The sequence below is a fragment of the Abyssibacter profundi genome (genome assembly GCF_003151135.1).
GTDB classification, from domain to species: Bacteria; Pseudomonadota; Gammaproteobacteria; order Nevskiales; family OUC007; genus Abyssibacter; species Abyssibacter profundi.
In genome coordinates this window covers 55,134-170,476 of sequence record NZ_QEQK01000009.1, presented here as the reverse complement: position 1 = coordinate 170,476, position 115,343 = coordinate 55,134, and the positions used below count along the sequence as shown (strand labels likewise).

At 63.6% G+C, this 115,343-nt stretch carries 95 protein-coding genes and 1 tRNA gene (2 of these 96 cut by a window edge); 31 read left to right on the top strand and 65 right to left on the bottom strand.

Annotation, left to right across the window (positions count from 1 at the left end):
- Positions 1–680, bottom strand: partial view of a sensor domain-containing diguanylate cyclase gene (locus tag DEH80_RS11580; RefSeq protein ID WP_133249218.1) — the 5' portion only. It extends 358 nt beyond the left edge of the window; only the first 680 of its 1,038 coding nucleotides appear in the window; it begins with the start codon at positions 678–680; its stop codon lies off the left edge, out of view.
- 120 nt (positions 681–800) lie between these two features.
- On the opposite strand from DEH80_RS11580, the gene DEH80_RS11575 reads away from it, so the two are divergent.
- Positions 801–3,035, top strand: a complete 2,235-nt coding sequence (locus tag DEH80_RS11575; protein WP_109720658.1) for a putative bifunctional diguanylate cyclase/phosphodiesterase — start codon at positions 801–803, stop codon at positions 3,033–3,035.
- A 3-nt stretch (positions 3,036–3,038) separates the two neighbouring features.
- Here the strand turns inward: DEH80_RS11575 and DEH80_RS11570 are convergent, their stop codons facing one another.
- Together DEH80_RS11570 and DEH80_RS11565 are read right to left on the bottom strand one after the other, a co-directional pair.
- Complete coding sequence (locus DEH80_RS11570) at positions 3,039–4,133, bottom strand: efflux RND transporter periplasmic adaptor subunit (RefSeq protein WP_165831444.1); 1,095 nt, start codon at positions 4,131–4,133, stop codon at positions 3,039–3,041.
- Between the two features lies 1 nt (position 4,134).
- Complete coding sequence (locus DEH80_RS11565; protein WP_109720656.1) at positions 4,135–7,242, bottom strand: efflux RND transporter permease subunit; 3,108 nt, start codon at positions 7,240–7,242, stop codon at positions 4,135–4,137.
- A gap of 255 nt (positions 7,243–7,497) precedes the next feature.
- On the opposite strand from DEH80_RS11565, the gene DEH80_RS11560 reads away from it, so the two are divergent.
- Entirely contained in the window at positions 7,498–7,746 is a 249-nt protein-coding gene (locus tag DEH80_RS11560; protein ID WP_109720655.1) for a type B 50S ribosomal protein L31, read from the top strand.
- Between the two features lie 67 nt (positions 7,747–7,813).
- Here DEH80_RS11560 and DEH80_RS11555 read toward each other — a convergent pair whose 3' ends face one another.
- Positions 7,814–9,307: a trypsin-like serine peptidase gene (locus DEH80_RS11555; protein ID WP_109720654.1), complete on the bottom strand. Its 1,494-nt coding sequence runs from the start codon at positions 9,305–9,307 to the stop codon at positions 7,814–7,816.
- 52 nt (positions 9,308–9,359) lie between these two features.
- Entirely contained in the window at positions 9,360–10,847 is a 1,488-nt protein-coding gene (gene mltF / locus DEH80_RS11550) for a membrane-bound lytic murein transglycosylase MltF (RefSeq protein ID WP_165831443.1), read from the bottom strand.
- A 133-nt stretch (positions 10,848–10,980) separates the two neighbouring features.
- Between mltF and DEH80_RS11545 the strand changes: the two genes are divergently transcribed.
- A tRNA-Ser gene (locus DEH80_RS11545) sits at positions 10,981–11,072 on the top strand.
- A 379-nt stretch (positions 11,073–11,451) separates the two neighbouring features.
- Here the strand turns inward: DEH80_RS11545 and DEH80_RS11540 are convergent.
- The gene (locus DEH80_RS11540; RefSeq protein WP_165831442.1) at positions 11,452–13,065 is read right to left on the bottom strand and encodes an alpha/beta hydrolase family protein; all 1,614 of its coding nucleotides are present in this window, start codon (positions 13,063–13,065) and stop codon (positions 11,452–11,454) included.
- Positions 13,066–13,384: 319 nt separating this feature from the next.
- Here DEH80_RS11540 and DEH80_RS11535 point away from each other — a divergent pair, with 319 nt between their 5' ends.
- The 3 genes from DEH80_RS11535 (at position 13,385) to DEH80_RS17340 (ending at position 20,778) form a co-directional block, all read left to right on the top strand.
- On the top strand, positions 13,385–14,059 hold the full coding sequence (locus tag DEH80_RS11535; RefSeq protein WP_109720651.1) for a TetR/AcrR family transcriptional regulator: 675 nt from the start codon (positions 13,385–13,387) through the stop codon (positions 14,057–14,059).
- 412 nt (positions 14,060–14,471) lie between these two features.
- A complete protein-coding gene (locus DEH80_RS11530; RefSeq protein ID WP_133249217.1) occupies positions 14,472–16,715 on the top strand; it encodes a hypothetical protein in 2,244 nt (747 codons plus the stop codon).
- 472 nt (positions 16,716–17,187) lie between these two features.
- Positions 17,188–20,778, top strand: coding sequence for an immune inhibitor A domain-containing protein (locus DEH80_RS17340; protein ID WP_165831441.1), 3,591 nt, complete (start codon positions 17,188–17,190; stop codon positions 20,776–20,778).
- 191 nt (positions 20,779–20,969) lie between these two features.
- On the opposite strand, the gene DEH80_RS11520 is transcribed toward DEH80_RS17340, so the two are convergent.
- Entirely contained in the window at positions 20,970–21,647 is a 678-nt protein-coding gene (locus DEH80_RS11520) for a TetR family transcriptional regulator (RefSeq protein WP_165831440.1), read from the bottom strand.
- A 182-nt stretch (positions 21,648–21,829) separates the two neighbouring features.
- On the opposite strand from DEH80_RS11520, the gene DEH80_RS11515 reads away from it, so the two are divergent.
- The 7 genes from DEH80_RS11515 (at position 21,830) to DEH80_RS11480 (ending at position 32,194) form a co-directional block, all read left to right on the top strand.
- Positions 21,830–23,194, top strand: a complete 1,365-nt coding sequence (locus DEH80_RS11515) for a right-handed parallel beta-helix repeat-containing protein (RefSeq protein ID WP_109720648.1) — start codon at positions 21,830–21,832, stop codon at positions 23,192–23,194.
- A gap of 12 nt (positions 23,195–23,206) precedes the next feature.
- Positions 23,207–24,532, top strand: a complete 1,326-nt coding sequence (locus DEH80_RS11510; RefSeq protein ID WP_109720647.1) for a choice-of-anchor Q domain-containing protein — start codon at positions 23,207–23,209, stop codon at positions 24,530–24,532.
- A gap of 44 nt (positions 24,533–24,576) precedes the next feature.
- Positions 24,577–25,704 carry a zinc-binding dehydrogenase gene (locus DEH80_RS11505; protein ID WP_109720646.1) on the top strand — a complete coding sequence of 376 codons (1,128 nt, stop codon included), beginning with the start codon at positions 24,577–24,579 and terminating at the stop codon, positions 25,702–25,704.
- Between the two features lie 517 nt (positions 25,705–26,221).
- The gene (locus DEH80_RS11495; protein ID WP_109720644.1) at positions 26,222–26,827 is read left to right on the top strand and encodes a TetR/AcrR family transcriptional regulator; all 606 of its coding nucleotides are present in this window, start codon (positions 26,222–26,224) and stop codon (positions 26,825–26,827) included.
- Positions 26,828–26,870: 43 nt separating this feature from the next.
- Entirely contained in the window at positions 26,871–30,071 is a 3,201-nt protein-coding gene (locus DEH80_RS11490) for an outer membrane lipoprotein-sorting protein (protein WP_109720643.1), read from the top strand.
- Positions 30,068–31,372 (top strand): DUF1302 family protein, encoded by a 1,305-nt coding sequence (locus DEH80_RS11485; RefSeq protein ID WP_109720642.1) that lies wholly within the window; start codon positions 30,068–30,070, stop codon positions 31,370–31,372. The genes DEH80_RS11490 and DEH80_RS11485 overlap by 4 nt, the downstream gene beginning before the upstream one ends.
- A 132-nt stretch (positions 31,373–31,504) precedes the next feature.
- Positions 31,505–32,194: an alpha/beta fold hydrolase gene (locus DEH80_RS11480; protein ID WP_165831439.1), complete on the top strand. Its 690-nt coding sequence runs from the start codon at positions 31,505–31,507 to the stop codon at positions 32,192–32,194.
- 157 nt (positions 32,195–32,351) lie between these two features.
- On the opposite strand, the gene DEH80_RS11475 is transcribed toward DEH80_RS11480, so the two are convergent.
- The 11 genes from DEH80_RS11475 to DEH80_RS11425 form a co-directional block, all read right to left on the bottom strand.
- The gene (locus DEH80_RS11475; RefSeq protein WP_109720640.1) at positions 32,352–35,591 is read right to left on the bottom strand and encodes an efflux RND transporter permease subunit; all 3,240 of its coding nucleotides are present in this window, start codon (positions 35,589–35,591) and stop codon (positions 32,352–32,354) included.
- A complete protein-coding gene (locus DEH80_RS11470) occupies positions 35,588–36,643 on the bottom strand; it encodes an efflux RND transporter periplasmic adaptor subunit (RefSeq protein ID WP_133249216.1) in 1,056 nt (351 codons plus the stop codon). Before DEH80_RS11470 ends, DEH80_RS11475 begins: the two co-directional genes overlap by 4 nt.
- A 98-nt stretch (positions 36,644–36,741) precedes the next feature.
- Positions 36,742–37,359, bottom strand: coding sequence for a LysE family translocator (locus tag DEH80_RS11465; protein WP_109720638.1), 618 nt, complete (start codon positions 37,357–37,359; stop codon positions 36,742–36,744).
- A gap of 21 nt (positions 37,360–37,380) precedes the next feature.
- Positions 37,381–37,581, bottom strand: a complete 201-nt coding sequence (locus DEH80_RS11460) for a DUF4169 family protein (protein WP_109720637.1) — start codon at positions 37,579–37,581, stop codon at positions 37,381–37,383.
- A 47-nt stretch (positions 37,582–37,628) separates the two neighbouring features.
- The gene (locus DEH80_RS11455) at positions 37,629–38,471 is read right to left on the bottom strand and encodes a 23S rRNA (adenine(2030)-N(6))-methyltransferase RlmJ (RefSeq protein WP_109720636.1); all 843 of its coding nucleotides are present in this window, start codon (positions 38,469–38,471) and stop codon (positions 37,629–37,631) included.
- Between the two features lie 77 nt (positions 38,472–38,548).
- On the bottom strand, positions 38,549–39,457 hold the full coding sequence (locus DEH80_RS11450; RefSeq protein ID WP_165831438.1) for a response regulator: 909 nt from the start codon (positions 39,455–39,457) through the stop codon (positions 38,549–38,551).
- 136 nt (positions 39,458–39,593) lie between these two features.
- Positions 39,594–39,902: a Rho termination factor N-terminal domain-containing protein gene (locus DEH80_RS11445; RefSeq protein ID WP_109720634.1), complete on the bottom strand. Its 309-nt coding sequence runs from the start codon at positions 39,900–39,902 to the stop codon at positions 39,594–39,596.
- Positions 39,903–39,922: 20 nt separating this feature from the next.
- The gene (locus tag DEH80_RS11440) at positions 39,923–40,378 is read right to left on the bottom strand and encodes a hypothetical protein (RefSeq protein ID WP_109720633.1); all 456 of its coding nucleotides are present in this window, start codon (positions 40,376–40,378) and stop codon (positions 39,923–39,925) included.
- Between the two features lie 59 nt (positions 40,379–40,437).
- Entirely contained in the window at positions 40,438–41,052 is a 615-nt protein-coding gene (locus DEH80_RS11435; RefSeq protein WP_109720632.1) for a hemerythrin domain-containing protein, read from the bottom strand.
- A gap of 76 nt (positions 41,053–41,128) precedes the next feature.
- Positions 41,129–41,452: a GNAT family N-acetyltransferase gene (locus DEH80_RS11430; RefSeq protein WP_109720631.1), complete on the bottom strand. Its 324-nt coding sequence runs from the start codon at positions 41,450–41,452 to the stop codon at positions 41,129–41,131.
- Entirely contained in the window at positions 41,449–42,315 is an 867-nt protein-coding gene (locus tag DEH80_RS11425) for an SDR family oxidoreductase (protein ID WP_109720630.1), read from the bottom strand. Before DEH80_RS11425 ends, DEH80_RS11430 begins: the two co-directional genes overlap by 4 nt.
- Positions 42,316–42,718: 403 nt before the next feature.
- Here DEH80_RS11425 and DEH80_RS11420 point away from each other — a divergent pair, with 403 nt between their 5' ends.
- Genes DEH80_RS11420 through purL form a run of 3 tightly spaced genes read left to right on the top strand, consistent with a single transcriptional unit; the run spans position 42,719 to position 47,693 of the window.
- Entirely contained in the window at positions 42,719–43,051 is a 333-nt protein-coding gene (locus tag DEH80_RS11420) for a DUF1820 family protein (RefSeq protein ID WP_109720629.1), read from the top strand.
- The gene (locus tag DEH80_RS11415) at positions 43,051–43,818 is read left to right on the top strand and encodes an MBL fold metallo-hydrolase (protein ID WP_109720628.1); all 768 of its coding nucleotides are present in this window, start codon (positions 43,051–43,053) and stop codon (positions 43,816–43,818) included. The genes DEH80_RS11420 and DEH80_RS11415 overlap by 1 nt, the downstream gene beginning before the upstream one ends.
- Positions 43,819–43,862: 44 nt before the next feature.
- A complete protein-coding gene (purL, locus tag DEH80_RS11410) occupies positions 43,863–47,693 on the top strand; it encodes a phosphoribosylformylglycinamidine synthase (RefSeq protein WP_207774574.1) in 3,831 nt (1,276 codons plus the stop codon).
- A gap of 34 nt (positions 47,694–47,727) precedes the next feature.
- On the opposite strand, the gene DEH80_RS11405 is transcribed toward purL, so the two are convergent.
- From DEH80_RS11405 to DEH80_RS11345, 13 genes are all read right to left on the bottom strand, one after another.
- Entirely contained in the window at positions 47,728–48,951 is a 1,224-nt protein-coding gene (locus DEH80_RS11405; RefSeq protein ID WP_109720627.1) for a mechanosensitive ion channel family protein, read from the bottom strand.
- 66 nt (positions 48,952–49,017) lie between these two features.
- Positions 49,018–49,731 carry a glycosyltransferase gene (locus tag DEH80_RS11400; RefSeq protein WP_109720626.1) on the bottom strand — a complete coding sequence of 238 codons (714 nt, stop codon included), beginning with the start codon at positions 49,729–49,731 and terminating at the stop codon, positions 49,018–49,020.
- A gap of 3 nt (positions 49,732–49,734) precedes the next feature.
- Positions 49,735–50,676: a radical SAM protein gene (locus tag DEH80_RS11395; RefSeq protein WP_109720625.1), complete on the bottom strand. Its 942-nt coding sequence runs from the start codon at positions 50,674–50,676 to the stop codon at positions 49,735–49,737.
- Complete coding sequence (locus DEH80_RS11390) at positions 50,676–51,743, bottom strand: methyltransferase domain-containing protein (protein ID WP_109720624.1); 1,068 nt, start codon at positions 51,741–51,743, stop codon at positions 50,676–50,678. Before DEH80_RS11390 ends, DEH80_RS11395 begins: the two co-directional genes overlap by 1 nt.
- Positions 51,744–51,879: 136 nt before the next feature.
- Positions 51,880–52,131, bottom strand: a complete 252-nt coding sequence (locus tag DEH80_RS11385; RefSeq protein ID WP_109720623.1) for a hypothetical protein — start codon at positions 52,129–52,131, stop codon at positions 51,880–51,882.
- 6 nt (positions 52,132–52,137) lie between these two features.
- Positions 52,138–52,665: a superoxide dismutase family protein gene (gene sodC / locus DEH80_RS11380; RefSeq protein ID WP_109720622.1), complete on the bottom strand. Its 528-nt coding sequence runs from the start codon at positions 52,663–52,665 to the stop codon at positions 52,138–52,140.
- 136 nt (positions 52,666–52,801) lie between these two features.
- Positions 52,802–53,728 carry a 3-hydroxyisobutyrate dehydrogenase gene (gene mmsB / locus DEH80_RS11375; protein WP_109720621.1) on the bottom strand — a complete coding sequence of 309 codons (927 nt, stop codon included), beginning with the start codon at positions 53,726–53,728 and terminating at the stop codon, positions 52,802–52,804.
- A gap of 42 nt (positions 53,729–53,770) precedes the next feature.
- The gene (locus DEH80_RS11370; protein ID WP_109720620.1) at positions 53,771–54,871 is read right to left on the bottom strand and encodes an enoyl-CoA hydratase/isomerase family protein; all 1,101 of its coding nucleotides are present in this window, start codon (positions 54,869–54,871) and stop codon (positions 53,771–53,773) included.
- 4 nt (positions 54,872–54,875) lie between these two features.
- The gene (locus DEH80_RS11365; protein WP_109720619.1) at positions 54,876–55,652 is read right to left on the bottom strand and encodes an enoyl-CoA hydratase; all 777 of its coding nucleotides are present in this window, start codon (positions 55,650–55,652) and stop codon (positions 54,876–54,878) included.
- Complete coding sequence (locus tag DEH80_RS11360; RefSeq protein ID WP_109720618.1) at positions 55,649–56,809, bottom strand: acyl-CoA dehydrogenase family protein; 1,161 nt, start codon at positions 56,807–56,809, stop codon at positions 55,649–55,651. The genes DEH80_RS11365 and DEH80_RS11360 overlap by 4 nt, the downstream gene beginning before the upstream one ends.
- Positions 56,806–57,363, bottom strand: a complete 558-nt coding sequence (locus DEH80_RS11355) for an SRPBCC family protein (protein WP_109720617.1) — start codon at positions 57,361–57,363, stop codon at positions 56,806–56,808. Before DEH80_RS11355 ends, DEH80_RS11360 begins: the two co-directional genes overlap by 4 nt.
- Positions 57,360–57,812: a hypothetical protein gene (locus tag DEH80_RS11350; protein ID WP_109720616.1), complete on the bottom strand. Its 453-nt coding sequence runs from the start codon at positions 57,810–57,812 to the stop codon at positions 57,360–57,362. Before DEH80_RS11350 ends, DEH80_RS11355 begins: the two co-directional genes overlap by 4 nt.
- Positions 57,812–59,308, bottom strand: a complete 1,497-nt coding sequence (locus DEH80_RS11345) for a CoA-acylating methylmalonate-semialdehyde dehydrogenase (RefSeq protein ID WP_109720615.1) — start codon at positions 59,306–59,308, stop codon at positions 57,812–57,814. The genes DEH80_RS11350 and DEH80_RS11345 overlap by 1 nt, the downstream gene beginning before the upstream one ends.
- 165 nt (positions 59,309–59,473) lie before the next feature.
- On the opposite strand from DEH80_RS11345, the gene DEH80_RS11340 reads away from it, so the two are divergent.
- A complete protein-coding gene (locus tag DEH80_RS11340) occupies positions 59,474–60,853 on the top strand; it encodes a GntP family permease (RefSeq protein WP_109720614.1) in 1,380 nt (459 codons plus the stop codon).
- Positions 60,854–60,956: 103 nt separating this feature from the next.
- Here the strand turns inward: DEH80_RS11340 and DEH80_RS11335 are convergent, their stop codons facing one another.
- From DEH80_RS11335 to DEH80_RS11280, 12 genes are all read right to left on the bottom strand, one after another.
- Positions 60,957–61,655: an MlaA family lipoprotein gene (locus DEH80_RS11335; protein WP_109720613.1), complete on the bottom strand. Its 699-nt coding sequence runs from the start codon at positions 61,653–61,655 to the stop codon at positions 60,957–60,959.
- Between the two features lie 31 nt (positions 61,656–61,686).
- Complete coding sequence (locus tag DEH80_RS11330; protein WP_133249215.1) at positions 61,687–62,295, bottom strand: MlaC/ttg2D family ABC transporter substrate-binding protein; 609 nt, start codon at positions 62,293–62,295, stop codon at positions 61,687–61,689.
- A 154-nt stretch (positions 62,296–62,449) separates the two neighbouring features.
- The gene (lipB, locus tag DEH80_RS11325) at positions 62,450–63,103 is read right to left on the bottom strand and encodes a lipoyl(octanoyl) transferase LipB (protein WP_109720611.1); all 654 of its coding nucleotides are present in this window, start codon (positions 63,101–63,103) and stop codon (positions 62,450–62,452) included.
- Positions 63,100–63,381, bottom strand: a complete 282-nt coding sequence (locus tag DEH80_RS11320; RefSeq protein WP_109720610.1) for a YbeD family protein — start codon at positions 63,379–63,381, stop codon at positions 63,100–63,102. Before DEH80_RS11320 ends, lipB begins: the two co-directional genes overlap by 4 nt.
- Before the next feature lie 29 nt (positions 63,382–63,410).
- Entirely contained in the window at positions 63,411–64,562 is a 1,152-nt protein-coding gene (locus DEH80_RS11315) for a D-alanyl-D-alanine carboxypeptidase family protein (protein ID WP_207774573.1), read from the bottom strand.
- Positions 64,563–64,596: 34 nt separating this feature from the next.
- On the bottom strand, positions 64,597–65,520 hold the full coding sequence (locus DEH80_RS17705) for a septal ring lytic transglycosylase RlpA family protein (protein ID WP_109720609.1): 924 nt from the start codon (positions 65,518–65,520) through the stop codon (positions 64,597–64,599).
- Positions 65,507–66,505, bottom strand: a complete 999-nt coding sequence (mltB, locus tag DEH80_RS11305; RefSeq protein WP_109720608.1) for a lytic murein transglycosylase B — start codon at positions 66,503–66,505, stop codon at positions 65,507–65,509. Before mltB ends, DEH80_RS17705 begins: the two co-directional genes overlap by 14 nt.
- A gap of 12 nt (positions 66,506–66,517) precedes the next feature.
- On the bottom strand, positions 66,518–67,633 hold the full coding sequence (gene rodA / locus DEH80_RS11300; protein ID WP_109720607.1) for a rod shape-determining protein RodA: 1,116 nt from the start codon (positions 67,631–67,633) through the stop codon (positions 66,518–66,520).
- Entirely contained in the window at positions 67,630–69,483 is a 1,854-nt protein-coding gene (gene mrdA, locus DEH80_RS11295) for a penicillin-binding protein 2 (RefSeq protein ID WP_109720606.1), read from the bottom strand. Before mrdA ends, rodA begins: the two co-directional genes overlap by 4 nt.
- A 94-nt stretch (positions 69,484–69,577) precedes the next feature.
- A complete protein-coding gene (mreD, locus tag DEH80_RS11290; protein WP_165831437.1) occupies positions 69,578–70,066 on the bottom strand; it encodes a rod shape-determining protein MreD in 489 nt (162 codons plus the stop codon).
- Positions 70,063–70,992, bottom strand: coding sequence for a rod shape-determining protein MreC (gene mreC, locus DEH80_RS11285; protein ID WP_165831436.1), 930 nt, complete (start codon positions 70,990–70,992; stop codon positions 70,063–70,065). The genes mreD and mreC overlap by 4 nt, the downstream gene beginning before the upstream one ends.
- A 169-nt stretch (positions 70,993–71,161) precedes the next feature.
- A complete protein-coding gene (locus DEH80_RS11280) occupies positions 71,162–72,199 on the bottom strand; it encodes a rod shape-determining protein (RefSeq protein ID WP_109720603.1) in 1,038 nt (345 codons plus the stop codon).
- A 189-nt stretch (positions 72,200–72,388) separates the two neighbouring features.
- Here DEH80_RS11280 and gatC point away from each other — a divergent pair, with 189 nt between their 5' ends.
- From gatC to soxR, 6 genes are read left to right on the top strand one after another with little or no spacing between them, the layout of a single operon-like run.
- The gene (gene gatC, locus DEH80_RS11275) at positions 72,389–72,676 is read left to right on the top strand and encodes an Asp-tRNA(Asn)/Glu-tRNA(Gln) amidotransferase subunit GatC (RefSeq protein WP_109720602.1); all 288 of its coding nucleotides are present in this window, start codon (positions 72,389–72,391) and stop codon (positions 72,674–72,676) included.
- A 27-nt stretch (positions 72,677–72,703) separates the two neighbouring features.
- Positions 72,704–74,161 carry an Asp-tRNA(Asn)/Glu-tRNA(Gln) amidotransferase subunit GatA gene (gatA, locus tag DEH80_RS11270; RefSeq protein WP_109720667.1) on the top strand — a complete coding sequence of 486 codons (1,458 nt, stop codon included), beginning with the start codon at positions 72,704–72,706 and terminating at the stop codon, positions 74,159–74,161.
- 2 nt (positions 74,162–74,163) lie between these two features.
- Positions 74,164–74,637, top strand: a complete 474-nt coding sequence (locus DEH80_RS11265; RefSeq protein WP_109720601.1) for an energy transducer TonB — start codon at positions 74,164–74,166, stop codon at positions 74,635–74,637.
- Positions 74,634–76,070 carry an Asp-tRNA(Asn)/Glu-tRNA(Gln) amidotransferase subunit GatB gene (gene gatB / locus DEH80_RS11260; protein ID WP_109720600.1) on the top strand — a complete coding sequence of 479 codons (1,437 nt, stop codon included), beginning with the start codon at positions 74,634–74,636 and terminating at the stop codon, positions 76,068–76,070. Before DEH80_RS11265 ends, gatB begins: the two co-directional genes overlap by 4 nt.
- 19 nt (positions 76,071–76,089) lie before the next feature.
- Positions 76,090–76,953, top strand: coding sequence for an Hsp33 family molecular chaperone HslO (gene hslO / locus DEH80_RS11255; RefSeq protein WP_109720599.1), 864 nt, complete (start codon positions 76,090–76,092; stop codon positions 76,951–76,953).
- A gap of 40 nt (positions 76,954–76,993) precedes the next feature.
- Positions 76,994–77,443, top strand: coding sequence for a redox-sensitive transcriptional activator SoxR (gene soxR / locus DEH80_RS11250; protein ID WP_109720598.1), 450 nt, complete (start codon positions 76,994–76,996; stop codon positions 77,441–77,443).
- Positions 77,444–78,374: 931 nt separating this feature from the next.
- On the opposite strand, the gene DEH80_RS11245 is transcribed toward soxR, so the two are convergent.
- From DEH80_RS11245 to DEH80_RS11235, 3 genes are all read right to left on the bottom strand, one after another.
- The gene (locus tag DEH80_RS11245; protein ID WP_109720597.1) at positions 78,375–79,763 is read right to left on the bottom strand and encodes a DUF1329 domain-containing protein; all 1,389 of its coding nucleotides are present in this window, start codon (positions 79,761–79,763) and stop codon (positions 78,375–78,377) included.
- Between the two features lie 142 nt (positions 79,764–79,905).
- Positions 79,906–81,600 carry an AMP-binding protein gene (locus DEH80_RS11240; RefSeq protein ID WP_109720596.1) on the bottom strand — a complete coding sequence of 565 codons (1,695 nt, stop codon included), beginning with the start codon at positions 81,598–81,600 and terminating at the stop codon, positions 79,906–79,908.
- 290 nt (positions 81,601–81,890) lie between these two features.
- Entirely contained in the window at positions 81,891–82,997 is a 1,107-nt protein-coding gene (locus DEH80_RS11235; RefSeq protein WP_165831434.1) for a CaiB/BaiF CoA transferase family protein, read from the bottom strand.
- A gap of 221 nt (positions 82,998–83,218) precedes the next feature.
- Between DEH80_RS11235 and DEH80_RS11225 the strand changes: the two genes are divergently transcribed.
- Both DEH80_RS11225 and DEH80_RS11220 read left to right on the top strand, forming a co-directional pair.
- Positions 83,219–84,571 (top strand): 3-oxoacyl-ACP reductase, encoded by a 1,353-nt coding sequence (locus DEH80_RS11225; RefSeq protein ID WP_109720593.1) that lies wholly within the window; start codon positions 83,219–83,221, stop codon positions 84,569–84,571.
- A 2-nt stretch (positions 84,572–84,573) separates the two neighbouring features.
- Positions 84,574–85,461, top strand: coding sequence for a MaoC/PaaZ C-terminal domain-containing protein (locus tag DEH80_RS11220; protein WP_109720592.1), 888 nt, complete (start codon positions 84,574–84,576; stop codon positions 85,459–85,461).
- Here DEH80_RS11220 and DEH80_RS11215 read toward each other — a convergent pair.
- The 8 genes from DEH80_RS11215 to DEH80_RS11180 form a co-directional block, all read right to left on the bottom strand.
- Positions 85,458–86,345, bottom strand: coding sequence for an alpha/beta fold hydrolase (locus DEH80_RS11215; RefSeq protein WP_109720591.1), 888 nt, complete (start codon positions 86,343–86,345; stop codon positions 85,458–85,460). The two genes, DEH80_RS11220 and DEH80_RS11215, sit on opposite strands and share 4 nt — an antisense overlap.
- Complete coding sequence (locus DEH80_RS11210; protein WP_109720590.1) at positions 86,342–87,187, bottom strand: alpha/beta fold hydrolase; 846 nt, start codon at positions 87,185–87,187, stop codon at positions 86,342–86,344. The genes DEH80_RS11215 and DEH80_RS11210 overlap by 4 nt, the downstream gene beginning before the upstream one ends.
- Before the next feature lie 54 nt (positions 87,188–87,241).
- Positions 87,242–87,661 carry a response regulator gene (locus DEH80_RS11205; protein ID WP_109720589.1) on the bottom strand — a complete coding sequence of 140 codons (420 nt, stop codon included), beginning with the start codon at positions 87,659–87,661 and terminating at the stop codon, positions 87,242–87,244.
- Positions 87,662–87,672: 11 nt separating this feature from the next.
- Positions 87,673–88,761 (bottom strand): sensor histidine kinase, encoded by a 1,089-nt coding sequence (locus DEH80_RS11200; protein WP_165831433.1) that lies wholly within the window; start codon positions 88,759–88,761, stop codon positions 87,673–87,675.
- A gap of 132 nt (positions 88,762–88,893) precedes the next feature.
- Complete coding sequence (locus tag DEH80_RS11195) at positions 88,894–91,461, bottom strand: efflux RND transporter permease subunit (RefSeq protein ID WP_109720587.1); 2,568 nt, start codon at positions 91,459–91,461, stop codon at positions 88,894–88,896.
- A gap of 107 nt (positions 91,462–91,568) precedes the next feature.
- The gene (locus tag DEH80_RS11190; RefSeq protein WP_109720586.1) at positions 91,569–92,612 is read right to left on the bottom strand and encodes a YCF48-related protein; all 1,044 of its coding nucleotides are present in this window, start codon (positions 92,610–92,612) and stop codon (positions 91,569–91,571) included.
- On the bottom strand, positions 92,612–94,030 hold the full coding sequence (locus DEH80_RS11185; protein WP_109720585.1) for a DUF1329 domain-containing protein: 1,419 nt from the start codon (positions 94,028–94,030) through the stop codon (positions 92,612–92,614). The genes DEH80_RS11190 and DEH80_RS11185 overlap by 1 nt, the downstream gene beginning before the upstream one ends.
- A 118-nt stretch (positions 94,031–94,148) precedes the next feature.
- Positions 94,149–95,201, bottom strand: coding sequence for an AraC family transcriptional regulator (locus DEH80_RS11180; protein ID WP_109720584.1), 1,053 nt, complete (start codon positions 95,199–95,201; stop codon positions 94,149–94,151).
- 139 nt (positions 95,202–95,340) lie between these two features.
- Between DEH80_RS11180 and DEH80_RS11175 the strand changes: the two genes are divergently transcribed.
- The 3 genes from DEH80_RS11175 to DEH80_RS11165 are packed head-to-tail and all read left to right on the top strand — an operon-like array spanning position 95,341 to position 98,536.
- The gene (locus tag DEH80_RS11175; protein ID WP_165831432.1) at positions 95,341–97,395 is read left to right on the top strand and encodes a DUF1302 domain-containing protein; all 2,055 of its coding nucleotides are present in this window, start codon (positions 95,341–95,343) and stop codon (positions 97,393–97,395) included.
- 23 nt (positions 97,396–97,418) lie between these two features.
- Positions 97,419–97,640, top strand: a complete 222-nt coding sequence (locus DEH80_RS11170) for a hypothetical protein (RefSeq protein WP_109720582.1) — start codon at positions 97,419–97,421, stop codon at positions 97,638–97,640.
- Positions 97,637–98,536 (top strand): hypothetical protein, encoded by a 900-nt coding sequence (locus tag DEH80_RS11165; RefSeq protein ID WP_109720581.1) that lies wholly within the window; start codon positions 97,637–97,639, stop codon positions 98,534–98,536. Before DEH80_RS11170 ends, DEH80_RS11165 begins: the two co-directional genes overlap by 4 nt.
- 57 nt (positions 98,537–98,593) lie before the next feature.
- Here the strand turns inward: DEH80_RS11165 and DEH80_RS11160 are convergent, their stop codons facing one another.
- From DEH80_RS11160 to DEH80_RS11145, 4 genes are all read right to left on the bottom strand, one after another.
- Positions 98,594–99,436, bottom strand: coding sequence for a DUF3014 domain-containing protein (locus DEH80_RS11160; RefSeq protein WP_109720580.1), 843 nt, complete (start codon positions 99,434–99,436; stop codon positions 98,594–98,596).
- Positions 99,437–99,574: 138 nt separating this feature from the next.
- Positions 99,575–101,860, bottom strand: coding sequence for an acyl-CoA dehydrogenase (locus tag DEH80_RS11155; protein WP_109720579.1), 2,286 nt, complete (start codon positions 101,858–101,860; stop codon positions 99,575–99,577).
- 31 nt (positions 101,861–101,891) lie between these two features.
- Positions 101,892–104,066 carry a 3-hydroxyacyl-CoA dehydrogenase NAD-binding domain-containing protein gene (locus DEH80_RS11150; RefSeq protein ID WP_109720578.1) on the bottom strand — a complete coding sequence of 725 codons (2,175 nt, stop codon included), beginning with the start codon at positions 104,064–104,066 and terminating at the stop codon, positions 101,892–101,894.
- Positions 104,067–104,120: 54 nt separating this feature from the next.
- Positions 104,121–105,326 (bottom strand): acetyl-CoA C-acetyltransferase, encoded by a 1,206-nt coding sequence (locus DEH80_RS11145; protein ID WP_109720577.1) that lies wholly within the window; start codon positions 105,324–105,326, stop codon positions 104,121–104,123.
- Between the two features lie 185 nt (positions 105,327–105,511).
- On the opposite strand from DEH80_RS11145, the gene DEH80_RS11140 reads away from it, so the two are divergent.
- The 3 genes from DEH80_RS11140 to DEH80_RS11130 all read left to right on the top strand — a co-directional run bounded on the left by DEH80_RS11140 (position 105,512) and on the right by DEH80_RS11130 (position 110,061).
- Positions 105,512–106,123, top strand: coding sequence for a TetR/AcrR family transcriptional regulator (locus DEH80_RS11140; protein WP_109720576.1), 612 nt, complete (start codon positions 105,512–105,514; stop codon positions 106,121–106,123).
- A gap of 123 nt (positions 106,124–106,246) precedes the next feature.
- Positions 106,247–108,016 carry an AMP-dependent synthetase/ligase gene (locus DEH80_RS11135; protein WP_165831431.1) on the top strand — a complete coding sequence of 590 codons (1,770 nt, stop codon included), beginning with the start codon at positions 106,247–106,249 and terminating at the stop codon, positions 108,014–108,016.
- 104 nt (positions 108,017–108,120) lie between these two features.
- Complete coding sequence (locus DEH80_RS11130; protein WP_109720574.1) at positions 108,121–110,061, top strand: N-acyl-D-amino-acid deacylase family protein; 1,941 nt, start codon at positions 108,121–108,123, stop codon at positions 110,059–110,061.
- Positions 110,062–110,089: 28 nt separating this feature from the next.
- Here DEH80_RS11130 and DEH80_RS11125 read toward each other — a convergent pair whose 3' ends face one another.
- From DEH80_RS11125 to aroQ, 7 genes are all read right to left on the bottom strand, one after another.
- Complete coding sequence (locus DEH80_RS11125; protein WP_109720573.1) at positions 110,090–110,365, bottom strand: hypothetical protein; 276 nt, start codon at positions 110,363–110,365, stop codon at positions 110,090–110,092.
- A gap of 125 nt (positions 110,366–110,490) precedes the next feature.
- Positions 110,491–112,062, bottom strand: coding sequence for a bifunctional phosphoribosylaminoimidazolecarboxamide formyltransferase/IMP cyclohydrolase (purH, locus tag DEH80_RS11120; RefSeq protein WP_109720572.1), 1,572 nt, complete (start codon positions 112,060–112,062; stop codon positions 110,491–110,493).
- Positions 112,059–112,310 (bottom strand): DNA-binding transcriptional regulator Fis, encoded by a 252-nt coding sequence (gene fis, locus DEH80_RS11115; protein ID WP_207774570.1) that lies wholly within the window; start codon positions 112,308–112,310, stop codon positions 112,059–112,061. The genes purH and fis overlap by 4 nt, the downstream gene beginning before the upstream one ends.
- Positions 112,311–112,531: 221 nt before the next feature.
- The gene (gene prmA / locus DEH80_RS11110; RefSeq protein WP_109720570.1) at positions 112,532–113,416 is read right to left on the bottom strand and encodes a 50S ribosomal protein L11 methyltransferase; all 885 of its coding nucleotides are present in this window, start codon (positions 113,414–113,416) and stop codon (positions 112,532–112,534) included.
- A gap of 2 nt (positions 113,417–113,418) precedes the next feature.
- Positions 113,419–114,768: an acetyl-CoA carboxylase biotin carboxylase subunit gene (gene accC, locus DEH80_RS11105; RefSeq protein WP_109720569.1), complete on the bottom strand. Its 1,350-nt coding sequence runs from the start codon at positions 114,766–114,768 to the stop codon at positions 113,419–113,421.
- Positions 114,768–115,226, bottom strand: a complete 459-nt coding sequence (accB, locus tag DEH80_RS11100) for an acetyl-CoA carboxylase biotin carboxyl carrier protein (protein WP_109720568.1) — start codon at positions 115,224–115,226, stop codon at positions 114,768–114,770. Before accB ends, accC begins: the two co-directional genes overlap by 1 nt.
- Position 115,227: 1 nt before the next feature.
- Positions 115,228–115,343: the end of a type II 3-dehydroquinate dehydratase gene (aroQ, locus tag DEH80_RS11095; protein WP_109720666.1), read on the bottom strand. It continues 340 nt past the right edge of the window; 116 of the gene's 456 nt are visible here — the last part of the coding sequence; its start codon lies off the right edge, out of view; its stop codon occupies positions 115,228–115,230.

Sequence of the window (115,343 nt, the reverse complement as noted above, 5' to 3'; positions counted from 1 at the left end):
ACCGCCTTGAAGTGGTCCACATCCAACAGCGCCACCGACAGGGGTTCGAAATAACGGCGTGACCGTTCGATCTCCAGGTTGGCCTGTTCGGTGAAATGCGCTCGGTTCGGCAGGCCGGTCAGTACATCGGTGGTGGCCTGGGCGTATAGGGCCGCTTCGCGCTCGCGGTCTGCGGTCACATCCCGAATCACCTCCACAAAACCGCTGTGCCGGCCACGCGGGTCACGGATGATATCCAGCGTCGCCAACGCCCGGAACGCTTCACTCGATCCGCGCCGGCGCAGATGCTCGTCGCTGTAGTGGCCGTGATATTTCGCATACCCGAGTATTTGAGCGGGCAGGTCGGCCGCCCGGCCTGCGGGCTCAAATAGCGTGGAATACGGTTGCCGGATCACGCGGGCCCGGGGGAGGCCGGTCATGCGTTCGGCGCCCTGGTTCCAGGTGAGGATATTGCCGCGCGTGTCGATGAGGTAGATCCCGAAGCCGGTAATGCTCTCCACCATCGCCGCATAGGCCATCGGGGACTCGGCAAGCAAGTCAACGAATCGACGTGGGTCGACCTCGCGATAATCAGACTGTTCGGGCGACGTGGCCATGTTGCCTGCGGTGATGACTTCGGCAGCGGACGGCTGATGATCCCACACCTGGTGCCGGGATTTAACGTTGCGTGTACCGGCCAATCCGTAGTCTGTCCGTTCCGCGGGTTCGCCGCCGTGGCGCCTGTTTGCAATCACATCCCAAAACCCAGCCAACTCCCGCAGGATTCGATACGATGACGACTCACCACTGCGAGCAAGCGCATGGGGCTAGGCGCCGAACCTGAAGACAGCAACACTGCGGCCGAGCAGCTCGCGGGCTTGTTGCAGACGCAAGATCTGGTTCGCCGCATTGTCGCCCGCATGCTGCACGTCCAGGCCGATGACGTCGATTCAGCCATATCCGACGGGCTGGGGTCTCTGGGCGAGCACCTGAACGTCGATCGCGCCTACGTGTTCGTGCTCGAAGGCGAGACGATGCGCAACACCCACGAGTGGTGCGCCAGCGGTATTACCGCAGAGATCGACAATCTCCAAACCGTTCCGGTCGAAGCCTTTGCGTTCTGGATGGATCGACTGGGGGCGGGTGATGCCGTGACGGTCTCCGACGTGGCCGAGCTGCCGGATCACCGCCAGGCGGAGCGTGAGATTCTGCAGGCGCAGGCCATCCGGTCGCTGGTGGTCGTCCCGATGTTCTCGCTTGGCGTGCTGGTTGGGTTTGTGGGCTTCGACGCCGTGCGCGGTCTGCGTGAGTTCCACCCGGGCGAGATCAATCTGCTCAGAACTGTGGCCGATGGCATCACCGCCGTGCTGATCTCCAGCCAGGCTGAGGTCGAAGCGCGCCGGTCTCAGGAGCGACTGGCCGCGCTCACCCGCCATGCGTCCGATTTCGTGTTGTTGTTCGACGAAACGGGTGTGCCCGAATACATCAGCAGCTCGCTGCAGCGTTTCGAGCTGCAGCGACTGCAAGACAAGAGCAGTTGGCTGTCGCGCCTGCACCCCAATGACGTGCGCGCCGTGCGCGCGAGGATCGAGCGGCTGTTGGCGGGCCGGTCCGGTTCTGTCGTGCCATTGCCGGATTGCCGTCTGCTAACGGGCGAGCAGGAGTGGCGGTGGATTGCCGGCACGTTGAGCGATCTGCGTGAGGATGATGCCGTCGGGGCGCTGCTCCTGAACGCCTATGACATCACGTTGCGCAAGGACTTTGAGGCCCGGCTGGCCAACGATGCCCTACATGACCCGCTGACCGGTCTGGGTAACCGGGTGTTGCTGGCCGACCGGCTGGGTCATGCCTGTGACCGGATCCGGGTGTCCGGCGGGGCATTGGCGGTGCTGTTCATGGACATCGACGGGTTCAAGTTGGTCAATGACGGACTGGGCCATCGGGCTGGCGATGAGTTGCTGGCCCGTACGGCCGACCGCCTGCGTCAGTTTGCCGGGCCTTCCGATACGGTGGCGCGATTCGGCGGCGACGAGTTCGTGCTGCTCAGCGAATCGGTGATATCACGCGACGACGCGGATCGCCTGAGTCGCCGGCTGCTCGCCTGGATCAAGGAGCCGATGACGCTGGATGATCAACCCTTCCAGCTCACGGCCTCCATCGGCTGGACCTTTGTTGACAGCCACGATGCCACGCTGGACCCCGAACGCTTGCTGGCCGATGCCGACACCGCGATGTACCAGGCCAAGCGCGAGGGACGAAACCGCGTGACCCGTTTCGACGCCGAACACCGGGCGTATGCCATCCGGGCGACGAATGTGCAGCAACACTTGGCCCGTGCGCTGCAGACCGATGGGCTGGATGTGCATTACCAGCCGGTGGTGGATATGGACACGCGCCATATCCTGGGTGTCGAGGCGCTGGTGCGTTGGCCCGAGCCCAGCGTGGGTCCGGTTTCGCCGTCCGAGTTTGTCCCCATTGCGGAAGAGAGCGGGCTGATCGGAGAGATGACCGAGTACGTGCTGGCGCGCTGCCTGCGTGATCTGGCCACGCTGCCACCGCATATCTACATCGCGCTCAACATGTCGGGTTATTCGCTGCCGCGCCCCGAAACGGCCGACTGGCTGATCGAACAGATGCGCCGTGCCAGCGTGGCTCCGGAGCGCCTGTGCGTGGAGGTCACCGAGACGGCCGTCATGCGGCATCCTGCGGCGGCCGCCCAGACCCTGAGCATTCTGCGCAATTTCGGCGTGCGCACCGCGCTGGATGATTTCGGGACAGGCGCATCGTCCCTGGCCGTGCTGCGCGAGTTGCCGGTCGATCTGATCAAGATCGATCGCAGCTTTGTCCGTGGCGTGGCAACCGAGCCGCGCGATCTGAGCCTGATCAAGGCCGTGATCGGCCTGGCCGACGACTTCGACATGGATGTGCTGGCCGAGGGCGTTGAATTGGAGGCGCAGCGCAGCCTGCTGCTCGAACAGGGCTGCCGTAAGGGTCAGGGATTCTTGTTCAGTCCGGCGGTACCGGCCAGCACGATCGCCAAGCTAGCCCAGCGCTAAGCCTTAGCTGTGGTCCGTGTTGCCGCGTTCCTCGGCAAGGTCCCGGACGACATGAACCGACTGACCGGGGCGCAGCCGTTCAGCGCCGCGCACCGCAACGGTGTCGCCTTCTTGCAGATCGCCGGATACAGCAATCCACTGACCGTGCCCTGGGCCGAGCGTGACGCTGACATGTTCGGCCTTGCCATCAGCGGTGATGCGGACGACGCGATGGCCTTCCTGGCGCAGGACCAACGCATCGCGAGGAACGGCCAGCAAGCGATCCGTGGTGGTGAGCGGAACCCGGACACGCGTGAGTTGGCCCACCGCCAGGGGCAGCGGCCTGTCTGCGGGCAGGTCGATGCGCACCTCAAACGTCTGGGATGTGGCATCGCCCGCCGTGACCAGCGTTCGGACACGGCCCACCAGTTCTTCGCCGTTGACGAGTACGGTGAGGACATCGCCCACCTGGGTGCGGCCGAGAAACCGCAGCGGAACCGCCGCCCGCACCTCGAGATTCGCGGTGTTCATCAAATGGCTGAGCGCGGTGCCGCGGCTGACATCCTCACCGGGAAAATGGGCTTGTGATGTGATCACGCCCGCAAAGGGTGCGCGCACGGTCGTGCGTTGCAGCTGGTCGATCAGCTGGTCGATACGGGCCTGGGCCACGCGCTGGTCGCTTGCGGCCATGTCGCGCTGTGACCGGGCCTGCTCGATGTCGATCGCCGACACGTAGTCGCTATTGGACAGGCGCTCCAGTCGCTGGACCTCCTGCTCGAGGTAGCGATGATTGACGACGTCTCGCTCCAACAGGGCTTGCTGTTCGGCCAGTTCCAGGCGCAACGGGCCGTCGTCCAGGCGGGCCACCGGGTCACCTGCCTGAACCTGCGTGCCCGGCTCGGCCATCCAAGTCACGCGGCCCGTCACGCCTGCGGTGATCTGCATCTCCTGGCGACTGGCCACGATGCCGGAGACCGGCATGGCCTTGACCATGCGCTCGGAGCGCACGTGATCGACAACAATGGGCGTGGCGCGCGGGGTGGGCTGGGCGATGGCATCGCTACCGGCCAGCAGGGCCAGCAGGGCCAGCAGGGTCATTAGGGCTGGAATCAGTCGCATGTCAGGCTCCGGATTGCGCGGTGTCTGCGCCATGGGCTGCGCCTGCTTCGGGCGCGGAGGCCTTGCTGCGCCGAAAACGCAGGCGCAGCAGGCTGGGCAGCAGCAACAAAGTGAACAAGGCTGAGGCGAGCATGCCACCGACAATGATGGCCGCCAGCCCTCGGTAGATTTCCGCACCCGTACCGGGCATGAGCATGAGAGGCAGCATGCCGAAAATGCTGGTCAAGGTGCTCATGTAGATCGGACGGGCCCGCTGCCGAACCGCGCTGGCGACGGCGTCGCGACGATCCAGACCCTCGGCCTCGGCGCGCTGGGTGCGATCCACCAACAAGATGGCGTTATTGACGACCAGACCCAGCAGGATGATGAAGCCGCTCATCGTCAGCAAATCCATGGACTGAAAGGTGAACAGGTTCATGGCGGTGAGCGCGGTGACGCCGCCGGCAAACGCCAATGGCATCACCGACAACACAATGATCGCGCTCCACAGCGAGCGGTACATGGCGGCGAGGATGAGCAGCAGGATTAGCAGGGCGTAGAGCAGGTTGCGGCCCATGGACGCCAGGGCTTCTTCCAACCCATCGGCGCTGCCTCGATAACGCACCGAGCCTTCAGCCCCCAGCTGGGCGGTGATGGCCGGTTCGACCTGCGCCCGAATGGTCTCAATGGCCTCTTCCAACGTAACGGTTTCGGGCGGGAACACGCGCAGTGTCACCGTGCGCTGGCCATCGATCCGGCGCAGTTCGCTGGGTCCGACATGGCGTTCCAGCCAGGCCAGCTCGCCCAGCATTTGGATGCCGCCCTGCGGCGTGTACAAGGGCAGTTCGGCCAGCCCTTCCGGGGTGTCCCAGGTGTCGGCGCGGATGACCACATTGTGGCGATTGTTGCCGTCGAAATACTCGCCAACATAAAGCCCATCGGTGTAGGCGCGCACGGCCTGACCCACGTCGCCTCGCGTGAGGCCGGTCTGCGCAATCCGCGTGTCGTCCGGCACCACGCGCAACTCGGGTTCGGCCAGCGACAAGCTGGGGCGCGGCTGGACCGGCACATCAGGCATGGCCTCGCCGAATGCGGCCATACCAGCCCGGGCTGCAGCCAGTAGTTGGGTGAGATCGGCGCCGTGGATGTCCACATCGATCCGTCGATTGCCGCCACCAGAGAAGTTCAGCAGCGAGCCCATGGTGACAAAGCTGCTGATGTCGGGCAGATCGACGGTAATGTCGGTGCGCAGAACCTCCATGAGGGCATCGGCCTGTTTGGGGTCAGCCGGATAAATGGCCATGCCGCTCCAGCGCCCCCATGACGACAGGTTGTAATACGCCACCTGCGGTTGCTTCTCGCCGGTCATGTGAGGTGCAAGGCGCTGGACGACGGTCTTGCCCAGGTCTTCGCGCAGTGCCGCCTGCGAGGCGCCCGCCGGGACCGAAAAATTCACCCAGGCATTGTCGGAACGCGCCCGCGGCAGGTAGTCCGCCTTGGGGACCAGGCTCCATGCCAACGCGCCTGCGCCGACCGTGAGCCCGAGTATCCAGAGCAGACGCAGCGATGGCCGGTCGGTCAGCGCGAGTACGCCGCGCGTCACCCGGTCCCAGAGCCCGCCCATGCGGTCGGCGGTGGGTACGCGGCCCAGCCAGTGGGCGCTGGCTGTCGGTAAGACCGTGAGCGCAGCCACCAGCGAAACCACCACGGCAATGGATAGCGTCAGGGCCAGATCGGAGAACAATTGGCCCTCCGGCCCACTCATGAACAGGATGGGCAGGAAGATCGCGATGCTGGTGGCCGTGCTGGCAAACAGAGCCGGTGCAACTTCGGTGGCACCGCGCAGAACGGCCTCACCGACGGCCAGTCCGGATTGGCGCAGCCGGACGATATTCTCCTGCGCAATAATCGCGGCATCGACGACCAAGCCCACGGCAAAGGCCAATGCGGCCAGCGAGATGACGTTCAGGCTGCGGTTGAATAAATCCAGTGTCGCGAAGGCCGCGAACAGGCAGACGGGGATCGTCAGGCCCACCAGCAGGGTCGAACGCAAATCGCGCAGGAACGCAAACAGCACCAGCGTGGCGAGCAGGCCGCCCAGCAGCAGGTTGCCTTGCACCAGGCGGATCGCTCGCCGAATATGCACCGAGGCGTCGTAGGACAGCTCCAGCGCCAGGCCGGCCTCGGGCAGCGGGCCGGCGTTGAGTTCCTCGATGACCGCATTGATGTGATCCAGAATCTCCACCGTATTGGAGCCGGCTTCGCGTGCGACGGTGATGTAGTAGGCCGGGAACCCGTTGCGTAGCGTGAATCCGCCCTGTTCCACGCGTTGTAAGGACACCGTGGCCAGATCGCCCAGATAAATCGGCTGGGTCCCTCGGTAGGCCACGATGAGTTCATCCAGTCGGTCCATGGGGGCCTTGCCCATGAAGCGCACGGTGTACTGGCGACGCCCGACATCGGCGAACCCGCCCGACACATCGGCTGCCGTGCTGACCGCACGGGTGATATCGCTGAGCTGCACACCCAGTGCGGCGGCGCGCGGCGCATTCAGCACAATGCGGACTTCCTCCGGGCGATGGCTTTGCAGATTGACCTCTGCAACGCCGGGGATGCGCGCCAGCGCAGGTTCGACATAGCGATCAACAACCGGGTGGAAATCGCCAGGACTGCGCGGGTCGTCTGCGTCGACCGCCCGCACCAGCAACGAGGCCGCATTGCCGCTGGAGAAATTGCCGCCGGCCAGATTGACCCACGGTCCGTTGGCTTCGCGGGGCAGGGCGGGGACCTGCTGCAAACGGTTGATGACATCGAGATAGGCCCGCTGCATGTCGTGGTCCATCTCGAACGTGAGATTGATGTTGCCCCTGCTCTGATTGATGTTCGACTGGATCTGGGTCAGCCCGGGCAGATTGCGCAGTACGCGCTCCTGTTGCTCAATGATGACCGACTCCATATCGGCCGGCGCTGCACCACGCCAGAATGTCGAGACCGAGATCTGCGGCTGATCGATGGGCGGAAGCAGTTGGATGGGCAGCTTGAACAGCGCAGCCGTGCCCACACCCACCAGTAGCAGGACCACCACGACCAGGGCGGCCGGATTCGCCAGTGACAGGCGTGTCAGATTCATGTCCCCTCCCCGGGTGCTCGCGCGGTCGGCGCCAGTGCTACAAGGTCAGGCGCCGAGGCGTGAGTCAATGTGTGACGCCTGTTCAGGCGCTTGCTGATCACTGGATGCAACAGCTTGCAAAAGGGTCGCAGCCAGCGGTCAGAATCGCAGGGAGGCGGTGGCCAGAGTTTTCACGGGCGCTGAAAGATGCTATAAAGCGCGCCCTCTTTTTGGCCGGGCGGATGCCGCCGCCGGCAGTCACCGACGCGAATCGCCATGAAAGCAGACATCCATCCGAATTATCGTCCGGTCGTGTTCAAAGACACGTCCAGTGACTTCGCCTTCCTGTGCCGCTCGACGGCCTCTTCTAAGGAAACCATTACCTGGGAAGACGGTAACGAGTACCCGCTGATCAAGCTGGACGTGTCCAGCAAGTCGCACCCGTTCTTCACGGGCAAGCAGTCCATGGCGGACACCACCGGAAAGATCGACAAATTCCGTCAGCGCTACGGCATCAGCAAGTAAGCAGCCGACGCGCTCGATACAAAAACGGCCCGCTTCGGCGGGCCGTTTTTTTGTTTGCGTAGCCGGGTTAGTGGCGGCGCCGTCGCGCCGCCAGGCCTAGCAGTGGTAGCAGTGCGAACCAGGGGAGGGCGCCGCTGCCGCCGCCCGAGCTGCCGCCATCACCGCCGGAACCGCCCCCGCTGCCGCCGCCGGAGCCTCCGCCCGACCCGCCACCAGAGCCGCCGCCACCAGACAGGCCACCGCATAGCGCCGTGTTGGCCGTGATGGTGTTCCCTGCGTCGTCCATTCCGTCAAGGGTCAGGTCGCCCGAGCCAGTGGGGTCCAGATGCGGCCGCAGGCTGTTGTTGGCCGAGCCATTGTCCCAGTTGTCGCTGAAGCGTCCGTACCAGTCGGGCTCGTCATTGCCGCAAGCCGCGCCGCCACCAGAGAGTTGGCCGACGATGCGGTGGTCTTCGTTCCAGAGTCCGGAACCCGATGAACCGCCCTCGGTGGTGCCAACGTCCCAGTCTTCGACTCGCCAGAACTGCGCGGTCGCGTCGGGCGTGTCGCTGCTGTACTGGGTTTGCGTCAACGTGGCGTATTCGAAGCTGATGCGCTTTTCGTCGCCGCTGGGGTGGTGGATGGCCGCGACGCCACAGGCGGCCGTCTCGGTGGCATCCCAGCCTGCGTAGGTCACGTCGAAGGCGGCCGAAGGCTGGTTATCCAGTTCCACCAGCGTGAAGTCCGAGTCTGCGCCTGTCGCCAGCAAGCTGGCCCCGGATTGCGATTGATTGAGGCTGCCATCAGGTGTGCCGCCGCAGGTCGAGGTCTCGTAGTTCCAGTAGATCGTCATGCTTTGGGCGGTGGCGCTGTCGCTCACGCAGTGGTTGGCCGTGAGAAACAACGGGCGTCGGTCGCGTGCCGTGTTGTTGACGAGCGTGCCGGTACAAAGTGCGGTCGACAGGCCAACATCGAAGGTGTAACGGGCGACCGCCTTGATTTCCTGTCGCCAGGCATCTCCTTCCGGGCAGACCACATCCACATTGCAGCTGCCGGATTTCTGCGTCCGGCGGCCGGTTGCGGGGTCCATGAAGCCGTAGTGCAGGGCGGCCAGATGAATGGTCGCCGGCGCACGCCCCATTGGCAGTGCGACCTCGAGTACCAAGGTATCGCCCCCGATCAAGGGACTGCGGAGCATGTCTCCGCGTTGGCGTAGCGCTTCGATACGCGTGCCCTGTGGGTCATAGGCGGTGATGCTGGCGCCGGCGAGTACCGGGCTGTTGCGCAAGCTCACGCCCACCGAAGCCGCCTGATCGGCCCGAACGACCGCACGCCAAACCCAGCGCCGGTCCGCCGCCTGTTCCCAGACCCCGGTGTCATCACTGCTCGCCGAGCTTTCGATGCCCTGCGCAATGATGAGCGGTGTGCGCGGCGCAGGGGCCGGCGGGGCGGATTGGGCGTTCACCAGCAGCGGGCTGATGCGCTGCGCGGCTAACAGCTGGTTGTCCGGATCCAGGCCATGCGGTGCCGCAATCGCGGCCATGGGCAGGCTTAACGCAAGACAAAGTGCGGCAAATCGCATGGATGTCCCTCAGGTTCGATCAATAGAGCTAGCCACTATAGCGCGCCGACATCTAAAGAATCGGTGATTCCAAATCCAGGGCGCGGGTACTGGGATCGGGCTCACGTTGGGATGGCGTTTGCTGTTCGGGCGGCGCCTCGCCGCTCGGAATTCCCGTCTCAACGCCGGTGATCCAATTCAGAATGTCGTAATACGTTCGGATGTTGCCGACGTAGTTCACGGCCTCGTGTCCGCGGGCATAGCCATAGCGTGTCTTGGAGTGCCACTTTGCCTGCGTCAGCAGCGGCAGTGCAGCCCGCACATCGACCCAGCGATCGGGGTCACCGCCCAGCTCTGCGGTGATCTCTCGCGCATCCAGCAAGTGCCCGCGGCCGAGGTTATAAGCGGCCAGCGCCATCCAGGTCCGATCCGGTTCGGTGATGCTGGGGGGCATCCGGTCAATCTGGTCCCGCAGGTAGCGTGCTCCGCCAAAAATGCTTTGCTTGGGGTCCCGCCGATTGGCGATTTTCAGGTACTTGGCCGTGTCCTTGGTCAGCATCATGATGCCGCGCACGCCGGTGGGGCTGCGGGCGTTGGCCTCCCAGTGGGATTCCTGATAACCCACCGCCGCAAGCAGGCGCCAGTCCAGGTCGTTGGCCTTGGCGGCCTCCTCAAAATAACTGCGGTAGCGGGGCAGCAGGCGGTCCACATCACGTGAGAATTCACGGCTGCCGACATAGTCCAGGCGGCCGAGCTGGCCGAAATAGCGATCGCGGATCCGGTCGAGTTCGGTCGAGGCTTTGAGGTCGACCACGAAGGCGACAACCGCGTTGTATAGCGAATGATCCGACGTTTGCGGAAACGCCCAGGCGACCGGGAGCGGAGCGTCCAGGTCAAAGGCCACCGTGAGGCGCGGATAGAAGCGTCGGCTGATCGAAATGACATCCGAGCTGGCGGCAGCAACGGGGTGTTCGTTCTCAGCCACCTGGTACAGCAGCGTGTCGTCGTCGGCGTCTTCAATCGCCGTCCACGACAAATCGGGATGGGATGACGCAATTCGCTCCACGACATCGCTAATGGCGGAATCGGCGGCTACGCGCAGCGGATCATCGAGCTCATCCAGCCCACGAGGCTTGCGCGAACCTCGGCGATAAACCACCTGAGGTTTGACCGTGCGGAGCGTCGGGCCGAAGCGGAAGCGGTCGCGGCGAGCCTGTGTGGCCATTGAGCCTGTCGCGGCCAGGTCCGCCTCGCCGCGTGCGACCGCGTCCAGGGCATCGCGCTCGAAGCTGTAGACCTGCAGGTCCAGCTCCAGGTCGAGACGCTCGGCCAGCAACACCAGCAAGTCATAATCAAAGCCGGCCGGTTCGCCCTGCGCGTCGGAGAAATAGGTCGTCGCGCGGTTGATCGTGGCCACACGCAGGTTGCCACGAACCTGCATGGCATCGAGTTCCGTGCCCGGCAGCGAGCAGGTCATCGCCGTACCCAAGGTGATAAGCAGCACCAGGGCGAGGCTGAGTAGCCGGGTCCAGCGATGTCCTCTCAAGTCGTTGTCGTCCACGCGTCTCCCCGCGCATGATCCCATCGCCGCGCCGGATCGTCATCTCCCCGTCACAAGGGCTCGCGTTTCTCGCCAGAGACGGTAGAATGCGCGCCCTGTCGCAAACGCCAAGCGTTGCGTGCAGCCATCAATGGGAGAGGTACCGAAGCGGTCATAACGGCACCGATTCGAAATCGGTTGGGGGCATTACGCCCCACGTGGGTTCGAATCCCACCCTCTCCGCCAAACAAAGAGCCCCGCGTCAGCGGGGTTTTTTGTTTGGCGGAGTCGGTGGTGTGGACGAACCCACCGGTTCGACGAATCGGCAGGACAGCCGATTCGGACGCCGCAGCGAAGCGGAGGCGCCGCGCAGCGGCGAGGGCCAGGATGGCCCGAGTCTATCCCTAACCCTCTCCACCGTAACGAGCCCCGCGTCAGCGGGGTTTTTTGTTTGGCGGAGTCGGTGGTGTGGACGAACCCACCGGTTCGACGAATCGGCAGGACAGCCGATTCGGACGCCGTAGCGAAGCGGAGGCGCCGCGCAGCGGCGAGGGCCTAGGACGGCCCGAGTCTATCCCTAACCCTCTCCCCTAAAAACGAGCCCCGCTGCTTTGTTTCACATGTATCAGCCTGATGACGCGCCGGGCTTGCGCTGATGTTTAAGCCAACCGTGCCTGTTGCGTGTGCGTCGTCTCGCGATTTGACGCCACCCTACAAGCAAGCCAAGCGGAATCAGCCCGTACCCCAACGCGCCGCCCGTCGAACTGCCTGCGAGGGTGGAGGGGCGTTCTTGACCGCCATCCAGTGAGTCAGTGGCCGGGCAGCCGATGAACCTCATATCTCCCTCAATCTCTGTATCAGCTCGCACTAGCGGGGCAATGGGATCGTCGGGTGCTCCAGTTCCGCCAGCGACGTAGTTTGGAACGCTCAGGGAGCATAAGGATTGAAAGTAGGGTGAGAGTCGATCACGTGTTTCCAATCCGGCAATTTTGAACGGCACATTGCCGCCTAGCAGCGGGTCGTCGCTTGCCTCCGCTTGTTCCTGGTCCCAGAACCCCATCGAGATGTTATGCACGTCGGCGGAATCATCAAAATACCGGGCCGTGAGTCGGGCATAGGCCTCACCGGCGATTGACTGACGATATGCCCGTTCTTCGCTTTCGGTTCGACCGTGCGTGGGTATGACTTGACCGCGCTCGTCAATCGCTAAACGGCCCTTGAGATACCGATCAAGCCAGGCGAGGTTGTAGTAGTTGGTGACCAGTTCGATTAGCCGGTTGCCGGAGAGACCAACGCCGTACCCGTTCCAATCTGTATGGACGGTCGCACGTGCGGTGAAGTGCATCATGTCGACGTTGCGTGACTTGAGCGTTTCGTACCCCAGCCGCCCGCGGTATCGATCATCGTCGTAAGTGACCCGGTACTCCGCCCGAGAGCCGTTGCTACCGTCCGTTCGTTGGAACATCACGGGCTGCGCAATATTGTCGTCGTTCGCATCGTCGGTGTGATCCCAGAGGATGAAGGCATGCACCCTCGGGTCCCCTTGGTAGGTGACACTGACACGTGCGCCCTGTGAGTGGCCGGTGAATGCCACCCGGTTCAGGTCCGCGATTTCCCCGATCGTGCCCGACTCGGGCGAAGCCAGCCAGTTGAGAATGTCATCGCCGTTAGCTTCGCGCTGGGCATTCGGCGTGCCTGCGGTGGGAACCACCCCGTTGGCGGCGATTGCGAGATACCCGTGTTCGGCGAAGACCTGACTGTTGAAGCGATGGTGGGGCGCTTGGGACGTGAATCCATGCAGAACCAGGACGACAGGATAGGGTGGATCGAAGCGCGTCAATTCCGCCGGCAAGGTTGGGCAATCGTCTGGGGCGTTGGAACAGGGCCAGTAGACTTCGGCGTACGGAACGTCCGGTATCTGGTAGAAATCCAGGATCTGGTGCCTGAACCGGACGTTCTCCCATGTTGTTGGCTCACGGTAGGGGTCTCTGCCGTACCGGCTGGCTGCGAGATGCCGTGCCGGGTGAAACCGGGTGTCGTGGTCTCGCTGCTTGGTGCATTCTCGATGCTCTCGGTCACGCGCAAGCCAATCGGCGGACAGCGGTTCCGGGTCGCCTTGCGGATCTCTTGTGCCATCTTCCCGGATCGGGTTGTACGGGTCGCTGACGCAGTCGAATCCATGCACTGTATTCCAAGTGTCGACCGGCTGAGCCAGCGCAGTGATCGACCAGCCCATCATGCCGATTAGCAGCCACTGTGCCGGCGCCTTCAGCGCGCGCCTCCACCGAGTAGGTGACTTGCTGACACAACGCCGAGTACGCGGGCATTGCTCGTGTTGGCGATTGAATGATTCACGACGCTCAGCATCGCTTTCAGCGCAGGCAATGGACGCCTGGAGGAGCATGATTGATGGGTGCATCTTCTTTCGTCTCCAGTGGGTGTACGAGATGCTTTTTGTGCGCGGAAGAGCGCTTGTATGATTCGAATGTATTAAGCTCTTCTTGTTCAGGTCAAGCTACTCTTGACTGCCACTGGGTTACTGACTGAGCAAAAAAACTATGCCAACAGCATCCACTTCGACCGTCAAAGAACGGCCAGTGCAGGCGACCGATGACTTCACATTGCGTGATCGATTGATGCGTGAGGCGATGACGATGCTCGCGAGTCAGGGCATCAATGGCCCCTCGCTACGAAGCATTGTCAGAGCCAGCGGTGCGTCGAATCCGTCTGCATTGCACTACCACTTTCGGGATCGAAAGACCCTGGTGCGCGCCATCGCCGAGCAGTTGCAGGCGTGGTACGAGTCTCGGGCCATGCCGCGCCTCGATGCGCTGGGCGCCAAAGGTGACTACACCGTTCGAGATGTCCTTGAAGCGGCGTTCGGGCCGGTGATCGAAATGCTGGAGGACCCTGAACTGGGCACCAGCGCAGTGCGATTCGTGGCTCGGCTAGGGTGGGATTTTGGCCACGAAGGCCAGGACATCTCGTCGGATTTTCATCGGCGGAGCATGCGCCGGATGCTGGAACTGTTGATTCCGCTGTTTCCCGGTGTCGACGAGGAAGAACTCAAGTTCAAGATCATTGCGAACATGAACAACGCGTATAACGGCCTGGCCTACCGCAGTTACATGTGGCGGTCTCCATTCGGTGCCTCCCGGCTGGTCGAAAAGGACTCGGCAGACCGGCTGCGGGAATTGCATATGCGGTATCTCGAGGGCGGTTTACGCAGCTAGCGTCCACTGGGGCTCGACGCGACCAGGTCTCGCGCCGGGCCTGGGCTCTGTGCGACTCGCGCGTGGTCTTCGATTCGCCGGGTCCTAGAGATTGCAACCGACACGGCCACGCCGCGGGGGGCTCTCCTCGGGGCATCGTTTCGTTTATCCACCAGCGGAGGCAATCGCCACCGCGACGACTGGCGTCTGTGCGCAGCTGCGCTGCAGCCACACCCGCCACCTTCTTTCCGGTTGGTGCAAACCCGACTGTCGGGCCTGCCGAGTCGTCATTTTGCCTGCCCATCCGCAGGCCGTTACCCGATCTTGACATCTCCTTCACTTCAGGAATACGGTCGTATCAGACAAACGTATTCACGGCCGATCGGGTTCGCATGGACGACCTCGACGTAGCCGTGGACTCATGAGGAGACAGATGATGTGGATTCGACACTGTGCAGTGGCGTTACTGGTGTTGTCCGGTTGTACCGGCGGTACCGGCCCCGACCAGCAGACAGGCCAGGGCCCGATGGCCGGTGGCCCGGATGCCGGCGCTGACCCGGGCCAAAAACTATTGCCTCCGGGGCCTGGTCCCGCGTTCTTGTACGAGGATGCGCCGCTGGCGCCGCCATTCCAGAACGTCGGTGTCTGGCAAGCGGATCCGCTGTATGTGATGGGTGCCAGCGCCTATACGCAGGGCGAGTATGTCTACCAGGGGTTCATTTTCGACGATTTCGGCGCAGCGACAGGAGAACCTACGAGCCGGCCACATACAGGCGGCGCGCTGTATAGGTCTGGTGGCGGGCTGCATTACCCGACCGATACGGCTACCTACGCCTTCAACGCAGCTGATCTGCTGGAGTTCCGTGTTCGCAAAGACGGCGATCAGCTGAAGTACAGGCTTACGCTGAACACGATGATTGCGCCGGATGTGACAGCCATCGCCATCGGTATTGATACGGACGGTGATGCCTCGACGGGCACTCACGACTGGGGCTATGGAATTGGCGAACTGGGGGCGCTGGGGCTGGACCACATCATTGTGACCTGGGGAACCGGTGCGGAACTGTCATCGGCCTGCTCGGGCTGTGCTGAGGGTCAGGCGATTACGACTTCGGTTGATCTGGAGCGCAACCAGATTGAGCTGACGGTGCCGTTGAGCCCCGGTATGGAGACCTGGCGACACTACCTTGTGACGGGCCTTTATGACTCCGCGGCCAATGCGTTCAAAGCGATTCAGGAAAGTGCAGATGCGGTCAATCCGGGTGGCGCCTTCCTACAAAACCCGCCCCCAGTCTTCGATGTGGGCTTCCGCCGCCACGACCAGGAACCCTGGGGGCGTCTGCTGGATCTGGAGCCGACCGCAGTGGTCGACAATCTTGAAGATTTTCAGCAGTACCAGTCACCGGACTGGGGCTACTGGCGCGATGCAAACCAGGCTCAGGCGCTGGCAAGAAAGGACATCTCTGCGTTTCACGCAGACATCAACTTCTTCAAGCTCGATCAGGGTGAAGATGACTTTTCGAATGTCCCGAAATCGGGCCTGATCAACGGGGTGTATGGCTCGCGCTTCGATTTCGGCGAAGGCGTGCTGGAGGATGGGCCTGTCGTGACAGCGGGTCGCGTGCAGCCTTACGGACTGTACATACCCAGTGATTTCTCTTTCGACGAACCAACGCCGCTGTTTCTACAGCTCCATGGCGGCTCTTCAACCCATAACCAGATGTTGAGCGTTCCCAACTTCATGCTGGAATTCGGGGAGAAGCGTAACGCCCTGGTGCTGGCACCGTTGGCACGTGGGCCGTCCGCAACCCGCTATAACAACGCAGGCGAGCTCGATGTCTTCGAAGCACTGTCTCACATCGATACGCTTTACAACGTAGATTTCGGTCAACTGCTGGTCGGCGGTCCGTCGACGGGTGGAGAGGGCACGATGAAGACTTCGGGGCGTCACCCCGCATTGTTCAACGGCGCGTTCTGCATTGTTGCTGGGACCTTCGCCGAGTCGTTGCTCGACAATCATCGCCACGTACCGCTGCTGCTCTGGTCGGGTGTTGCCGACCATCGCACGCCGTACTGGTCAACCACCCACTTGGCGATGCTGGAGCGCGGCTACCGACACGAGCAAGGCATCTTTCCTGGCTACGGACATGTCAGGCATTACGTCGAGGACCAGTGGGCGCCAGCAAGAGAGTACCTGGACAGCTTCGGACCGGCTCCTACCTACCCCTGGCATGTCACGTATACCGCCGATCCGGAGTTCGCGAACCCTCAGTGGGGACTCTCCCATGACCGCGCCTACTGGTTGACCGAGATTGCTGTGGCTTCTGATGCTGTGATCGGCAGGGTGGATGCGTTCGATCTCTCAGCGGGCAAGGCGGTGCCTGCCACGCGCACATATCAGGAGTATCGGGACGATCCTGACCATCACATCGCAAGTGGCTTGGTCTGGACAGACCCGGTTCATCTGCCGAACCGGAGCAACGGCTTGAAACTTGATCTCACGGGCGTCGCGAGTGTCACCGTGTGGCTGGATGCGACCTCAATCGACGTGCGGCAGGAGATCGAGATCACGACCACTTCGACGCATGATGCCGTGGTGACGTTGGTTAGCCACGCGGGCACACAAGAGGTCAGTGCCCCGCAGGGCAGCAGCGCGCGGTCGATCACGCTGAACTGATTGACAGGCCGGGACAGGGTGACCGGTCGCTAGTCGCAAAGATTGACGGAGCAGGTTGCCAACGGCCCCAGGTCGCCGCCAAAGGAGCGAGACCGTGGGGGTTGGTGGCATACGTCATCCATCAGTCCTGCTGACTGCCTTCGGCAGTGGGCTGCCCGGGTCTGTCCGGCCACTACGCATGACCTGCGGCTGGATCACCGGAGCGGTCTCGCCCGCTGCGACGCGCTGTCGGTGGGGGGCGGTCTTCTGTTGGCTAATTGCGTGCGGGAATCAAAGCCCACACAGGGGCTTGGCTGCGACGGGGGTGCACGCAGCGGGACCGGTTTTCTCCATTGAAACAACGGCTTGCCAACGCGGTTGTGATGACGCTCGCGCGCTTGGATACCGGATTGCAAGGCCGTCTGCTAGCGTCCGGCGCAATCTGTGTTTCCAGGGGCGCATCGTGCCGACTGTCTCATCTTTTGTTCGCGCGATGTTCGCGACGCTTCTCGCCGGCTTTGTCGCCGTGATCTCAGCTGCTGGTGAACCGGTGGTGGCGCCGCCGTTCACGCCGGTGAACAACGAGGGCACTGCGGCGGATCTGTTCGTCCAGGCCAAGGTGTTTACCAACGCCGGCTGGGTGCCGCCAGGCGGTGCTTATCCGCTGGTGATTCGCTACCGCGCCGATGCGGCCGTGGCGGGCGCGGGCATTGAGGTCACGCTGAACGAGGCGGCGGTGCTGGTGTCTTCGTCGCCGGTCGCGGCCGGCGGTGACGGATCTGTCGGCGCGCCCTTGCGCTTCACCTTGGGCCCGCTGGCGGCGGGCGAGGCCGGGCAAATCGTGATCGAGGCCCGGGGCAAGTCTCTGGATGAAGATCCCGAAGTCATGTGGAAGGACTTGTCGGCCGATGTGGTGGTGACGCCCGTGGCTGGCGATGCGCTGGCTTTGCGGACACATGGCCCGAAGGTCACGACGCTGGAGTCAGCACGGTTCGGTGATCGGCCGTTCCCGCTGGTCATGGTCCAGTACCAGGACATCAAGCACTGCGTTGGAGTGGATGACCCGTACCCGGGCTGCACCGGCAACCACACGGCCGAGGCCTTGTCCGAGGCGGTGAATTCCCGCGAGAGCGGCGAATCCTTATGGCAGCTGTTCCAGGACATGTCCTTTGGTCAGCTATATCCCATCGGTACGGTGAGCCCGCCGTCGGGCAGCGGCACACAGGCCTTCGACCCTGGGTATTCGCACAAATTCTCGACCATGGACCCCAATGGCAGTTGCACCGGCACCACGGTGGCGGATCTGCATGGGACGCCGGCTTACGCGAACCGGGTGGAAGACGGCTGGTATCTGCTGCCGGGCACCCAGGGGTACTACGGGTCGGATAGTGGAGGCACCGCACTGACGGGCGCTCCGGTGGGCAGTATTGATGACGGTTGCGGGCCGACGGCCAAGATTGTCTACGACGCCGCATCGTTGGCAGATCCGGACATCGACTACAACGCTTTCGATACCGACAAGGATGGCGTCGTCGATTTCTTTAATGTCATGTTCGCGGGCTGCGGCGGGCATGGCTGCACCGACCCGACCGGGCCGAACAACATCTGGCCGCACAAGTCGGACGTCCGCTACTACTACACCGATGAAAACGGTGTGTCGGGCTATGTTTCCAATGACCAGCTGACCACGCATTTCGGCGAGCCGCTGTTCTATACGGACGAATCCCGGAAGGAATTCACAACCACGGATACGGGGATTCCGGTTTACGTCGTCGTGGGGCCGTACAACGTGAATCCCGAGGATGCGGTCGAAGCGGTCTCCGTGGTGGCGCATGAATACGGGCACTCGCTGGGCCTGCCGGATTTCTACAGCACCAGCTTCGACGCCATGGGCCGCTGGGAGCTGATGGGATCGGACTACTTCCAGTACATGACGGTGTACGCGCGGGCCTTCCTGGGCTGGATCGTGCCGCGGGTGTTGGAGGGCGGTGAGATCACGCTGCGCGAATCCAAGTACGACACTGGCGAAATCCACTGGCGTCGGCCGGATGGCACGCCATACGTGTTGACCGGGCCGGGGATTCACAACGCCGATGCCTATCGGCTCGACCTGCCAACCGACCTGCTGATCGAGCAGGTGCCCTCTGGCGCCAACGCCTGGTTCTCGGGGGCCGGCAACGATTTCGGGTGCCCGCCGGACGGTAGTCACAAGCTCGATGTGTTCCTACCTGACCTGGCCCAGCATGCCGGCGCCAGCAACGTGACGCTGACCTTCAATTCGCTGTACGAAATCGAATGGGACTGGGACTACGCCTTTGTGCTGGTGTCCAGCGATGGGGGGCAGACTTGGTCCACGCTGCCGTCGGCTAACGGCACGACCATCAACAACAGCTACAACCCCAACAACGTCGGCTGTTTTGCGCAGCTGGACAACGGCATCACCGGGGTCTACGCCGGTGGGGGGAACACCCTGGCCAATCCGAACCGGCTGGAGGCGACTTACCCGGCCTCGCCCGACCACGGCTTCATCGAAGACCAGTTTGACCTGACGGCCTATGCCGGGCAGAGCATCATGCTGCGCTTTGCCTACTTCACCGATGCGGCGGCGGTACAGCGTGGCTGGTTCATCGACGACATTCGCATCACGGCCGATGACGCGGTGGTCTACGACAGCGATTTCGACACGGATGCCGAGGAAAACCGGCTATTCCCCGATGGTTGGCAGCGGGTGAGCACCGAGCTGGGCACCGATACCGAGCATGCGTACTTTCTCGAGCTGCGCAGCCGTATCAGCAATGATTACGACGGCCTTGAACAGTCCGACCGCGGCAGTCCCAACTGGGAGGGCGGTGTCTCGCTGGTGTACTCCGACCGGCAGCACAGTTTTGGCAACACGGGTGCGGCGGATCATCCGGGCCAGACCATCGTCGATGCCGTGCCCGATCCCGGCAATGATTCGCCGGACTTCAGCGATGCGGCCTTTACCCTGGCGCGGCCGACATTCAATGGCTGTACGCATATCGACAACTACCCGGACCCGGATGGACCCGATGGGCTCTGGAAGTTACCCGAGGCGCTGCGTTTTGTTGTGACCTCGCTGGAAGGGGTAACGGCCGACCGCCCGGTGCCTGGCCAGCCGGCGACCGCGACGGTTGCCACCGAAATTTTCCCGGACTGCAGCCAGGATGTGGGCGGCGTGCCGGTGCTCGCGTTGGAGGATGACTACAGCGAACCGGATACGGACGGCGAGTACACGCTGAGCTGGACGCGGCCCGACTCTGCGGTTGGCCCGGACACCCTGCAGCAGACCAGCGCCTGCACGGCGGATTTTGTCGACGCCGCGGATGATCCGTTGGTTGCCGGCACCAATGCCCGGTGGAGCGGCAGTCCACAGTGGCAGTCTCAGCCCAACCCGGCTGATGGCAGCACGGCCTACTACGTGCCGAACGGAGCCGCACAGGATGAGGCCCTCACCATGATCGGCAGCCTGGAGATCCCCGCCGATCACTCGTCGATGCTGACCTTTACCACACGGCAGGGCCTGGAGTCCGGCTACGATTTCGGGCTGGTGGAGGTGAGTGCCGATGGTGGCGACTTCAGCACGGTGGCGACCTACACCGGGCCGGGCGGCCTGACACCGGCCGACGTTTTTGACGGCACGCGCAGCGTGGACCTCTCCGCCTATGCCGGACAGTCGATCCGGCTGCGCTTCCGTCTGACCAGCGATGCCTACAATGTCGGGCAGCCGGCGGGCTGGTACATCGACAATATCGCCGTCACCAACTCCAGTTGGTCGGATCGGGTCACCGCGACTCCGGCGCTGTCATACACCGTCACGGATCAACCCAGTGGGATGTATTGCTACCGCGTGCGCACGCGGTTGCCGGTGGGCTCGACCGCCATTGATTCGGCTTGGAGCAATCTCGTGACCGTGGTGGTTGATAACCCGAACGCACCCGAGCCCCCGGATGGAGAGAACCCGGTCACGCCGTCGGCGCGCAGCGGTGCCGGGGGCGCCGTTGCGATGCCGGTGTTGTTGTGGCTGGGGCTGGCCGGCGTGGCCATGCGCCGGCGCCGGCGCTAGCCGCCCGGCAGATCGGCCGGCCTCATCAGCCAGGACTGCATGGGGCCGGACGCACCCAAGGCCTGTCCAACGGGGTGGCCGGGGCGTCCGAATCGGTCGCCCAGCGACGGATGACATGGGCCGTGGCGACTCCCGTGGATGATCCGAAGCGGATTGCATGGGGGGACTGCCGAAACCCATGACGGAATGGGTTAACCCGCCGGCTTGCTCCGTGGCGTTGGCGCCGCAGCAGGCCGGCTGGCGCCTGCGATCAACCACTCGGAAAACAGCGTGGCGCGGTTCACGATCTGCGCGCGCTGTCCGGGATGTTCCAGATAATCCATGGCGGCATATAGCGTGTGCTCCGCGATCAGGCGAGTGAGCACCAGCACCGTCTCACGGTCAGGCAGCTCCAACTCGGGGGTGAGTTCGGCCAGGTCATCCGCGCTGTCCATCGCAAAATCATCCAGCATGGCTTGGAGTGCCTGACGCAGAGTGGGCAGGGCGCCGTGCACTTCTCGTGCACAGAAGATGACGCCCTGTGGGTGCTGTAGCACATAGTCAAAGTATCGCTGCGTCGATGCCCGGATCATGTCCTGGCCATCCTCCACCGCCGCACGTCGCGTGCGCCGCAGGTCTGCTCTCAACTGGCTGGACAGTGTGTGCACCAACGTGGTCGCCACATCGTCGACGGACTTGAAATGCCGATAGATCGCGGTGTGGTGCAAACCGGCTTCCCGGGCCAGTTCTCGTAAACCGATGTTGGCGATGGAGCGGCGCTGAGCGCTGAGCTTGAGGGCGGCGCGCAGCAGGCGCTCGCGACCGCTGGGCGCTGCGGTGCGTGAAGTCGACGTGGCGGGTCCGGAGGGCGATGTCGCCTGGGCGGGCACGGTGTGCTCCTGCACATTCGGTGGAACGCAGATTCCAAGGCTAGATCAGATTGACACTGGAGTCACCACTTGGTTACTTTCGATGTCGAGTCACCAAGTGGTGACCAGGAGGCAAAACCGGAGCGTGTGCGCGGGGGCCGCGTACTAGACATCCGGATAACAACAAAACGGAGACGATCGACATGAATCACGGAACGGAGCGGCGTGTCACGGACTCGCTGGGTGCTGAACGGGTGTTGCAGCCGATCTGTACGGCGCTGCTGGCCATTGGGCTCGCTGGATGTGGCGGCACGGGACAGCCAGGTACCGCGGCCGGCCAGCCGGTGAGTGCAGCGGACGATGCCTTCGAGCATGCCTTGCGGGTCGACAGCGAACTGGACCAAGTGGACGCGAACCCCGGTGATGGTGTTTGTGCCTCGGCCGAGGGCGTTTGCAGCTTGCGTGCGGCCATCATGGAGGCCAGTGCGAGCGTCGTGAATGCCACTGGCGAGCCGCATACGATTCTGCTCCCGCCGGGCGTTTATGCGCTCAGCCTGCCGAATGCCTTATCGACTGGAGATGTCGGGTTGGGTGATGTGCTGGCCCGGCCGATTGTCGCCAGCGACGCCACCGGCTCACTGAATATTGCGGCACCGATGAGCATTCACGGCGCCGGTGCGCGCGAAACCTTGATCGACGGGCAGCAGCTCGACCGGGTTTTCGAGCTGTCGCGTGGCGCCGACAGCCGTCTGACCGATTTGAGCATCACCGGCGGAGCCGGCAATACCATGGGCGGCGGGATCTACGCCCAGGCGCATCTCGTGCTTGAGCGCGTCCATATCTATGGCAACCAGTCGAGCGGTGGCGGTGGAATTTTCGTTAACCCCATGGGCAGCCTGACGCTGAACGACAGCACGGTCAGCCACAATATTGCCAAGGGACAGGCTGGCGGAATCCGCATCGACACCCGCGGCACGATCACCAACTCGACCATTAGCCATAACAAAGCCCTGGGCCTGGCGGATCCCGTGCTCATGGGGACGGGGGTGCCGTTCACCTTCGCTCAGGGAGGTGGGGTGGATATCCGCGGCATCGGCACCGTCATCCGCAATTCCACCATTGCCTTTAACGAGGCCCACGATGGCGGTGCAGGGCTGCATTTCGATACAGCCTATGTCGATGCGCTCCCCGACCCGGTGACCGGTGCGCTTGCGGTTCCTCATTTCGACGTCATTCTCGAAAACACGATCATCGCCCACAACGTGGCTGAGGTGGCGCAGGGTGATTGCCTGGCCACCGTGGGCCTGTCCCGCATTCTGTCCCAGGGGCACAACCTGGATTCCGACGGCAGTTGCGGCCTTGATCAGGCCGGCGATCTGGTCGCTCTGGAGCCCATGTTGGGCGAACTCGCCAACCATGGCGGGCCAACCGACACCTTGGCTCTCATGCCCGCAAGCCCCGCGCGAGGCGCCGGCAACCCGGCGACCTGCACGCTTCGCGATCAGCGCGGCGTGGCGCGTGACGCCGATTTTGGCTGTGACATCGGTGCCTTCGAGGCAACGGAATAGGAGCGGCCAACCATGAACAACACACAGCTCATCGTGCATCGGACAACGCGCCTGCTCCTGCTCGGAGTCGCGGCCCTGCTGATGCACGGCTGCAACGCCACCGGTAGCCAGGGTGCCGACACAGGCGACGGCCCGGCCAGCGCCAGCGAGCCGGACCGGACACCCTACAGCCCGGCCTCTCCGGGGACATTCGTCGTCAATAGCGAGTCGGATCAGCCTGATGCCATGCCGGGTGATGGCCGCTGCGCGACGGCCGAGGGGGTCTGCAGTCTGCGCGCCGCCGTTCAGGAATCCAACGCGACGATTCTGTTCAGCACCAATCCATTAACCCGGACCAACGTCATCATCCTCCCGCCGGGGCACTACCGCTTTATCGATCCGCCGCTGGTGCCGACCGTCGTGGCCGAAGGGACGTCGGACGCCGGCATGCTGTCGGTGCTGGGCTCGACCAATATCCGGGGTGCTGGCGCCGGGCACACGGTGATCGATGGCAATGGGATCGATCGCGTATTCGGCGTGGGCCCGAATGCGGTCCTGACAGTGGCAGATGTCACCATCCGGGGTGGCACCGCCAGCGGGATCTTCAATCAGGGCCAACTCATCGTGCAGCGCTGTCTGATCACGGAAAACTTCGCCGGGTACGGTGGCGGCATTTTCAACACGCCCAGCAGCTCCGCGATCATCGAATCCAGCACGATTAGCAACAATGTTGCGGAGAGCGAGGGTGGGGGCATTCGCTTCGATGCCGCCGGCCTGGTCATCAACTCGACCATTACCGGCAATCGGATTCTGGAGTCTTGTTGCACCGACAGCACCGGCGATGGCGGCACCCAGGGCGAAGGCGGGGGAATCGACGCGCGGGGCGGTGGTCCCGTCACCATCATTAACTCCACCATCGTCAATAATCACGCCGTCATCGGTGGCGGCGGCATCAACATCGCCACGTCTTACCAGGGCGACCCGGGTGGTCTGCTCAATGGACAGGACGACGAAGTCATCGGGCGTCCGGTGGAGTTGATCAACACGATTATTGCGGGCAATAGCTCGACCCGGGGCGCGGCCAACTGCAAGCAGACCATTTCCCGCATTTATTCATTCGGGGGCAATGTGTCCGACGACGATTCCTGCTTTCTCGATAACGCCAACGACTTGCCCGATACCGACCCGATGTTGGGCGCGCTGGCCGACCATGGCGGGCACACCCCGACCTATTCACTGCTGGCCGGGAGCCCCGCGCTGGGCAACGGCATCGCAGACCGTTGCCCGGCCAACGACCAACGTGATCGCATACGCCCACGGCGCTGCGATAGCGGCGCGTACGATCGGGCCGGGCACTGAGCACGCTGCAGCACCGATTTCACAGACCTGAATCAGGAGAACCCATGACCATCGACCAATCCACCCGGCTCGTTTCTACCGTCACGGAACAAGCGACGCTGGAGCTGTCCTTGCAGACCACCGCAATCAAGCCTCTGGGCGAAGACGAAGTGCTCATCCGTGTGGAAGCAGCGCCGATGAACCCCTCTGACCAGGCCGTGCTGTTTGCCTTTGCCGACCTGTCGACCGGGCGACAGACGGGCACGGCAGAGAATCCGGTGTTTGAGGCGCAGATTCCTGCGGCGATGATGCGCATGCTTAAGGCGCGTGTCGGCAAGGCCATGCCCGTGGGCAACGAGGGCGCCGGCACCGTGGTTGCGGCCGGTGCGAAGGCCGAGGCGATGTTGGGTAAAACGGTCGCCACCATGGCTGGCGGCATGTTCGCGGACTACCGCGTGGCACGGGCCAGCGATTGCCTCGTAGTCCCAGAAGGCGTGACCGCCCGCGAGGCCGCATCCAGCGTGGTAAACCCCATGACTGCGCTGAGCATGGTGGATGTCATGCGCCGCGAAGGGCATCAGGCGCTCGTCCACACCGCAGCTGCGTCCAACCTGGGTCAGATGCTGAATCGCATTTGCATGGAAGATGGTGTTGAGCTGGTCAATATTGTGCGCAAGCCCCAACAGGTCGAGCTGCTTCGCGGCCTGGGTGCCCGACACGTCGTGAACTCCAGCGACGAGGACTTCATGCCGCAGCTGGTCGAGGCCGTCGCCACAACCGGGGCCACGCTGGGATTCGACGCAACCGGCGGCGGACACCTGGCCAGCCAGATTCTGACTGCAATGGAAGCAGCGCTCAGCCGGGATGCCAGCCAGTACAGTGTTTACGGATCGACCACCCACAAGCAGGTGTACCTGTACGGCGGGCTGGATCGCTCACCCACGCAGCTAAACCGTGCCTACGGCATGGCCTGGGGCGTGGGCGGCTTTCTGCTGCCGAATCACTTGGCCCGCATCGGCCAGGCCGAGGTCGGCAAACTGTTCGCCCGGGTCATGGGCGGATTAAAAACCACCTTTGCCAGTCATTACGCCCAGCAAGTGGACCTGCCGGGCGCGCTGCAGCTGGAAGCCATTCAGCGCTACAGCCAGCAGGCGACCGGAGACAAGTTCCTGGTGACACCTGCCGGGACCTGAATCACCCGGCTGGTCATGAACAGTCGGAATAGGAAACCCGAACAGCGGTTCGGGTTACCTACCCGGCCCATCAGGCGCAGATCGGTTTTGTCGTCGACATGACCGAACCCGGTGCCGGCTACATGTCACAGCCAGCGCCGATGCTGCCGTCGGTGATGTTCGCCAGCGGCGGTCATGACGCCTCGTTTTCTACTCAAAATCGACACCGAACCCGATAAGGCTGTTTCCGCCCCGTCCGCGTGCGCGTATTTCAAGAGTCACAGTACTGGCGCCCTTATCGGCTAACACCTGAAGGCTTGTTCCCCGGGCGTCAGGGCAGACGATGTCCCGTTCCTGCGTATCGGTGCAGGCCCTCGACAGAGTCGACTCCCAGGAGTGGGCCTCGGGCATCAACTCCCGGCAGGCGAGTGCAGACACCGAGCACCGCTCGGTGTCAGATCGATTCGCTAGGCTCGGAGGTGACCATTGGATGGACATCCGTTTGCAGAAACGAGCCTACCTGTCGTAAGGTAGCCCGATGAATAGACCTCGCACATCTCGTGGAAACACGCGCGAAGACATCCTGGATGCGGCTGAACAACTCGTACAGTCGCAATCCTATGATGGGTTTAGTTACCGGGACTTGGCGGAGCAGGTGGGTATCCGTAAAGCCAGTGTTTACCACCACTTCGAATCGAAGGAAGCCTTGGCAGTTGCAATGCTCGACCGGGCACGCGAGGGCGTGCGCGCATGGGTGCAGTCGAAGTCGGCCTTAACCGGCATGCAGCGGCTGAACGCGTATTGCTTCGATCTGTACCTGGAGCGCTTGGGTGCGGGCGAGGTGCTGTGCCCGGCCGGCGCGTTCGCCGGCGGGTGGGGACACTTGCCTGAAACGGTTCGCGCCGCGGCGCGGGCCACCATGCGTGTGCAGGTTGCGTTCTTGTCAGATTCGATGGCCTTGGGTCGCGATGACGGCAGTGTGGCTGTGCCCGCCAAGATGACGGATTGGGCAGCGGCCGAGTGGTTTGCATCCGCGGTTCAAGGCGCGCTGGTGAGCTCTCGGGCGCGGCTGGAACCAGAGGAGTCCGGAGCGGCGGTTTTTTCCCGGTTCTGCCGCAATACCTTGGACGTGATGACGCCGTGAGGTGTTTTCTACGCCTTTGAAACCTAACGAACGGTAGGTAGTTATGAGTAATAGACGCAAAATGCCGCCCACGGCGGTCGGCGCTGAACGGTTTTTCCTTCGGCTGCTGCAGTTCCGCTGGCTGATCATTGCGGCCGCCCTCGGGGCGATCGGGTTGATGGGTAGCCAGCTGGGCAAGCTCACCAAAGACACGACGCCAGAAGCCTTTGTCCCGGATGCCAGTCCGGCATTGGCGTTCCGTGACCACGTTGAAGACGTGTTCGGCCTGAAAGATCCCATGGTGATCGCCATCGTGGATGACGGACGGTACGGGGTGTACACCCCGGGCAATATAGCGTTGTTGCAGTGGCTGACCGATCAAGTCAGAACGATTGAAGGTGTCGATCCCGACCGGGTGACCAGCCTGGCGACCGAGAACAATATTGTCGGTACGGCTGATGGGATGCTGGTTGAGCCGTTCTGGGAGGCGATTCCAGAGACTCAGGCGCAGGCCGACGCCATTGCAAGCCAGGTGCAGGGCTTTCCGTTGCTGAACGGCACCCTGGTGGCCCGGGATGGCAGCGCGACTTTGATCATCGCAGAGCTGCTGAGCGAGCAGGATGCCGAGGCTATCTACTTCAAACTGCTCAACCTGACGGAGCAGGCGGATCGGGAAGGTCTCGTCCCGGCGGGTGCCAGCCTGCATGTCGCGGGTCAGGGGGCGGTCTCCGGATACTTGTCTGCCTACATTGATGCAGACGCCAGCCGCCTGAACCCGATCGCGGCAATTCTGATCACCATCGTGTTGATCATTGCCTATCGCACCCTGGCCGGAGCGTTGCTGCCGAACCTCATCGTGGTGGGGACGGCGGCGGTTGGGCTTGGGTCGATGGCTGCGGCAGGGGTGCCCATGTATGTCATCACGAACTCGTTGCCAGTGATTCTAATCGGCATCGCGGTTTGCGATTCCATTCATATCTTCAGTCAGTACTACGAGGAAGTCGCCAACAATCCGAAGCTGCAAGGGCGGGAGGCGGTCGCTCGGGCGATGGCGGTCATGTGGCGCCCGGTGACGTTGACAACGCTGACAACCGTAGCGGGGTTTATGGGGCTAGCCGCTGCGGCAGGGTTACCCCCGATGCAGTCCTATGGGGTCTTTGCCGCGATCGGGATCGCCGCAGCTTGGCTATGGACCCTCACCTTGCTGCCGGCCTTGCTGTCGCTTCTTTCACCCAAGCCATCCGGTGCGCTGAAACCTCGGTCCACCGGGCGGCCGGATGCGTTCACGCGGCTGATGGAGTTGGCTGGGCGGGCAGTCGCCTCGGCGCCAGCAACCACGTTGTGGATCGTGACCGGCTTGTTCGTCCTGGCGCTGATCGGGGTCAGCCGGGTGGAGTTCAACGATCAACGGATACATGCCTTTGAGGTCAGCGAGCCACTCCGGGTCGCGGATACGGAGATTAATCAACGATTGGATGGGACCTATTACCTGGACGTGGCGATTACCACGCCCAATCCGGAAGATCTGTTCCTACCTGACAATCTGGCGCGCATCGAAGCGCTTCAGGCCTGGATGCAAGCCGAGGGCGGGTTCGCAAATACCACCTCCATCGTCGATTACATCAAGGAGATGCACCAGTCGGTGAATGCCGATGACTCCGCGTTCTACGCGCTGCCCGACGATCCCTTCCTCATCGCACAGTATTTTCTGCTTTACACGGCATCGGGTGAGCCCACCGATTTTGAGGAAGTTGTGGATTACGACTACCGGCTGGCGCACGTCCGTGGTCAGTTGCAAAGCGACAACTTCCGGCAAATCGAGCCGGTGGTGTTGGGGCTCAAATCCTACTTGGCCGATACATTCAACAACGAGGCCATTCAGGGGGTTTCCACAGGTGCATTGGATCTGAGCTACTCGTGGATGGCTCCACTGGGCTCCAACACGGCGCAGGGTATGGCACTGGCGCTGGGGTTGGTTCTGCTGGCTTCGGTTGTCTTCTTCCGCTCCGTCGTGCTGGGTGTGCTGGCAACCTTGCCGGTGGCTTTCGCGGTGCTGATGGTGTTTGCGGTGATGGGGTACACGGGCATCTGGATCGGCGTCGGGACCTCGATGTTCGCTGCCATTGCCATTGGCTTGGGGGTGGACTTCGCAATTCACAGCCTGGACCGGCTTCGCAGCTTGATTCGTGATGAGCGCCTCGATTACGCCGATGCCGTTGTCGCGCTGTTCACAACAACGGGTCGGGCCTTGTTATTCAACTTGCTGGCTTTGGCATTGGGGTTCGGCGTGTTGATGACGTCCAAAGTGCCGCCGCTGCAGGATTTCGGCCTGCTGGTTGCGATTGCCGTGACCACCAGCTTTGTCATCAGTCTGACGGCCATGCCGGCGCTGATCAGTGTGCTCAAGCCTAAAGCCTTGTTCGGCGCCAACCGGGCGGACTCGTCGAAGCCGGTCTCGGTGGCCAATCTGCTCTTGCCCTGGCTGCTGGTGGGCGTCGGCTTGGTGGGGGTGAGTACGCAATCCAGCGCCCAGGATGCAGACCAGATCATGGCCGGCGTCGATCAACGTCCCGAAGGTCAGACTCTGAGATCCCATATCACGCTGAAGCTGACCGACCGGCGCGGCCGGACACGGGAGCAGCAGACCGTGTCGCTGCGTAAGTACTACGGTGAGGACAAGCGGCAGGTTCTGTACTACCTGGAACCAACAAATGTGCGCGATACCGCGTTCCTGACCCACGATTACGCGAGCCCCGACCGCGAGGATGACCAGTGGCTGTACCTGCCCGCTTTGCGTAAAACCCGACGCATTTCAGCGTCTGATCGCGGGGATTATTTCCTGGGGACAGACCTGACCTACGAGGACCTGAAGCGTCAGAACAAGGTCAGCCTGGACGATTGGCGCTTCAGCCATGCGGGCATGGACCGCATCGGTCGTGTTGACGTCCATGTCGTGGAGGGTGTGCCCGTCAGCCAGGCGGTTGCTGAAGAATTGGGCTACGCCCGCGCGCGCTGGTACGTCGACTCCGAGACCCACACGATTCGCAAATCTGACAATTGGGACACCCAGGGCAATCTGCTCAAGACGGCCTGGTTCGATGCATTACGACAGGTCGACGGAATTTGGACGGTTCACAACATTCGGGTCGAGAACCACAAAACAGGTCATCAAACAGAGCTGATCGTCAGTGACGTGATTTACGACCTGGAACTGGATGATGGGGTATTCGAAGAGCGTTCGCTGCGGCGCGGGTATCGGCCATGAGCGCTCGAGCCGGTGTGTGGGTGTTGGCGTTATCGGTCGTGACACCCGTCCAGGCCAGTCTACGGGTCGGTGGCATCGTGGATGTCGCCCATGCCGTCGAGACAGGCGATGGCCGTACACAGAAAAGCGAGCTGACGGTGCTTCCCGTTTTGGATTGGCGCTCACCGTGGGGCATCGATTGGACCGCGGTGGGTCGGCTGCGCGCTGATGCGGTGGATCGATTGGAGCCTCAGCGCCCGGAGCAACGCACGGTGGGCGCGTGGAACCGCCGAATGCTCGCCGGCGATGATGCAGAGGCAGAACTCCGTGAACTCTACGCCGAGGCCTATTGGGGCGACCATTATCTGCGTCTGGGTAAGCAGCAGGTTGTGTGGGGACAATCCGATGGGCTGAAAGTCTTGGATCGTGTAAACCCGCAGAGCTTTCGGGAATTCATTCTGGACGACTTCGAAGATTCCAGGATTCCTCTGTGGAGCGTGAAGTGGGAGGTCCCGGTCGGTGACCGCTGGTTGGCCCAGTGGCTGCTGATTCTCGACCAGACCTATCACGAACTTCCTAGCGAGGAGGGCGTGTACGCCTTTGAGGCGTCGGAATTTCGGCCAACGCTCGCTGCGGATGACGTGGTCCTAGGTCGGCAGTTCGACAAACCGGATCGACCGTTGCGAGATGCGGATGTCGGGACGCAGTGGTCGGCTCGATTCAGCGGCTGGGATGTCACGTTCAACTACCTGTTTCATTACGCAGACCAGCCGGTGGTGCGGGTGCTGCGAACTGAGAACGGCGTACGGATCCAGACAGCGTATGAGCGGACGCAGACCGTCGGCGCTACGGCCTCCAATGCCTTTGGTGACTTCACTCTGAGAACAGAGATGGGCTACACCACGGATCGCTACGTTTTCGGTCACCCCGCAAGCAGCGTCGATGGCGTCGTCCGTGGCGGTGAGCTGGCGTATGTGGTGGGTGTGGATTGGATGGGTCTGCGAGACACGCTGGTCTCTGCCCAGTTCTTTCAAAGCTGGTTCGACCGGGGGCGATCGGCGGCGCGACGTCGCAGCGTTGAGACGGACGTGACCCTATTACTGGAACGCCGGTTCATGAACGACGTGCTCAAGGTTGGCGGGCTGCTGATCCACGATATTGATCGAGGTGATGGTCTTCTTTCACCTGCGATTAGTTTCGACTATCGCGCGAATCTGATTGTCCGCTTCGAAGCGGACGTGTTCTACGGCAATGAAGACGGTCGCTACGGCCAGTTCGACCACCGTGACCGGCTGGTCGTCGGGGTCGAGTATGGATTCTAGGTACTTTGAATGAACGCGATGAAATGGATGATCGGAACCTGCAGTCTGCTGGCCCCAGGTGTGACGGGTCGTTGGGCGGCGCAGCGCTTTTTTACGCCGGGTGCGAGAGCGCGCCAAAGTCGGACTGAATCGATGGCGCCCCCCGACAGGGCGTTTGCTGCGGATGGTGCCTTTCTCCGCGTCTGGCAGGGTGGAGATCGGATGGCCATGCTCATCGCCGGATGGGAGGGCCATTACACCCAGTTTTCCGCTCTGGTCCCGGCGTTGCACCGTGCGGGCTGGACGGTCGTGACGGTGGACCCACCGGGCCACGGGACGGCAGAGGGGCGGTACTCCAATCCCGCGCTGTTCGCCCGTGCATTGCATGTTGCCGCGACTGAGCTGGGCACGCCTGATGTGCTGATTGGCCACTCCATGGGCGGCATCGCGGCGATGTTGGCGGTGCACCAGGGGCTGAATGCGCGACAACTGGTCACCGTGGCTACACCCGATGCGGTCGCCGGGCCCATCGACAGGTTCGCGGCCTTTATTGGGTTGGGTCATCGCGCCCGGCGAACACTGCGTCAGACCATCGAGTCGGTGACTCGCCTGCCCATCGCCTCGGTGGATGTTCGGATGCTGGCGAAAGCCGAGGGGCGGCCGTTGCTTGCGATTCATGACGTGGATGACCGTCTTGTGCCTGCGACCAGTGCAGAACGGATCACTCGCCACTGGCGTGGCGCGCGCGCCTATATGACGCATGACCTCGGACATGCCCGCTTGCTGCGAGACGAAGGCGTTGTGCAGGCCGTGATGGACTTTGCAGGCGCGGGGGCAGGCTGATCCCGCTGCGGTCGCGGCACGGGGTGGATCGTCCGACGGTGCGTGCGTGACTCAGGCGCCGGCGCAGCACATCGTTTCGTCAGCGGGGCGACCCGGCACGCCGCTTGTCCGGGCCGCAGGATTGCATCGCATTGAGCCGGCGCCGCCTTCTGAGCCGCTAGCCGCTAGCGGACTCGGCCGCTGCCGGCATGACCGACTCCTTGGCCGTAATCGCCAACGACAGCAGCGGCGGGATGATGGTCAGCGTGAGCACTGACGACAGGCTCAAGCCGCCGAGCACCACCACGCCCAGGCCGCGATAAAGCTCCGAGCCGGCACCGGGAAACAGCACCAGCGGCAGCATGCCGAAAATCGATGTCAGGCTGGACATGAAGATCGGGCGGATGCGGTTGCTGGTGGCGGTGAGGATGGCGTCTCGAACGGCCATGGCCTCGTCGCGCAGGTGGTGCAGGGTCTGGTGGACCAGCAGGATGGCGTTGTTGACGACAATGCCGATCAGGATCACAAAACCCAATAGCGTCAGCATGTCGAACTTCAGCGCCGGCGCGTTCGTCGCCGCCTCGGTCATGCGTGCCCAAAGCCCGAGTTCAGCGTAGGGGCCGCTGCCCATCATGGCCACATTGACCAGCCACAGCAGCAGGAAGGCCCCCGCGGTGGCCAGTGGCACCGATAGCACGATGATAAGCGGGTAGAAAAAGCTTTCGAACAGGATGGCCATGACCAGATAGACGATCACAAGGGCGACAAGCAATTGCAGCTGCATGGCGTTCCAAGTGACGTCCAGCTTATCCGCCGTGCCCGACAGGGTCAGGTTGACGCCCGGCGGCAGGCCGGCTTCAGCCATTGGCGCGATGACTTCATCACGCAGGATGTCCATGGCTTGCTCCAGCGGGTACTGGGCAGCCGGTCGGACCTGTAGCGTCACCGTGCGGGCGCGTGCGCGATGGCGAATTTCCGTGGGGCCCTGCGTGAGCTCAACCCGTGCCAGTTCGCCCACCGTGGTAATGGTGCCGTCTGCGGTGATCACTGGGAGCGAGGCGATGCCCTGGGTTTGCTCAATGCCACCCTCCGGCCCCATGAGCATCAGGTTTAGACGGTCATTGCCGACGGTGACCTCGGCGACGCGGATACCATCGTTATACGCATCGACCGTAAGCGACAGCTCTTGGGCCGAGACGCCGGCATCGGCGAGGCGGGTGCGATCAGGGCGAACGCGGACTTCGGGGGCGCCCAGCTCCAGTCCGGGTTGCGGCGTCATCTGGTTGCCCTGCGCAAAGGGCAGGGCTTCGTTCAGCCGGCCGACGGCTTGCAGTGCGATCCCCAGAATCGTTTCGAGGTCGGGCCCGGTGATGTCCAAGTCCACCGAGCGCGCTCCGCCAACACCGCGCCCGAAGATCGACGGCTGCAGCACGAAGCCGAAGGTGCCGGGTTCCTTAAAGGCTGGGCCTCGCAAAGGGTCAATCAGCTTGTAGGCCTCGGTTTCCTCCGTGGCCTGGCCTCCGAGGAATGCCCGATTGCGCAGGGTGACGAAGAAGAACGACTCCAGTTTCGGAATGCCTTGCTCAGTGGGCTCCGGGCCGGTTACCGGTGCCCAGAGCGGGCGCAGGTCATCCTCGATGGACGAGGCGATGGCGTTAACGGTTTCCAGGTTGTATCCCGGCGGGGGGATGATGAAACCGAACACGAAGTTGCGGTTGCCCTCCGGCAGGTATTCCAGCTTGGGCATGAGCAGCGTGGTCAGAAGACCACTGACCCCACAGATCAGTGCTGCCACGGCCAGCGCCCGGGCCCGTGTGGCAATGGCCCAGCGTGTATAGGCCAGAATCCCGCCTGAGAATCGCCGGGCAAAGGCGTCGACGACCGGCAGTGGACGTGAGGCGGTGCTCCGCACCCGGCCACCCAGCAGCTTGACGGAAAGGGCCGGGATGACGGTCACGGCCACCAGCAGCGACAGCATCACCGCCACCGAAATGGCCACGGCAATGTCGCGGAACAGCTGGCCGACCTCCAGTTCCATGACCAGGATGGGGATGAACACCATGACGGTGGTCAGTGCCGAGACCAGCACAGCGCCCCAGACTTCGGAGGCCCCGCGGTACGCGGCCTCGCGAACCGGCAGGCCGGATTGCCGCAGCCGGTAGATGTTCTCCAGCACCACGATGGCGGCATCAACCACCATGCCGACGGCAAAGGCCAGGCCCGCCAGCGAGACCACGTTGATCGAGCGGCCCAGCGCCGCCATGGCGACAAAGCTGCCGACCACCGAGACCGGAATCGCAACCGAGACGATGGCGGTTGCACCCAGCGACCGCAGGAACAGCATCAGCATCAGCGCGGCCAGCGTGCCACCGACCCAGATGTTGGTCTGCACCAGTTCGATGGCCGAGGTGATGTAGACCGTCTCGTCGTAGTTGATCTTGAGCTTGAGTTGCTCACGGGCCAGTGGGCCGGCATTGAGCTCTTCCACGGCGGTGCGGATGCCGGCCATCACCTGAATCACGTTGGCGCCGGTTTCACGCACGGCGTTGACGGCAATGGTGGATTCGCCGAAATCGCGAATATGGGCGCCGGGTTCGGTGTAATCAAAAGCCAGCGTGGCGACATCGCCCACGGTGACCCGGGCGATGGCGCCAGTCAGCGGATCGCGGGCGCTGCGCAGCAGGACATCGGCAATGGCCTGGGGGTCATTGAGTTCACCCTCGGACCGCACGACGTAGCGCCGCTTGCCCTCTTCGATATCGCCGGCCGACAGCGAGACATTGGCCGACCGCAGCGTGCTGAGCATCTGCCCGATGGTGATGCCGTAACTGGCCATGCGCTGGGCATCGATGATGACTTGCAGCTCCCGCTCGGTCCCGCCATAAACATTGACAAAGCCCACGCCCGGCACGCGCTCGATGCGCTCTTTGACGACATCGTTGGCGAAATCGCCATAGGTGTGCATGGGGCGGCTGTTGTCACCCGTGCGCAGCAGCGACATCCAGGTGATCGGATTATCCTGTGCCCCTGCCGTTTGCAGCGTGGGCTTGAGCGCTTCGGCCGGATAGCTGGGCACCCGGTCCAATCGGCTGGCCACGAGCAGCAGGGCTTTGTCCATGTCGGTGCCGACATTGAACTCCAGCGTGATCTCGCCGACCGAATCCCGCGAGGCGGAGGTCATCTCCGCCAGGCCTTCGACACCGGCGAGGACCTCTTCCTGCTGGTTGATGATCTCCCGCTCGATCTCGGCAGGCGCGGCGCCTGGCCAGATGGTCTGGATATTGATGACCGGATTCTGCACATCCGGCGCCAGCTGCACCGGAATGGTGGACAGTGCGAGCACGCCGAACATGACGGTCATCAGCACGATGCTAATCACCGCGATGGGGCGGGTGATGGCGCCGCGAATCAGGTTCACGAATCGGCTCCGCCGGGCGGCTCAAAGCGCACGGCCTGGCCGGGCCGTAGGCGCTCGTTTCCGCGAATGACCACCAGTTCTCCGGCGGCCAGCCCCTCACGCACGACGAGCCGGTTGCCCACCGCTTCGCCGAGCGTGACCGGGCGAACGGCGGCCTGGCCATCCTCGACCACGTAGACGGTGGCGGCGTCTCCACGTCGGTTGATCGCATCCTTGTGGACGGTGAGCGCGTCCGAGGTGCCGGCCAGTGGCAATAGCACCCGGGCCGAGGCATTCGCGGCCAGCCCCTCAAGATCCGCTGGGATCTCTGCGGTGACCCGGATCGGGCGCGTGCGGGTGGCGGGGTTCTCGGCCGGCACGATGGCGCGGATGCGGCCGGGTACCGAGGCGCCGGCCAGCTCGACCGTCACCGGCGTACCGGCATCCAGTCCGCGTAGACGATTGGCCGGTACGTCAGCCTCGATTTCAAAAGCGGCGGGATTGACCAGGTTGACCACGGGCTGGCCGCGGTTGACCCAGGCGCCGACATTGCTGGGCCGCGCGGTGACGACACCGGGAAACGGCGCCTTGACCAGGCCCCAGTCGTAGTCAGTCTGTGCGGAAGCCACATTGACACGGGCCAGCTGTACATCGGCTTCGGCCACGCCCAGCTCGGCCGTGCGTTGGTCCAGCAGTGATTCGGAGAACGCTGAAGAACCCCGCAGGGCCTGGACGCGCTGCATTTGTTCCCGGGCGAGGACGGCCTGCGCCTCAGCCCGGGCGAGATCCGCCTTGGCCAGTGCCAGTGTCGAAGTCTGCGATTTGCGGTCCAGTTCGGCCAGCACCGCCCCGGTGCGCACGGTGTCGCCGACATCGACGGCATAGCGAATAATTGTGCCGGCGGTGCGGGCGGCGATCTCGCCGGCTTCGGGCGCGACCACGCGGGCGACGATCCGTAGCTGTCCAGCCGTGCTGGCCACCCGGACGGGGTCCACCTGTACCGGGGTTGCGGGCGGTTGCGCCCATGCCAACCCCATGCCCAGTAGCGCGACCAGGCCAATCCATGTTCTCACCGGTGTCCCCCTGCGTATTCTGCTGTACGGCTGTATCTGGCGTGAAAGTCTACTCGCTTGCAGGCGACCCGCGGCATGGCGGGGAAACGACAGCGGCGCTAGCTGGCCAGCAGCCAGATACCGACGGCCCACATCAGCACGGCGGAAACGCGGTTGAGCCAGCGGGCGTGCCCGCCACGGGTCAGCCAACGCGCCAGCGTGCGCCCGCCCTGCGCGTAGGCCAGCAGGCAGACGAATTCGATACACAGGAGAATGACCAGCAGGGCGGTCAGCTGTGGCGCCAGCGCCCGGGCGGGGTCGATGAACGGAGGCAGCAGGGCCGCATTAAAGGCCCAGGCCTTGGGGTTGGAGGCGGCCGTGACAAACCCCTGCAACGCCAGCTGAGCCCGGCTCTGGTCCCCGGTGGCCGCCGTTGCCTCCAACGTCGGCGGCGGGCTGAGCCAGCACTGCCAACCCGACCAGAACAGATAGGCCGCGCCGGCGATCTTGAAGAGGGCAAAGGCGACGGGCGCACCGAGTATCAGGCTGCCGACACCCAACACGGCCGCAGCCGCCACCAGACCCACACCGACCAGCTCGCCCGCCATCATCCACAGCGTACGCCGCAGGCCCAGGCGAATGCCCAGTGACATGGCCAGCGTCATGCAAAGGCCGGGTGACGCCGCGATGAAAAAGAAACTGGCAGCAAAGGCCAGCAAGACGGTGGTGTCCTGCATGGGGAGCGAGGCGGCGGCGGGCTAGCTGGCTGAGTCGTCGTGGTCGGTCGATTCGCGCCGGTGCTGATCCAAGCGGCGATCGGCCTGGTCGCGCTCCTTGGCCTCCTGCTTGCGCTGGGCTGCTGGGCGGCCGAATCGCACGCGATTCTCGTCCGCGACCCGCGCGGCCGTTTCGCGGGCCTTACGCTTGCGAACGCGATTGAGATTCGTGACCTTACCCATGACTTGCCGTGATGCTGACTGCGTCCAGTGTAGCTGCTGCCGGGGGTCTACTGGATCTTGTGATCCAGGTGATACCCGGCGTGGTCGTCCTCGCCCAGTGTCTTGACCAGCCAGGGCAGCGCCTCGGCCAGTTGCGAGGGCAGGGTCCAGGGCGGGTTGATGACATACAGCCCGCTGCCGAACATGCCAAAGCCGTCGCTGGGTTGGCGCTTGACGTTGAGCTCGACCTGCAGCCAGTTGTCGGGTGCCAATCGGTGCAGCCTGCGCAGCATGGCATCCGCACTTTGTCTGGCCAGCCGCGGGTACCAGACGACATAGGTGCCGGTCGCAAAACGGCGGATGGCAGCCTCCACTGACGAAGCCACTGCCGAGAAGTCCTGCTTGTTTTCGTAGGACGGATCCATGAGCACCAGACCCCGGCGGCTGGCGGGGGGAACCTGCCCGAGCAGGCCTTTGAAACCATCGCCGTGTTCGATGCGCACCGCGCGCTGGCCGCGAAACTGGGTGGTCAGATTCTGATGTTCGGTGGGATGCAAATCGAAGGCGCGCAGCCGGTCCACATCGCGCATCAGGGACTGCATGATCGCGCTTGATCCGGGGTAGACCTGCAGCTCGCCCGACGGGTTGAAGTGATGCAGCACGCCCAGGTAGCGCTGCAGCAAGGCCGGCGGCGAATCGGCGTTCCACAGCCGGCCGATGCCTCGCGTGGCTTCGCCGGTTTTACGCGCCTGCTCGCTGTCGAGCCTGTGCTGCGCCGCACCTGCGTGGGTGTCGATCAGATAAACCGGCGCAGGTTTACGCTGCAGATACTCAATGATGGCCGTCAGAACCGCATGCTTGAGTACGTCGGCATGGTTGCCGGCATGAAAACCGTGGCGGTAACTGAGCACGAGCGGACTCCGGGCAGCGGGCGCAGCAGTCTAGCAACCCGTCGTTTTTGGACCCGCTGGCTGGTGTGGCTCGGGGTCTAATGCGAGAGAGACGGCTTGGCGACAGGCGTGACGCAGATACAGCGCTGCTCGCTCAGCGAGTCCAGTGCATGCCGGATGAGCTCGGCTTCGTTGGTGCCATTGGCGGGATACACGGCCATGCCGATGTCGGCTCGGGCGCTGGCCTGGCGAGTCGGGGTGAGCGGATATGGCCCCATCAACCGCCGGCGAATCCGGTCACGCGCTGCGATGATGGCCGGTTCGGTGGCGCAGCCTGCCAACAAAATGGCCACCCGGCCTGGGCCGATTCGGTGGACCATGTCCCCGGCCCGCAGAGCGGCGGTGAGCCGTTGCTCGGCCTGGCGCAGCAGGGCGGTGGATTCACCATCATTCAAGGGTGCGCCATAGGCCGGCGTAAAGGTGGTGTCCATGACCAATAGTCCGCATCCGCCGGATGATTGCGGCTGGCCCGCAATGTGCTGACGGACCGCCATTCGAAGCGCTTGGTCATGCAAGTGCAAAGAGGGTTCGGGGATGGATACAGGGTCATGTCGATGCGCGGGTCTCGCGGCTGCTCGAGCCCGACGAACCGCATTGCTGATCGCTTCGGCCAGCAGCGCCGAATTTAGATCCTGTTTGGGAAGAAAGTCGCTGCTTCCCAGTTTCATGGCTTCCACGGCCAGTCGCAGGTCGCTCTCGCCGCTGAGCATGATCACCGGCGGGGTTTGCACGGCGGTTGCGCGCGCCTGAGCCAACAGGTCCAGGCCGGTCGTGCTGGGTAGCCGGTAGTCGAGCAATACACAGTCGTAGCCCGCGGTGAACTGCTCGCTGGTGAGGTCAACGGCGTCCTCGGCGACACTGATGTCGCTCTCCGGACAGGCTGAACTCAACATGCTACGGATCAGGGCCTGATCGGTGGGACAGTCGTCGATTACCAAAAGCTTCATCGGGTTCGCCTTGCCTGTTCTCTGCGGACGATGGAGGTGCGATGAGTCCTTAACGACGTCCAGGCACAAAACTAAAGCTGGGCAGGCGCTGACGGCTGGCGTCATGACGACGGCTGCGATCGAAGCTGGCCTGCGGTCAGCGTTGGGACGGGTGATGGCGAATGGCGTCCACCAAATCTTGCTTGTTCATCCGACTGCGGCCCGTGATCTGGAGTTCGGCAGCGCGGTTGCGAAGCTGCTCGACGGTGCGAGACTCCAGCCGCGTGTTGGGGTTGCCCGTGCCCTGGGTGGTGGTATTGGGCGTGCGGCCGTCCTCCCGGCGCTGGTTGTTCACGGTGCGGGCGGCGATGGACTTCGCCTCATCCACCCTGCGGCCGCGCTCCAACTCGCTTTGTTTGACGTGTTCGTACTGGCGTTCGTCTTTTGGTGTCCATGCTTGGGGCATCGTGTCTCTCCTGATGCGGGTCAGGCACCGCGGGCCGCATCGCTGTGCGGTTGCGTGGAAACGATCTGGCTGCGCATGTCTTCGATGACCAGGTGCCGATACTTGACCGCATAGCGCACCGGCAGGTGAGCGAGTGCCTGCCGGGCACGTGCTTCGGCTGCATCGGAGGGTGCGTTCACCAGAATGAACTCGCAGCCGCGGCGTGCCAGTTCGAGTTGCTTTTCTCGAACGGGCAGGCTCGCGCCAATGGACGCGAACAGGCCGGGCTTGCGCAGATTCTCTTCGGCGGCTTCGCGCATTTGCTCGGCCGGAACAATGGTGAGGTCATCGGCCTGAAACCCTGCATTGCTCAGGTAGTCGTGCGCAGCCGTCGCGTCGCCTTCGTGGTCGAAGCCCACAACCAGATAGCCGGTGGGATAGAACATGCCGGCTTCGCTGCGTTGATTGCCGGTGGATTGTTCGCTGAGTTTGCTCATAACGCTGCTCCTTGCAGACCTGAGGCCCCGACGCTGTCGTCGGGACCTGTGGTGATGGATTACTGCTTGCGGGCCTGACGGATGGCGTCGCGCGCACGATCGGCGATGGCGACTAGGGGGCCAAGCGCAAGGTTGCCAGCGGCAGACGTGGGCCCGTTCGGATGCGGACGCGTCGGTGCCGTGGCTTCGGCAGCTCGGTAGATCGACGCCAGCGACTCCAGTTTGTCCGGCGATACGGACTGCTCGATTTTCGGGAACTCCGTGTGTTCCTCGGCTTCGGCGTGCTGGATGACGTCGTCGCGCAGCCGGGTGATCAAAGAGTCGAACTCCGGATCATCCACATCCAGACGTTCCAGGCGCGCAAGCAGCTCCTCGGCCTGTGACTCTTCCTCAATGCGGCGTTCCGCCACATCCGCACCATTGCTCGCGGAGCGGGTCAGGGGATGCAGAATTTCCTGCTCGGCGGTTTCATGCACGACCAGCTTGTGAATCAGCGCGTGCAAGGCCTCGCGCTTATCAGCGACCGAACCCGCCCGAGAAATGGCGTTGAAGCGGCGTTTGATTTCGGCATGGTCCTCGAGCACCCGGCCCAGCACGTCGTCATGCGGGCGCTGGTGGGCCTTGGTTTCGTCTTCCTTGATGCTGTCAACGGGAATGGGTTGATGTATGGACATAAGACACACTCCTGTGGGTTTGAATGAGAGGGCCCGCTGCGCCGTTTGGCGTCAACGGGCCGGTCGGGTTGCACGGCTAGACCGGGCGGTTGGCCGTCAGGGCCTGCCAGTCCGGGTTGCGGCGCGATGCAGCCCGCACGTACGAGCAGACCGGAATGACCTGCCATCCAAGGGTCTGGGCGTCCTGCATTAATGCGTCGACCAGCCGGTGCGCCAGCCCTTGGCCACGCCATTCGTCAGGCACGTAGGTGTGGTCGGCCGTGATGCTGCCGTCGGGATTGCGGCGCCAGGTCAGTTCGGCCGTGGCCCGGGTGCCGTCCAGCGGGATGTAGTAACGACCACCCCGCGTGGATTGCTCCTTGAGCACTGCCGGCGGCGTCTGCGGATGGCGGTCGCTCATCCCGCCGTGGTCTCCCCACCGAGCACGGGCAGGACGTGTCCGGTGATGTAGCTGGAGTCGGCATGGCTCGCGAAGAACACATAGGCCGGGGCCATTTCTTCGGGCTGGCCGGGGCGGCCCATGGGCGTGGCCTCGCCGAAGTCCCGGATGTCCTCGTCATCGCGCTCCGCCGGGTTCAGCGGTGTCCACACGGGGCCGGGCGCCACGCAGTTCACGCGAATCTGCTGATCGACCAGCGACTGGGCCAGCGATTTGGTCAGGGCGTGGATCGCTCCCTTGGTGGCAGAGTAATCCAGCAGACGGGACTTGCCCTCCAAGCCGGTCACCGAGCCGGTGTTGATGATCGCGCTGCCTGGCGGCATGTGGGGCACGGCGAATTTGGCCATGTAGAAATAGCCGAATACGTTGGTCCGGAACGTGGTGTCCCACTGCTCGATGCTGACCCCATCGAGGCTGTCGCGGTGGCGCTGATAGGCCGCGTTGTTCACCAGCACATCGACTCCACCCAGGGTGTCCACGGTGCGTGCGACCGCTTGCTCGCAGAACGCGGGGTCCGCCACATCGCCAGGGATGAGCAGGGCCTGGCGCCCGGCATCCTGGATGTGGCGGGCCGTGGTCTCTGCGTCCGCCTGTTCCTCCGGCAGGTAGACGATGGCGACGTCGGCACCCTCGCGGGCGAACAGGGTCGCCACCGAGCGCCCGATGCCGGAATCGCCGCCGGTAATCAGGGCGGTGCGGTTCTTGAGCTTGTCGGCGGGGCGATACGCGGCCCCGGTAAAGCGGGGTTGCGGGTTCATGTTGGATTCCCGACCGGGTGGCCGCATGTTCTGGTCGGGAAATGGGGGGTGAATCTGGTCGGTCATCCAATGTCCTCCAGGTTTCGATGGTCACAACACGCCGCGTTCCAGCGGCCCGTTGGTTGCGCCCTCCCTCCGTACCTCTGTGACTCGTATCCAGCGATGGTGTTCCGCAGACCCTGCACTCGATGTTCTGACAGCCCGGGCGCGGATGGGTCGGGGTGTGCCTGTTTTGAACAATGCGTGGGCGGCATCCGCCCACGGTGCGGACGGTTGATCACAGGGGCGTCGGCGTGGTCGGGGAGACTCGGCGTGCTGTGCAGCCGCGAGGCCGTTTTCCGGGCGGTCCCGCCGGGCGGCCGGTGACCAAGGCGGTGCGGGGGGTTGCTATAATCCGCGGCTCGGCAGCCCCGCGGTCTGCCAGTCGCGTTTCCTGGGCATTCGCGCTGCCCATCCAGCCTGCAAGCTCGTGAAACAACAACGCCTTTATCGAGTCGCCTTTATCAATAAAGGCCAACTCTACGAAGTCTATGCCCGCAGCGTGGCATCCAGTGACCTATACGGCTTCATCGAAATCGAGGAGCTGGTCTTTGGTGAGCGCAGTTCGGTGGTGATCGATCCGTCCGAGGAGAAGCTCGCGGCGGAATTCGATAACGTCAAGCGCTCCTTTATCCCCATGCATGCCGTCGTGCGCATCGACGAGGTCGACAAGCGTGGTAGCGCCAAGATGACCCCGGTGGGGGATTCTTCCAACGTGACGCCGTTTCCCCTGTATACCCAGGGCAAGTCAGACCCCAGCTGATGCGGTTTGCCTACCTCGGCAGTGGCAGTCGCGGCAATGCGGCCGTGATCAGTGCCGGGGCCACGCATGTCCTGCTGGATTGCGGCTTTCCGGCCAGCGAGGCCGAGCGCAGGCTGCAGCGACTGGGGCTGGAGGCAGCGGATCTGGCAGCGGTGCTGGTCACGCATGAGCACGGCGACCACATCGGTGGTGTGAGCGCCCTGGCCAGACGCCACGGGCTGGCCGTTTACATGACGCTGGGCACGCGGGCAGCCGGCAAGATGCACCCGGCTGTCGATGTGCGGGTGATTGACGGTCACAGCCCTTTGACCATCGATGCGCTGGAGGTGCTGCCGTATCCCGTGCCGCACGATGCCCGCCAGCCCTGCCAGTTCGTGTTTCACGACGGCCAATGGCGTTTGGGTGTGCTGTCGGATGCCGGCTGTATCACCCCGCATATCCGCGACATGCTGGCGCCCTGCGACGCTCTGGCCATTGAGTTCAATCACGATGTCGACATGCTGGCGCGAGGGCCGTATCCGCCCAGCCTCAAAACCCGGGTGGGTGGACGTTTGGGGCATCTGAGCAATTGCCAGTCGGCCGCGCTACTGGCGGACATCGGTGCCGAGCGCCTCCAGCACCTGGTACTGGCGCATCTTTCCGAACAGAACAACTCGCCGGCATTGGCGCAGCAAGCCGCTGCGACCGCGCTGGCGGTGGACCCGGACTGGGTCCAGCTAGCCGACCAGGCGGATGGCCTGGATTGGCGACAACTGGCCATGCGCTGACGCATGGTCTTTCGATTGACGACGTTAGCTACAGGAACGCACTGATGACCACTCGCATGCTGCTCGGCCAGGCGGCCTTGTCCGACTTCCGTCTGGAGCGCCTGAACGCGGCACTGGAAGAGGCGGGCAGCGCCGCCCGCGTCCAGGACTCGGCCTGGGTTTATCTGGTCGATGCCGGCGAGGCTGTGGACTGGTCCGTGCTCGAACAACTGCTCCCCGGGGTGACGACTCAGGCGCCCGAGGGCGACGAGCCCTGTTACGTCCTGCCTCGCGCCGGCACGCTGTCGCCCTGGTCAAGCAAGGCCACGGACATTGCCCGGGTCTGTGGGCTGGATGTGCGGCGTCTGGAGCGGGGACGCCTGCTGATGTTGACCGCCGCGCCCGATGCGGCGGCCTTGCCGCGGCTGCACGATCGCATGACCGAACAGACCCGTTCGGTGCTGGATAATCTGGACGACGTCTTCGCGACACCGGCGCGTCGGCCGCTGCGTCATATCCCGCTGGGCGATGATGCGCTGGCCTCGCTGCGAGCCGCCGACGCGGAACTGGGACTGGCCTTGTCCGAGGACGAGTTGGCGTATCTGGCCGATTTCTACCGCGAGGCCGGCCGCCCGCCAACCGACGCCGAACTGATGATGTTCGCGCAGATCAACTCCGAGCACTGCCGCCACAAAATCTTCAACGCCCGTTTCACCATTGACGGCGAGCCGCAGGATCAGTCGCTATTCGACATGATTCGTGCCAGCTATGCCGCTTCACCGGGGGGCATTCTCTCCGCCTACAAGGACAACGCGGCGGTGCTGGAGGCTGTCCCGAGCGGCCAGTTCCGCGTGGGGGGCGATCCGGCTTACGTGCTGTCCGAGGAGCCGTCGCATATCTCGATCAAGGTCGAGACGCATAACCACCCGACGGCGATTTCGCCAGACCCGGGTGCCGCCACCGGTGCCGGTGGCGAGATTCGTGACGAGGCAGCCACGGGTCGTGGGGGCTATACCAAGGCCGGGCTTTGCGGGTTTTCGGTCTCGAATCTCAAGCTGCCGGGCCTGCCGCGGCCTTGGGAGGTCGATGTTGGCAAGCCCGGCCATATGGCCAGCGCGCTGCAGATCATGCTGGAAGGGCCCATCGGGGCGGCCAGCTACAACAACGAGTTCGGCCGCCCGAACCTGACGGGGTATTTCCGCAGCTTTGAGCAAACCGTCAATGGCGAGCTGCGTGGCTACCACAAGCCGATCATGATTGCCGGTGGCCTGGGCAGTGTGCGGGACGGGCATGTGGAGAAGCTGCCGGTTCCAGTGGACGCCAAACTGATCGTGCTGGGCGGCCCGGCCATGCTCATCGGCCTCGGCGGCGGCGCGGCCAGCTCCGTCGGCGCCGGCGAGGGGCAGGAGTCGCTGGACTTCGCGTCCGTGCAACGGGCCAATCCGGAAATGCAGCGTCGGGCGCAGGAAGTCATCGACCGCTGCTGTGCCCAGGGCGAGTCCAATCCGATTCTCTCCATTCACGACGTGGGCGCCGGCGGTATTTCCAATGCCCTGCCTGAAATCATCGATGAGGACGGCCGCGGTGGTCTGATCCGGCTCAGCGATGTCCATTCGGCCGACCCCTCGTTGTCGCCGATGGAAATCTGGAGCAACGAGTCGCAGGAACGCTATGTGTTGGCGATTGCCGGCGAGTCTCTGGCGGGTTTCGCGGCCATTGCCGAACGCGAGCGTTGTCCGTTTGCCGTGGTGGGCGAGGCCAAGGCCCGTCCGCAGCTTGAAGTGCTCGATCATGCGGGTGGGCATGCGGTGGATATGCCCATGCCGGTTCTGCTGGGCAAGACACCCAAAATGCATCGGGACGTCACCCGGCTGGCCTCGCCCGGCGACGGTTGGCGTGGCGAACAGGTCGAATTGGCCGATGCCATCGACCGCGTGCTGCGTTTGCCTGGTGTTGGCTCCAAGCAATTTCTGATCACGATCGGCGATCGCTGCATCACCGGGCTGGTCGCGCGTGACCAGATGGTGGGGCCCTGGCAGACGCCGGTGGCTGACTGCGCCGTGACCGCCGGGGGCTACACCGGCCATGTGGGCGAAGCCATGGCCATGGGCGAGCGCACCCCCGTCGCGCTGCTCAATGCCGCGGCCTCTGCGCGCATGGCGGTGGGGGAGGCCATCACCAATCTTCTGGCCGCCGATGTGCCAAGGCTGGATCGGATTCGCCTGTCCGCCAACTGGATGGCTGCCTGCGGCGAGCCCGGCGAGGATGCGCGCTTGTACGATGCGGTCCGCGCCGTCGGCGCCGAGCTCTGTCCGGCGCTGGGTGTGGCCATTCCCGTGGGCAAGGATTCGCTGTCCATGCGCACGCGGTGGCAGTCAGACGGCCAGGCGCGTCAGATGAGTGCGCCGATGTCTCTGATCGTCACGGCTTTTTCTGCGGTCGAGGATGTGCGTCAGACGCTCACGCCCGTATTGTCCGGGCGGCGTGACACCGGGCTGTTGCTCGTCACGCCGGCGGGTGCCGGCATGCGGCTAGGGGCCAGCGCCCTGACCCAGGTCTACGGTCAGATCGGGGATGTACCGCCAGATCTGGATGATCCCGCGGGCTTCAAGGCCTTTGTCGACACGCTGATCGCGCAGCGTCAGGCCGGGCGGTTGCTGGCCTATCACGACCGTTCGGATGGTGGACTGCTGGCCACGCTGCTGGAGATGGCTTTCGCCAGCCGTTGCGGTCTGGACATTGATCTGGCGGGCCAGCCGGCGGTGCCGATGCTGTTCAATGAGGAACTAGGCGCTGTGATCGAGGTGGCTGCAGACGATCGCGCCTCGGTTGAGCAGGCGTTTACCCAGGCGGGTGCGACGGTGACCGCGCTGGGCCGGGCCACTGATGACGGCCTGATCCGTCTGCGTGACGGCGAGCAGTCGCTGTTCGAGGCCACCCGGAGCACGCTGCAACAGGCCTGGGCCGAGACCAGCTGGCAGATGCAGCGTCTGCGCGACAATCCGGCGGGCGCGGACAGCGAGTACGCGGCGCTGCTGGATGATGCCGACCCGGGTTTGCATGCCAAGCTCAGTTTCGACGTCGATGACGATGTCGCCGCGCCCTACCTGAATCTGTCGCGGCCTCGCGTGGCTGTGCTGCGCGAGCAGGGCGTGAACAGCGCCCGCGAGATGGCCTTTGCGTTCCATGCCGCCGGCTTTGAAGCGGTGGATGTGCATATGTCGGATCTACTCGATCGCGGCCAGCATCTGGATGGTTTTGCCGGATTGGTGGCGCCGGGTGGGTTCTCCTACGGTGACGTGCTGGGTGCAGGTCGTGGCTGGGCCGGGTCGATCCGCTTCCACGCCACCTTGGCCGAGCGGTTCCGCCAGTTTGCGGAGCGCGATGATCGATTCCTGCTGGGCATTTGCAACGGCTGTCAGATGATGGCGGAGCTGCGTGATCTCATCCCGGGGGCCGAACAGTGGCCGCATTTTGTCCGGAACGCCTCGGAGCAGTTCGAAGGGCGGGTAGCGATGGTGCAGATTCCCGAATCCAGCGATTCGCTATTCCTTGAAGGCATGCAGGGTTCGCGCATGCCGGTGGCGGTTTCGCATGGCGAGGGACGGGCCTTGTTCGCATCGACCGATGCCCAGGCGCAGCTGACGGCCAGCGGCGGCATCGCGTTGCAGTACGTGGACAACCGGGGCGGGGTGACCGAAACCTATCCCGCCAACCCCAACGGTTCGCCTGCCGGGATTGCCGGTGTGACCGCGGCCAACGGCCGCGCCCTGATCATGATGCCGCACCCCGAGCGGGTGATTCGCAGTCTCAGCAATTCCTGGCGCGACCCGGCCTGGGGCGAGTATGGCCCGTGGATGCGGATGTTCCGCAACGCCCGCCGCTGGGTCGGATAGCGCCGGGTCCGATCTGCCGGTGGCGCGGAGGCCGTTAGTCCGGTGTGGACGCGGGCTCCGCGCCCGGTGGGTTCTTGAACCACAGGTCGCGCTGGGGAAACGGAATGGTGACCCCGTGCGCCCGGAATGCCTGGTCGATGGCAAAGCGCAGTTCACTGGCGATGAGATAGCGTTTGGTGACATCGCGGACATGGCACTTGAGTTCGAAGTCCAGGGATGAGTCGCCGAAGTTCGAAAACCAGACCAGCGGTTTGGGTGCCAGGTTCTGGTCACCGCCTAGCACCAGGGGGTGATCCTCGGCGGCCTGAAGCAGCAGGCGCTGCACCAGCGTGGTGTCGCTGCCATAGGCCACGCCGACACCCACCGTAATCCGGCCATAGGTATCCCGGAGCATCCAGTTGGTCACGTGGTTCGACAGCAGGTCGGAGTTGGGCACGATGACGTGCTGCCGGTTGAGCGTTTCGATTTCGGTTGCGCGAATCCGCACCTTGCGGACATAGCCTTCGGTGCCGTTGACCTCGATAAAGTCGCCTGTGCGGATCGGTCGCTCGAAGAGCAGAATCAGACCCGAGACGAAATTGTTGACGATGTTCTGCAGGCCAAAGCCGATGCCGACGCCCAGCGCGCCAGCGATGATCGCGAACTTGGTCAGGTCGACGCCGCCGATCGCCAGGCCAACAAGCACAGCGATCACGAAGGCAGCGTAGCCAAACAGGGTGGCGACCGATTCGCGCAGCGAGGCATCCAGCGGGGTGCGGGCGAGCCAGGTCGTCTCGAGCCGATGGGCGAGCCAGCGGAACAGGGTGACCAGGGCAAAGAACACGACAGCGCCCAGCAACATCTGGCCGGGGACGAGGTGGATGTCCCCGATGCGGATACCGGAGTTCAGCAAGCGCTCGATGGCCTGCTCGCTGACCGCGCCCAGTCCCCATTGGTCGAGCAGGGCCAGGGGAATGGCGATCCAGATAATGCTAACCAGCGCCCAATGGGCCCAGGTCACTTCACGTAGCGGTTCGTCCGGCTCGGCGCCCGCCCGTTCACGCAGTCGCCGTTGCCAGCCCAGCTGTCCGCAGGCGATGCCGGCAGCCAGTCGCCCGAGCAGGCCGGTGACCAGGGCGGCGACAGCCACCAGCGCAGCGGACTTGGCGATATGTAGATACGGCCAGACGGGGTCGGTGAACCAACGCGCCTGCAGGCCATACCAGGCCAGGCCAGCGGCCAATGCGATCAGCAAGGCAAAGAGGGCAATCCAGCGCACGAAGTCGTCTCCAGCAGGGCGTCGAAGGTTGTGGATAGTGCAGCGGCGCGCGGCAACCGCGTCGGCTTACTGCGGGCGGTTCGGCCGGGTCGCCCCATTTAGGCCCAGCCCCCGTTCATAGATGCGATTAAGCCACGGATCGGGCATCCGGGCCGCGTAGCCAAGCTTCATGACCTGGTTCATCGTGGCCTGGCGCCAGACGCCATTGCGCGCGTATCGAATCGACGAAGTGATCGCGCGCGGAGCCAATCGCCGCGGTGGCCCGAGGCGGCGTAGCCGCAGCGACAGCGCCGTGTCTTCGAAGATGTAGCGTTCGGGCACGGCCGGCGCAGCCAACAGGCTGCGATAAAAGAAGATGCAATGGTCCAGATACACGATGCCGCTGCGGTCCATGCGGATCCGGTTGGAGTAATACGAGGTCCAGTCCAACAGCGGGTGCGCGTGATCGAAGGCATGGGTAAAGCCCCCCCACGGGATCGAGCGGTCCAGCGCCAGCAGGGCGGGTATGGCCGTCGGCTCGAGGCGGCTGCGCGGGTGGTGTAATAGCACGCGCTCATAGCGGGCGGCCTCGATGCCGACATTGAGCCGTTGTGCCCGACTGCTGTCCGGACAGTTGATGAGTCGGCAACCGGCGTCGCGGGCACAGTCGGCTGTCCCGTCACGGCTGTTGTTGTCGACCACGATGCATTCGATGTGCGGAGCCGACATGAGCTGTTGCAGCGTGTCCGGCAGCCAGCCCAGCGCCATTTCCTCGCTGGTCGGCAGAATGATGCTGAGCATGGGCTAGGTGGCCGAGCAGGCGCCTCCACCCAGCACACAGAACTTCGCGCAATGGGGGTGATTGAGGCGGACGGGTCGCAGCGACTGTTTGAGGCTGCGGCCCAGCTCGAAGCCAGCGTCATACGGCAGCAAGGTGCAGGCGGCGACCACGGGATGCGGTTCACCCTTGCGGTGGATGACCATGCGCGAGGTGGCGCACATCATGTCATCCGGGCTGACATTGAGAATGCCCCAGCAGGCCGTGGTGATCTCCGGTACTTCAGCCTGTTCATCCATTTCCGGGAACAGGATTAGATGATGCGGGTCGTCCACATTGATGTGGATGTTCTCGTCGGCGAACAGCTGCCGAAATCCTTCGCGCATGGCAGCGTCATCTTCTCCCCAACAGGTGCGGCCCGCTGCGGACAGGTTGAAGCCCTGGGACGACAACCATCGCAGCCCTTTGAGCATGGGTGCCCAGCTGCGCGGGCCGCGCTCGGTTTCGTGTTGTGGCTGCGCGTAATGGTCGACAGACACGCGAACTTCAAGCTGGTCACCGTAGCGCTGCTGCAGTTCCAGCAGGGTCTCGGCACGCTTTTCCATGGGGCGCATGGCGTTGGTCAGCACCAGGGCGCGAAAACCTCGGGCCAGCGTGTCTTCCAGCATGGGCATAAAGTCCGGGTTCATGAATGGCTCGCCGCCGGTGAAGCCGATTTCTTCGGTGCCGAGCTGCTCGCGCTCAATCTCGTCCAGGTAGCCGGCCACCTCCGCAGCCGTCAGATAGACCAGCGCGTCATTGCTGGGTGTGGATTCGATGTAGCAATTGACGCAGGCCAGGTTGCACAGCGTGCCGGTGTTAAACCAGAGCGTCCTCAGGGCGATGGGATCGACCCAGGCGCGGGTTTCGCCCTTGGCCGTGCGCAGTGGATCGCTGAACTTCAGCGGGTGTTCCGTGCCACCGTCCATTAGCAGCAGGCCGCGGCGCCGGAGGCGTCCGTCTGCGAGGCATAGGGCACATCGGTGCCGCAGTCCGGGAAGATGCCGTAGTGCGTGGAGAAATCACCGATGAACTCGAAATGTTCGGCAAAACGGGTGTCGGCCAACATGCGCCAGGTGTTACCGCACACGGGCATGATCTTGCCCGTTGGGAAGTGGTGATGCGCATCGAGGTCAAACGCCGCAGCGCAGTGTTCGATGCTGCCCAGATACTTCACCGCCTGACCGTAGTCCTCGCAGGCCGGTTCCAGTCCCTCGAGTTTGAACAGGCGGTAGGTCACCGACCAGAAGCGAATATCGCCCAGCTTCTCGCTCACGGCTTCGTTGAGTATCTCCAGAGGCTCGGAATGCACGATGCGCGGATCGTCAAAGCCATTGCGCTTGGCCAGATGATGGAAATCGTTCCAGTACAAGGCTCCGGAGAGGCACTCACCGTAGAGCACCGGGTCGTTGACCAGGGTGTCCGGAATGCGCCGGTCGGCGTAGATGTCGCTGAAGTACAGCTCACCACCGGGTTTGAGCACGCGATGTGCTTCCCGCAACACCGCGGCCTTGTCCATGGCGAGGTTGATGACGCAGTTGGAGATGATGATGTCGAAGTCGGCATCGGCCAGGCCGACGGCATCCAGCCGTTCGATGTCGCCTTCGAGAAACTGCGTGTTGGGCTGGGCGTAACCCCATTGCTCGGCGTGGTAGGCCTCGTGACGGCGGGCGACGGCCAGCTGCTCGGGGGTCATGTCGATACCGACCACTGAACCCTGATCGCCGACCAGGCGGGCGACCACATAGGCGTCGCGACCGGAGCCCGAGCCCAGGTCCAGCACGCGCATGCCGTCGAGCTGATCGGGAATGGCCAGTCCGCAGCCGTAGTACTTCATCAGCACTTCATCGTGGACCTGGCTCAAGGCCTCACGGACATGGCGGGGGTGGCTGACGGTGGTGCAGCAGGCGTTGGTTTTCAGGTCGTCGGAGCCCTGAAGCACCTGACCGTAATAGTCCTGTACTGCAGCGCGTCGGGTGTTGACGGTGTCATCCATGGTGGCTTCTCGATGTCTTGTATTGAGGCAGACCGGCCAGATGTCACCAATTTATCGCAGCTGGCCGCCTGCATGTTGATTCGAGCAGACCGGGTGTCTGGATGAAGCAGGCAGGCCCACCACATCGAGAGTGCGCCTAGCCTGCGGCCAGTCCGAGCAGTAACAGGCCCAGTAGGGCGACGACGGTGGCCACCGCCCAGATGTAGCGTCGGAGCAGGCGATGGGCCTGTGTCTGGCTCATGGGTTTGGCCGGCACGACATCGCTGGGCTGCGGGTCCGACGCCGCATCGCGGCGGCGTCGAACCTTGATGGCCAGCAGGGCTCCAACCGCGGCCAGCGCAGCCAGTGTGGGTAGCGCGACCAGCCAAAAGGCGGTTGCTGCAGACATGCTGGCTTAGCTGATGACGCCGCAGGCCACCCGGCTGCCACCACCACCCAGCTTCTTCGGCGTATCGGAAAAGTTGTCGCCGCCCGCGTGAATCATCAGGGCGCGGCCCTTGAGGTCCTGCTTGGTCAGGCGTGGCGCCAGGACGGCATGGCTGGCGGTCCCGTCATCGGCGACGAACAGTGGCGGCAGGTCACCCAGGTGGCCATTGCCCCAGGGGGTGCCGTGCTGGCCAGTTCCCTTGGGGTCGTAATGGCTGCCTGCAGCGGCGGCTGCCACGGTTGTGCCGTTCTTATCCGCCGGTTCGCAACTGCCATTTTCATGCAGATGAAAACCGTGCAGCCCAGGCGCCAGGCCCTGCAGGTCGGGCTTGAGGACCAGGCCGTACTCGGTTTGTTCAAAAGTGACGGTGCCGAGGGCCTCGCCCACACCGTCCGTGCTGACAGACGACAGGGTGACGGAGCTGGCAGCGCCGGCCGAGCCGGCACAGGCCGCCAGCGCGGCGCAAAGGGATAACGTGGATAGGGTGCGAGTCATGTAGCAGCCTCCTTGCTGTGAAACGGTGGTATCCGGCGGCCCGGTCAGGTGGACCACGCCCGGGCCGGTCGTGTTCCCGGCGAATAATGGCGTGGCCAGCGTTGTGTTAGCAGACTGCGTGCCGTCGCGGCGCGAATCAAGTGCTGTGGTCAACGCCAGGTGACTGGTCGGCGTCGGTCTGCGCGCGCAGCAGCGATTGGATCGATGAGAAGTCCAATCGGCCGTGGCCGGCTTGCCGATGCAAGGCATAGAGCGAACGGGCCAGCGCGCCCATGGGGGTGGAGGCGCCTTCGTGCTGGGCGGCATCCAGCGCCAGTCCCAGATCTTTATGCATCAGGTCGACCATGAAGCCGCCCTGGTAGCCCTTGGAGGCGGGGGCGTTTTCCATGACGCCAGGCCAGGGGTTGTAGACTTCCAGCGACCAGTTGCGGCCCGAACTGGCGAGCATGATCTCGGAGAGTACCGACGGGTCGACGCCATGCGTTTCACCCAGTGCCAGGGCTTCTGCAGTGCCGATCATATGCACGGCCAGCAGCATGTTGTTGCAGATCTTGGCGATCTGGCCGGCGCCAGAGTCACCCGCACGCAGCACGTTCTTGCCCATGGCGCCTAGCACCGGGCGGGCGGCGTCGATATCCGCCTCGCTGCCACCGCAGATGAAGGTGAGTGTTCCGGCGGCGGCAGCGGCCACACCACCGGAAACCGGCGCATCGATCATGCGCAGGCCGCGATGCTTGGCGGCCTGGGCGACGCGGCGTGCCGTGTCAGCGGCAATCGTGGAGCTGTCGATGATCAGTGTATTTTCCGGCAGTCGGGCCAGCAGTCCGTCGTCGCCGAGATAAACCGATTCCACGATCGCGCCCGATGGCAGCATGGAAACCACCACCTCGGCTGCTTCGACGGCCTGGGCCGTGGAGTCAGCAACTCGGCAGCCGGCGTCACGCGCTGCCGCGCAGGCGGTTTCAGACAGGTCGAAAGCCTGTACATCGTGCCCGGCCTGGGCCAGGTTGGCCGCCATGGGGCCACCCATGTTGCCGAGGCCGATAAATGCAATGCGGGTCATGTCGTCTCCTCAAATGCCGGCTCGGGCCGGTCTGTGGGTGGTCTAGCCCAGGTCCGCCAGCGGCGAATCGCCGGACCAGGGTGGCGCGAAGTGTTGTTCGACCTGCGCCGCCGGGACTGCGGCAACATCGGCATGCGACCACTGTGGCGCGCCATCCTTGTCGATGAGCAGGGCGCGGATACCCTCACGAAAATCCGGCCCCATGCAGCAGCGTGCGGACATCACCAGCTCCATGCGAAAGACTTCGGCCAGCGACGCATGGCGGCTGCGGCGAATTTGAGCGTCAACCAGATGCGCCGTCATCGGGCAGCCCTTGCGCAGGGTCGCCACCGCGCGGCCCAGCCAGCGATCTTCTGTCTCGACCGCCGAGATGGCCGCCACGCAATCCGCCACGGCAGCGTGATCGGTCAGCCTGCGGATGTGCTCGCGGTGCGGGTTGATCTGACTGTGCGGTCGCAGGCCATCGGCGGCCCGTTCGAAGTCGCGAAGAATGTCGCGCAGGACCGTCTCGGCCTGGTCGCCATACGTCGCCTCGGACAAGGCGCCGAGCAAGGCCTCGCGCTGATCGCTGGCCACCATCCGATCGGCCAGGTCCAGTGCGATGGCATCGGTGGCATTGACCTGGGCGCCGGTCAATCCAAGGAATACGCCCAGGCCACCGGGCATGCGATTCAAGAACCAGGAACCTCCGACATCCGGATAAAGGCCGATGGTGATTTCCGGCATGGCCAGGCGGGAGGTCTCCGTGACTAGGCGGTGCGCCGCCCCACACATCAGGCCGATGCCCCCGCCCATGACGATGCCGCTGCCCCAGACCACGATGGGCTTGGGATAGGTATGAATTCGGTAGTCCAACCGGTATTCATCAACGAAGAAGGCTTCGGTCTCGGGTACACGCTGCCCGACGGATACCGTCTGCATGGCGTCGTACATGGCGCGGATATCACCGCCGGCGCAGAACGCTTTGTCGCCGCTGCCATCCAGCCAGACCACGGCAATGGTCGGGTCGTCAGCCCAGGCGTCCAGCTGGGCTTGCAGCGCCTGGGCCATGGGACGGCTCAGCGAGTTCAACGCCTTGGGCGCATTCAGCGTGAGTCGGCCCAGCGCGCCACGTTGTTCGATCAGGATCGGGTGGTCGGTCATGCGGCTATCCGTTGGTCCATTCCGGTGCGCGCTTTTCCAGAAACGCGGTCACGCCTTCGAGTTGGTCATCGGAGTTGAACAACTCGACGAATTCCTCGCGTTCCATGGCCAGCGCCGTTTGCAGCGGCTGACGCTCGGCGGCGTGGATCAACCGTTTACAGGCCACGACACTGCCGGGCGCCTGTCGCTGCACGCGGCCCGCCAGTTCCTGGGCCACGGCGACCGCCTCGCCGCGGTCCACGACTTCCTCGACCAGGCCAATGTCCAGCGCCGTGTCGGCATCCACACGCTCGCCGCAGAGAATCATGCGCTTGGCCCAGCCTTCTCCGACCAGCCATGGCAGGCGCTGGGTGCCGCCTGCGCAGGGCAGCAGCCCAACGCTGGCTTCGGGGAGCGCCATCTGGGCATGGGACTCGGCGATGCGCATGTCGCAGGCCAAGGCCGTCTCCAGGCCGCCGCCCATGGCGTAGCCGTTAATGGCCGCGATGGTGACCAAATCGCATTCGGCAAGCGCTTCGAACGCAAAGCCGAAGGCGCGGGCCATTTCGCTGGCAATAGCCACATCGCCGTCCGCGAAGGTCCGTAATTCGGCGCCTGCGGAGAAGAATTTTTCGCCGGCGCCCGTGACCACCAAAGCGCGGATCGACTCGTCGGATTCGAGGTCGGCCAGCAGGTCGGGCAGGGCGTTGAGCGACTCCAGCGTCCAGGTGTTGGCCGGCGGGTTGTCGATGGTGAGCACCGCGACACTGCCATCGATTGCGACTTGTAGTTGGTCCGTCATCTCAACATCTCCAGGGTGTGGTCCAGCAGGAGTCTGCGCCCCACAATGACGCGCATGATCTCGTTCGTACCTTCAAGAATCTGGTGGACGCGGGTATCGCGCACCATCCGCTCGATGGGATATTCGCGGATATAGCCGTAACCGCCGTGCAGCTGCAGCGCCGCGTTGCAGATATCGAAGCAGGCATCGGTGGCGAAGCGCTTGGCCATGGCGCAGTAGGCGGTGGCCTCCGGGTGGGCGGCGTCCAGCTTGCTGGCGGCCAGGCGAATCATCTGCCGGGCGGCGATCAAATCGGTTTGCATGTCGGCCAGGCGAAACTGGGTGGCCTGAAAGTCGGCCACGGCCTGACCGAACTGCTTGCGGCCTTTCACGTAGGCCACGGTGGTGTCCAAGGCCGCCTGCGCTGTGCCCACCGAGCAGGTGGCGATGTTCAGACGTCCACCATCCAGGCCTTTCATGGCGAACGTGAAGCCTTGGCCTTCCTCTCCGACAAGGCAGTCGACCGGCACCCGGACGTCTTCGAAGCTGATGGTTCGCGTCGGCTGGGAGTTCCAGCCCAGCTTGGTTTCCTTTTTGCCGAAACTGATGCCATCGAGATCCGCCGGCACGGCCAGACAGGAGATCCCCTTGGGTCCGGGGCCACCGGTCCGGGCCATGAGCGCCAGCACCTGGGTGGAGCCTGCGCCGGAGATGAAGCATTTGGCGCCGTTGACGACGTAATGGTCGCCGTCGCGCCGCGCCGTGGTCTTGAGGTTGGCGGCATCCGAACCGTTGCCAGGCTCGGTCAGGCAGTAGGAGGCCAGTTGCTCACCGCTCACCAGAGGGCTGACGAAGCGCTCGTGAATGGCCGGGCTGCCAAAGGCGCCGAGCATCCACGCACACATGTTGTGGATGGTCATGTAGGCGGTGGTGGAGGTGCAGCCGCGCGCGAGCTCTTCCACGATGAGGACCGAATCCAACCGCGACAGCCCTAAGCCGCCGGCGGCCTCCGGTGTATAGAGTCCCAGCAGGCCCAGTTCGGCGGCCTCGCGCAGCACATCCACCGGAAAATGGCATTGGGCATCCCATTCTGCAGCCTGTGGCGCCAACGCCTTGACCGAGAAATCCCGGGCCGCGTCGACCAGCGCCTGCTGGTCGTCAGAGAGTTCGAAATTCATGGGGCGTCCGCATGGCCGGTGTTGATTAGACGCGCGTAGCGCTGACTTTGTTCGCCAAGGACGAAGTCCACGGGCTCTGCCCAGGCATCCAGTCCGTCGGGCGTCCACCCGGAGACCGTGTATTCCATGGTCACAATGCTTTGGCCGGCGTCGCCGGCTTCGAGGGTCCAGCTCAGCGTTCCGCTGACGCTCAATTCTTGCAGCGGTCCCAAGCCGCCGGTTGCTCGCAGCAGTGCGCCGGGTCGCGCAGCACGAATTCGCATGTGTTCGATATCCACTGTTTGCCCGTTCTCAATCCAGCGCTCACACCAGCAGCCACCGACGCGGGCTTCCAGCCGAAGATGGGCGGCATCGCCCGACCAGGTATGCGCCGGATTCCACCAGCGATGGAGATCGGTCAACGTGCGATAGGCTTGCAGCGGCGGCAGATCGACCATGACTTGGTGCCGGACCAGAAAGCCGCTGGATGATTGCGCTACGACCTCGGCGGCGGCGGGCCCCGCTACGAGCAGGGCAAGCGTGTTGCCCAGCAGGCGTGCAAGCGCACGGTTCATGTCAGTACCGCTGGATGACCAGGGGCGGGGCGCCAGCGCTGGATCAGCCAGGTCAGCGCAGCCGGCATGGTCAGCAGCATGAGGACACTGATCAAAGACAGCACGACTTCCCCCGTTGATCTGGGGCCCAGCAATGCCTCCGGGTAGCCGATGAAGACGTCATAGACCAGCGTTGCCGCCGTCGGTGTGGCCAGTGCCAGTGCATGTCGCAACGGTTGCTGGGAGATGCTCAGTGCGACCAGCATGGCGATGGGCAAGGCGGCGATGAGCACGGCCAGTAAATGGGTGATGCCTAGCTGTGTGTACATCCACCAAGTTGGCTGCGGCTGTAGCGACCAGCCTATTTGCGACACCCAGCCGATGCTGTGGCTCACCAGCCACAAATACGCTACGGCCAGCGCCAGGACGATGACACTGCGTGCTGCCCAGTGTTCCAGCCCCTGAGGCATTAGCGCAGGTTGATCGACATGTTGGGGCCGGAGGCGGGCATGCCGGAATCGAACCAGCGCGAGGTGACGGTCTTGGTTTCGGTGAAGAAGCGGATCGCCTGCTTGCCGTAGGCGTGCTGATCGCCAAAGAAACTGCGTCGCCAGCCGGTGAAGCTGAAGAAGGGCAGTGGCACGGGAATGGGGATGTTAATGCCCACCTGGCCAACCTTGACCTCCGAAACGAACTTGCGGGCGGCCGCGCCCGACGCTGTAAATAGCGAGGTGCCGTTGCCGTAGGGGTTGTTGTTGATCAGGGTCAGCGCCTCGTCAAGATCGGCCGCCTCCACCAGACATAGCACCGGGCCGAAAATCTCTTCCTGGTAGATGGTCATGTCCGGGCTGACCTGCGAGAACAGCGTCGGTCCCACCCAGTTGCCGTCGGGGTAGCCTTCGACCTGACAGCCGCGGCCATCCAGCTCCAGGGTCGCCCCTTCGTCGACGCCCTGCTGGATCAACGACTCGACCCGTGCCTTGGCGGCCGGAGAAATCAATGGGCCGTAAGCGGCGTCCGGCTGGTCCCAGTGTCCTGGGTGGACCTGGGCCAGTGCTTGGCGGATATCGGTCACCCATTCCCGCGTTTCGCCGACCAGCACGGCGACCGAGATCGCCATGCAGCGCTGCCCGGCGGCGCCGACGGAGGCACCGACAATGTTGTTGATGACCTGTTGCTTGTCCGCATCGGGCATCACCACCATGTGGTTCTTGGCCCCGGCGAAGCACTGGGCCCGCTTCAGGTGTTGGGTGGCGGTGCGGTAGACATGCTCGGCCACCGGCACCGACCCGACAAACGACACGGTGGCAATGCCCTCGTGCTCCATCAGGTACTGCACCTGCTGCTTCCCACCATGGATGACCTGCAGCAGGGCAGGCGGGAAACCGGCTTCGACGAACAACTCGGCCAGCCGGTTGGGCGTCATCGGGTCCTGCTCGCTGGGCTTGAGAATGCAGGCATTGCCAGCGGCAATCGCTGTGGGGAAGAACCACAGCGGGATCATGGCCGGGAAATTGAACGGCGTAATGGCCAGCGAGACACCCAGGGGCTGGACATGCGAATGCGTGTCCACGCCGGTGGCCACGTTGTCCACGGTCTCGCCCATGAGTAGCGAGGGGATGTTGCACATCTGCTCGACGACTTCGATGCCGCGCCAGACGTCGCCCTTGGCATCTTCAAAGTTCTTGCCGGTTTCCTGTGCCAGCAGCTCGCCCAATTCATCGTGGTGGTCCTTGAGGAGCTGTTGATAGCGCATGAATAGCCGCGCCCGAGCCGAGGGGGCCGTGTGCTTCCATTGCTCGAACGCCGCCTGGGCGCTGGCAATGGCACGATCCATCTCTTCGGTGGTCGCCGCCGGGGCTTCTGTCAGCACGGCCTGAGTCGCCGGATTGGTGACGGGAATGCTCTGGTCGCTGCTGCTCTGCACGAAGCGGCCTTCGAGGAACAGTGGGAGGCGTTCGCTCATGGGGTCTCCTGAATGTAAAAGCCCGGTCGGTCCCGGGTCTGATGGCGGCTATCATAGGTGGAAAACGCGTTGACTTCATGGCGCGGTGATGCTGCGCTGCGACACGCCGTGGGGGCCACCGCGATCACATAACAACAAGCATCCGTTGCGGGGAGGGGAGTTCACATGATCGGCATCGCCGGCATTCTGTTGTCATTGGTTTTGTTGATGTGGTTGGCCTATCGCGGTGTGTCCGTGATTGTGCTGGCACCCGTGCTGGCGATGCTGGCCTGCGTGCTCAACGGCGGTGTACCGCTACTGGGCGCCTACACCCAGGTGTTCATGACGGCCATGGGTGGTTTTGCGGTGAAGTACTTCCCGATCTTTTTGCTGGGGGCCATCTTCGGCAAGCTCATGGAAGATTCGGGCTGTGCCCGTGCCATCGCCCAAACCTTTGTTCGCCGACTCGGGGCGCGCCACGGCATTCTCGCGATCGTGTTGGCCTGTGGCCTGCTCGAGTACGGCGGTGTCTCTGCATTTGTCGTCGCGTTCTCGGTGTATCCGCTGGCGGCTGCCCTGTTCCGCGAGTTGGACATTCCCAAGCGGTTGATCGGCGGCACCTTGGCGTTGGGAGCCTTTACGTTTGCGATGACCTGCCTGCCGGGCACCGCGCAAATCCACAACCTCATCCCCATGCCCTATTTCGAAACAACGGCCTTTGCCGCGCCCGTGCTCGGGCTGCTGGGCGGTCTGGGCATGATGGGCGGCGGCGTTTGGTGGCTGAATCGGCGCTATCGTCAGGCCCGGGCGGCCGGGGAGGGGTATGGCCGCGGTCACAGCAACGAACCCGCGCAGTTCGACGGACCCACGCCGGGCTTTGCCGTGGCGGTGCTGCCGATTGTGCTGGTCATCGGCGTGAATTTTGCGCTGGTGGAATGGCTGATCCCGAACTGGGATACGGCTTATCTGGCTACGGAAGAGTTCGGGAACACCGACATCGGCAAGCTGCGCGGGTTATGGGCCATGATTGTCGCTCTACTCGTCGCCAATCTGTCGGTGATCCTGATTCACTATCGCAGCTGGGATCAGCTCAATGGCTCGCTGAAACTGGCCGCCAACGGCTCGCTGCTGCCCACATTCAACACCGCTTCGGAGGTGGGCTACGGCACCACCATCGCCAGCCTGTCGGCCTTTGTGCTGGTCAAGAATGCCGTGGTCAATGTGGCGCCTGGCAATCCGCTGATCTCCGAGATGGTCGCGATCAACGTGCTGGCCGGGATTACGGGTTCGGCGTCCGGGGGACTTTCGATTGCGCTGGCGGCATTAGGCGACACCTACAATCAGCTCGCCGCGGATCTGAACATCCCGCGTGAGCTGATGCACCGCATTGCGTCCATGGCCTGTGGTGGCTTTGACACCTTGCCGCACAATGGTGCGGTGATCACGCTGCTGACGATCTGCGGGCTGACGCACCGACAGGCTTACAAGGACATTGCCATGGTGACCATCGGTATTCCGTTCGTGGTGACGCTGACCTCTGTGCTGGTGCTCAGCGCAGTGTATTGACAGTTCGCCGCCGGCCCGAACGGCAACGGCCCGGTGAAAACCGGGCCGTCTAGGTGCTGCGAATTGATCGGTGCTGCCTGAACCGTTCAACCAAGTCGCCAGCCTATTCGTCGAAGTCGAAGTCCTCGCGCGGCGGATTGCCGTCGTAAACCTGTGCCCGCCGACGCTGTAGATAGGCATCGCGGATGAACACGTACGGGTCGTACTGATTGCGGACCAGTCGATCCGCATTCAGCAGCATGGCGCGCGTGTTCACGATGTCCAGCGCGGACAGGCCGAGAATCCACTCGCTTTCATCCGAGTAGTAGGTAGGGTTCAGCGGGATGGCGAACAGCCGTCCGGTCAGGTCGCGATTGGTGCTGGGCCCGAGGAAGGGCAGCATGAGATACCAGCCGTGTCCGACGCCCCAGGTGCCGAAGGTTTGACCGAAGTCCTCGTCGTGTTTCTCCAGACCCAGCGGCGTAGCCGGGTCGAACAGCCCACCGATGCCCAGGGTGCTGTTGATCAGGAACCGACCCACATCGCTGAACCCATCTGCCGGTTTACCCTGCAGGAACTGGTTCACAATGGTCAGCGGGTAGGTGAGGTTGCTGAAGAAATTCGTCACCCCGGTGCGCACGAATGTCGGTGTGACGGCCACATAGCCCTTGGCCACCGGTCGCAACACGTACGTGTCGGCCGCATCGTTGAACTTGTAGATGCCGCGGTTGACCGGCTCCAGCGGATCCAGCGGATCGTAGGTCGGTGAATGGGCACATCCCGCGGACACCCCGGCCGCGATGAGCAGTGCAATCAGGCGCATGGCCACTCCCTTTGCTTGGACGACGAGACCCTTAGCTGGTCGCGTTGCTCTCGGACTCCAGACGCTGAATCAAGGCGTCCAGACCGTTGCGGCGAATCTCTGCGGCGAACTGACCGCGGTAATTGGTGACCAGGCTGATGCCATCCACGGTGACGTCGTACACCTTCCACTGGCCGTCGGTCAGGTGGGTGGCGTAGCTGATCTGAATCGGGTCGCCTCCCTTGGGGACGATCTCGGATTTCACGGTCACATCGGTGGCATCTTCCGGCACAGGAGCGTCTTCCCAACGCACGGTTTCGTCGCTGTAGTCCAGCAAGGCGTCACCGTAGAAGCTCACCAGCTGAGAGCGAAACGCTTGCTGGAAGCGCGTGCGCTGCTCCGGCGTTGCCTTGCGCCAGTAACGCGCCAGAACCAGCTTGGAGACGTAGTCGAAATCAAAGTGCGGCAGCACGATGCGATCGACCACGGCATACAGCTGCTCGGGATTCTGTTTGAAGCTTTCCTTGTTGGTCTTGAGTTCTTCAAGCAGGGCATTGGCCGTATTGCGGGCCAGCTCGTCCGGAGGCGTGACGTTGGTGGCCGCCTGGGCGACAGAAACGGACAACAGCATCGCAGCTGCAGCGGTCCAAATGGCTTTCATCAGTAGCACTCCTGTGCTGTGTGCGGTCACAGCCCTTCACGGGCCGCGGAGATCAAAATGGGGAGCGTGATCGCAGTCCTCAAGACAGACCGCTGGGGCGCCGGGGTGTTCCCAATCCGGGTCGACGAAACCCTGGCGCCGGTCACGGTTTCGATTATCGCCAAAACGTGGGGTCACTCCAATCGTCCGACCATTGCAGGCCCAGCCGCGCGCCGAGTGCCGGCAACAGGCGTTGTGCCATGGCGGGGACAGTGGTCGGGCCGCCAAGCGTACTGGTCTGTGTCATTTGCTGGCCAGCATAGCCACAGGGGTTGATGCGGCTGAAGGGCTCCAGGTCCATGGCCACGTTGACGGCCAAGCCGTGGTAGCTGCGGAATCGTTCGACGCGCAGCCCCAACGAGGCCAACTTGGCATCGTCGACATACACACCGGGCGCGCCATCTTTGATGTAGGCGTTGATGTCATCAGGCGCCACGGCGTCGATGACAGCCCCTTCCAGGCCCTCGACGACGGCGCGCACCCCAAGGCCGTGGCGCCGGAGATCGAGCAATACATAGACCATGAGCTGGCCGGGGCCGTGGTAGGTCGCCTGTCCACCACGGTTGGTCTGTACCACCGGAATATCACCCGGATTGAGCAAATGGGCGGCGTCGCCCACGCGCCCCTGGGTGAAGACCGGCTCGTGCTCCAGCAGCCAGAGCTCATCGTCATCGCCTGCGTGCCGGTCGGCGGTGAACTGGCGCATCCGCGCATAAATCGGCTCGTAGGGCTGGCGACCCAGCCAACGAACGCGAACCGGGCGGCTCACAGGGCCATGACCACGCGCGTATCTGCGGTGAGCGCCTCATAGACCGCATCTACCTGATCTTTGCTGGTGGCCTCAAAACGGATGGTCACCGCCAGGTAGCGATTGCCCTTGCTCATGCGCGTGTCGACAGCATCGTCGGCGACCACGCCAATGATCGGGGCCAGCAGGTCACGCACGTGCCGGGTGAAGTCGGGCGTGTTGCCACCGAAGACCTTGACTGGGTAGTCACAGGGAAATTCGAGCAGCGTGTCTTGTGACGCATCAGTCTTGCGGGCCATGCGGAAATCTCGTCGAGTCGTGCGGGCGGCTAGCGTGCGATGAGCAGGCGCACTTCATCAACCAGCTGACGCCATAGGCCGCCTTTCGGAACATCGCGCAGTGCGACCAGCGGCTCGCTGGCAATGCGCTCGCCGTCCAGGCCGATATGCAGCTCGCCAAGCACGGTCCCGCCCTGGATCGGGGCGATGAGTTGATCGGCTACGTCTGGCTGCACGACGATATCGCCGATTCGGCCCCGGGGAACCGTGACGTACAAATCATTCTCGACACCCAGGTCCAGGGCATCGAAAGCGCCCTTCCAGGGGCGCACCGTGGTGATCGGCTCGCCGGCCTCATACAGGCGACGGGTGTCAAAGAAGCGGAAGCCGTAGTTCAGCAGCGACTGGCTGGCACTGGCCCGGGCGCTTTCGCTGCCGGTGCCCAGCACGACGGAAATCAGCCGCATGCCATCGCGCTCGGCCGAGGACACCAGGCAGTAGCCCGCGGACTCGGTATGTCCTGTTTTCAGGCCATCGACCGAATCATCGCGCCACAGCAGCTTGTTGCGGTTGTACTGCTTGATGCTGTTGTATTCGAAGACTTTTTCCGAGTAGAGCGCGTAATGCTCGGGGAAATTGTCGATGAGCGATTTGGCCAGTGTGGCGATGTCGCGGGCCGTGACGTAGTGATCGGCATGCGGCCAGCCGGTGGCGTTGACGAAGTTGGAGCCCGTCATGCCCAAGTCGCGTGCGTAGCTGTTCATCCACTCGGCAAACGCGCTTTCGCTCCCGGCAATATGTTCGGCCAGCGCAACACTGGCATCGTTACCGGACTGGATGATGATCCCGCGCAGCAGGTTCTCTACCGTGACCGCGGAGCCGACCTCCACGAACATCCGAGACCCTCCGGTGCGCCAGGCGGTTTCGCTGATCGTGACCTCTTCCTCCAGCGACAGGTTGCCTTTCTGGATCTCCGAAAATGCGATGTAGGAGGTCATCAGCTTGGTAATGCTGGCCGGCTCCACCCGCATGTCGGGGTCGCGCGCGGCCAGCTCCTGGCCGCTATGGAAATCGACGAGCAGGTAGCTGGTGGCGTCAAAGCTGGGCGGCTCGGGGGTCGGCATGGCCGCCGCCAGGGCAACGGTGGTTTGGGCCAGGCCGAGCAACAGCGGGGCGACGAAAATCAGCAGGGAACGCATCATGAGCAGTCAGGTCTGGTGGAGCGGGTCGGGCGGATCAGGGGGTCTGATCGTCGCGAATGACATAGGTTTCGTAACCGCGGCTGGCCAAGACGTTCTTGGCGGCATTGCGGTCCGATTCGTTGACGAACGGACCGGTTAGCACGCGGTGGACAATCTGGCCGCGAATCTTGACCGACCGAACAATGACTTGCGGGAAGCCTTCGGTTCGCAGGCGGTTTGCCATGCGGTTGGCATTCTCCAGGTCAGCAAACGCGCCCACCTGCAGATAGCTCAACTCGCCCGGCTGGATCGGGTTGATCGCCTCGGGTCGAGGTTCGGGCGCCGGTGGAGGCGTCACGCTCGGCGGTGGTACCGGGGAGGCGATCGGTGTGGCGGGCAGGGGGCGTGCGGGCTCGATGGGTTCGATCTCTACGGCCTGGGTGCCGGCATCCGGAGTGATGGCTTCGACCTCCACCCGCGCCGAACCCTGCTGCTCCAGGCCAAGCCGCACGGCGGCCACCCAGGACAAGTCGATGATCCGGTCGTCGTGGAACGGTCCGCGATCGTTCACGCGCACAATGACCTCGCGGTCATTTTCCAGATTGCGCACACGCACGTAGCTGGGAATGGGCAGCGTTCGATGCGCAGCGGTCATCTTGTACATGTCGAAGGGCTCGCCGCTGGAGGTGCGACGCCCATGGAATTTGGAGCCATACCAGGACGCCCCACCCACTTCGCGATAGCCGGCTGCACTGTCCTTGACGTAGTAGCGCTTGCCCGCCACGACATAGCTGTCCGGGTTGCCGTACTTGCTGCGGGGTTCATACTTGGGCACGGCTTCCGGAACGTTCCACGGATTCACTTCCGGATCGCTGGGCGGGCCATCCGAAGGACCGATGTGCTTGCCGCCGAAGCAGCCGCTGAGCAGCAGCGCTGCGAGGGCCGCGGTCGCCGCCGCGGCATTTTTACGGTGAGTCATGGGACGCGATCGCCTCGCTGAGTTCGAACACGGACATGGCGTAGAAGGTCCGCGGGTTGTATGACATTAATGCATAGAAATTTTGCAGCCCGATCCAATAGGCCGTGCGGCCAGGCTCGATCTCCAGCGCGATAATGCCGGCCGGCATGTCGTCATCGAGTGGAATCGACGGGCGAAAGCCCAGGCGGGTGAGTTCGCCGACGGTGCTGCTTGGGAACTTGGTGTTGGTCTTGGCCCATTGCGGCATGGGCTCGGTTAGCTGCGCGGGCACGGCCACGGGTTCGCCGCGCTGCCAGCCCTTGCCAGCGCCGCGGTAGTGCACCAGATAATTCGCCGTGCTGCCGATGGCGTCGTCAACGTCCCATAGATCGACGTGACCGCTGTTGTCGAAATCCACCGCCAGTCGGCGGTAGTTGCTGGGCATGAACTGCGATAGGCCCATGGCGCCTGCGTAGGACCCCTTCGGCGCCCGCGGGTCCATCCCCAGCTCCTGGCAGAGGACGAAGAACTCGACCAGTTCATTGAAAAAGAAGGGGGTGCGTGTCGGGTGGTCGAAACCCTGTGTCGCCAGGGAATCGAGAATGCGATGCGGCCCCGTGTAACCACCGTACTTGGTCTCGGCGCCCATAATGGCCGCGACCACGGCGCCCGGTACTCCCCAGCGAGCCTCGGCGGCGTCGAAACGCGCCTGATGCTGGCGAACGAACGCCTGACCGTTGGCGATGTTCTTCGGGTTGACGTGGATGGGGCGATAGTCGAACCAGGTCCAGGTTCGCTCGGGGGCATTGCGCTCTTGCTTGATGAGCTTGTCCACGCGCTTGGCGTCGATGAGCGCCTCGCGGGTGGCCTGCAGGGCTTCCACGTCAAAGGCGTACTTCGACCGAAGCGTTTCCAGCAGTTCCCCGGCCTTGGGGTGCGCGGAGTAGTCGGCTGCAGCCGTGCTGCAGGCGACTACCAGGGCCAAGCCCAGTCCTTTCCTGATCATCAAAAGTCCGATTTAACTTGCGAGCAGACGGCGATGTGTATGGATCGACATCAACACCCCCATTCCGGCGAGCAAGCTTACCATTGAGGTCCCCCCCTGGCTGATCAGGGGCAGGGGCACGCCGACCACCGGCAGCAGGCCAATGACCATGCCGATGTTGACGAAGACGTAGAAGAAGAACACCAGACTCAGGCTTCCGGCCAGCAGGCGCTGGAAGGAGTCCTGGCCCTTGACCGCAATAAACAGTCCGCGGCCGACAATGGCGAGGTACAGAATCAGTAGCAACAACACGCCGAGCAGCCCGACTTCTTCGGCGTAGACGGCAAAGATGAAGTCCGTGGCCGATTCCGGCAGGAAATCCAGCTGGGCCTGGGTCCCGTTCAGCCATCCTTTGCCGAACAGTCCGCCTGAGCCGATGGCGACCTTCGACTGGGTGATGTGATACCCCGCGCCGCCAGGGTCGCGAGCCGGGTTGAGGAAGGTGAGGACGCGTTCGCGCTGGTACCCGTGCATTTGAGACCACAGCAGCGGTAACGCAGCGGCACCCGCCAGGGCGACACCGCCGATAATCCGCCAGCGCAGGCCGGCCATGTACAAGACGAACCCGCCACTGATACCAATCATCAGCGCGGTGCCCAGATCAGGCTGTTGCATGATGAGCGCGGTGGGCAGCACGAGCAGCGTTGTGCCGGCCAGCACCGTTCGGAAACGCGGCGGCAACGTCCGCGCGTGCAGATAGCTGGCCAGCACCATGGGGACGGCCAGCTTCATCAGCTCCGAAGGCTGGAACCGAATCACGCCGAGATCCAGCCAACGCTGCGCGCCCTTGGCGGTATCGCCCAGAAGCAAGACCAGCACCAGCAGCACGAGACCGCCGGCATACACCCATGGCGCCACGCCACGAAAGGTGTCCGGATTGACCTGTGCCAGGCCGAGCATCACCACCAGACCCAGTGCGATGCGTTTGAGCTGGCCGACAACGGCGGCGCTGCTCTCGCCACTGGCGCTATACAACACGAACAGGCCCAGTGTCATAACGATGAGGATGAGACCCAGCAGAATCGCATCGATGTGTAGCTGCAGCAGCAGTCGCTGGAAGCCGGATTGATCGGGCTGACCCTGGCTCATGGCGAAGGCTCCAAGCGGGCGTCCATCACCGCACGTGCAATCGGGCCTGCCACCCGGCCGCCGCTACCGGCATGTTCGGCGATGACCGCCACGGCAATCTGTGGATTGTCTGACGGCGCGTAGGCCACGAACAGGGCGTGGTCACGGAGCTCGCGGGGGACATCCAGCAGATCCGGTGCCTGGTCGTCCTCCTGCGAAAGGCCGGTGACCTGCGCGGTGCCGGACTTGCCGGCAATGCGATAACTGGCACCGGCACCGGAGCTGGTGGCGGTTCCCCGTGGGGTGTGCATCACGGCTTCCATGGACGCGGCCACCTTGTCCCAATATGCCTCGTCGCCGAGGTGCATGGGCGGCAAGGGTGTCGGCTCGTAGCTGATGACCTCACCCGTACTGGGTATTTGCTTCGCCGACAGGATGCGGGGCCGGTACCCCTGGCCTCGAGTGGCCAGCATGGCCGTCATATGGGCCAGTTGCAGTGGCGTGGTGGTCATGAAGCCCTGGCCGATGCCGACGTTCAGGGTCTCGCCCGGGTACCAGGTTTCGTTACGCACGGCGCGCTTCCAGTCGCGCGAGGGCAGCAGGCCAGGCTTTTCGCCCGGCAGATCCACGCCCAGTGTGCTGCCCAGCCCGAACAGGCCGAGAAAGTCGTGGATCTGGTCGATCCCGATGTCCAGGGCCAGTTGGTAGAAGTACACGTCGCAGGATTGGGCAATGGCATCGTGCATGTCGACCAGGCCGTGGCCGCTGCGTTTCCAATCGCGGTAGCGCCGCTCGTTATTGGGCAGCATGAAGTAACCGATGCACATCTCGCGGTGGCGAGGCGTGGTCACCCCGGCTTCCAGGCCTGCCAGCGCCATGACCGGTTTCACCGTGGAGCCGGGCGGGTACTGACCTTGCAGTGCACGGTTGAATAGCGGCCGGCCCGGGTCGGCATTGAGTCCGGCGTAGGTGACGTAATCAATGCCATCGACGAACAGGTGGGGGTCGAAGGACGGGCGGCTGACCAGCGCCAGGATGTCGCCATTGTTCGGATCGATGGCCACCACGGCGCCATCGTGTTGACCCAATGCGGTGACAGCGGCTTCCTGGATCCGCGCGTCCAGCGTCAGGTACAGATTCTCACCGGCACTGGGTCGCTGGTAGTCCAGGTCACGCAAGGTGCGACCCTGGGCATTGGCCTCGATGATCTTGCTGCCGGGCTCGCCATGCAGCAGCGACTCGTGGGCGGCTTCCACGCCGACCTTGCCGATGCGCTGGGTGCCTCGATAGCGGCGCGGGTCCAGCCGGGCCGCATCAGCCTCGGACAGGGAGCCGACGTACCCCACGACGTGAGCGGCAAGCTGGCCCAAGGGATAGCGGCGGGTCAGCGCGGCATGAATTTCCACGCCGCGGAAGTCCTGGCGATTGACCTCGAACGCGGCGACCTCTTCCGGCGTCAGCCGCGTGCGCAGCGGAATGCTGCTGAAGGCCGGTTCCTGGTCCACCCGCCGGTAAAAACGTTCCCGGTCACGGTCGGGAATATCGATGAGCTCGGCCAGGGCGGTGACCGTGTCTTCCACGTCGTGGACTTGCTCGGGGACGATTTCCAACTGATAGGTCGGCAGGTTCTCCGCGAGAACCACGCCCGTGCGGTCGTAGATCAGGCCACGGGCCGGCGCGATGATGCGGACACGCATGCGGTTGTCATCGGAGCGCGTGGCGTAGACGGCGTGGTCCATGACCTGCAGCTGACCCAGCCGCCCGACGAGCACCAGGGTCAGGCCGACAACACCAATGCCTGCGATGATCGCCCGTACCAGCGTGAGCTGGCGTTCGGCGAACGGGTTCTTGATCGACTTGATCTCAGACACGACGGGACAGGCGACTGTCGGCGGAGTGGCTTGGGGTCATGATGGTCGGGTGGGGCGGGTCGTGGAGCGCGAGCGGAGCGGCCCCCGCAAACGCTCAGGCGTCTTCGGTGGGGGGATTGGCCCAGCTCATCACGCCGCACAACAGTGGCCAAGCAATGGCCGTGGTCAGCACGGGCGCGAAGCGTAGCAGGGCGTCAGCATTGCGATGCGTGACCCCGTCGATCCAGAACATCAGGAACGCGTAGAGACCCCACATGGGCAACAGGGCCAGACTTTGCTGCCAAGCCGGCCAGAATCGCACGATGAGCGCCATGCGAGCGACCAGATAGCCGGAGACCGTGAGCGCAAACGCATGGGCGCCCAGTAACGTGCCTGTGAGGACATCCAACACCAGCCCCAGCACCGCCGCCATCGTCAGGCCGAAGCGATCGGGCACCATCAGCAGCCAGTAGAAAACGATCATGGGCACCATGGCCGGCCGCAGCACCGCCAGCGGGTCCGGAAGCATGATCTTGGACAGCACCAACGCCAGCAAAATGCTGATCAGAATCAACGGGGCCGATGCCCGGCGGTCGTCGCTCACTGCGGGGAAGCGGACTGCGCGAAGGCGGGAAGCCCGGCATCGCGACGCTGATCCAGCTGTTCGGCCACATTGGTGACCGGCGGGGCGCCGTCCTTCCAGACCAGCAGCAACTCACGCCCCTGGTTCAGGCGGGCCGCCGGCCGTGCCGATACGTCCAGAAAATGCTCGCCCGATTCGTGCTGGACATCGTAGACCACGCCGACGGGATAACCTGCCGGGTAGCGACCGCCCAGGCCCGAGCTGACCAGCAGATCGCCAACCTGGACGTCGGCATTCGCCGGTAGAAACGGCAGGGCCAGACCACGGCTGTCGCCGGCGCCGTGGGCGACCGTCTGCAGGCCCGTGCGATTAATCTCCACCGGGATGCCGTGATTGGGGTCGGTGACCAGGATGGCGGTGGAACTCATCGGCGTGACTTCGACCACCTGGCCCATGACGCCGTGGGCATCGATGAGCGGCTGGCCCTTGTACACGCCTTCCATACCACCCTTGTTGAGGGTCACATAGTGACGGTATGGGTCCATGCTTGAAGAGACGATCTCGCCGATCAGTACCTGCTCATGCAGGCGCTTGGACGAGAGCAGCAGCGCACGGATTCGCGCGTTCTCAGCGGCCAGACCATCCAGCTTTTGCAGGCGCGCCTGCAAATGCAGCTGCTGGTCGCGCAGCTCGGCGTTTTGTTCAAGAAGGGATTGGCGGGAAGCGAAATGCTCGGCCACCTCGCCAGCCTGATTCGGAAGACTGGCCATCCACTGCACGGGAACGGCGGCTACAGCGATAAAGGAGCGAACGGGATTGAGCGTATCTGTCCGGTCATCGGCGAACATGAGGCCAATGGACATGATGGCAAGCAGTATCGCCTTCAGGCCGAGTGAGGGCCCGCGCGGAAACAGTGGCCGGATTGAATCGTTATGTAGGTCGTCCACCCCAAATCGCCCGTCCAAGTCAGAACACTCCGGATGAGTGCGACTTGGCTCACAAGTGTAGACAAAAAATTGACGCAATGACAACGCCGCTGAAGCAGAAAAATTCCCGCGTTCAGCGGCTTACATGCGATTGCTCTAGTCGTGATGCAATCGCCGGGCCGATGCCGCCCTAATCCAGGGTGTAAACCTCGCCCTGGCGGTCGATCATCTCGAGCAGCATGCCGCCGCCGCGGGCAACGCAGGTCAGTGGGTCATCGGCGATGATCACCGGCAGCCCGGTCTCTTCCGAGATCAGCTTGTCCAGGTCGCGCAGCAGGGCCCCGCCACCGGTGAGCACGATCCCCCGGTCGGCCACGTCGGAGCCCAGTTCCGGCGGTGTGGATTCCAACGCCGTTTTCACCGCGCCGACGATGCCGTACAGCGGTTCCTGCAGGGCGTCGAGGATTTCATTGGAGTTCAGCGTGAAGCTACGGGGCACGCCAGCCGACAGGTGGCGACCGACCACGTCGATCTCCTGCACTTCATGGCCTGGGAAGGCGGTGCCGATTTCGTGTTTGATGCGCTCTGCCGTCGCCTCGCCAATCAGCATGTTGTACTGACGTCGCACGTAACTGACGATGGCTTCGTCGAAGCGGTCACCGCCGATGCGGACCGATTCAGCGTAGACGATGCCATTCAGCGAGATCACCGCCACCTCGGAGGTGCCGCCGCCGATATCCAGCACCATAGAGCCCCGGGCTTCGCCCACAGGAATGCCCGCGCCGATGGCAGCCGCCACCGGTTCTTCAACCAGCATGACCTTGCGCGCGCCGGCATTGGTGACCGACTCGCGGATCGCCCGTCGTTCCACCTGCGTGGAACCGTAGGGCACGCAGACGATCACGCGGGTAATCGGCCGGAACATCCGGCGCTTGTGCACCTTGCGGATGAAGTGCTGCAGCATCTTCTCCGTCACCATGAAGTCGGCGATGACGCCATCCTTCAGCGGCCGGATGGTGCTGATATTCGAAGGGGTGCGGCCGAGCATGCGCTTGGCGTCGATGCCGACCGCCTCGATGCGCTTGGCACCGCGGGCATCGGTGCGAATCGCCACCACGGAAGGCTCGTTCAGGACAATGCCCTGGTCGCGTACGTATACAAGGGTGTTGGCTGTACCCAGGTCGATCGACAGGTCGTTAACGAACAACCCGCGGATATTGTCCAGCATCAGATCAAGAACCGTCGGTAGTGAGGCAGGGCGAGCGGGGGAATTCGGATCGACTCCCCTCGTATGAAGGCGCGAAATCTATCAACGGCGAGGGTTTTGGGCAAGCAGGCCCTATGCTACCTTTCTTCGCCGTTTCGCGGCGTTCTGCCGCGTCATCACCGCGTTAACCCGCCGACTGGGCCCTATTTCATGAGTCTTACCGAAGATCAGCTGCGTACCGTCGCGCATCTGGCGCGTCTGGAACTCGACGAAGCCGATGTGGAGCGCTACTCCAGCAACCTGAATGACATTCTGGCCATGGTGGATCAGCTCAACCAGGCCGATACCACCGATGTTTCGCCCATGGCGCATCCGCTGGATATGGTCCAGCGCCTGCGGCCGGATGCTGTTAGCGAAACCGACCAGCGCGAGCGTTTCCAGGCGCTCGCGCCGGCCACCGAGCGCGGCCTGTACCGCGTCCCGCGCGTCATCGAGTAACCAGGCCAGACGGAATCCAACATGGAATTGCATGCACTGAGCGTGACCGAGCTGGCCGAGGGGCTGGCTGACAAACGGTTCTCTAGCCGGGAACTCACCGAACACTACTTGCGCCGGATCGAGAGCCACGATCAGGCGTTGAACAGTTACATCACCGTCACAGCCGAGCAGGCGCTGGCGGCGGCCGACGCTGCCGACCAGCAGCGCGCGGCGGGCGACGCCGGTGTGCTGACCGGCGTGCCCATGGCGCACAAGGACATCTTCTGTACCCAGGGCGTTCGCACGACCTGCGGTTCGAAGATGCTGGCGAACTTCACCGCGCCCTATGACGCGACGGTCGTGCGCCAGCTGGCCGCGGCCGGTGTGGTGATGCTGGGCAAGACGAACATGGACGAATTCGCCATGGGCTCGTCCAACGAAACCAGTCACTTCGGCCCGGTGAAGAATCCCTGGGGCGTGGAGGCCAATCTGGTGCCTGGCGGCTCGTCCGGCGGTTCGGTCGCCGCGGTGGCCGGCGGCCTGGCGCCGTTTTCGACAGGCACGGACACCGGGGGGTCGATTCGCCAGCCAGCGGCGCTGACCAACCTCACCGGCCTGAAACCGACTTATGGCCGTTGTTCGCGCTACGGCATGATCGCGTTTGCCTCCAGCCTGGACCAGGCAGGGCCGATCACTCGGACGGCAGCCGATGCCGCGTTGGTGTTGCAGGCCATGGCGGGCTTCGATCCTGCCGATTCCACTTCCGTTGACGCACCGGTGCCTGATTACCGGGCCGCGCTGGATGCGCCCCTGGCTGGCCGCAAGCTGGGCCTGCCCAAGGAATTTCTCGCCGAGGGCCTTGATGACGGTGCGCGAGCCGCACTGGAGGCCGCGCTGGAGGTGTATCGCCAGCAGGGGGCCGAGATTGTCGAAATCTCGATGCCGAACATGCATTTGTCGGTCCCCACGTACTACGTCGTGGCACCGGCTGAAGCCAGCTCCAATCTGGCGCGTTATGACGGCGTGCGCTACGGCCATCGGGCCGAGGGCGCCGACTCACTGGAAGCGCTGTACAAGCGTTCGCGCGGGGAAGGCTTCGGGCGCGAGGTGCAGCGTCGCATCATGGTCGGAACCTATGTGCTGTCTGCGGGCTACTACGACGCCTACTACCTGAAAGCGCAGCAGGTTCGGCACCTCATCGCCGATGACTTTGCCCGCGCGTTCGAGCAGGTTGACGCCATCATCGGGCCGACAACGCAGGGGCCGGCCTTTGCCCTGGGCGACAAGACCGATGACCCGGTGGCGATGTACCTGAACGACATCTACACCATTGCCGCAAACCTGGCGGGTCTGCCGGCATTGTCCATGCCGGCCGGGCTGGTCGATGGCAAGCCGGTTGGGGTGCAACTGATTGGCAAGGCCTTTGATGAGGCGGGCATTCTGAATCTGGCGCATCAGTTCCAGGGCATGACCGAGCATCACAAGGCTCGGCCGGCTGGGTTCTGAGCATGCGTCGAGCCGGGCTGATTGCAGTGCTCGCCGCAGGGCTTGCGGGTTGTGCGACGTCGTCGGAGCCTCTGGCCGAGCCGGTGGCTGTTGCGCCAGAGCCTCAGACGGTGCCCGATGTGTTTCCGCCATTGCCGGTCATCGACACCCAGCCGCTGGTGCGCATTGCCCCGCTGTATCCCCGCGCTGAGGCGCGCGATGGTCAGCAGGGTTGTGTGTCCACCGTCGTGCTGGTCGAGGCGGACGGCCGGGTGAGCGCCGTGCGCACGGTGGACGCCAAGCCGCCTGAAACCTTCGAGTCTAGCGCCGCCAAGGCCTTGCATAAGTGGAAATTCAAGCCGGCCGCGCAGCGTGGCTGGCAGCCGCAAACCCTTCACTACACTTTGTCGGGTGCCAGCGATCAGGCGCCCACCTGCCGGAATGATTGGTCGGTTGCAGAACTGATTGAGCGGACCGGCCTGGAGATCTCCGAATGAGTTGGGAAGTTGTCATCGGGCTGGAAGTCCATGTCCAGCTACAGACTAAGAGCAAGATTTTCTCGGGCGCGTCGACGGCCTATGGGGCCGAACCGAATACCCAGGCCTGCGCCATCGACCTGGGTATGCCGGGTGTGCTGCCGGTGCTGAATGAAGAAGCCGTGCGCATGGCCATCAAATTCGGCCTGTCTGTTGATGCCGATATCGCGCCGCGCTGCGTCTTTGCCCGCAAACATTATTTTTATCCGGACCTGCCCAAGGGCTATCAGATCAGCCAGTACGAGCTGCCGATCGTCGCCAACGGACATCTGGATATCGAGGTGGACGGCGAGACCAAGCGCATCGGCATCACCCGTGCGCATCTGGAAGAGGATGCGGGTAAGTCCATGCATGAAGGTTTCGGCAGTGGCTCGGGCATCGACCTGAACCGGGCCGGCACGCCATTGATTGAAATCGTCTCCGAGCCCGACATCCGCTCGGCGGCGGAGGCCGTGGCCTATCTCAAGAAACTGCACTCGCTTGTGCGCTATCTCGAGATCTGTGACGGCAACATGCAGGAAGGCTCATTCCGCTGCGACGCCAACGTGTCCGTGCGTCGTCAGGGTGCCACCGAGTTCGGCACCCGCACCGAAACCAAAAACCTGAATTCCTTCCGGTTTGTCGAAAAGGCGATTAACTACGAGATCGAGCGTCAGATCGACGTGATCGAATCCGGCGGTGAGGTCATCCAGGAAACCCGCCTGTTCAACACCCAGACCGGCGAGACCCGCGCGATGCGGTCCAAGGAAGAGGCGAATGATTATCGCTACTTCCCGGACCCGGACCTGTTACCGGTTGTGACCACCGAGTCCGACATCATTGCGGCGCGCACGACAATGCCGGAGCTGCCGGACGCCAAGCGGGACCGGTTCGTCGAGCAGTATGGCCTGTCGGCCTACGATGCCGGGGTGCTGACATCGACCCGCGAACTTGCCGATTACTACGAGCAGGCAGTCGAGTATGCCGGGACGGTGAACGCCAAGCTGACGGCTAACTGGGTCATGGGTGATTTGGCAGCCTCGCTCAATGCCGATGGTCTGGATATCGGCGAATCCAAGGTGGATGCCAAGGCGCTGGCGGGGCTGGTCATGCGCATTGCGGACAACACTATTTCCGGCAAGATCGCCAAGGATGTGTTCATCGCCATGTGGGCCGGCGAGGGGTCGGCGGATGAGATCATCGAGTCCAAGGGCCTCAAGCAGATCACCGACCCCGATGCACTGGGCAAGATTCTCGATGAGGTCATAGCAGCCAACCCGACCCAGCTGGAGCAGTACCGCTCCGGCAAGGACAAGCTGTTTGGCTACTTTGTGGGCCAGGCGATGAAGGCGACCAAGGGCAAGGCCAACCCGGGCGAGGTCAATCGCCTGCTCAAGGAAAAACTGCAGGGCTGATCAAGCCCGGGATGATCCGATGGGGCAGCTGATTCGATTCGACTTCACCGAACTCCCGGTGCGCGGTGCACTGGTCCGGCTGGATGAATCCTGGCAGGACTGGTGGCAGCGGTTCGGGCTCGACGGGGCCGAACGGTCCATCCTGGGTGAGGCCACCGCGGCGCTGCCGCTGCTGGCTGCAAATCTCAAGTTCAAAGGGCGCATGAATCTGCAGATGCAGGGCGGACAGCATCTGCCATTACTGGTCGCCCAGATCGACCACCAGCTGCACCTGCGCTCCATGTTGCAGACCACGCCGGAGACGATGCCGGGTGACTGGGCGACTGCGGTCGCCGGCGCGCAGTGCGCCGTCATGGTGGATCCGGAATCGGGCATGGACCGCTACCAGGCCATCGTGGCTGCGGGGGGTGCGTCGCTGGCACGGGACCTCGAAGGCTACTTTGCTCAATCCGAACAGTTGCCGACGCGGCTCTGGCTGGGCGCCGACCCGGCTGTTGCGGCAGGCCTGCTCATCCAACGGCTGCCCGGTGAGGCCGGGTCGCTGGATGGCTTCGAGACCGTGACCACGCTGGCCGACACGCTGGGTGATCAGGAGTTGCTGGCATCGGATCCGGATGACCTGCTGCGCAAGCTGTTCGGCACCTTGGGGTTGCGTCGCCACGACAATCGTCCGGTGACGCTGGCCTGCCGCTGTTCGCGCGAGCGTATTGGCACCTTGTTGCTCTCGCTGGGCGAGGAGGATGTCGAAGCGCTGATCCAGGAACAGGGCCGCGTCGAGGCTGCCTGCGAATTTTGCGGCCAAGCCTACGTCTATGAGGCCGATGACGCGCGTGCCCTGTTCACGGCGGCCCGGGCAGAGCCTCCGTCGCAGAGCAAGCACTAGCGCTGGTGCTGGCGCGGCGGTGACGGGCCAGTCCAAGGGGATGGATACCCGACAGCCGTTATCCGTGGGTGAGGTGGCCCGACGCGGTGGTGTGGCGGTGTCCACCGTGCACTTTTATGAAGCCCAAGGGCTGATTACCAGCTGGCGGAATGCCGGCAATCAGCGGCGGTTTGCCCGCGATGTGCTGCGGCGGATCGCCGTGATCAAGGTCGCCCAGCGTGCRGGCATACCGCTCAAGACGATCCGCGATGCACTGGCCACCCTGCCCAAGCAACGCACGCCCACGCGTGAGGACTGGGAGCGGCTCTCCGCGAATTGGCGTGACGAGCTCGACGCGCGTATCCAACGTCTGACGCAGCTGCGCGATGAACTATCCGACTGTATTGGCTGTGGCTGCCTGTCCATCGATCGGTGTCCCCTGAGAAACCCCGGTGATGCCCTGGGAGAGGCAGGTTCGGGTGCGCGGCTGCTGGAGGATGGCGGGGCGTAGCGATGTGATGATAGTCGGTTGGTCCGTGCCCAGGTGTCGGGTGGCCCGACAACAACCCGTGTCACGTGGCCGAGCGCCGTTTCTTTTCGCCGGTTTTCTTTGGGCGCGCAAAGAAAATCGGCTCGCCCGACAGGGCGAAACCTGCTTGCGATGAGAGCCCGACATTGGTGTGTTCCGTGGCGAACGGAATCGCTTTGGTTGCAGGTCTCCGCGTGCAGACAGCGAATCGCACTGTTGTTTCGGCCTGAAGGCCGAGCCCCTTTTGCGTGCCCAAAAGGGGCGGAAAAGGGCAGATGCCACTGCTCAGGTCGGCGCGCCTGCGGCGCGACGACTGCCCTGCGATGCTCGCCGCCGCCGGGCGGGTCGGAAACTCGCCCGCTGCGCGGGCTCAAACAGCCGACCCGCTAATCCGTCGCCGGCTGCGCGTCTCGGCTGCGCACAGGCACGGAAAACCCCGTGATCCGGCGAGACCTGAGTTTGAACCCGTGTCACGTAGGCCGAGCATCGCAGCAGGCGGTGGATGAGTCGGCGCGCAGCGCCGAGCGAGGCAAGGATGCCGAAGCCGTTGCAGCCGGGCCAGGACGGCCCGTCTGCAACGCCCACCGACTGCGAGAAGCACAGGGCACCCGCCGCCGAACAGGCGGCGGGCCACGTGATCGGGCGCCGTTTCTTTTCGCCGGTTTTCTTTGGGCGCACAAAGAAAATCGGCTCGCCCGATAGGGCGAAATCTGCTTGCGATGAGAGTCCGATGTTGGCTGTGTTCCGTGGCGGACTGCATCGCTCTATTTGCAGCTCACCGCGTGCAGACAGCAAATCGCCATGTTGTTTCGGCCTGACGGCCGAGCCCGGTTGACAGGCTGGCCCCGAAACTAAAAAGGCCCGATCAGGTATCCACCTGACCGGGCCTTGTTAACCCTGCAAGGGTTTGCGTTTAGCGGCGCGCCATCCGCTTCACGTTTGAGGGCGTGAAGTGATCATCACCGAACTTCGCTTCCTGCGCCTCGTCTTCCTCATTGTTCATGGCGAACGCGAGGTAGCGGTTGTTCAGCAGGTCGTAGGCGACTTCGGCTGAGGTGCCCGGCAGGCCGGAGGCTTCGCCAAACTGCTTGGAGACTCCGTAGGAAGCCAAGACATGCTGCTCATGCACGCGCCACAGCTGACCACGCTTGTCGTAGATGTCCTGCAGCACGATGGTCCAGGTGTCTTCGTCGACGTAGAACGTACGGCTGGCATAAATGTGGCTGGTGCCGTCGCGAACTTCGGCTTCCACCACCCAGACGCGGTGCTTTTCGTAGCGCGTCAGCTCCTGATTAATGTGCCCGCGACCCAGGATGTCGTCGTATTCGTACTCGTCACTGTGCAACTCGTAAGAGTTGTAGGGAATGATCATTTCCTTCTTGCCGACAAGCTTCCAGGTGTAGCGATCCATCGCGCCGTTGAAGCTGTCGAGCTGATCATTGGTTCGCAGCCCGTCTGAGCCCGTGCCCGGGTTGTCATAGCCGACGTTGGGCGCGCGGCGCAGTCGACGCTGGCCGGGGTTGTATAGCCAAGCGCGACGCGGCTCCTTCACCTGGTCCATGGTCTCGTGGACCAGCAGGAACTGACCGGCTAGGCGTGCCGGCTCGCGGATTTCCTGAAGGAAGTAGATCAGCACGTTGTTGAGCGAATCCGGCGTGGCGTCCTTAAGGCTGTAGTTGAACTTGAAGTCCTCGTACAGCTTCACCAGGTTGTAGGCACCGGAGGAGGTGACGGCCGCCTGCACGTTCCAACGGCTGCCGGACATGCCACGGAAACGCGTCTTGTGATTCCAGATGACCTCACGCCCGGATCCCGGAATCGGGAAGGGCACACCGATGATGGCATTGGCCAGCGCCTCGCCGTTGGCTTCCAGCGTGGCCTTGGTCGCGTTCTCGAAGGTGGCGTCGTACACGAACTGTGGCGCGCCGTTGCGACGACGGGTCTGGTAGAGCGGCATCTCGAAGTCGTCGAACTTCTTGAACAGCGCGATCTGGCCGGGCGACAGGAGCGCTTTGTACTCGGCCAGGTTGTCGTTGGTGATGACGTCTATGGGCTCGTCATCTGGCCAAGGGTTATACAGCCGGGTGTTGAAGCCTTCGTACTTTTCCGGGGCTTCCGAGGACATCAGGCCACCGCCCCACTCAGGGATGGAGCCATCGGCATTACCGGCACGTTCTGCACCCAGTGGGGTCAGGTCGCCGCCATCCTTCAGGCGCTGGGCTTCGTCTGCCGAAACCTTGGCGGTGGCGGTGAGCGGGAGCAGCAGCGCAATCGCGCAGGCGCTACGGATAAGTGTCTTCATTATTTGGTGTCTCCTCTCACGGTTGTCTAGGCCGTGGTGTTGTCCCCAGTGGCGTTATGTACTCGCCGGTTCGCCAGAGAATCTGACGCATCGCCGGCCGAAAAACAAGCACCCCGGCGCGGGCCGGGGTGCTCGGGTTGGATTAGAGCCAGACGACCTTGTCATCGTGGCCCAGCATGGCTTCGACCTGATTGCGGTAGCGGTCTTCCAATTGCGGGCGTTTGATTTTCATGGTCGGTGTGACCAGCCCGTCTTCGACCGTCCACTCGTCGCGGGTCAGGAACAGCTTGCCCACGCGCTCGTGGGGTTCCAGCGTCTTGTTCAGCGCTTCGACTTTTTCTGCGAGCCGTTTGGCGATTTCGGCCTTATCATCCTCGCTGTCGATGCGAACAATCCCGACCGGCAGTTTCATGCCGCTGCCGATGAGGCAGATCTGGTCGATGGCGCCGTCCGTGGCCAGCTTGTCTTCGATGGGCGCGGGGTCGACATACTTGCCCTTGGATGTCTTGAAAGCATCCTTGATGCGGCCGGTGATGTAGAGATACCCGTCCTTGTCGATGCGGCCTTTGTCGCCGGTGTGTAGCCAGCCGTCGGTAATGGTCTCGGCCGTTTTTTCCTCGTTCTTGTAGTACCCCAGCATCGTGGCGGCAGATCGTGCCAGCACTTCTTCCGTGGCTTCATCGATCTTGATCTCGACACCCGGCATGGGACGACCGACCGAGCCGACCCGATTTTCGGTAGGCGTGTTCGTGGTGCAGTAGGCCGAGTTTTCACTCATGCCATAGCCCTGGCAGATGGTGACGCCGAGCTTGGCAAACCAGTTGATTTGCGCTTCCGGCATCGGGGCAGCGCCCGAGACCACCATGCGGGCATTCTGCAATCCGAGCCCGCCGACGACTTTCTTGCGGATCAGGCCGGAAATGATCGGCAGCCGCAGCAGTCGGTCCATCTTCTTCTGCGGCAGTTTCTCGAGAATGCCTGACTGGATACGGCCGTAAACCACCGGTACGCCATAGAAACGCGTTGGCGCGACTTCGGCGAGTTGCGAGGCCAGCTTGTCCAGTGACTCCATGAAGGAGATTTCGGCGCCGACGTAAAGGCTGCAGAGTTCGACCACGCCGCGCTCAAAGATGTGCGCCAGCGGCAGGTAGGAGAAGAAGCGCTCGTCATCGCGGAATTCCAGGCGATTGATCACGCCACCCATGGTCTCGCGCGCCGAGCGTGTCGTCAGCATGACACCCTTCGGGTTACCGGTGGTCCCGGAGGTGTAGATCATGGTGTGCACGGCGTCGGGATCGTTCGGCTCCCAGTCCTGGAGCGGTTCATGCTCCTTGATCAGGGCATCCCAGCCGTAGTCTGTCTCCGGCAGGTCGGGGTAGGGCATGCCGATGGTCTTAACCGAGTCGGGAATGCCGTCTGCGAGCTGCTGGGGATCGAGAAGCGGGCCAAAGAACAGGAACTTGGTGCCGCTGTGTTCGAGGACGTAGCGTGTCGTCTCCGAGGCCTGATTCGGGTAGATGCCAACGGATATACCGCCCGCCATGCCGACGGCGAGATCGGCCATGATCCAGTGTGCGGTGTTCTTTCCGGTCAGCGCGACGGCGTCGCCGGGCTGCAGCCCCAGTGCCTTCAGCGCCGCGGCCATGCGCCGGACCTGGTCGGCAACCTCGGCCCAGCTGTACTCGCGCCACACGCCGTTAAACGGCTGCCGCAGGTAGGTGGACTTGGGACGCGTCTCGGCCCAGTGGAACAGCATCGCGACCGGGTCGCGGTCGTGCTGGATGGGTGCACTCGGTGCCGAAACGTAATTCTTCTTAATGGTCAAGGACTGACCCATGCGTCCCCCTTCGTACGTTGTATGTCGGTTGGTAACGAGGTGTCACTGTCGCCCGATACTGGCCCGATGCGATCCCGCGTCCACCGGCAAGGGTGGCTTTGCGGGGCAGGCCAAGAGTGACCAGGTGGCTGACCGGCCGTCTATCGCGGCTGGTTCGTCCCCCTGGTAATGAACGCAGTGGTACCCAAAGCGAGGCATAGCCTAGAACGCTTTTCATGCTTGCGCCAATCCATCGGACCAGCGTCACACGGCGAGCAGTGCACAAGTGTCTGCTACGCGCAGGGTTTGTTTCAGTCTGAATCTGCCGCCGTGCGCAACCATTGGCTGTTGTCCGCCCCGCGTTGTGGGGCGGGTCGAATCGCCGGTGGTGGATCTCCAACCTGTATGGGGCAACGGATGTAGCCGCCGTCGTCGGTTTCCACATAGACCCCGCGAGATTGCATGTGTGGATCGCTGAGCGCCTCGTCGAGATCGAGGACCGGCCCGACGCAGAGGCCCTGATCGGCAAGCAGGTCGACCCAGTAATCGCGGGGCTGACTGGAGAACAGGTCGGCTAAAGCGTCGCGCAGTGGTTGGCTGTCTGCGCCGGTGGACAAGGGCATCTTGGCGAGGTCCGGGCGCTGCACGGCGCGACAAAAGCCCAGCCAGAATTTGGGCTCCAATGTGCCCAGGGCGATGTGCCGGCCATCCGCACAGGCGTAGAGGCCGTAGTTCGGCAGGCCTCCGCTGAGCATGCCCTCACCGCGTGGGGTCAGGCGCCCGGTTGTCTGGCGTGCGGCCAATGCCACGGGCATCAGCGCCAACGAGGCATCGGTCATGCCGACATCGACATGCCGGCCCTGGCCAGATCGCTGCGCATCGAGCAAAGCGGCCACGACGCCGAGTGCAAATGTCAGTGCGCCGCCGGCCAGGTCGGCGATTTGCAGATTCGACATGGCCGGTGGCTGGTCGCGATGTCCAATCTGGTCCAGCACGCCGGCATATCCGAGGTAGTTCACGTCATGTCCGGGCCAGTCGGCGTACGGACCCTGCTGCCCATAGCCCGTGAGTGAACCCACAACCAGCCGCGGATTGGCCGCCTGCAGCGTCGCGACGCCCAGTCCCATCTTGTCCAGAGTGCCCGGCCGGAACGACTCCAGCAGCGCGTCTGCCTGTTCTGCGAGCTTGAGCAGCTGCTCGCGGCCGGCATCTGAGCGCAGATCCAGCTGCACGGCCTGCTTGTTTCGATTGAGCATGCGGAACAGACCGGGGTCGAGTTCGCGGGTGTAGTCGCCCGATTTGCTGTCTTCCACCTTGATCACGGTGGCACCCAGGTCGGCCAGATACAGCGTGGCAAAAGGACCGGGCAGCAGGCGGGTCAGGTCGAGTATGGTCATCCCGTCCAGGGGCAGGCTCATCGTCATGTCTCCTTGCAGGGGCTGCGCGGTGTCAGGCCCCGGGGTGGCCATTGAATTGGCCGGTTATTGAGTCGAGGTCGTCGGATGTGGCCAATGGCTCATTACCCCGATTTTCGTTATCGTGCGCCGCAACATGGGCGCGCTTGATCGTGTTGTGGCACCGGCCACGGATCCCGACCAACCGCTGCCCCGCAGTTTCTTCGAATCCCATGGAGCGATCAATGAGCGATTACCTATTGCGACTGGCCAGCCAGCCAACGCTGCGCAATGTCATCAAGTCTGTCGGCTTGCCAACACCGGTTGAACTCAAGCGCGCGGGTACGCGCTATGCAGACCAACCCCTGGCTGGCCTGCAGGTGCTCTTTGGGACCGCCAAAGATGCCGCGGTCGCGACGGCGGTACGCGGTGAGCTGGAGGGCGCTGGTGCAACCGTGATCGCCCAGGCCGCCGAGGGTGCCAAGTACGATGCACTGGTCCTGGACGTGACCGAGATCGACGGTGTCGACGGCCTGAAGCAGCTTTACAGCTTCTTCCATCCGGTCATGCGCCAGATCGCGGCCAACGCCCGGTTGCTCGTGCTGGCCAGTGAGCCGGCCGAGGGCGGCAACCCGAAGGCCGTGGCCACGGCGCGCGCCACCGAGGGGTTTGTCCGCTCGATCGGCAAGGAGATCGGGAAGCGAGGGGCGACGGCTAACCTGATCCATGTCGCCAAGGGTGCGGAGACGCGCCTGGCCGCGCCGCTGCGCTTCTTCCTCAGCGGTCACTCGGCGTACGTGGACGCACAGCCGGTTCATGTGGGCCTGCAGGCCGATGCGCCAGAGGCGATGCCGCTGTCGGGTGCGCTGGAGGGCAAGGTGGCCTTGGTGACCGGCGGTGCTCGGGGCATTGGCGCGGCCACGGCCGAGCGTCTGGCTGCAGAAGGTGCGCATGTGGTCTGTCTGGACATTCCTGCAGACGAGGACACGCTGAATGCCACCGTGGCCAAGATCGGTGGCGCGGCCTTGCCGATGGACATCACCGACCCCAGCGCGCCCGAGAAGATTGCGACTTACTTCAAGGAGCAGCACGGCGGGGTCGACATCGTGGTGCACAACGCCGGTGTCACGCGGGACAAGACGCTGGCCAACATGAAGGAGCATCTGTGGGACATGGTGCTGTCGATTAACCTCGGCGCGATCCTGGCCATTGATGAGGTGTTGCTGGGCGACAAGGTGATCAATGACGGCGGGCGCATCGTCTGCCTGTCCTCGATTGGTGGGATTGCCGGCAACATGGGTCAAACCAACTACGGGGCCACCAAGGCCGGGCTGATCGGCTATGTGGCGGCCCAGTCGGCCGAGCAGGCCAAGCGAGGCATTACCGTCAACGCGGTGGCCCCCGGATTCATCGAAACGCGCATGACCGCGGAGATGCCGTTCATGATTCGCGAGGCCGGCCGGCGAATGAACTCACTGTCCCAGGGCGGTCATCCGGAAGATGTGGCTGAACTGATCAAGTTCCTCAGCACGCCGGGTGCGGTGGGCATTACCGGCCAGACGATTCGCGTCTGCGGCCAAAGCCTGATCGGAGCCTAGCCATGAGCGCCACCGTGAATCTGCAGTTTGATGCGCCACCGTCGATCTGGGTGGGTTTCGCCAAGGCCGCCAAGCCGGGCGCGGTGAGCCTGGGGCCGGGCCAGGATATTCCTCGAATGGAGGCGCATCTGGCACCGGCGCCGGCATCGGCCAAGCAGGTCGACAAGTACCGCAAGCTCTGCGGGTTTGAGTCCAACGGCCTGCTGCCGGTGACTTACCCGCACATCCTGGCCGCACCACTGCACATGGCCGTGCTGACGCACGATGCCTTCCCGCTGCGTTTGCTGGGCGCCGTGCATATGCGCAACGTGGTGCATCAGCACCGGGCGCTGCATCAGAACGAGCCGCTGGGCGTGCAGGTGGTGGTCGAAGGTCATCGCCCCGTGGACAAGGGGCTGGAGTTCGACCTGCAGACCCGCATCGTCGACACCGATGAGCAGTGTGTCTGGGAGAGCATCAGCACCAACCTGATTCGTGACCCGGGCAAACGCGCTTCATCCGGCGGCGGCAAAAAGGGCTGGGAGCCGCCGGTTTGGGATGAATACGCTGTGGTCGACCGTTGGAAGGCCGCGAGCAACATCGGTCGCCGCTATGGTGTGGTGGCCGGGGACGTCAACCCCATTCATCTGCATGCGGTGGCGGCCAAGCTGTTCGGTTTCAAGCGGGCCATCGCCCATGGAATGTGGTCGTTCGCCAGTTCCGTGTCGCGCTGTGGGGGCGATGTGATCGAAGGGGCTTGCTCGCTGGATGTGGCCTTCAAGCGCCCGCTGTTTCTGCCGGGTAAGCCGGAGCTGCTGGCCAAGCCCGCCGATGGCGGGCAGGCCTATCTGCTCACCAACCCGAACCGTTCCACGGTGTATCTCGAAGGGACGATTAAGCCGGCCAGCTAGCCGGTGCGCGCACTGTCGGCGGGCCTGCCGTCGGCAGTGCGGGTTTCGATCCAGTCAGCCAAGCGGGGCCAGACATGTGTTTGCGCCGCCTTGCTGACCACCATGCCCGGGTGATCAAAAGGGCCGGGGTCCGTAGGGCGCTCGCCGAGTAACCACCACTGCTTATCGGTGGCGCCGATCAGGTTGAATAGCTGTCGACAGCCGGTTGCGGGGTCGACGCGGTCGGCTTGAGAGGCCACCGCCAGCACCGGCGTGGTGAGCGCGTTCAGGCGCGCGGGCCAGCCCCCCGTTCTGCGAGCCTCCACCGTCCACCGGATGGAGTCTTCGATCGCAGCGGCCGGTTCGTCCTCAGGGCCGAGCCCGGCCAGCCGCGCCGGCACACGCCCCAGGCTGCGCGTGAGTGCGAGCAGGCCGGTGGAAAGCGGCGGCATCAGCCAGCGCTTGCCGCGCTGCGTTTGCGTGGCCAGGAGAATGACGCCGGCAACCTGTTCCCCCGGTAGTTGTTCGTTGACGGCGCGGGCGGCCAGCTGGCCGCCAAACGAGTGACCGATCCAGACAGCCGGCCGACCGGTTTGCTCCCAAATCTGTGCTGCCAGCTGCGGCAGATCAAACTGCAAATGTTCTTCTGCGCCTGGACGGGCCTGCGTGTTCGCCGGATGCCCGATGCCGCGACGTTCGATCATCCAGCATCGGTGCCCCCGCTGGGCCAGAAAGGCAGCGAGGCCAATATTCCGGTCGGATAGCCAGAAACGCCGGCTGGTGAACATGCCTGGGAGTAGCACCACCGGGGCGCCCGTCGCGGCAGCCTGCAACTGAATGCGGGTCACGCGGCAAACGCCACCATCGGCCGCCTGCTGCAGCCATTCGTCTCGCTGCAGGCTCATGCCTGTTGTTGTGTACGCGCCGACCGGGCCGCTTGGGTGCGTTCGAAAAAGCGGAGAATGTCGGGCATGAGTCGCGTTGGCGCGGTTCTGAGCTCCAGCGGTGATCGGGCGACGATGAGCTCCGCGTTGGGAAGTTCCTGGGACAGCGCGCGAGCATCTTTGAGATTGTGCAGCCAGTCGCCAGCATGCCCCACGACCAGGCTGGGCATGGACAGGCGCAGCCGCTCGCGCAACGGCGGCACGATGGGGCCGGCCAGCACGCCATGGATGATGGCCGCCATGTGTTCGGGGTCCTGGCTGACCGTATTGAGCAGGCTTTGCCACAGTCCACGCTGGGGTCTGGGCAGTCGTCGCAGCTGGCGGGCGCCGACCCGCCACGGCTTGTCCGCAAACCGGGCGCCGAGGAGCAGTGGTACCAGGAGCAATGCGGCTGCGGGTGCGGCCCGCTCCATGACAGGCATTTCCAGAAACAGGCCATCGACACGGTCTGGTGCCTGTACTGCGACATGCAGGGCGGTGATCGCACCCAGTGAGACGCCGCCGATGACCGCATGGGGCCAGCCCAGGTGGTCGAGGAGTGCAAGCGCTTGCTGTCCGAACACGTCGATGCGCAAATCCTGTGCGCGTGTGGTCTTATCGCTACGCCCGTGGCCTTGCAGGTCCAGTAGTGCCACGCGATATCCGGCCTGCGCCAGAGCGGCGGCCAGGTCACGATTAAGCTCGGAGTCCATCAGAATGCCGTGCATCAGTACGATGCGTGGTCCATCGGCCGGACCGGCCAGCGAAAAAGCCAGACGCGCGCCTGCGTGGGAGAACGCACCGCATTCCATGAGTGTCGGCATGACTGAGTATCCGTTTGCGGCGGGTCGGTGACCCGGGGCAGGTGAGTGAACAGTCTAACTGGCTTCGAGCGACGCTTCGGGTGGGAGTCGGGCGGCTTGCAGCCAGAATCGATACACCGCTTCGGCGATTCGGACGTAGCCGTCAAAATCCAGCGGTTTGGCGATGTATGCATTGACCCCTGCTCGATACGCCCCTCGGATATCGTCGGGCAACTGACTCGAACTGAGGGCAAGCACGACGGTGCAGGCGCGCAGTGCCGGTGTCAGTGCTTCCAGGAACTCCAGGCCATTCATGCCGGGCATGTTGAGGTCCAGCAGCACCAGCCGAATGCCGGGTTGTTCGCCGAGCCGGGTCAGCCCGGCCGCCCCGTCTTCCGCACAGTGAAGACTCAGCTGAGCCGCCGTCCTCGCGAAGGCCTGCTCGATCAACATACGGTCGGAAGCGGAGTCGTCTATGAGCAGGATGTCGGTCATATCGGTGTCGCTCAGCGGCGTTGAGGAATCCGGATGCTCAGTGTTGCACCCGGGCCGGGGTTATTCGTCAAATCGGCCGATCCACCGTGAAGTTGAGCTGCCCGCATGACTTTGGCCAGTCCGATGCCGTGCCCCGGGAATAGGGTGCGGGGATGTAAACGCTGAAAAATGCGGAAGGCACGCACGGCGCGTTTTGGCTCGATGCCGACGCCGTCATCGCGGATGTGGATCGTGATGCCGGTTTCGTCCCGATCGGCCGTGATTTCGACCTCGGCGGTTTGGTTCGGCGCGTGGAATTTCAAGGCATTGTCGAGGCCGCAGCGCAGCGCCTGGGCCAGCACGGTTGGGTCGGCTCGCAGCGGTAGCGTATCGGCCAATCGGCGGATACGCGGGTCCTCAGGAGATAGGCCCAGATCGCGAAAGGCCTGATCCAGCAGGGCGCCAATCGTGGTGTTCTGGGGTTGTAGCGGATGTTGGTCTAGCTGCACGTACTGCAGCAGTCCCTGCATCAGCGCCTGCATCCGGGCAGCCTCATCGCGGGAGAGTTTGATGGCCTGCGCGACGTCCTCGGGCAGCGCATCGAGCTGAACCTGATCTAAATGCCCACGAATGCCCCGTAAGGGTTCGCTGAGGTCATGTGAGGTCGCATAGGCCAGTTCGCTCAGGTCGCGCACCCGCTGCGCCAGCAGGTCCGCGTGGGCTTCGAGTGCCTTGTGTGCATTCGCTCGCTCGGTGATGTCGTGCATGACGACAACGGCACCAATCTTCTCGCCCGTCGCGCTGAAAATGGGCCGGCCCTCGGCTTCGATGTGTCTGGGGGGATGTCCGTGGCGGGCGATGACCATGCCGGCGCTGCGCACCTGTTCTCCTGAGAATGCGCGGAACAGCGGAATGTCTTCGGTGGCCAGCGGTGTCACGCCATCGGCATGGAAGAGGTCGTAGCGGGATGACCACTGCTCGGGCGGCAGGGTCATCGCATCCATCCCATGCCAGTCCCGGGAAGTCTGATTGAACAGGGCCAGGTCGCCGTTGGCGTCGCAGGCCACGACGCCATCGCCGGCATGCTCCAGCAAGGCGGTAATAAACTCCGCTTCGCGCATCAACCCGTTCGATGCAGAGGCGGGCCGAGTCAGCTTGTCAGTGGAAGACCCCATCGCGCGAGCCTATCCAGCGCCATGTAAAGCGGGCGTGAGCCGTTGAAGCGCTCACGCCCGGGGTCAGAGCGGAGGTTGTTATCCGGGTTGCTTCATGGTGAATCGGGCGATGGCAGGCAGCAGCAGGATGGCGCCGAACATGTTCGCGGTGAACATGAAGACCAGCAGGATGCCCATGTCGGCCTGGAACTGAAGCTGGGAGAACAGCCAGGTCGCCACGGACAGGCCCAGCGCAATACCGGTGAACACCACGGCCTTGCCGGTCTTGCCAAGCGTGTCGACCAGCGCCTGCTCAATGGTTTTGCCGGATTTCACGCCTTCTTCCAGCGTTGCATAGATGTAGATGCCGTAATCCACGCCAATGCCGACGGCCAGCGCGACCACCGGCAGCGTGGCCACCTTCAGACCGATGCCCAGATAGGCCATGACGCCGTAGGCCATCATGGAGACCAGTGACAGGGGCAGCACAATGGAGAGGACCGAGGACAGGTTGCGGAAAGACAGCCAGATGAAGCTGATCACCACCACATACACCCAGAACACCACCATCAGCTCCTGTTCCTCGACGACCTCATTGGTCGCGGCCATGACCCCGACATTGCCGGTGGCCAGGCGGAAGCTGACCGCATCCGTATCCGACGTTTCTTCCTCGTACTGCTTCACCGCATCGACGATGCGGCTAATGGTTTCGGCGCGGTGATCTTCCGTGAAAATAAAGATCGCCATGGCCGAACAATCGCCATTGAGCAGCCCCGATGTCGTGGGCACCAACGCCGTGGACTGGGCCAATGAGAACTGATTGCGGGGCAGGACCTCGGCAGACAGGCGGGCTTCGTTAAGGCCCCGGTAAACCATCTTCGCGTAGTCCAGAACCGATAGCGTGGACGCCACGCCCTCAACGTTGTCCATCCGCCAGGCAAAGCGGTCGATTTCCTCAACCACGTCGAAGTTCACACAGGCATCCGCATCGGCCTCGGCGATGACCTTGAGAATGTCGATGCCGATGGAGAAATTGTGTCCAATGGCGCGCGCGTCCTGATTGAAGCGCGAGTCGGGTCGCAGCTCGGGGGTGCCTTCCAGGGCGTCACCAACCTGCAGCTTGGGGTACATGTAGAACGCCCAGCCGAGCAGCAGCACACCGACGATGATGGCGCAGGCCGCCGGCACGGGACGGGTGATCTTGGCGACAAAGCCCCACATCGGTGCCAGCAGGTTCTCCCGAACCTGCTGCTTGCGTTCAAAGGCCTGCAAATCGCCGATGCGCATGTAGGTCAGCCAGGCGGGCATCAAAATCTTGTTGGTGATGATGATGGCAGCGACGCCGAAGGCGGCGTTGGCGCTCATTTCTTGGATGATCTGGATGTCGATCAGGGCGATGGTCGCAAAGCCCGCCACATCGGTGATCAGCGCGACGGTGCCCGGAATCGCGAGGCGGCGGAAGGTCTCCAGCGATGCATCAAAGCTGCTACTGCCATGCCCGACCTCGGCGACCCAGGCGTTGACGTACTGCACGCCGTGGGACACCGATACGGCCAGCACCAAGAACGGAACCAGAATGGCGAACGGGTCCAGGCCCAGGCCGAACAGCGACAGCAACCCGAATTCCCAGATCACCGCGACGATGGAGCAGGCCATCGGCAGGAAGGCCATCTTCATCGACCCCGTGTAACCCCAGAGCAGCAGCGAGGTCATCAGCAGCGCCAGGCCGAAAAAGCCGACGACTTCCAGCGTGGCATCGGTGATGTCACCGACCACCTTGGCGAACCCGACGATGTGGACCTGCAGGTTCGGGTTGTACTCCGGATTGTCGGCGGCGACGATCTCCAGGTCGCGGTTGTTAAAGGTGACGGTCTCGGTCTCGCCCGATGTCTGGGGCAGGGTGACGGTTTGCTCCCCGAACCACCGTTCCAGCCGGCCCGGTTCGCTGTAGTCGCGGCCGACGACGGTGCCGGCTTCCATGTCACCACTCGGTTCCCGGAGGCGGTACTCCCACACCGTCGGGCTTTCAATCCGTCCGCGGATGGTTTCCAGCAGGTCGGCGACATGGGTGTAGTCCACCTGCTTACCGGTCTGCGGGTCGACCTCCAGCAGCTCGGACACCACCATGGCGCCGGTTTCATCCTCGGAAACCAGGCGTCCGATGATCTGTGCCTTGCTGACATTCGACTTGATGATGTCGAACATCTGGGGCGATGGAGCGTAATCAGAGGGGATGACGTCGCCCCCCTCGAAGCCTTGCTCAGTAATCTCGACGAAGCGCACGTTGGGCGTGAACAGACTCATCACCCGTGGCCGGTCGATATTCGGCAGGAAGAAGACCTCGTCGGTGACCTGCTTCAAGGTGGACAGAAAGCGTTCGTTGTAGATCTCACCTTCTTTCTGCATGAGCGCCACCAGCACCAGGTTGGCGCCGCCGAACTCGCTGTAGTACTCCTTGAACGCCCCCATGTAGGGATGTTCCATGGGGATGGTTTTTTCGTAGCCAGCGTCAGGCTGGATGCGGGCAGCGTGGTAGCCGAAGAACACCGTCAGCGCCGCCAGGACAAAAAGGGTCAGGGCCGGTTTGCCAAAGACCAGTGGTTCCACCACGCCGAGAATGGCGCGAGCAACCGGCGAGTTCGTCAGTGAAGAGCCTTCCGAGGCCATGAGCGAGTCTCCCTGCGGGCGCCGGGCGGCGCACCGTTTTATTGATTCAATTCAGTCGGTGACCGGGGGCGGGCCGTGCCGGGATCCAGCCCGACACGACCTGGTGACTAGTGCCACTCGACGCCTTGTCGGCCCACGGTTAGTAGCTTGCCGTCAACCGGCACCACGCCGGCTAGCGTATCCCCGTTCGGATTTGGCACCAGCGTCCAGTTCGCCTGCTGCGCATCCGAATTCAAGATCAAACCGGCATTGCCGACCAGGGTGATGCCCCCATCCGGTCGGGTCGTGGCGCCGAAGAACGACTCATTGGCCGGCGTCTGAATTCGCTCCCAGCCCATGGCCTGGATGGCGGCCGGGTCTTCGACGTTTTCGGCCATGAACGGGTCGTAATCCATCGGATTCTGCGTGGCCACGGCCATGACATCCGGGATTCGGTAAAGGCGTCCACGCATGCCGTAAATCCAGGCGCCGTCGCGGTCGTCCGGGATTAGGCCAAAAAAGGAGCCGCTGTAAGGCGACACCAGCATTTCCCAGGTCTCGCCATCGTCACTGGAACGTGCGGTCAGACCTTTCTCGCCCACCATCAGCAAGACACCGTTGGCCAGGCGCCGAATCTGGCTGTTGTGAAAACCGAGAAACTCGATGTCTGGCGTGAGCTGATTCCAGGTGTCACCGCCATCGGTGGTGCGCAGGATCAAACCGTAGCTGCCCACGGCAAAGCCGCGCTCCGGCGTGTCAAACATCAGGTCGTAGATGATGACCGGCCGGCGGGGCTCCGGATTGAAGTGCTGCAACGACCAGCTGTCGCCGCCATCCGTGGTTTTCAGAATGGTGCCGTCGTGGCCACCGATGAACCCTGTCGATTCAGTTGGAAAGTCGATGGTGACCAGCATGGAGCGCACGGGGCTGGGTTGCTGATTCCAGGTTTGTCCATCGGCAGACTTCAGAATATGTCCGCGCATGCCCACAGCGAGGTAGCCATCAGCAATGGGCTGCAGGCCAACGAGAATGCGCTCATCGGCTAGGTCCATTTGCTCGGCAGGGTTGAGCCGGGGGTCGTCCTTGACCGCATCATCCGCAGCCTGGGCCACGCCGCCAATAGCGGCGAGACCCAGACCCAGCGTGAGCGCGGCCGCAGCGCGCCCGCCCATTAGCGCCGGCCCGCCACGCGCGCCAGCCCCTGAGGCAGGAACATGCGGTCTTCATAGCTGACATCGAAGTCCGAGATCTGGTCTTCGTTGGTCATGGCGGTGGCGAAGTAGCGACCGGTCTGCAGGTCGTAGATCAGCTCGGGTGAGCCGGAGACCGTGGGCACGAACGGGAAGGTGGTCAGGTGGGCTTCCTGCAGCTTCCACAGCTGATCGCGGTTGTCATAGCAGTCGACAATGGCGATGGACCAGGAATCCTCATCCACATAGAACACGCGCTTCTTGAACTGGTGACGCTGGCCGTCGCGTAGCGTGGCTTCGACGATCCAGACGCGGTGCAGCTCGTAGCGGGCGTGGTCCTGGTTGATATGCCCCTTGCCAAGAATCTCCTCATAGGACAGCAGCGGGCTGTTCATTTGGCCGGAGTTGTAGGGGATGTACATCTCCTTCTTGCCGACGAGCTTCCAGGTGTAGCGGTCCAGCGCCCCGTTGAAGACATCGATCTGGTCGTTGAACTGCTCGCCATCGGAACCCAGCGACGGGTTGTCATAGCCCACGTTCGGCGCACGGCGCGTGCGACCAATGCCCGGATCGTACAGCCAGGCGTTGCGTCCGCCCGAGGACTGATCTGCCGTTTCGTGGACCAGGGTGACCTGCCCGGCGACACGGGGCGGGGAGACCACCTCCTGCAGGTAGTAGGCGATGAGCTTGTTGGCGTCATCGGACTGATCGTTCAGGTTGGCGTACTTGAACTTCACGTCCTCGACCAGCTTGGAGATCTTGAAGTCGCCGTCCTGGGCCACGATCGCCTGGTTGTTAAAGCGCTTAACCGCCGAGCCACGGAACTTGAGTTTGTGGTTCCAGATGACTTCCGCACCCTGCTTGGGAATCGGGAAGGGGAAGCCGAGCTGGGCGTTCTTGACCGCATCCGTGCCTTCCAGCGAAGCGCGGGTGGCATTGGCCTTGGTGGCTTCGTAGATCTCATCGGGGAAGAAGCCGGTGCGCACCGTGGGATAGACGATCATCTTGTAATCGTCGTAGAGCTCGAACATTCGCTGATGGCCGACGGTGAGCTTGTCGGCGTGCTCTTTGTAGTTCGCCTTGGTGATGGTGAACTTGGCCGTCAGCGGATCCCCGTCGAGCAGATCCTGGTTGCGCTTGATCTCGTTATCGACGAGATCCTCGATCTTTTTGGGTTCGTTCTTGCGCCACTCTTCGAGCTGGGCGCGGGTGAGGTCTTGGACCTCTTGGGAGAACAGCTGGGCGCCCAGCCATTCGGGAATGGAGCCATCCGCATTGCCGGCCTTGACGGCGCCAATGGGGGTGAGCTCATCGCCGAGCTTGGCGGCTTCGTCGGCGCTGACGCCTGCGAAAAGGGGGAATGAGACCGCGGCTGCGGCCAATGCAGTGATTCGGCGCATGGCTCCTCCATGTAGCGCGTTGGGGTCCTGTGTACTACGGCTGGCACACGCTTCTAACTATAACAGCGTTCACTGACAAGGTTGTTGCGTTGGTGACGCGCCTGGCCACGACTTCGGGTCAAACAGTCTGATCTGTGCGTGGCTTGCGCTGACGCATCCGTTGCCGGTACTGGATCGGTGTTTCGTCACGCCAGCGTCTGAAGGCTCGGTAGAACGTGCTGGGCTCCGAGAATCCGGTGAGATAGACAATCTCGTCAATGGATTGGTTCGTGCGGTACAGCAGGCGACAGGCCAGCCGTTCGCGGTATCGGTCCAGTTCCTTGTTGAAACTGGTGTCGGCGGCTGCCAGTCGGCTGCGTAACTCACGCTGGGTGACGCTCAGCCGTTCGGCAACACGGGCCAGGCTGGGCGTGCCGTACTCCAGCTCACGGGCAATGGCCCGTCGTGCCGCGATCACAAAATTCGTGGCATCCAGTTCCTTGAGTCGGTCCTCGGCGACACGCTCGTGTAACTCCACCAGGCGTGGCTCGGCGTGCGGGGAGGGGCGCTCAAGCACCGCAGCATCAAAATGAATGCTGTTGTGGGGCTGTCCGTAGCTCAGCGGGCAGCCGATGAGCGACTCGGCTTCCTGGGTGTTGTCCGGCGCCTGGGCGACGAAGGTCAGGCACTGGGGCCTGAAGCTGTCGTCGGTCACGCTGCGAAAGAATTTGATCACGCCCTGGCTGAGGCACTCGTACAAATGCCGATTGGCGTTGACCGCGGGGAGCGCGGAATCGATGGTGAGTACGGCTGTGTGGCCGTCGCGGGACAAACTTCCCAGGCCGGCGCCGGACAGCAGTGCCTGGAAGCGCAGCGCCCGGTCCAGCCCCTCACCAAACGTGGTGCTGGAGAGGAACAGGTACTCCAGCACTTCGCCCCCAAAGGTCGGTAAGAACCGGCCGACATGCAGTCCGATATTGGAATCGCCGGTTTCCTCTTCCAGGCGTTCCCAAAAATGAGGAATTCGCTCGTGCAGCGTGCGACGATCACGCTGCTCGATGGCTTCAGGGCTCAGGCCCAGCTGCGCCATGAACGCCTCGGCATCAATTCCGGCCCGTTCCATGGCCTGGTAGACCTGGCGGGTCAGGGCGCTGGAGTCGTGATAGCTATGCGTTTCGATTGGCGCGTCCACCTGTGTTGTCGCGTCGGCTGAGTCATTGCGGAGCGAGCGATGCCGGCCCCAATATTAACGGCTAACTTGATGCGGCTGTGTACCGTGTCGTGTACGACGAGCTCTGACCACAAGGAAACGGCGAGAGATGGAGGAAACAATGCGCAGGATTGCGGTGGCATTCGCACTGGTCGGCACGACCGGGCTGGCCCAGGCCGTCACGGCCGAGATCGGCGATGTGGAAATCGAACTCAATACCCGGTTGACCACCGGCCTGGTCTGGCGCGCCCAGTCGCGCAACTCGGGTCTGATCTCCAAGCTGGCGAATAATCCGGACCTCTGTGCCGCCGATGACTGCATGTCGTTCACTGGCGACCCCGGTCCCAACCAACGGTTGGTGGATGCGCCCGGCCTGTTCTCAGGGGTCAATTTGGATGACGGCAACATCAACTACGACAAGGGCGACATCGTGTCGGCCACCACCTACGCCACGCCGGAATTCACGGCCTACTGGGCTGGATTCAAGTTCAAGGCATCGGCGCTGGCATTCTACGACCCCGAAAACGTCGACTTTGACGAGCGCCACCTCGATACCCGCTGGCAGCCGGCCACGGCGCCGCGGCCGGCCTATGTCGAGCGCGATTTCGCCTCGGATATCGAACTGCGCGAATTGTATCTGCAGCGCTATGTCGACGTATTTGACCGCGAAATCTCGGTGCAGATTGGGCGCCAGGTCGTGCCCTGGGGCGAGGCGACGCTGACCCTGTTCAACAGCGTCAATGAGCTTAATCCGCTGGACGCGACGATTGCCGGCTTCCCGGGGTTTGAATTGGGGCAGGTCAACCGGCCGTCTGGCATGGCGGTGTTTCAGACCGCGCTAACCGATTACCTGGCCGCCGAGTTGATCTACCAGTTCGAGTGGGTGCCGGTCCGGGTGCAGCCGCCGGGCAGCTTTCTATCCACCAATGACCTGGTGGGTGGCACCGACTACGCGATGGTCACACTGGGGCAGTTCAACGACGATCCGGAGCGCCTGTACCAGCCGCCGGCTGACGGCGCGGGCCTGATTTCCAGCTCGACCCGGACGGCACAGGCGCTGCCGGAGAACGAGCCGGATAATCTCGGTCAATATGGTCTGCGGCTGTCTTACTTTGCCAGCAATCTGAACAATGGCACGGAGCTGGGCTTTTACTACCTGCGCTATCACAGCCGCCTGCCGGTGGTGAGTGGTTTCGCAGCTGAAGCGTCCTGCACCCGTGACGCCGCGGTGCCGGGCAATTTCGCGGCTGCGCTTGTGGCCTGTAACGGTTTCAACGGGAACATCAACGTGACGGGGGGCGGCGAGGAGCCGCTGCCCACCGACACTGTGGCCTTGCAGGTGGAGTATCCGGAAGACATCGATATGTTCGGGGTGTCGTTCAACACCAATGTGGGCGATTGGGCCTTTTCCGGCGAGCTCTCTCATCGCCGCAATCTGCCGGTGCAGGTTAATTTGGCCGACGTGGTCTTTGCATCGCTCCAGCCAGCCTTTCCGGAAGAGGACATTCCCATCGGCATCGGCGGTGTGGGCCTGACGGTGCCGGGCGCGCGGTCTGCAGTGCCGGATCTGCTGTCGGCCTACCGGGGTATTACGGTGCAGCCGGGGCAGTATGTCCGCGGCTACGAGCGCATCGATGCCAGCCAGTTGTCGCTGGCCGGCCTGCGGATCTGGTCGCAAAACCCGTTTGGTGCCGATTCCGTGCTGTTCCTGATCGAAGGTGGGTTCTGGTATCACCACGACATGCCCGAAACCAGTGAGCTGGCCTTTCTCGGCACGGGCGATTTCACCCACCCGACCTATGGTGCTGACGGCACCGGAACCGCGCCGGATGGCGTGGATCGGACACTGACGCTCAACCCCACGCAGCAGACGGACGGCCTGCCGACCGAGTTTGCCTGGGGCTATCGCAGTCTGCTGCGTCTGACCTATAACGAGATTTTTCCAGGTGTGACCTTCGAGCCGCAGCTGCTGTGGTTCCACGATGTGCAAGGACAGACACCGTCGCCCATCCTGAATTTCACCGAGCGGCGCAAGGCCCTGACCTTTAACAACCTGTTCAAGATTGGCCAGACCTTGTCGCTGGGTGCGACCTATCAGTGGTACATGGGGGGCGGCGACTACAACCTGGAGCAGGACCGCGATTTCTACAATCTTTATGCGGTGTTCAATTTCTAAACCGACTGCAAGCACAATCCGACATGAATGACGACCAACGGGCCGCCCTGCGGCAGGCCTCCGTGCCCGACGCGGATATCGACGCGCTGACGGCGCTGGATGCGGTGGCGCTGGACTGTTTGATCGAACACCTGGAGCGGGCCCAGGATTGGCAGGCGCGGGAGCTCCGCGCCGCCATGGATGGCATGCTGGATGCCATGCCGCGCCTGCTGCGTGGCCCCGTCAAAAAGTTGTTCGAGCGATGAGTGCACTACTGGAGCAGGCCGAGCGCCTGAAGCTGGCCCGTGTGGTGGGCTGCGAGGTGGATGAATTGGGGCCCCTGGGCGAAGCGTCGGCCGCTGAGCTACGCAGCGCTCGGCGCGCGGCGTCGAATGCCTTGTTCGGTCGCCATCGCAGCCTCTTTGGCAAGCTGGCGGGCACAACCCGGTTGCTACCCACCAAGTTGTCGGCACAGTTCACCCAGAAATTCATCGGTCCGACCCTGGCGGGTCGCGTGGCCAGCGAGATGGAGCCCAAGCAGGCGCTGGCCCTGTCCGAGCGGCTGCCGACCCCGTTTCTGGCTCAGGTGTGTCTGTCGCTGGACCCAGGGCGCTCCGAAGCCATCATCCAGGCCATGCCGACCGAGCTGGTCATTGATGTGGCGCGAGAGCTGCGTGCCAATCAGGAGCATATCGTCATGGCGCAGTTTGCCGATGCGCTCACTGATGAGGTCGTCGCGGCCGTCATGGACTCCATCGAGGATCCGGGAGACCTGCTCAAGATCGGTTTTTACATCGAAAGTAAGCCGCGTCTGGAGACCATCATCAGTGCCATGGATGACGCAGGCTTAGCGCGCACCTTGGAGGCCGCTGATCAGCAAGGCCTGTGGCCAGAGGCCCTGGCCATGGTCGATGGGACCTCGGAAGCGCTCAGGGCGCGAATGGCCAATCTGATCGCCGCCCAGCCGGACGCGGTGATTCGCAGTGCCTTGGATGCTGCTGGACGGGAAGAGCTGTGGCCTCTGCTGGCAGATGCGGTCGTCCTGATGGCGGATGCCGGGCGCAGCCGGCTCATCGCCTTACTGGATGACCCGCAGTGGCGGCGCTCTCTTCAGGCGGCGCTTGCCGAGCAGGGCGCTGATCCGGCGATGCTCCCGGATTAGGCCCGCGGTCTTGCACGGGCTGTGTTGCGCCCGGCCCGTGCAAGACCGATTGGCGTCTTACTGCCCGCCTGATTGAGCCAGCAGGGTGTCACGAATGGCGCGTAGCTGTGTTTTGACGGCCCGTGCCTGCTCGGGGCCCATCCGGATCAGTGCTTTCTGACCCCAGGACAGGCGTTCCAGCTTGGGGTCGGCGAACTCGAAGAACACCTTCGGCTGCTTAAGCGCAATCGGCCCCTGGACTTCTGGGGTGGCCAGCAGGTGGTCGATGATCTGCACCAGGCGATCGTTGAAGTAGCCATCTGGATAGCCGAGATCCTCGTAGGCGTCCTGAAACAGCGGGTAGTAACGGGTGTAGACCGCAACCAGTTGCTCGGGCGAGGCGGCGGTGAACGCGTCTACCCAGGGTTCGTAGCGCTCGTAATTGGCGGTGTCCAGGCGGATGCTGTCACCACTGCGCACCACCGGTACGCTGCCTTCGACCGATGCAACGGGCCGGAACCGCCGCGAAACCGGGTCGCTGTCCAAGTTGTCCACGGCGACCACGGTTTTTCGGATCAGGGCATCGGGGACGAGAAAGCGTTCGATGGCAGTGGGGGCGGCGGTCTGTGCGAGATCGCTGCGAAGTGGCTCGTCGCTCTCTGCCAGGCTGGGCAGGGGATCCGGCTCCTCTGGGGTGGGCGTCTCGGTCGGTTCGGCGTCTGCGGCGGCGGGCGCAGGTTCCGGCTCAGGCTGACTGATCGGATACTGTGGTTTGGCGGGTTTCGGTGCCTCTGCTTCAGCGACGGGCGCTTCCGCCACGGGCTCGCTCTTGCTCAGCTTGGCTCCAAACAGGCTGAGTGCAGCCACTACCACGAGTACCAGGGCAGCAACCCCGATGGCAATCCATGCTCCGCGTTTCATTCGGTCGTCCGGTTGATCGATGGTGATGCTTGAGCGTAACCAACCCAGCCTGATATGGAAACGCGCGATGCGCCGCCTATATACAAAAAAGCCCCGGCTCGCGCGTGGCGAGCCGGGGCCGTTGCCCTGGCGCTGGGTTTAGGCCTGGCCGGACGCAACCAGTTTCGGCCGTGGCGCATCCTTGCCGATGAAGCCTTCCGTGACGGCCGTGGACGAGCCGATCCGGACGTACTCCTCCGGAGAGAATTCGTCCACGCCCCAGGATTCCAGCTGGACCCGGCGGGTCTCGCGAACCTGTTCGGCCTCTTCGGCGGTGATGACCTGACGCTCCAGCGCCAAGTGCACCAGATCGGCCGGGTGGCCCTTGGGCAGCGTGCGTGCCTTGATGGCTTGGCTGATCTTGGCGTGGACCGGTCGGACTTCATGCAGCATCCGGAATGCCCGGTACAGCCGGCCGGCACCCCGGTCGGACTCCGCCGGGACATGCAGCCCAGCCTGCAGGCGTTGGAGATGGTCGCCATGCGTCTGGACAACGGCGGCGGCCGGGGCCAGCAGGTCATCCGTTACACCCTTGCCAATCGGGTTGAGCCGCAGCAGCCAACCGCCCACCGATTTGAACCACCAGCCCACGACCGGCGCATCGAAGTTGGCGTAGACGCCTTCGAACCCGTCCTGGATCTCCTTTAGCCCGTAGTTCAGGGCGTAGTGCACCAGCGGAAGGTCTTCGGCGCGACGGCCTTCGGCCTCGAAACGGCGTAGCGTCGCCGTGCAGAGGAAGATCCACGACAGCACATCTGCCAGCCGGCCCGTGAAATTGCCCTTAGCCTTGAGCTTGGCACCCATGAAAATCATGGCCAGGTCGGACAGGATGGCAAAGCGCGTCGACGCCCAACCCAGGCGGCGATAGTAGGTGGCGGTGGCGCCGCTCACCGGGGTGCCGGCGCTGCGGCCGCGGGTCAGGTAGCGGGTCATGCTCCGACCGAAATTGACCACCATGCCGCCGACCCAGCCCAGCAAGGCCTTGCGGAATCGGGTGCTGTCCTCGGCTTCGACCGATTCGACCAGCGTGCGTGCATAGGGGTGGGAGCGATTCGCGCCCTGGCCGTAGATGATCAGCGTGCGCGTGAGAATGTTGGCGCCTTCCACGGTGATGTTGATCGGTGCGCCGATATACGCGTCGGAGACGATGTTGTTCGGGCCGCGTTGGATGGCCGCGCCCGCCATGACGTCCATGGCGTCGATGGACAGCGAACGCATGAGTTCCGTCAGTTGCTGCTTGAGAATGGCGGAGACCACGGGCGGTTCATGGCCGGCGTCCACGGCCGAGCAGGAGTAGACCCGCGCGGCTTCCATCAGATACTGCAGGCCGGCAAGGCGGGCGACCTTGGCCTGCGGGCCCTCCATCAGTCCGATCGGCATGTTGAACTGCTCGCGGACCATGGAATAGGCACCGGTGACCGAGGCCAGCATGCGCGCACCGCCGACGGCCGAGGCCGGCAGGGAGATGGCGCGGCCACCGGCCAGCGATTCCATCAGCATCTTCCAGCCCTTGCCGACATAGTCGATGCCGCCAATGGTGTTGGCCAGCGGAGCGACGACGTTCTCGCCATAAATGGGGCCATTGTGAAAACTCACGCCCATGGGGTCGTGGCGGGCGCCGATGGACAGCCCCTCCATGCCCTTGTGCAACAACATGACGCTAATGCCCAGGTCTTCGCCGCGTTCGAGCAGGTTCTCCGGGTCGCGCAGCCGAACGGCCAGTGAAATCAGGTTGGCGATGGGCGCCAGGGTGATATAGCGCTTGGAAAAGTTCAGGCGGGCTTTCAGGTGTCCGTCTTCATCGCGGAAGACTTCACCATCGGCTTTGATGGAGGCCGCGTCGGAGCCGGCCGTCAGCTCGGTCAGACCGAAGCAAGGGATGTATTCACCCTTGGCCAGGCGCGGCAGGTAATGCGCCTTCTGCTCCTCGGTGCCATATTTTTCGGTCAGCTCGGCTGCGCCCAGCGAGTTCGGAATCACCACGATGGCCGCGACGGCCGCGCCGGCTGCCTGAATTTTGGCCATGATGGTCGAGCGGGCCAGTACCGAAAAGCCCTTGCCGCCGTACTGCTTGGGGATCAGCAGGGCGAAGAAGCCATTTTCTGCCAGGAAGTCGAACACGGCATCCGGCACCTGGCGCGTGCGCGACATCTCCCAGGTGTCGCACATCGCAATCAGCTCCTCACAGGGGCCGTCCAGAAACGCCTGTTCCTCGGCCGTCAGCTGGCCGTAGTTCTCTGCGAGCAGCGCCTTGAAGTCCGGATTGCCTTTGAAGAACTCGCCTTCGGCCCAGACATCGCCAGCCTCCAGTGCCTGACGCTCGGTATCCGACAGCCGCGGAAGCATGCCGGCATTTTTCATGCCCATCATGATGGATTGGAACATTGCGAACTCCTTGGTTATCCAGGTTCAGAATCTAGGCGGGAATGCGCTCGAAGCTGTCGCCGGCCTCGGCCATGGCGACCAGACGCGCGGCCGGGATGAACCGCTCGCCGTAACGGTCGGCGAACTCCCGTAGGCGGGCGACGGCCCGGTCGATCCCGTAGGCATTGAGATACTGCAGCGGGCCGCCCTGAAACGGCGCAAAGCCCCAGCCGAAGATGGCGCCGATGTTCGCGTCCCAGACAGACTCCAGCACGCCTTCCTCCAGGCAGCGGACCGTCTCATTGGCCTGGACCAGCATCAGCCGCTCGATCATTTCGGCCTCGGGGATCTGGGTGTCGGCGACCGGATAGTGCTCGGTCAGGCCGGCCCAGAGGTGTTTCTTGCCGCCTTCGGGGTAATCGTAGAAGCCGCGGCCGGCTTTTTTTCCGGGGCGATCCAAGGTCTCGACCATGGTCTTGATCAGGCCGTGTGCCGGCTGCTCGGGTACGGTCTTGCCCTCGGCCTCAAGGTCCTTGCGGGTCTGCTCCATGATGTGCAGCGACAGGGACAGTGAGACCTCGTCATGTAGAGCCAGCGGGCCCACCGGCATGCCGGCCTTGAGTCCGGCCACCTCGATGCGTCGCGGATGCTGGCCATCGACCAGCAGGGCAATGCCTTCCATGATGTAGGTGGAGAACACGCGGGAGGTGTAGAACCCGCGGGCGTCGTTCACCACGATGGGGGTCTTGCGAATCTGCTGCACGTAGTCAAAGGCACGTGCCAGGGTTTCGGGGCTGGTCTGTTCCCCCTTGATGATCTCGACCAGCGGCATCTTGTCCGCCGGGGAGAAGAAATGCAGGCCAATGAACTGCTCGGGCCGCGTCGACGGCTTGGCCAGTCCGGTAATGGGCAAGGTGGAGGTGTTGGATGCGAACACCCCGGCGGGGTCCATGACGGCTTCGGTCTCCTGTGTCACCCGGGCCTTGAGCTCGCGGTCCTCGAATACGGCCTCGATGATCAGGTCACAGCCGGCCAGGTCCTGCACATCGCCGGTGGCCAGGATGCGATCGAGCAACGCGGCGCCGTCGGCCTTGCTCATGCGGCCCTTGGAGACGGCCTTGTTGACCAGGGACTCCGAGTAGGCCTTGCCCTGGTCGGCGCCGGCCTGCGAGACATCCTTCAGGACCACCTCGATGCCGGCCTTGGCGCTGACAAAGGCAATGGCGGAGCCCATCATGCCGGCCCCCAAAATCCCGACCTTGCGGACCTGGCTACGCTCGAAACCGACGGGGCGGGACCCCCCCTTGTTCACATGATTGAGCTGATACCACAGCGTGGTGATCATGTTCTTGGCTTCGGGCGAGATGACGCAGGCCGCGAAATAGCGCGACTCGATCTTCAGGGCATTCTCGAAGTCCACCAGCGAGCCTTCGACCACGCTGGTCATGATGTTTAGCGTCGCCGGGTAGTTGCCCTGGGTCTTGGCACGCAGCATCGACGGCGCAATCGCCAGCATTTGGGCGACAGCCGGATGCTTGGCATCCCCGCCGGGATACTTGAACTTCTTCTGGTCCCAGGGCTGGGTCGCCTTGGGATTGGCTTTCGCCCAGGCCTTGGCCTTGGCGATGAGGTCTTCGGGCGTGTCGGCGAGTGCATCGATGATGCCCTGGGCTTTGGCCGCTGCCACGCGCAGTTCTTTGCCTTCCATGAGCAGCGGCAAGGCGGTCTGGATGCCGATCAGCCGAGGGAGGCGCTGGGTCCCGCCACCGCCCGGCAGCAGGCCAAGTTTGACTTCAACCAGACCGAACTTGGCCTTGGGATTATTCAGCGCGACGCGGTGATGGCAGGCCAGAGCCATTTCCAGGCCGCCACCCAGCGCGGAACCGGGCAGGGCGCAGACGACCGGCTTGCCGCCGGTTTCGAGCTGACGCAGCAGCTGTTTAAAGCGGTCGGCCATGGCCACCACCTCGGCCGGGTCGGTCATCTGGTACAAGCCATCGATGTCGGCCCCGGCGAGGAAGTCACGCTTGCCGGAGGTCAGGACGATGCCCTGCACGGCGTCGTCACCGTAAGCCTGTTCGACGACGCGCTGGAACGGCTCGGTCAGCGAGTCGTTGAGCACGTTCTGGGAGCGACCTGGCATGTCCAGGGTGATCAGGGCGATGCCATCGGCATCGACTTCGTAGCGGATAGGGGATTCGGGGGTGTTATTCACATTGGCCACCATGGCGGCGTGTCTCCAGCGAAAGCGAGTGTCGGGTCCGGGTGCTGTGGATCTGGGCTAGACGCGTTCAATCACGGTCGCGATGCCCATGCCGCCGCCCACGCAGAGTGTGATCAGGCCCGTGGATTTGTCCTGGCGTTCCAGTTCGTCGACCAGCGTGCCGAGCAAGATGGCCCCGGTGGCTCCTAGGGGATGGCCCATCGCAATCGAACCACCGTTGACGTTGACGCGATCGGGGCCGATGTCCAGGTCCTGCATGGCGCGTAGCACCACGGCGGCGAAGGCCTCGTTGATCTCGTAGAGGTCGATGTCCTTCGGTGTCATGCCGGCCTTTTTCAGCGCCTTCATCGAAGCGGGGCCGGGGCCGGTGAGCATGATGGTCGGCTCGGTGCCCACCACAGCGGTCGAGACGATCCGTGCACGAGGTTTCAAGCCCAGTTCCGCACCCTTGTCCGCCGAGCCGATCAGCACGACGGAGGCACCGTCGACGATGCCGGACGAGTTGCCGGCATGGTGGACGTGATGGATGGTCTCAACGGTGGGGTACTTGCGCAGCGCGGTGGCGTCAAAGCCCATGACGCCGATTTGCTGGAATGACGGCTTCAGGCCGGACAGTGTTTCCACCGTGGTGTTGCCGCGAATGGTCTCATCGTGATCCAGCACGGTCAGACCGACATCGTCGCGTACCGGAATCACCGAGCCCTTGAAGTGGCCGGCCTGTTGCGCGGCCGCGGCCCGGCGCTGGGACTCCACGGCGTAGGCATCAACATCTTGCCGGGAAAAGCCGCCCAGCGTGGCGATCAAATCCGCGCCGATTCCCTGTGGCACGAAGTCCATCTTGGCGTTGACGCGTGGGTCCATGACCATGGCGCCACCATCCGAGCCCATCGGCCAGCGACTCATGGATTCGACGCCGCCGGCAACGACGAGCTGTTCCTCGCCGGATTTGACCTTCATGGCCGCAAGGTTGACGGACTCGAGCCCCGAGGCGCAGAACCGGGACTGGGTCACACCGGGGACGGATTCGTCCCAGTCGGCGTACAGCACGGCCGTCCGGGCGATGTCGGCACCCTGTTCGCCCACCGGGGTGACGCAACCCAGGACCACGTCGTCCACCTGACTGGTATCCAGGCTGTTGCGATCACGTAGGGCGACCAGCACGTTCTTGAGCAGGTCGACGGGGGCAATCTGGTGCAAGGAGCCGTCTTTCTTGCCCTTGCCGCGCGGTGTGCGCACCGCGTCGTAAACATAGGCCTCGGTCATGGGGCGTCTCTCCGCGAGTTCAGACTCGACAATGGGTAATTGTTGTTACCAGTCCGTCCGGGGCGGGTCACCCGTCCCTAGGCTGGCTGACTGCGAAGTAAGCTAGTCCATACGGTACCGAATTGCAATGGCAGAAGCTGAGGCGATCTGGCCTCGTGTCAGCAGGTGTGGTAATAATAATTACCATGAATCAAGAACAGGCTTTACCCGATCTCAGCGGCCTGGCGCCGGCGACACGAGCGCGGATAGAAGACGCATTGCTGGCGGTGTTCTCCGAACGAGAATTCCACAAGGTCGGCATGGCCGAGATCGCCCGGCAGGCCCGCGTCAGCTTGCAGACCCTGTACAAGTACTACGGAAGCAAAGAGGCGCTGCTGTACTCCGGGCTGGATCACTGGATGGCCCAGGTCACCGAGCGCATGACCGACCATCTGCAGGGGATCCAGAACTACAAGGATCGTCTGCGCAAGGTCTTTTGGGTGCTGCTGGATTTCTATGAGCGAAATCCCAAGGTCGGGCTGCTCATGCAGAACGCCATCTACTTCAATGCCTGGGGCCGAGAGCCGGCGCTCCGGCAGCCGCAGTTCACGCACGTTTTCATGCAGGTGCTCAGCGAGGGGCGTGACGCCGGTGTGCTCACCGATGAGGTCGAGACCCGGGTGCTGCTGGACATTTTCTACGGCGTGGCGGCGCGCATCATTGCCCAATGGTTGAATCACGGCATGAAGGAGCCGCTGGCGGCTCGCGCGGATGTGCTGTTCGAGCTGATCTGGCGGGCCATTGCCAAGCCGGGTTAGCCCTGCGTTGCCTCGGGGGCCGAGCCGTCGGATACTGCAGGCTCAATGCCGTGCCAACGGTGCGGCGCATTACGCAGTCATCGAGAAAACTGCGGATGTTCCCAACAAAGCGAGGAGAGACGAATGAGCCGGACAGTCATTCAGGTGTTCGAAGAGACGGCTGCGCGCTGTGGTGATTTGCCTGCGCTGAAGACCAAGATCAACGGGGTCTGGCAGGCGACGTCTTGGGCCGACTATCGCCGCAACGTACGGACCACGGCGCGGGCACTCATGGGCGCCGGGCTGGCGCCGGGCGACGGCTTCGCGCTGTTGGCCGGCAATAGCGAATACTGGGTGACTGCTTATCTGGCCTCAATCGCGGCGGGCGGAGTCCCTGCGGGTTTGTACGTCACCTCCAGCCCGGAGCAGTGCGCCTTTGTGATCGACCATTGCGATGCCTCGATGGTGCTCGTCGATTCGGAGGAGCAGCTGGCCAAGGTATTGGCCGTTCGCGACCAGTTGCCCAAGCTCAAAACCATCATTCTGGTCGACGGCGAGTCCGACGCGCCGGACGTGCTCACCTGGGGCGCTTTGCAAACCTACGCCGAACAGGTGACCGAGGACGCGCTGCAGTCACGCATCGATGCCTTGAAGCCGGATGATCTGGCGACGCTGATCTACACCTCGGGTACCACCGGCAATCCCAAGGGTGTGATGATGTCGCACACCAATCTGACCTTCACCGGCGAGACCGCACGCGAAACCGTGGGCATCCAGCGTGGCCATGAAGTCATCAGCTACCTGCCGCTTTGCCACATCGCCGAGCAGAACATCACCCTGCATGTTTCGTTGGCAGCCGGGCAGACGGTCTGGTTCGCCGAATCGCTGGAGGCACTGGGTGACAACCTTAAGGAGGTCCGGCCCCATTTCTTCGTGGCGGTGCCGCGCGTCTGGGAGAAAATTCAGGCGAAGCTGGAGGCCGGCATGGCCGAGGCGACGGGGCTGAAGAAGCACTTGTTGAGCTGGGCGCGTGGCGTCGGGGCGCGGTCAGCCGAGGCGGATCAGGCCGGTCGCCGGCGTCCCTTGCTCTACCCGGTGGCCGACAAGTTGATCTTCTCTAAGCTGCGAGCGGCGCTGGGGCTGGATCGTTGCTTTTATGCGATGACGGGGGCTGCCCCCATCTCGCAGGGGACCGTGGATTTCTTCGCATCGCTGGGGATCACCATTCTGGAGGTCTACGGCCAGTCGGAATCGACAGGTGGGGGCACCTTGTCCATGCCGGGGGGCAACCGGAAGGGCTCGATCGGCCGGGCCTTGCCGGGCACCGAGGTCTCCATTGCCGACGATGGCGAAATTCTGCTGCGCGGCCCTCATGTCTCGCCCGGCTACTACAAGAACCCGGAGGCCACGGCCGAGACCCTGGATGCCGACGGTTGGCTACACACCGGCGATGTAGGTCGCATGGATGACGACGGATTCGTCTACATCACCGACCGCAAAAAAGAGCTGATCATCACCGCCGGTGGCGAGAACATCAGTCCGCAAATGCTGGAAGGGCGTCTGTCTTCGATCCCCGGCGTGAGTCAGGTGGCCGTCATCGGCGACCGCCGCAAGTACATTACCGCCTTGTTCACATTGAATCCCGAAACCCTGCCCGGCGCCGTCCAGGCGGCCGGCAGCCCGGCGCGCCATCCGCAGGAGGCCGCCAATTGTCCGGTGTTCGTGCGTTGGTTCGAGTCGCAGGTGGAGCTGGCCAACGCGGACTTTGCCCGTGTGCAGACGATCAAGAAGTTCACCTTGCTGGACGAGGACTTTTCGGTGGAGGGGGGGGAGCTGACGCCGACAATGAAGAAAAAGCGTCGGATCATCGCGGAAAAGTACGCGCTGCAAATCGAGGCCATGTACGCCAGCTGAACGGTGGTTCGGCGACGCGCTGGGGCGAATCTACGACAGCGAAGGCGCGTCGGCGTCGTTAAAGTGTTCGCTACACCGCATGACACCACGGCAAGGAGACCCCGATGAGCGAGACGGTGAGCTGGGATACCCTCATTCGCAATGCACTGATTTTTGACGGCACTGGCCAGCCGCCGCTCCGTGAGGACCTGGCGATCGCGGGCGGTCGCATCGCTGCACGCGGCCCTTCGCTGCCCGCCGAGCAGGCGCGCGAGGTGGTCGAGGCAGATGGCCAGTGGCTGATGCCCGGACTGCTGGATATCCACACGCATTTTGATCTCGAGGTGGAACTCGCGCCTGGCCTGCCGGAGGCCGTCCGCCACGGTACGACCACGGTGGTCTTTGGTAATTGCTCGCTGGGGTTGGCCTACGGGGCCCAGCGGCGCAACGGTGAGGACCCCATTGTCGACTGCTTCGCCCGCGTCGAGAACATTCCCAAGCCGGTGCTGGCCAAGGTCGTGGACCAGGTCCAGTGGAGCGACTCCGCCGGTTACCTCGCGCATTTCGATGCCTTGCCGCTGGGGCCCAACGTGGTGCCGCTGCTTCCGCATTCGATGTTACGGGCCGAGGTCATGGGGCTGCGGGAGTCGGTGACACGCTATCCCACGAATGAGGAACTCAAGCGCATGGAGGCGCTGGTCGAGCTGGCGATGCAGGAGGGGTATGCGGGCTTCTCTACCGATGCGCTGCCGTTTCACTATCTGGCCAACGACCCGCATCGGCGGACCAAGATTCCCAGCCAGTGGGGGTCATTCAAGGAACTGCGCAGGCTCACCGGCGTCGTGCGTCGTCACGATCGGGTGTGGCAGGCCACGCCGCCCAAGGACAGCCCGCCGCAGGTGTTGCGCAACTTCCTGCTTACCAGCGGGCGCATCTTCGGCAAGCCGCTGAAGATTACCGCGGTCGCAGCCCTGGATATCGCAACGAATCGGGGCATTGCCAAGCTGGGCAAGCTGCTGAGCCGTTTGCTGAACTCCCGCCTGATCGGGGGGCATTTCCGCTTCCAGGCGCTGGCGGCCCCGTTCAAGGTGTATTGGGATGGCCCGATCAACCCACTTGCCGAGGAGATCGACGAGCTACGCGAGCTGAACGAGCCGGATCTAGACGATGAGGCCGCGCGCATGGCCTTGTTGGACGATCCGGCGTATCAGCAGCGATTCCGCAAGATGTGGCGCCACGGCAAGTCGGGGTTCAACCTGGCGAATCTGGCGCGCCTGCTGGGGCGTGAGCGCATGGCTTTCAGCCGGCGTCTGGAAGACATGGTCTTTGTCCAGGTGCCGGGTGATGTCGACGCCTTATGGAAGGACGAGACCTTCCAAGCCGTGTTTGCGCGGCTGCAGCGCTGGCAGGCGACCGGGCAGGGCGCACGCTCCTCGGCCGAAGAGGCGGTGTTCGATGGCTTTCCCAAACCCATCGAAGACGATGCGGCCTTCGTGCTGCACCTGTTCCGCCAATATGACCTGGACTTGCGTTGGTACGTGATTTCCGCCAACCGGGATCCGGAGGTGGTCAAGTCCTTGCTGTTCAACCCCAATGTGCTGCCCGGCTTTAATGACTCCGGCGCGCATCTGACCAACATGGCCTTTTACGACGCCAATCTGCGCGGGCTGCAAATTGCGCAGGCCGATGGGCTGGATCGTGTGGCCTGGCATGTGAAGCGGCTGACGCGCGATCCGGCCGATTTCTTCGGTGTGCGGGCCGGTCGGATCGATGTCGGGGAACAGGCCGATGTCATTCTGGTCGACCCGGAGGCCTTGCGGCGTTATGACTCGGACGCCAACACGCATCGCATCCATCGCGAGGCATTCCAGAACGACCAGATGGTCAACCGTTCGGATGGGGTGGTCCGGCTGACCTTAATCGCTGGCAAGGTGGCCTGGTCGGTCGATCAGCATGGCCCGCGGCTGGGTGTGGAGCGCATGGGGCGGCTGCTGCGTCACCATTCGCTGGAGTCATCGTCAGACAGCAACCAGGCGGCTCGGGAGCCACTGGCCAGCGCGGCCTGAATCAGCGCGGGTCCGGCTGCCGCAGAGGTCAGCCTGATGACGGTGCGTCCTGATCAGCGGGCGCATCGTCATTGTTGCATTCGGGCAATGCGCGGGGAGATTGCCGCGGCGCGCGGCGCAGGGCCTCGGAGACGGTCAATGCCGCGGTTCGATCTAACTGTTCCCGGGTAATGACCTGTTGGGCCTGCGAGTTGCAGGGGCCATGATCTCGATGGGCCTGCGTGCCGCGGCTGGCGTCGGGTTGCGCGACAGCCAGCGATGCCTGTGTGAGCAGCAGCGCGGTGAGGATGTCAGTCCTGCGCATGGGAGGCTCCGTTGCATGTGCCGACTGCAACTGTAGAACCTCCGTCCTGCCCTGTCACAGGCTGCATCAGCCCGGCTCGCGCTGGATGCGGCTGTCGCGCCCAGCATCCAGTCACGCGCTTCCGACTAGTGTCGGAAGTGCCGGCGCCCGGTCAGGATCATCGCTAGGCCATGTTCGTCCGCCGCAGCGATGACCTCGTCGTCGCGAATCGAACCGCCCGGCTGGATGATTGCCTGCACGCCGGCCGCTGCGGCCGCATCGATGCTGTCCCGGAACGGGAAGAAGGCATCCGAGGCCATCACGGCACCCTGCACCGACAGCTCAGCTCTGGCGGCCTTGTCGACCCCCAGGCGCGCGCTGTCGACGCGGCTCATCTGGCCGGCGCCAATGCCGATGGTTCGTGCGTCGCGGGCGTACACGATGGCGTTGGACTTCACGAAGCGGGCCACCGTCCACGCAAAGGCGAGGTCTTGTCGAAGGGCATCATCCGGCTGCTGTCGGGTGGCCACGGTCCAGTCGGTCGAAGCACCGGCGCTATCCAGGCTCTGCACCAGCAGTCCGCCGGCCACTCGCTTGTAGTCCATGGCGGCGAGGCCGCTGTCCGGCGTGCCAACGGCCAGGGCCCGCACATTTTTCTTGCGTGTGAGCACCTCGACCGCCGCATCGGTAAAGCTTGGCGCGGCAATGACTTCGACAAACTGCCGATCCAGGATGATTTCGATGAGCGCGGCATCGACTGGCTGATTGAACGCGATGATGCCGCCGAATGCCGAGGTGCTGTCGGTGGCGTAAGCGGCGTCGTAGGCCTCCAGCTGGGACGCTGCGACCGCGACACCACAGGGGTTGGCGTGCTTGACGATGACGCAGGCCGGTGTGGCCGCATCAAAGGCCTGGACGCAGCTGACGGCCGCGTCGGTGTCGGCGACATTATTGAATGACAGCGGTTTGCCCTGCAGTTGGCGTGCGGTGGCCAGCGTGCCCGCTGGCGCCTCGCGTTCACGATAAAACGCCGCGAACTGGTGTGGGTTCTCGCCATACCGCATGGGTTGCACGCGATCGAACTGCAGGGTCAGCGTGCCCGGCAGTTCAGACCGGGCCTCATCGCCGCCGTCACGCGTTAGGTAGGCGGTGATCGCGCCGTCATAGCGTGCAGTGAGCGCGAAGGCCTTTGCGGCGAGCTGGCGGCGCAGGCTGAGGTCAGGGCCGCCGTCGTCTAGCGTGGCAATCACGGTTGCGTAGTCGGAGGGGTCGACCACCACGGCGACATGCGCGTGGTTCTTGGCCGCAGCCCGGAGCATCGCAGGGCCGCCGATGTCGATGTTCTCGATGGCGTCGGCGTCCGTCACATCGGGGCGCGCAATGGTGGCCTCGAAGGGGTAGAGGTTCAGCACGACCAGGTCGATGCCGGTGATGTCATGCTCGGCCATGACGGCATCGTCCTGACCCCGTCGGCCAAGAATGCCCCCGTGAATCTTGGGATGCAGGGTTTTGACCCGGCCATCCATGATCTCCGGAAAGCCGGTGACCTCGGACACGTCGGTGACGGCGAGTCCGGCATCGCGTATCGCGCGTGCCGTGCCGCCGGTGCTGAGAATATCGATACCGCGCTCGGCCAGTGCCTGTGCAAGATCGACGATGCCGGTCTTGTCGGAAACACTGAGCAGGGCGCGCCGCACAACAGTGGGCGCTGCGTTCATTCGTGGAGTCCGTGAGCCTTGAGTTTCTTGCGGAGGGTGCCGCGGTTCAGTCCGAGAATTGCGGCGGCGCGAGACTGGTTGCCATCCGAGTAGTCGAGCACGGCTTGCAGCAGCGGTGCTTCCACTTGGTCGATGACCATTTGGTAGAGGTCGCAGGGCGCCGAGCCATTCAACTGACCCAGATAGTGGGCAAGACTGTCTGCCACATGTTCGCGCAGTGGTCGAAGAGGGACTGAGCCGTTGTTCATGGGGTCAGCGTGATCGTGCGGGTTCTCATCAGGCATTCGTCTGGTGGCGCAATTCAGCCAACGGGGCCGCCGAGCCGGTCTTGGCACCCCGCGAAAGCATGCGGAAAAGACGGCGGATCATAGCGCTGCGGCCTGTCAGCGCAAGCCTGAGCCGGCCAGCGGCAGCGACGGACTAGGGCGGCGCAGGCGAATGCCTAGGTGGCTCAGCGGCTTGGGGCCGATTAGTCGAGTTGTCCCTGCAGTCGCGCCCAGCCATCTTGCACCGCACCAATGCGCAGACGGATCAGCGGTGCGTAGGCGGCGATCACCTCGTCCGCCTGGGTTTCCAACAGGCCGGCCAGCACGATGTGGCCGCCCGCGCGCAGCCGGCCAATCAGGGCAGGGGCCATCACCATGAGTGGCGCCGCCAGGATATTCGCCAGCACGATGTCGTAATCGCCATCGGGCTGTGCATCCGGTAGACAGGCGCGCAGGTTCACGCCATTGCGCTGGGCGTTCTCCTGCGTCGCGCGAACGGCCTGTGGGTCGATATCCACGCCATCGACATGGGCAGCGCCGAGCCGGGCAGCAGCCACGGCGAGTACGCCGGAACCACAGCCCATATCCAGCACGTCGCGTCCCTGGCAGTCCATGCCATCGAGCCATTGCAGGCAAAGCGATGTGGTGGGGTGGGTGCCGGTGCCGAAGGCCAATCCGGGGTCGAGATGGATGGTGACGGCATCGCTGGGCATCTCGGCCTCGTGGCCGGTCGGACAAATCCACAGGCGGTCGCCGAACTGCATGGGATGGTAGTGATCCATCCAGGCCCGGACCCACTCGCGATCTTCTAGGCGCGAGGCCGTCCACGGTCCCATCTCGGTTTCTGGAATGGTGGCTTGGACCGCGGCCAGCACGGCGGCTTCGTCCGCGTCTGCCGCGAACAAACCGGTCACACAGGTGTTGGGCCAAGTGGGGTGCGTGCCCAGTTCCGGTTCCAGGATGGGCACATCGGCGGCGTCGGTGAGGGTGACGGCCAATGCGCCGGCCTCCAATAGCGCGTCCTCCAGGGCTTCAGGATTGGCGCCCGTGGCGGTGACTTCCAGCCAGCCGGCCTGTGCGGTTTGCATGTCTAGTCCAGCCACTGGCGTAACAGCGTTTCCAAATGGTGGATATGCACGCCGCCGGCCACGAAGCCCGGGTCGAGCATGATCTGTTCATGCAGCTTCAGGTTGGTCTGGATGCCTTCGACCACCATCTCGGACAGTGCCTGGCGCATGCGCGCCAGCGCGGACTCCCGCGAATCGCCATAAGCGATGAGTTTGCCGACCATGGAGTCGTAATGCGGCGGCACCCGATAGCCGGAATACAGGTGCGAATCCATCCGGATGCCGGGCCCCCCCGGGGGGTGGAACATCCGGATCTCGCCCGGCGAGGGGACAAAGCTGCGCGGATGCTCGGCATTGATCCGGCATTCGATGGCGTGGCCGCGCATCTGGATGTCGTCCTGGGTAAAGCGCAGCGGTTCGCCAGAGGCAATGCGCAGCTGTGCACGGACCAGGTCGACGCCCGCGACCATCTCGGTCACCGGGTGTTCGACCTGGATCCGGGTGTTCATCTCGATGAAGTAGAACGAGCCGTCTTCATAGAGGAACTCGAACGTGCCGGCACCGCGATAGCCGATGCGTTTGCAGGCCTGGACGCAGAGTTCGCCGATTTCCTGGCGCTGGGCTTCGGTGATGCCGGGCGCCGGACATTCCTCGACCACCTTCTGGTGGCGGCGTTGCAGCGAGCAGTCGCGCTCGCCCAGGTGGACGACATTGCCGTGGTTGTCGGCCAACACCTGAAATTCGATGTGCCGGGGTGTCTGCAGGAACTTCTCCATGAAGACCGCGCCATTGCCGAATGCGGCCTTGGCCTCCTGCTGCGCCATGTTGACGGAGGACAGCAGCGAGGCTTCGCTGTGCACCACGTGCATGCCGCGTCCGCCGCCACCGGCTGCGGCCTTGATCAGGACCGGATAGCCGATGCGCTGGGCGATGGCCTTGATGGCGTCATCGTCATCTGGCAGCACGCCGTCCGAGCCCGGTACGCAGGGCACGCCTGCGGCCTTCATCTCGGCGATGGCCGCAGTTTTGTCGCCCATGATGCGGATCACGTCGGCGGTCGGCCCGACGAAGATGAAGCCTGAGCGTTCCACCGATTCGGCAAAATCCGCGTTCTCGGACAAGAAGCCGTAACCGGGGTGGATCGCCGTGCAATTCGTGACCTCGGCCGCGCTCATCAGCGCGGCCATGTTCAGGTAGCTACCGGTGGCGGGTGCGGGGCCAATGCAAACGGCCTCGTCGGCCAGCAGCACATGCTTGAGGTCACGGTCAGCCGTGGAGTAGGCCGCGACAGGCTGGATGCCCAGTTCGCGGCAGGCGCGGAGTATCCGCAGCGCGATCTCGCCGCGGTTGGCGATGAGTAGCTTCTCAATCATCACTCGATAACAAACAGCGGCTGATCGAATTCGACGGGTTGCTCGTTATCCGCAAGCACCTCCTTAATGACCCCGGCTCGGTCGGCCTCGATCTGGTTCATCATCTTCATGGCCTCGATGATGCAAAGCGTCTGGCCCACCTGCACGGTCTGGCCGACCTCGACAAAGGACGGCGCCGACGGCGACGGCGATCGGTAGAACGTGCCCACCATGGGGGCGCGGACCGTGTGGCCGCTGCTGGGTGCCGGCTCCGCGGGGGCAGGGGCAGCCGCAGGTTCCGGTGCTGCAGCCGGCGCCACGGGCGCGGCATAACTGGCCGGTGGCGCAGGGGGCGCGGCCGCCGGTGTGGCTGAGTAGCGGCTGATCCGCACCGACTCCTCACCCTCGGTGATTTCCAGTTCGGCGAGGTTGGATTCTTCCAACAACTCGATGAGTTTCTTGACCTTGCGAATATCCATATCAGCCCTTCGGGTTGGCTATCTGCAATCGGGATGCGGCTGCGCGCAGGGCGAGGCTATAGCCCATAGGGCCCAGGCCGGCGATGACGCCAACCGCAATGTCGGAAAGAAAACTCG

Excerpts from the sequence above, each read along its gene's own strand:
- DEH80_RS17340 (WP_165831441.1), top strand. The coding sequence starts at position 17,188 with ATGTTCGCGACGCTTCTCGCCGGCTTTGTCGCCGTGATCTCAGCTGCT.
- purH (WP_109720572.1), bottom strand. The coding sequence starts at position 112,062 with ATGAACGCAGCGCCCACTGTTGTGCGGCGCGCCCTGCTCAGTGTTTCC.
- DEH80_RS11195 (WP_109720587.1), bottom strand. The coding sequence starts at position 91,461 with ATGGCCTCGGAAGGCTCTTCACTGACGAACTCGCCGGTTGCTCGCGCC.
- DEH80_RS11385 (WP_109720623.1), bottom strand. The coding sequence starts at position 52,131 with ATGTCTGCAGCAACCGCCTTTTGGCTGGTCGCGCTACCCACACTGGCT.
- DEH80_RS11360 (WP_109720618.1), bottom strand. The coding sequence starts at position 56,809 with ATGAATTTCGAACTCTCTGACGACCAGCAGGCGCTGGTCGACGCGGCC.
- DEH80_RS11170 (WP_109720582.1), top strand. The coding sequence starts at position 97,419 with ATGAATGACGACCAACGGGCCGCCCTGCGGCAGGCCTCCGTGCCCGAC.
- DEH80_RS11530 (WP_133249217.1), top strand. The coding sequence starts at position 14,472 with ATGATGTGGATTCGACACTGTGCAGTGGCGTTACTGGTGTTGTCCGGT.
- DEH80_RS11125 (WP_109720573.1), bottom strand. The coding sequence starts at position 110,365 with ATGCGCAGGACTGACATCCTCACCGCGCTGCTGCTCACACAGGCATCG.
- DEH80_RS11565 (WP_109720656.1), bottom strand. The coding sequence starts at position 7,242 with ATGAATCTGACACGCCTGTCACTGGCGAATCCGGCCGCCCTGGTCGTG.
- DEH80_RS11265 (WP_109720601.1), top strand. The coding sequence starts at position 74,164 with ATGCGTCGAGCCGGGCTGATTGCAGTGCTCGCCGCAGGGCTTGCGGGT.
- DEH80_RS11355 (WP_109720617.1), bottom strand. The coding sequence starts at position 57,363 with ATGAACCGTGCGCTTGCACGCCTGCTGGGCAACACGCTTGCCCTGCTC.
- DEH80_RS11570 (WP_165831444.1), bottom strand. The coding sequence starts at position 4,133 with ATGCGACTGATTCCAGCCCTAATGACCCTGCTGGCCCTGCTGGCCCTG.
- gatC (WP_109720602.1), top strand. The coding sequence starts at position 72,389 with ATGAGTCTTACCGAAGATCAGCTGCGTACCGTCGCGCATCTGGCGCGT.
- DEH80_RS11490 (WP_109720643.1), top strand. The coding sequence starts at position 26,871 with ATGAGTAATAGACGCAAAATGCCGCCCACGGCGGTCGGCGCTGAACGG.
- DEH80_RS11370 (WP_109720620.1), bottom strand. The coding sequence starts at position 54,871 with ATGACCGACCACCCGATCCTGATCGAACAACGTGGCGCGCTGGGCCGA.
- fis (WP_207774570.1), bottom strand. The coding sequence starts at position 112,310 with ATGAACAACGGCTCAGTCCCTCTTCGACCACTGCGCGAACATGTGGCA.
- DEH80_RS11540 (WP_165831442.1), bottom strand. The coding sequence starts at position 13,065 with ATGATGGGCTGGTCGATCACTGCGCTGGCTCAGCCGGTCGACACTTGG.
- DEH80_RS11160 (WP_109720580.1), bottom strand. The coding sequence starts at position 99,436 with ATGAAACGCGGAGCATGGATTGCCATCGGGGTTGCTGCCCTGGTACTC.
- DEH80_RS11505 (WP_109720646.1), top strand. The coding sequence starts at position 24,577 with ATGACCATCGACCAATCCACCCGGCTCGTTTCTACCGTCACGGAACAA.
- DEH80_RS11330 (WP_133249215.1), bottom strand. The coding sequence starts at position 62,295 with ATGAAAGCCATTTGGACCGCTGCAGCTGCGATGCTGTTGTCCGTTTCT.
- DEH80_RS11130 (WP_109720574.1), top strand. The coding sequence starts at position 108,121 with ATGAGCGAGACGGTGAGCTGGGATACCCTCATTCGCAATGCACTGATT.
- DEH80_RS11335 (WP_109720613.1), bottom strand. The coding sequence starts at position 61,655 with ATGCGCCTGATTGCACTGCTCATCGCGGCCGGGGTGTCCGCGGGATGT.
- DEH80_RS11200 (WP_165831433.1), bottom strand. The coding sequence starts at position 88,761 with ATGCGCGAAGCGGAGTTTATTACCGCCTTGCTGGAGCATGCCGGCGAT.
- DEH80_RS11225 (WP_109720593.1), top strand. The coding sequence starts at position 83,219 with ATGAGCGATTACCTATTGCGACTGGCCAGCCAGCCAACGCTGCGCAAT.
- DEH80_RS11185 (WP_109720585.1), bottom strand. The coding sequence starts at position 94,030 with ATGCGCCGAATCACTGCATTGGCCGCAGCCGCGGTCTCATTCCCCCTT.
- rodA (WP_109720607.1), bottom strand. The coding sequence starts at position 67,633 with ATGAGCCAGGGTCAGCCCGATCAATCCGGCTTCCAGCGACTGCTGCTG.
- DEH80_RS11440 (WP_109720633.1), bottom strand. The coding sequence starts at position 40,378 with ATGAGCAAACTCAGCGAACAATCCACCGGCAATCAACGCAGCGAAGCC.
- DEH80_RS11350 (WP_109720616.1), bottom strand. The coding sequence starts at position 57,812 with ATGCCTCAGGGGCTGGAACACTGGGCAGCACGCAGTGTCATCGTCCTG.
- DEH80_RS11465 (WP_109720638.1), bottom strand. The coding sequence starts at position 37,359 with ATGCAGGACACCACCGTCTTGCTGGCCTTTGCTGCCAGTTTCTTTTTC.
- DEH80_RS11155 (WP_109720579.1), bottom strand. The coding sequence starts at position 101,860 with ATGTTCCAATCCATCATGATGGGCATGAAAAATGCCGGCATGCTTCCG.
- purL (WP_207774574.1), top strand. The coding sequence starts at position 43,863 with ATGACCACTCGCATGCTGCTCGGCCAGGCGGCCTTGTCCGACTTCCGT.
- mmsB (WP_109720621.1), bottom strand. The coding sequence starts at position 53,728 with ATGACCCGCATTGCATTTATCGGCCTCGGCAACATGGGTGGCCCCATG.
- accB (WP_109720568.1), bottom strand. The coding sequence starts at position 115,226 with ATGGATATTCGCAAGGTCAAGAAACTCATCGAGTTGTTGGAAGAATCC.
- DEH80_RS11220 (WP_109720592.1), top strand. The coding sequence starts at position 84,574 with ATGAGCGCCACCGTGAATCTGCAGTTTGATGCGCCACCGTCGATCTGG.
- hslO (WP_109720599.1), top strand. The coding sequence starts at position 76,090 with ATGGGGCAGCTGATTCGATTCGACTTCACCGAACTCCCGGTGCGCGGT.
- DEH80_RS11340 (WP_109720614.1), top strand. The coding sequence starts at position 59,474 with ATGATCGGCATCGCCGGCATTCTGTTGTCATTGGTTTTGTTGATGTGG.
- DEH80_RS11415 (WP_109720628.1), top strand. The coding sequence starts at position 43,051 with ATGCGGTTTGCCTACCTCGGCAGTGGCAGTCGCGGCAATGCGGCCGTG.
- prmA (WP_109720570.1), bottom strand. The coding sequence starts at position 113,416 with ATGCAAACCGCACAGGCCGGCTGGCTGGAAGTCACCGCCACGGGCGCC.
- DEH80_RS11190 (WP_109720586.1), bottom strand. The coding sequence starts at position 92,612 with ATGGGCGGGCGCGCTGCGGCCGCGCTCACGCTGGGTCTGGGTCTCGCC.
- DEH80_RS17705 (WP_109720609.1), bottom strand. The coding sequence starts at position 65,520 with ATGACTCACCGTAAAAATGCCGCGGCGGCGACCGCGGCCCTCGCAGCG.
- DEH80_RS11515 (WP_109720648.1), top strand. The coding sequence starts at position 21,830 with ATGAATCACGGAACGGAGCGGCGTGTCACGGACTCGCTGGGTGCTGAA.
- mltB (WP_109720608.1), bottom strand. The coding sequence starts at position 66,505 with ATGATCAGGAAAGGACTGGGCTTGGCCCTGGTAGTCGCCTGCAGCACG.
- DEH80_RS11140 (WP_109720576.1), top strand. The coding sequence starts at position 105,512 with ATGAATCAAGAACAGGCTTTACCCGATCTCAGCGGCCTGGCGCCGGCG.
- DEH80_RS11480 (WP_165831439.1), top strand. The coding sequence starts at position 31,505 with ATGGCGCCCCCCGACAGGGCGTTTGCTGCGGATGGTGCCTTTCTCCGC.
- DEH80_RS11145 (WP_109720577.1), bottom strand. The coding sequence starts at position 105,326 with ATGACCGAGGCCTATGTTTACGACGCGGTGCGCACACCGCGCGGCAAG.
- DEH80_RS11215 (WP_109720591.1), bottom strand. The coding sequence starts at position 86,345 with ATGAGCCTGCAGCGAGACGAATGGCTGCAGCAGGCGGCCGATGGTGGC.
- DEH80_RS11560 (WP_109720655.1), top strand. The coding sequence starts at position 7,498 with ATGAAAGCAGACATCCATCCGAATTATCGTCCGGTCGTGTTCAAAGAC.
- DEH80_RS11485 (WP_109720642.1), top strand. The coding sequence starts at position 30,068 with ATGAGCGCTCGAGCCGGTGTGTGGGTGTTGGCGTTATCGGTCGTGACA.
- DEH80_RS11205 (WP_109720589.1), bottom strand. The coding sequence starts at position 87,661 with ATGACCGACATCCTGCTCATAGACGACTCCGCTTCCGACCGTATGTTG.
- DEH80_RS11345 (WP_109720615.1), bottom strand. The coding sequence starts at position 59,308 with ATGAGCGAACGCCTCCCACTGTTCCTCGAAGGCCGCTTCGTGCAGAGC.
- DEH80_RS11245 (WP_109720597.1), bottom strand. The coding sequence starts at position 79,763 with ATGAAGACACTTATCCGTAGCGCCTGCGCGATTGCGCTGCTGCTCCCG.
- DEH80_RS11495 (WP_109720644.1), top strand. The coding sequence starts at position 26,222 with ATGAATAGACCTCGCACATCTCGTGGAAACACGCGCGAAGACATCCTG.
- accC (WP_109720569.1), bottom strand. The coding sequence starts at position 114,768 with ATGATTGAGAAGCTACTCATCGCCAACCGCGGCGAGATCGCGCTGCGG.
- DEH80_RS11320 (WP_109720610.1), bottom strand. The coding sequence starts at position 63,381 with ATGGCCCGCAAGACTGATGCGTCACAAGACACGCTGCTCGAATTTCCC.
- sodC (WP_109720622.1), bottom strand. The coding sequence starts at position 52,665 with ATGACTCGCACCCTATCCACGTTATCCCTTTGCGCCGCGCTGGCGGCC.
- gatB (WP_109720600.1), top strand. The coding sequence starts at position 74,634 with ATGAGTTGGGAAGTTGTCATCGGGCTGGAAGTCCATGTCCAGCTACAG.
- DEH80_RS11365 (WP_109720619.1), bottom strand. The coding sequence starts at position 55,652 with ATGACGGACCAACTACAAGTCGCAATCGATGGCAGTGTCGCGGTGCTC.
- DEH80_RS11315 (WP_207774573.1), bottom strand. The coding sequence starts at position 64,562 with ATGATGCGTTCCCTGCTGATTTTCGTCGCCCCGCTGTTGCTCGGCCTG.
- DEH80_RS11210 (WP_109720590.1), bottom strand. The coding sequence starts at position 87,187 with ATGCCGACACTCATGGAATGCGGTGCGTTCTCCCACGCAGGCGCGCGT.
- DEH80_RS11425 (WP_109720630.1), bottom strand. The coding sequence starts at position 42,315 with ATGACCGACCAGATTCACCCCCCATTTCCCGACCAGAACATGCGGCCA.
- DEH80_RS11390 (WP_109720624.1), bottom strand. The coding sequence starts at position 51,743 with ATGGATGACACCGTCAACACCCGACGCGCTGCAGTACAGGACTATTAC.
- DEH80_RS11555 (WP_109720654.1), bottom strand. The coding sequence starts at position 9,307 with ATGCGATTTGCCGCACTTTGTCTTGCGTTAAGCCTGCCCATGGCCGCG.
- DEH80_RS11235 (WP_165831434.1), bottom strand. The coding sequence starts at position 82,997 with ATGAGCCTGCCCCTGGACGGGATGACCATACTCGACCTGACCCGCCTG.
- DEH80_RS11510 (WP_109720647.1), top strand. The coding sequence starts at position 23,207 with ATGAACAACACACAGCTCATCGTGCATCGGACAACGCGCCTGCTCCTG.
- DEH80_RS11240 (WP_109720596.1), bottom strand. The coding sequence starts at position 81,600 with ATGGGTCAGTCCTTGACCATTAAGAAGAATTACGTTTCGGCACCGAGT.
- DEH80_RS11135 (WP_165831431.1), top strand. The coding sequence starts at position 106,247 with ATGAGCCGGACAGTCATTCAGGTGTTCGAAGAGACGGCTGCGCGCTGT.
- DEH80_RS11165 (WP_109720581.1), top strand. The coding sequence starts at position 97,637 with ATGAGTGCACTACTGGAGCAGGCCGAGCGCCTGAAGCTGGCCCGTGTG.
- DEH80_RS11575 (WP_109720658.1), top strand. The coding sequence starts at position 801 with ATGGGGCTAGGCGCCGAACCTGAAGACAGCAACACTGCGGCCGAGCAG.
- DEH80_RS11445 (WP_109720634.1), bottom strand. The coding sequence starts at position 39,902 with ATGCCCCAAGCATGGACACCAAAAGACGAACGCCAGTACGAACACGTC.
- DEH80_RS11395 (WP_109720625.1), bottom strand. The coding sequence starts at position 50,676 with ATGGACGGTGGCACGGAACACCCGCTGAAGTTCAGCGATCCACTGCGC.
- DEH80_RS11150 (WP_109720578.1), bottom strand. The coding sequence starts at position 104,066 with ATGGTGGCCAATGTGAATAACACCCCCGAATCCCCTATCCGCTACGAA.
- DEH80_RS11435 (WP_109720632.1), bottom strand. The coding sequence starts at position 41,052 with ATGTCCATACATCAACCCATTCCCGTTGACAGCATCAAGGAAGACGAA.
- DEH80_RS11430 (WP_109720631.1), bottom strand. The coding sequence starts at position 41,452 with ATGAGCGACCGCCATCCGCAGACGCCGCCGGCAGTGCTCAAGGAGCAA.
- DEH80_RS11450 (WP_165831438.1), bottom strand. The coding sequence starts at position 39,457 with ATGAAGCTTTTGGTAATCGACGACTGTCCCACCGATCAGGCCCTGATC.
- DEH80_RS11175 (WP_165831432.1), top strand. The coding sequence starts at position 95,341 with ATGCGCAGGATTGCGGTGGCATTCGCACTGGTCGGCACGACCGGGCTG.
- DEH80_RS11460 (WP_109720637.1), bottom strand. The coding sequence starts at position 37,581 with ATGGGTAAGGTCACGAATCTCAATCGCGTTCGCAAGCGTAAGGCCCGC.
- DEH80_RS11535 (WP_109720651.1), top strand. The coding sequence starts at position 13,385 with ATGCCAACAGCATCCACTTCGACCGTCAAAGAACGGCCAGTGCAGGCG.
- DEH80_RS11280 (WP_109720603.1), bottom strand. The coding sequence starts at position 72,199 with ATGCTGGACAATATCCGCGGGTTGTTCGTTAACGACCTGTCGATCGAC.
- DEH80_RS11400 (WP_109720626.1), bottom strand. The coding sequence starts at position 49,731 with ATGCTCAGCATCATTCTGCCGACCAGCGAGGAAATGGCGCTGGGCTGG.